The sequence below is a fragment of the Enterococcus florum genome, from assembly GCF_004309355.1.
Lineage (GTDB): Bacteria > Bacillota > Bacilli > Lactobacillales > Enterococcaceae > Enterococcus_A > Enterococcus_A florum.
Genome location: NZ_BJCC01000027.1, coordinates 1 through 98,652, shown reverse-complemented (window position 1 = coordinate 98,652; position 98,652 = coordinate 1). Strand labels below are relative to the sequence as shown.

Genomic DNA, 98,652 nt, shown 5'->3' with positions numbered 1-98,652 from the left:
TAGTCCACAAAATTTTTATATTATTTCATTGTCCTATTGACGGGGTGCGCACCACAATGCTGTCACAGCCTCTTTCATTTTATGCTGCAAAAGAAGCATACGATTATGTATTTAAATCTCTTAATAAGCTTGTTACGATCCTTTAAAAAGCATTTTGTTTTATTAAACTTCCTTTTTGTAGTACTTTAACGCAAAGGGGGTAAGTATTATGAAAAAAAAGATTTCTCGAGAAGAAGTTTCTAATTTGCTGATTACAGATAAATTCTTCTCAAAAGGGCGAACTGGCTTAAAAATTTGGCAAACATTCATTGCTTTGCTTGGTTGGGCAGGTGTTCTTCTCCCTTTCGCTTGGTTATTGTTCCCGATCTTTTTGCCCGAATTTGCTGAGGGAAGACGATTAGTCGATTATGCTAGCGTAGACAGCTATTTCTTGTTTATACTGTTTTTTCTGGCGATCGTATTTATTTTGAGAGTGGTCAGCTATCTTTATTTAACGCTGATGAACAACCGACAATTTAAACATTCTTTACAAAAAGAGACATTGCATGATGAAGTAAAATTAGATAAACGCAAACAATTACTGGAACAAGAGTATACGGATCGGTTTGGTGATAAAGCTTTTAGAGAATCCGTTCGCTATTACTCGGTAAAACCGGAACAGAATTTGGACAAGGATTTTGTAAGGGATCTTTATAAAGACGGAGGTGTTGAACTATGAGCACGCTGTTCAATACTGGCAACTTTCCAATAGATCTCACTCTTTCTGTTTTAGCGATGTTATTGATCGCATACCCGATTATTGGTGGATATTCATGGTTTATTGGTGTATTGTGTTACGAGTTTTTGTTCAAATATAAACAAGAAGAGTGGCTGAATATTCCAGTAGAAGTAGAACCCTTCATAACTATTATGGTTCCAGCGCACAATGAGGAGATTGTGATTGAGGGGACGATCGAATATCTAATGACCAAAATGAACTACGAGCACTATGAGGTATTGGTGATGGATGATGGATCGACAGACCAAACACCAGAAATTCTAAAAGATTTGATGAAAAAATACGAGAATCTTCGAGTCATTCGAGTTGAAGACAATAAGGGGAAGGCGCATGCGTTTGATATCGGAATAGGCTTTGCTAAAGGAAAGCTGATCTTAAGTAATGATGCCGATACGGTTCCTGAACCAGACGCTTTGAATCGATATGTAAACTATTTTATTCGGCAAGACAGCACGAATATTTCAGCCGTGACTGCTAACATGGATGTTCAAAATAGAGATAGACTGATCGCTAAATCACAAACCGTGGAATTTTCTAGTATCGTAGGGGTCATCAAACGAACTCAAAATGGAGTTTTAGGCGGTATTTATGCATACAGCGGGGCAAATACAATGTATCGAAAGGACGCGCTTGTGGATGTCGGCTTGTTTCGACAAGATCGAGCGACAGAGGATATCAGTATTGCCTGGGACCATCAATTAGATGGATGGCTTTCTATATTTGCTCCAGAAATCATGTTTTTTATGGAGGTACCTGAAAGTTTGAAAATGCTTTATCGGCAACGCAAAAGATGGGCCAAGGGAGGAATCGAGGTCTGGATGACGAATTTCAAAAAAGTTTTCTTGCATCCATTGCAGAACATTGGACGGACGGTCATGTTCATCGATCAAAGTTTAAGTATCATCTGGTCCTTCTTTTTTTGGATTTCTTCCATCCTCTTCGTACTGCTAATCGGACATTTCTTGATCCAAAGAGATGCAGTGAGCATTTATCAAACCTTGACGTTCTCGTTTATTTTTGTGGCTTTCGAGATGGTTGCCGGCTTGTTCCAATTGAGTGCTGCTTTATTGACGGATGATCGTGGGAGGAAGCTCAAATACATGTTGTTTGCTCCTTTATATATGCTTTTTTATTGGATGATGAATGCACTTACGATCGTGACTTCGTTTGTCCCAGCAGTCAAAACGATTTTGGGGCATGGGTCTGGCACTTGGAAAAGTCCGGAACGTGCCAGAAAAAAATCGAATTGATCAGACCAAGGTGGTTTGCATTAAAACGTTATCCTCTTTTTTCAAACTTATGATAAAATATAACATACGAGGAAGGGGAGGTCATTCAATGAAGCTGATTGAAACACCGATTACCAGCAATGTGAATTTAGAGACGTTGTATCCTGAACTGACACGTCACGCCTTTGCGAACCAGCAGGCGATTCGACTGTACAAACTATACGCGTACGATCGGACAAAGATTGTTTATGTTGATCGTTTTGACACGATTACCCTTTTGTTGTTGAACCGTCAACGAAAAATCAGACATCAGGAAGTAGAGACCATCATTCATCGCTTACTGAAGGTAGATCGTAAGAAAGTTGAAGTAAATATTGGATACAAACAAGAGATCTTAGAGTCAGGCATTCGACCAAAGGAATCCTACAAGGACATTATTCTTGTCCAATACAAAGTTGAATAGAATTTGTGCCAAAGAAGGGAAAAGCAGTACGCTTTTCCTTTTTTTTGTTATAATAGATTTAATTAGTTGAATTTACCTAAAGAATTGAGGAACGTGATTATGAGAAAGCTATACGAAGATGACAGTTTAACCTTGCACACGGATCTGTATCAAATCAATATGATGAAAACTTATTGGGAGACTGGCAGAGCGGACGTGCATGCAGTGTTTGAATGCTATTTTCGAAGCATGCCTTTTGAAAATGGCTATGTCATCTTTGCTGGACTGGAACGTTTGGTAAAGTATTTGGAGGATTTGACTTTCAGTGAATCGGACCTGGCCTATTTATCAGAGGTTGAACAATACCCAGAGGGCTTTATTCAGTATTTGCGGGAATTTAAGTTTTCATGTACGATTCGCTCAGCAGTAGAGGGAGAACTGGTTTTTAACAATGAACCGATCATTCAAGTCGAGGGACCGTTGGCTCATTGTCAATTGATTGAAACGGCGCTGCTGAATATTGTTAACTTTCAAACCTTGATTGCTACGAAGGCTGCGCGTATCAAATCAGTCATTGGGGATGATCCGTTGCTGGAATTTGGAACGCGTCGGGCTCAGGAATTGGATGCTGCTATTTGGGGAACGCGTGCCGCCTATATAGGCGGGGCAGATGCGACCAGCAATGTGCGCGCAGGAAAGATCTTTGGAATTCCTGACAGCGGGACTCATGCCCATTCTCTTGTCCAATCATACGGAAATGATTACGATGCCTTCAAAGCCTACGCCATGACTCACCGCGATTGCGTGTTTCTTGTTGACACCTACGATACCTTAAATTCCGGCGTACCTAATGCTATTAAGGTGGCTCGGGAAATGGGAGACAAAATCAAGTTTCTCGGTGTGCGAATTGATAGTGGAGATATGGCCTATATTTCAAAACGAGTGCGTCAGCAGTTAGATGAAGCAGGCTTTCCGGAAGCGAAGATCTATGCATCCAATGATCTAGATGAAAGTACAATTTTGAACTTAAAGATGCAGCATGCAAAAATTGATGTTTGGGGTGTGGGCACCAAGTTGATCACCGCTTACGATCAGCCGGCTTTAGGCGCAGTCTTTAAATTGGTTTCAATCGAAAATGAGGCTGGAGAGATGGTCGACACGATCAAACTGTCCAGCAACGCAGAAAAAGTGACCACTCCAGGAAAAAAACAAGTTTGGCGGATCACTAGAAATTCTGATGGGAAATCCGAGGGGGATTATGTCACTCTTTGGGATGAAGATCCAAGAGAATCAAAAGAAATTTTTATGTTTCATCCGGTGTATACGTATATCAATAAGACCGTTCGTGATTTTACAGCGCGCCCAGTGTTGCAGGATATATATATTGACGGAAAACGTGTATATGACTTACCATCGATTCAAGAAGTAAAATTAAATGCAAAAGAAAATTTAGATTCTTTATGGGAAGAATACAAGCGTGATCTGAATCCGCAAAAATATCCTGTGGATCTTTCGACGGATTGTTGGAACCATAAAAATCGAATCATGCAGGAAGTTCGCGAAAGCGTCTCAAAAATGCAGCAAAAATAGGAGGTCCTTCAATGACATTGCAAACAGAAATCATTCAGGAATTAGGCGTGAAGCCTACGATCGATCCGAAGGCTGAGATTCGAACCAGCATTGACTTCATGAAAAGCTATCTTTATGCACATCCATTTTTGAAAAGTCTGGTTCTTGGAATCAGTGGTGGGCAGGATTCTTCCTTGGCCGGTCGCTTGGCGCAACTAACTATAGAAGAACTGCGCGCTGAGACGGGAGAAGACAGCTATCAATTCATCGCCATTCGGTTGCCCTATGGCGATCAAGCGGATGAAGCAGATGCAAAACGCGCATTAGACTTTATTCAACCTGATGTTAGTTTGCGCGTGAACATAAAAGCCGCCGTTGATGCACAAGTCGCAGCGCTAGAAGAGGCTGGATTGGTGATTAGCGATTTTAATAAGGGAAATATGAAAGCTCGTCAGCGGATGATCACTCAGTATGGTGTCGCCGGAGAAAAAGGCGGGGCAGTGATTGGGACTGATCATGCCGCAGAAAATATTACTGGTTTCTTTACCAAGTTTGGCGATGGTGGTGCGGATATTCTGCCGTTGTTTCGCTTGAACAAGCGACAAGGGAAGATGCTGTTAAAAGAATTAGGTGCTGAAGAGGCCATTTACTTAAAAACACCGACAGCTGATCTAGAAGATGGCAAACCATTGATCGCTGACGAGGTTGCTTTAGGTGTGACTTATGACGATATCGATGATTATCTAGAAGGCAGAAGTATCGATAGCAAAGCGCAAGAAACCATCGAAAATTGGTGGAATAAAACCCAACACAAACGGCATTTACCGATTACTGTGTTTGATGACTTTTGGAAAAAATAAATGAGAAGCTGGAAGGAGACTTCCAGTTTTCTTTTTTAGCTCAACTATATCAGTTGATGAAATTCGTTTTTTTAAATAAAGGAGCTGGAAAAATGTACAGAGTTCAGTTATTGGCAGAATACACGCAAGATCAATTGACACCCTTAAACGAAGAAAAATTTGAGTTTGTTGATCAACAGACAGAAGCTATAATGGTTCGCAGCCAAGAAGTCGAGAATAAATGGCTGACAAAGGATTTGTTAGCGATCGCTCGGGCGGGAGTGGGGGTAAATACCATTGATATCGAAGCCTGCAGCGAAAATGGAACGATCGTGATGAACACTCCAGGACAAAATGCGAACGCTGTCAAGGAGCTGGTGTTGGCAAGTTTATTTTTGACTGCGCGTCCAATTTTTGAGGCAGCGAAAATGGTTGAGAAGTTAAAGGGTGATGACATTTTAACGCAAGCGGAAGAAAAACGTGCAGAATATATTGGCAATGAACTTCAAGGGAAGACGATTGGATTGTTAGGAATCGGAGATATTGGAACTTTGGTTGCCGAGGCTTGTCACGAGTTGGGCATGAACGTTTTGGGCTATGCACGAAATGACCCTGAACATGAAATGATCATTTTTTCGTCGCTAGAAAAAATCCTCAAGGAATCAAACTATATTGTGGTATTGCTGCCGTTGACGAAAGACACAGAAAAGATGATTGGTGCAAAAGAGCTGCTGCAAATGAAACAGGATGTGTTTTTATTAAATTTCGCTCGCAGAGAAATCGTGGACAGCCAAGCCATAGTGAAAGCCATCGAACAGAACCGATTGTCAGGGTATATCACTGATTTTCCGGAAGCTCTTTTGCAAGGACAGTCGAAAATTTTACAGCTTCCTCACATTGGCGGCACTACGGAAGAGGCTTTGTCCGAAAGCGGCAAACGTGCGGCAGAATCATTGAGACAGTTTTTATTGCAGGGAACGGTACGGGACTCGATCAATTTTCCCAACGTTCGTCTGCCATTTCGCGCGGACTATCGAATGACCGTTTTTTTCGAAAAAAGTAAAAGGATTCGCCAGGAAATTTGGCACCAATTGGATAAAAGAGAAATCGAAGCAGCTGAATACATAAGCGAAGGAAAGGGTGCTTTCGTCTATTTAATCGTTGATTTCGATCATTCAGATTTTGAAGAATTATCAGGGATTGAAGAGGAATTGAATGCTTTAAGCGAGGTAAAGCGAGTAAGAATCTTAAAAAGAGCGCACAAAGATTTAAGCAGCAGATAGAGCACAACTTTACAAGTGGTAAATTTCTCGATAAAATAGCGGTGGCTTTAAGATGGGAGAGAATAAGAATTAAGGGAATTACAAAACGTAACAAGAAAAATCTAAAAGCCGCTGCTAGTCTTGTCGGCATTATTTTATTGATCGTAGGGTCTAATTTATTCTTGCAATTAACCCAAAATGAGTTTTCATTTGAACTAGCGTTTAAATTTGCTTTTTCATGGCACACTGAAAAATTCTTTTTAGGATGTTTAGTGCTGCTTTTGGTATACGGACTGTTTACCAGTGCATTAGGATCGATTCTTTTCGGAAGTTTCCTGTATTTGTTTTTGATTATTGGAATAGGAACAGCCAATTTTTTGAAAATGAAATACCGTATGGAACCTATCTATCCCGATGATCTGAAGATGATCACTGAATTTGGCTTGATCAAAGATCTCGTGAATGGTCCTTTGTTTGTTCTGTTTATCCTTTTGATTACAGCGAGTCTTGGGATTCTAGGATTTAGTTTTTATCGGAGCTTGCGCAAAAGTCGACGGCAGCAATTTGTTCGTTTAGGGATCTTTTTGAGCTCACTGCTAGCACTGATTTACGTCAGCAACTTCAATGACCCAAAAAACTTATTGCGCCAGGCTTACAATAGAAGTGCGCTTTGGATTCCTTACAGTCAGAAAATGAACTACTACAATACTGGATTCATGGGAGGGTTCCTCTATAATCTCCGGGTCGATCCAATGGAGAAGCCCAAAGATTATTCTAAGGAACGAATCGAACAAATCGTCGATAAGTACACGAAGCAAGCCGCTGCATTGAACGGGTCCGATGAAAAGCCGAATATTATCTATGTGATGAATGAAAGCTTTTCTGATCCTGCACGTTTAAACGGGATCGAGATTTCTGGAGGCGATCCCTTAGCGGATTATCGTACGGTGGCTGAGGATACGTACAGCGGTCAAATGCTGTCCCAAAATTATGGCGGGGGAACAGCGAACATCGAGTTTGAGGCGTTGACCGGGTTTTCGATGGAATTGTTCAATGCGCAGATGACGACGCCCTATACGATGTTGATTCCTAAAATGGAGACGATTCCTTCGTTGGTATCCTTAACAAAAAAACAAGGCTATCAAACTACGGCAATCCATCCTTATAATACGTCTATGTATAAACGAAAAGATGTTTACGATATTTTTGGCTTTGATCATTTTCTAGATGAAGAGACGATGACTCATACGTCAACGATCGAGGACAATCCATATATCTCTGATGAAGCAGCGTACCGGGAGGTTTTAGACCGATTAAAGAAACAAAAGCATCCGCAGTTTATTCATTTAGTGACGATGCAGACCCACATGCCGTACAATGGAAAATATGAAGAGCTGCAGTTTCATGCGGAAGGACTAAACAGCAGCAGTCTGGATAATTATTTTCAGGATATTGCTTATGCCAGTCAGGCACTTCGTCTTTTTATCGAGGCAGTGGATCAGCTGCCAAAACGAACGATTGTGGTGTTTTGGGGGGATCATTTACCGGGGATATACAGCGATGAGCTGCAGTCAAAAAACGAAAAGATGACGTTGCATGAAACAGAGTTTTTGATACATGACAATAAAAATGAGTTATCGAACAAGGAAAAACAAAACGTCATCACCAGTCCGTTTTATTTTGGTCCCACCGTATTTGAACAGGCAGGCTTAAAATCGTCTGGGTTTTATCAGCTATTGCTGGCGATGCAAAAAAAAATCCCAGCGTTTGAGTCAGGGATGTATTACAAAAATGGTGCTTGGTCACAAGAGCAGCCGTTTACCAAACGAGAACGCTTGATTTATGAGGAATACCAGCTAATCCAGTATGATATCACGACTGGCGAACAATACAGCCGGAATCAGAAATTTTTTACCGTTGAGGAGTAGATCATGAGCTTTAAGAAAAAGGACAATCAAAACTATTTCAACCCTATGCGTCGCGCTATTTTGAACCATCAGATGATTCAGCCAGGCGATAGGGTGGCTGTGGGCTTAAGTGGAGGGAAGGACAGTACAACATTGTTTTATTTTTTGGAAATGATTCGACGGCAGCGCCGATTGGGCTTTGATTTTGAACTCGTGCCAATCAGTTTAGATATGGGGTTTAAGGGGTGTGATCTGGCTCCTTTGCAGCAATTTGTTAACAATTTAGGGTATCAGTTAGAGGTTGTTCCAACCAATATTGCTAAAATTGTTTTCGATATTCGCGAAGAACGTTCGCCATGTTCGTTGTGTGCCAAGCTGCGTCGCGGTATTTTGTATAATCGTGCCAAAGAGTTGGACTGTCAAAAGGTTGCGTTGGGCCATCATCTGGATGATGCAATCGAGACCTATTTTATGAACTTTTTGTTTCACGGGAAATTGAATAGTTTTGAGCCAATTAGTTTTTTGAGTAAAACAGAGCTTTATTTAATCCGTCCTTTGCTTTATATCGAAGAAAAACAAATCCTTCGATTTGTGAAACGTGAAGAGCTTCCAGTTGTATTTAACCCCTGCCCTGTGGATAAACAGACCAAGCGCGAAGAGATAAAAAATCTTGTGACGAGTCTTTCAAGAGACTACGGTGATATTCGTGAGAAATTTGTGATGGGGATGGAACAAGGAACTTCAGAAGATTTTTGGGCGAAAAGCCTAAATGAAAGCCTATGAAACCAAAAGAAATTTTCATAAAAACATTGAATTGCTGTGTTTCCTCATGGTATAATCCATCTTGTATTATTCATGAGGGAGTAACTAGCAGCTGATGCTGTGGCAACGCCACCAACAAGAAAGAAATTTCTGGTGTTGTCTTAAATAGTGAGACTTATGTATGTTCTTTTACGCATACACAAGTCTATTTTTTTTCCTTTTTCTAGCTAAAAAGAGTAGACTGGTGATGCAAATAACAAAGGAGGAAGAACATGTCAGAAGAGAAAAAAACACAACTGTCACAGCCATTTTATGCGTTAGAACCTGAGAAGGTTTTGACGGAAATGCAAACGACAAAGGAAGGATTGACCCAAAGCGAAGCAGAGAAGCGGCTGCGTGAATATGGTCCTAACGAACTAGAGGAAGGCAAGAAGAAAAGCATGCTGGTTCGATTCTTTGAACAATTCAAGGATGCGATGATCATCGTTTTGATCTTCGCGGCAATTATTTCCGCGGTCGTATCGCATGAAATCGTGGACTCGATCATTATCTTGGCTGTTGTGATCATTAATGCTGTCATGGGAGTTCTGCAGGAATCTAAAGCGGAGCAGGCGATTGAAGCATTGCGTGAGATGTCTACTCCTAACGCGAATGTATTACGAGATGGACACACAGAATCAATCAAATCTACAGACTTAGTTCCTGGGGATGTCGTGATGCTGGAGGCTGGCGATGTCGTGCCTGCTGATTTGCGTTTGATCGAAGCTGCCTCACTAAAAATCGAAGAAGCGGCTCTAACCGGTGAGTCCGTTCCAGTAGAAAAAGAAATGGTTACGATCGATCAACAAGATGTAGGCATCGGTGATCGGGTAAATATGGCTTTCTCAAACAGCAATGTGACTTATGGCCGTGGTCGTGGGATTGTTGTCGGTACGGGGATGAGTACTGAGGTCGGCAAGATCGCCGGGATGATCGCTCAAGCAGATGAAACAGAAACCCCATTGAAGAATAACCTAAACCAATTAGGCAAATTCTTGACTGCTGCAATCATCGTTATTGCAGCAGTGATGTTTGTCGTAGGGATTGCGATCAACGGCACTTCTTGGGATGAAATGTTCTTGACGTCTATCTCACTTGCTGTAGCTGCGATTCCTGAAGGATTGCCTGCGATTGTTACCATTATTTTGGCTTTGGGAACTCAGGTGATGGCGAAACGAAATTCAGTTATTCGTAAATTGCCTGCAGTTGAAACGTTGGGCTCAACAGACATCATTGCTTCTGATAAAACAGGAACATTGACCTTGAACCAAATGACAGTTGAAAAATTATATGTCAACAATCAGCAGATCGGTGCCAAAGAAGAAATTCCAAGTGAACACATGGCTATGAAGGTCATGAATTATTCCAATGACACCAAGTTCAGTCAAGAGGGAAAACTGATCGGTGATCCTACAGAGACAGCGCTAGTTCAATTTGGATTAGACAATCAATTTGATGTTCGTGATCGAGTGAGCGCAGAACCTCGGGTCGCTGAATTGCCGTTTGACTCGGATCGGAAGCTGATGAGCACGATCCATCAACAAACAGACGGCAAATTGCTGGTAGCAGTAAAAGGAGCTCCAGATGTTTTGTTGGGTCGGACTTCTCAGGTCCTATTAAATGATCAAGTAGTGCCAATGTCAGAGAAAGAAAAAAATGAAATCTTGGCAAACAACAAGGATATGGCACAACAGGCCTTACGTGTCCTCGGCATGGCTTATAAATATGTTGATCAAGTTCCTTCAGATATGGAATCTGAGGTTGTCGAAAATGATTTGATTTTTGCAGGACTTGTTGGAATGATCGATCCTGAGCGTGCAGAAGCTGCTGAAGCAGTACGAGTAGCAAAAGAGGCTGGTGTTCGTCCGATCATGATCACAGGAGACCATAAGGATACCGCAGAAGCAATTGCTGCTCGTCTTGGAATCATCGAAAAAGGTGATGACGATGCTGTTTTAACTGGTGCGCAATTAAACGAAATGACCGACGAAGAATTTGCCCAAAAAGTGAGCGACTACTCGGTGTATGCTCGAGTATCTCCAGAGCATAAAGTGCGTATCGTAAAAGCTTGGCAAAAAGAGGGCAAAGTGGTCGCTATGACAGGAGACGGGGTAAATGATGCTCCGGCCTTGAAACAAGCGGATATTGGAATTGGAATGGGCATTACTGGTACTGAAGTTTCGAAAGGAGCTTCGGACATGGTGCTTGCAGACGACAATTTTGCGACGATCGTAGTTGCTGTTGAAGAAGGACGCAAAGTTTTCTCCAATATTCAAAAATCAGTACAGTATTTGTTGGCGGCAAACTTAGGAGAAGTGTTGACGTTATTCTTGGCAACTCTTTTCGGATGGGATACACTATTGCCGATTCACTTGCTTTGGATCAATCTGGTAACCGACACCTTCCCAGCAATCGCTTTAGGGATGGAGCCAGCTGAAAAAGATTTGATGGCCCACAAACCACGTGGACGTAATTCAAACTTGTTTTCTGGCGGAGTCTTCTCAAGTATCATTTACCAAGGGATCTTAGAAGCTGCTACAGTGTTGTTCGTTTATTGGTCAGCGATCCAGTGGCCAGTCCATACGGCGTACCAAGCGATCCATTCAGACGCTTTGACGATGGCCTTTGCTACTTTGGGGTTGATGCAATTGTTCCATGCGTTCAACGTGAAGTCTGTCCATCAATCATTGTTTAAAGTGGGGCCTTTCCGAAACAAAGCCTTCAACGGGGCGATTTTATTATCCTTTGTATTGATGATGGTGATCATCATCGTTCCTGGACTAAACGACATTTTCCGTGTGGCTCATTTGGATCTATACCAATGGGGCATCGTGATTGGCGCATCCTTTGCGATTATTCCAATCGTGGAAATTGTGAAGTTTTTCCAACGTAAAATGATGTATAATAAGTAATTGAAAAGCTGTCGCTTTTGCGGCAGCTTTTTTAGAAAGTGTCGAGAGGTGAATAAGATGCGGCCAAATACTGGTTTTTACGCAAGAGAAATCAACGAGATTATCAAAAATACAGAGGAAATGGGTGAAAAGCTGCACCCAAGCTATGAAGAAATTCGTACTGCATTAGATGAAGGTAAGGAATTTGATGCGGAACGCGTAGCGGATATCCATGAGTTGTTTGCAGAAGGAACTGAATTCTACCGGTTGCACCTGCAAAAGATTAGTCGACTAAAACCTCCTGCTAAAGTGATGGGAAATCATAAACGGTTTGAGAAATCGTATATCGAGTATGTTGAAGGCTGTCAGGAAATGACGGACAGTCTAATTCCTGAGGTAAACAAAGAAGCGTTTGATGCAGCAGAGCAAAAGCAAGATCAAGCAACCGATACCATCTATAAAACAATTCAAAAAATTACAAATTTGTTAATTAAATAAATCGTTTGATCTATATAAAAACAAAGGTTTTCTAATTTTAATATAACTTAATTTTAAATACAAAGGGAAGGTTGTAGGGTATAGTATAGACATAACCAATAACAACCTTTTCTTTTCATTACGTAAGTAATAACTCCTTTTTTTAGCCGCCGACCCCCATTCGGCGGTTTTTTTGTGCCCTGCTGCTGAGCAGACCAAAAAAAACTTCCCCCAAAAAAGGAGAAAGTTCCGTTTTTAATTAGATCTCGATATTTCGAACGTAATCCTCGAAATAATCGTTTAGATCCTTTTTGATTTTTTGGTATTCTTCTTCACTGTATTCCTTATCCTCTAGTTTTCCGCGAAAATCTGCTAAACCAAGGTCTTTTTTCAGTCGTTCAATGACTTCTTGTTTTGTCATGGATGGTCATCCTTTCTATTTATTGAAATAAACACAGACACATTCCGGCGCATAAATGTCTTTTTGAATCATTTCCAGCTTTCCATTTTCAGAATCGCGACGATACAATGTAGCATTGTTTGTGTTTTGATTGCCGCAAACCAAATAGCCATTTGAAGAGTTAAGATTGAAATCTCTAGGCCCATCCCCTTCAGTGGAAATAAACTGCACGGTATTTAGCTTTTCGCCGTCGTCAGAAATTTGATAAACGACGATTGAGTTGTGCCCACGATTCGAAGCATATAAAAATTTCCCGTCATTTGAGATGCGAATCGCTGCGCCGGCACTTTCTCCTGTAAAGTCATCTGGTAGGGTAGAAACCGTCTGCAAGGAGCTAAATTTTCCATTAGAACGATCATAGTTTAATACAGTCACTGTATTGTCTAGTTCGCCAAATAAATACGCTAAGTCTTTTTCAGGATGAAAAACCAAATGACGCGGGCCACATCCCGGCGGTGCAAGATAAACGTTTTGCTCCTCCAAAGAGCCGTCAGCAGCTACCCCATACGTATAGACTCGGTCAGTACCCAAATCACAAACGACCAGTCGTTGATCCGGAGCAAGATCTGTATAGTGCACATGTGCGGTATTTTGGTTTTTATGCGGGCCTGTCGGTTCATCATGCGAAACTGAAAAGGCAGCCTTCAATGATCCATCTGTTTGGATACTGTAAACGTTGATTTTTCCTTTGTGATAATTTGCGCCATAAACCAATTTCCGGGGCTCATCAACTGCAACGTAACATAGCGGAGCTCCTTCTTCAGTGACTGCATTTAAGAAGGTTAGTTGTTGATCGTAACTAGAAACGCCGCCCTGCTCATTGCGAGTGGTCACAGAATAAAGGTTTCCAGATTGACTTTTGGTAAGATAGGTAGGACTCACTTCTTCTGTAGCCAGCTGCATATTTTCTAGACATCCCTTTTCTGTGTCCAAAATAATCTGATAGATGCCCTTGCTTTCATTGCGTGTATAGGTGCCGAATAAAATTGTTTCTTTCATGATAGCCTCCTCTAATTTATTACATCTATTTTAACAATATCTCGTCTACTTGGATAGCTGTAAGTTTGTGTTATAATTGGAAAAAAGAATGTAGAAAAGGACGTAAGGAATGGCAAAGACAAAAATAATCCAAGTTGGCAAAGAAGCCATCAACGATGAACCTATTTTGATTTTATTTGGTAAAACAGCAACACCTGAATTAGCAAAATACTCGATTATTCAAGAGAAAATCGATGATCAGGAAATCCAATTAGCAGTCGGCAGTGAGATCCATTTTGGCGAACAGGTTTACCGCGTAACCTCAATCGGCGAAGCGGCCAATCAAAATCTGAATGCGATCGAACATGCTTCGCTGTTGTTTAAGAAAAACGAGGATAAAATAGCGAATGGCATCTATTTATCCCCGGAAGAGATGCCGAGGATTGAAGTTGGAATGGAAATCAGCTTCCTTTAGGAGTGATGAAGTTGGAGAAAAAAAGATTTGGAGAAAAAACTTCGTGGTTTTGGAAGTGGTTTTTAAACAGCCAGGTGGTCGTCGGTCTAATCGTCGTCCTCCTTTTATTATTGATTCTTTTGGTTTTTACGAAGGTATCCTATCTATTTGAACCAGTGGGGCAGTTTTTTGCGATCGTCGGTTTGCCTATGGTGTTAGCAGGGATCTTGTACTATTTAATGAATCCTGTAGTGGATTTCCTAGAGCTGAAAGGTCTAAAACGGCAATATGCCATCATTTTACTGTTTATCGCAGTAGTGGCCTTGATGGCTTGGGGCATCGTTGTGATTATTCCTGAGATCAGGGAACAGATCCAGTCGTTTATCAACAGTTTTCCAGGGTATATCAATACCTTGGGAAATAAGGCGGATGAAGTTTTCAAGAACATGGAATTTGGCCCGGTCCAGGAAGTGATTGAAAACAGTGCCCAAAAAATTCTTGAAACCATCTCCTCGCTGACTCAAAATCTTTCACGAGCGACGATTCAAGGGATCGGCAGTGTGGTATCTACGGTGGCCAATATTGTAATTGCTTTAGTCACAGCACCAATTATCTTGTTCTTCTTACTGAAGGACGGAAGAAAGTTAGGACCGTATCTTGTTTCTTTTTTACCGACTAAAACAAGGAAACCTACGTTTAAAGTATTAAGTGAAATGAACAGTCAGTTGGCTTCTTACATTCGCGGACAGCTGACAGTTGCTTTTGCAGTAGCGGTGATGTTTATTATCGGATTCTCGATTGTCGGATTAAATTACGCGATCACTTTAGGTGTTTTAGCAGGTTTTCTCAATTTAATCCCGTATTTGGGCTCATTTTTAGCAATGATCCCGGTCCTCTTTTTAGCGATTGTCACTGGTCCAGTCATGGTAATCAAGGTTGCGATCGTTTTTGCAATCGAGCAAACGATTGAAGGACGAATTGTATCACCATTGGTTCTGGGAAATCAGTTGGAAATCCATCCAGTAACCATCATGTTCGTGTTACTGACTGCCGGAAAGATTTTCGGTATCGTAGGAGTGATCTTGGGGATTCCATTCTACGCCTTGCTGAAAGTCATTGTGAGTCATATTTTTGAATGGTATACAAATGTCTCGAAACTGTATGAAGAAGAAAAAACCGCCGACCCTTAAAAAAGGGTTAGCGGTTTTTTAATGCTGGATCAAAAGTTTTTAGCGATTTCGGCAGCTTTTTCTTTAGCAGCCTCAATGATGATTGTCCGTTTGGAAGGATCATAATCGGCACCCTCGCTGTAAACAGTCGAAAAGTCGGTAATTCCGATAAAATGAATGATCCCTTTGACATACTGTGCAGAAAAATCCTCACCATGGTATGTTCCGCCACTGGATTGAATATGAAGGACTTTTTTGTCAGTGATCAGCCCAACCGGACCTTCTGCTGAATAGCGGAAGGTTTTTCCCGCTACGTTGACTGTATCGAACCAGGCCTTTAAACGAGTCGGAATATTTAAGTTCCACAATGCATTGGCAATCACGATTTTTTCACTTGCCAGAAATTGTTCGGTGTATTCGTTGAACAGGCGAATTTTTTCTTGTTGATCAAAAGAAAGTTCTTCGTAGTCTCCCCCTTGAGAGAGCTTTTTCCAGCCTAATAAAAGATCTGCATCGATTTCTGGAATATCCGTCGAATAGAGATCAAGTATTTCGATCGTATCTTCAGGGTGATACGTTTGATGCGCTTCGATAAACGCATCCAGAATCATGATCGTTTTCGAATCTTCCTCCGTAAGAGGATGCGCCTTCACGATTAATACATTTGCCATCTGAACACTCCTTTTTTCATAACGTTCTTATCATAATAAAAAAAGAATCGTTCGACAATAAATATGCTTTATATAGAAAAAAACAGAGAAAATTTTCTCTGTTCCTAAGACCCTTCTTGAATCAAGGGTTCACTTCCGATCAAATAGGCTGTTCGATAGCCTTTGCGATGAAGAAAGTTTGCCACTGTTTTCGCCTGATCGTTAAAATGGGTTAAAAGATAATATTTTTTATCTCTTTTTAGCTCGGATAACCGATTAGGCAGTTGTGTCACGGTAAGCTGAGTAACCGTAGCTTTTCCAACGTATTGAGAGGCATCAAAAAGTTCCGGATCTCGAAGATCTAATAGATGAACGTCTTCACGTTCGATTCGCTCCTGAAACGTTTGAGCCGTAATAGCTTCAATCATAAATCTGTTCCTTTCCTTTTTTCTCATCATAATATAATATATTTTTTATTAAATTACAAGTGTTCTAAAATAGATTGTGCAAGAATCTTTTTAGAAACTTTGTAATGAAGAAAAGAGGGGATGATTTAAATGGATCGAATTCGTTCTCTTAATCAGCCATTTTTTATCTCAATCCTCTATTTGACAATCATTATTTCGAATTCAATGTTGAAAGAGGTGTTTTTTATTTCTATGAAAAAGGATAAAACTCTAAATAGTGAAATATTTTAAAAAAGTGGAATCTTTTTCATAATGTACTTTGAATAATACGAACTTAACATTTAAATGGAAGAAATCCACAGCCAGTTAGTCAAATGGTTTATAATAAACCTCTGATCAATTCACAGGTATTGGACTTTTCGACGTTTAGGTTTTCTGATCGACAAAAAATGACGTTGTTGCCCTTCAACCCGTTTGACTCTGGTCATTGTGCAAGGGATATTGCTTGCGGTATTTCTTGACTCTGGGTAAAATTAAGGTGAAGATGGAGGGATAATAGAAATGGGGATATTCGACTTAGGTGTACTCACCTTAAAAACCATCGCGATTCGAGTAAAAAACCGTGATTTAATGATTCACTTCTATCGAGATATTGTCGGTTTTCACTTGTTGCGAGAAGAAAATGAATTGGCAATTTTAGGCTACAAAGATCCTGCAACAGAACTGCTTTGGTTAGAGGAAAGTCCTAGAGCAGAAGAGTATTCGGGAGAAATCAAAAAGCTGCAACGTTTTTCGCTCGTTGTACCAAATATTGAAGAGCTTGCGAACGTGCTTTATCGAGCCAACAAAGAGAACTATCCAATCAAGGATGCTTTGCAGGCGGAGGGAGAAAAAGGGTTATTGATTGAGGATCCTGAAGGAAATGAGATCGAGATCTTCTATGGACCGAGTAAAGACCGCTCAACAGTGAAACCAGAGGCGTTTTCATTAGATTCTTTACTAAAAAAAGCAACGAAACGAGAAAAAGTGCATCACTCTTATTTTGACAAAATCCATTTGAATGTAAGCGATGTCGAAAAAGAGCAGCAATTTTTGTCGGACGTGCTAGGCTTGAGAACATATGATGAAAAAAATGATGTTCGTGTACTCAATCGAGGTGATTTCAACGTTGGATTGAGTTATGCTTCAGGTGGGACGATCGACTTGCCTACTGACAAGGTTCTTGGCCTGGATTTTATTCGTTTTCAAGTGACGAAAGCAAAATTGGCCAAGCTTTTGGCACATTTAGAAGAAAATGATAAAGAGTATTACGTAGACAAAAAACAAACAATGATCACTATTTATGATGCTATCGGGATCGAATGGTGGTTCACGACAAACTAGGATGGATCATAAGAACAGTACATTAGTGAGTGCTGTTCTTTTTTGTTTTTTATTCTTTAGAAAATGATGGGAATGATTGCCACCATTGCCTAGTTTGATATAATATAAAAGTGTTGTGAGCAAGACGAGGGAGGGGTTCTAATATATCCAGAAACCAAAACCATCATTGAGAAAAAACAGCGAAGTGGCGTTTTCCCTGGAGCCGTTTTTTCGTTTGCTGAAGAGCAGCAAGAGGAGACTGTTGTTTTTGGGTATGCCGAGATTGAGCCGGAAATACGGCAGATGAAGAAGGACTATTTGTTCGATGTTGCATCACTGACTAAAGTGGTTTGCACAACCACTGTTATGCTGCACTTGCAGGAGAAAAAAAGACTTTTTTGGGATGATTCATTAAAGTCCCATTTACCTGAATTTGTCGATCCAACAATCACATTGCGCCATTTGCTGACTCACACTTCGGATATTCAGATGTATATCTCCAATCGGGATCGACTAAACCAGCAAGAATTGATTGCTGCCTATCTAAAACTTCACGGAGGAAAAAAGATAGGCAAAACCGTTAAGTACACTGATGCAGGAACAATTCTTTTAGGTTTTTTGATTGAAAAGATGTATCAGAAGAAGGTGATTGACGTGTTCCAAGACGTCGTATTGACACCGCTTCATATGAACGATAGTTTATTTTTACCAAAAGCCCCTTATGATAGAATCGTTCCTACTGAAAAACTCGCAAATGGGACCATTCTAAAGGGAATTACTCACGACCCGAAAGCACGGGTGCTGGCTGAGCATGCTGGAAATGCCGGATTATTTTCCAACCTTAAGGATCTTAATCGATTTGTGCGAATGTATCTTGATCAAGGTGAAATCTCTGGCTACCCTTATTTACAAGGGCAGACGATTTTCAACCTATTAAAGGATCAAACCCCGACTAAAACTGGGGGACGCAGCATTGGGTGGGATCTGAAATATAGCTCACTAGATAAACAGCCTTTGTTGTTTCATACAGGCTATACTGGAACTTTCTTACTCATTGATCCTATAAAACAATCTGCCTTCGTATTTTTGTCCAATCGTGTTCATCCAAAGGACTTTCGAGCAGAATATGTAAAGCACCGTGATGAAATTTTAACAGTGTATTTAAATGAACGAGCGAAACTATATCACAAATAGAGGAGAAAAGACGATGGAACCATTATTTTTAAAACCAGTATTTCAAGAGAAAATTTGGGGAGGAGATCAACTCCATACGGTTTTCGGATTTGATCTGCCGAATGACAAAATTGGTGAGGATTGGGCCATCAGCGCGCATCCTCACGGGGTAAGTGTTGTCGAAAACGGACCATTCAAGGGATGGAAACTAGACAAATTATGGGAAGAACACAAAGAAGTTTTTGGAAATCCTTCAGAAGAAGTTTTTCCATTACTCACCAAAATCTTGGATGCTGCAGATGACTTGTCTGTCCAAGTTCATCCGGATGATGAATATGGATTGAAGCATGAAGGAGAACTTGGTAAAACGGAGTGCTGGTATGTAATTGATGCTAAACCAGGTTCCAAAATCGTTTATGGGCATAATGCTGAAACCCGTGAAGAGCTGGCAGAAATGATCAAAGACGAAGAATGGAACAAATTACTGCGTTATGTGCCTGTAAAAAAAGGAGATTTCTTCTATGTACCAAGCGGGACAATCCATGCAATCGGCAGCGGTATATTGATTTTAGAAACCCAGCAAAGCTCGGATACAACCTATCGGGTGTATGACTATGATCGCAAGGATGACGAGGGAAACACGCGTGAACTGCATATCCAACAGTCCATCGATGTAACGACAGTTCCTGCTATCAGCCCTTACCTCGAAATTCAAGAGTCAAGAAACGGAAATTCGTCAATCGTGACTTATTTAGAGACTGAATTTTTCAACGTTTACGAGTGGGATGTCGCAGGTCAGTTGTCGCTTAAAAAAACAGGGGCATACACATTAATGACAGTAGTAGACGGTTATGGAAATCTAGTTGTTAACGGACAAAGTTATGAGGTAAAAGCCGGCAGCAGCTGCATTTTACCAAATGATATAGAGTCTTGGATGTTGGAAGGAGAAATGAAGGTAATTGCTTCTACTCCAGGAAAATAACATTTAATCTTTTTAGAAAAGTAATGTTTTTGGGTTTTATGAGACACGATTAAAACCCAAAAGCATTATTTTTTGTTTTAAAAATTGTAAATATTTTGATTTTATTATAAAAAAATATGATATACTAATTTTGTTGAGGAGGGTGAGTGTTTAGCCCTCTATTTTGTATTCATAAATGCAATTAAACAACTTAAACGAGAAAGAGCGATGATTTTTCATTTAAAAAGAGAGATCAAAAGTAAGACACATTTTCTTTTTACAAAGATTATCAAATACGAAGGGTTGTATAAAATTGGGGAAGATTTTGATACTTTCTACTGGCGCAAAATATACATATCAAACACGTAAAGAGTTAATAAGAAATTTAGTCGAAGAGGGATATGAAATTGAACTTCTTTGTCCATACGGGAGTGAATTGGACTATTTCCATAATAGAGGTGTAAGACTACACAATATTGACTTTGACAATCATGGTAAGAATCCAATCAGGGAGTTTTTTTTGATTTTCAAGTTGATAAAATTAATTAGAAAAACTAATCCGATTGTTATTTTAGGTTTTACAATTAAAATGAATATTTATGGTGCATTTGCGGCAAGAATCCTAAATATACCCTTTGTAGCAAACATTACAGGCTTAGGTACAGGTTTTTCCACAGATTTAAAACTAGAAAAACTTCTTGTTAAAATGTATAAATTTTCTTTTCGTGAAGTCTTCCATGTTTTTTTTCAAAACGAAGCCAATCAATCTTATTTTGTAAACAAGAAGATTTTAAGGGGGTCTCATTCCGTATTGGCGGGTTCTGGAATAAATTTAGAAGAATTCCAATTGGAGCCGATTGTATCAAAAGAAAATAGAGAAATTTTGTTTCTTTCAAGAATAATGAAGGATAAGGGAATTGAAGAGTTTTTGGAAGCGGCAAACATTGTGAAGAAATCGAGAAAGAAATGCATTTTTAACATCGCAGGAAGTATTGACAATAGTTACAAAGAATCAATTAGAGATCATCAGAAAAATAGCAACGTATTTTATTTGGGAGAACTGGATGATGTCAGAAATATTATAAAAAGGGCTGACGTGATAGTTCTACCATCGTATCATGAAGGAATGTCTAATGTTTTATTAGAAGCAGCAGCAATGGGACGACCGGTGATAGCAAGCAATATTCCAGGCTGCAAAGAGATTGTAAGAAATGGAGAATCGGGTTATTTAATCCCTACTAAAGATGTAAATGCGCTTGTGGGGGCGGTAGAGAAAATAATAAAAAAGGATACATATGCACTCGAACTAATGGGAAAGGAAGGACGTAAAATTGTTGAAGAACGATTTGATCGGAAAATAATTATTATAGAATATCTGAAAATCATACGAACAATCATTGATGAAGAGGATTACGGAGAGATTAGTCATGGAGAATTTAGTTCAGAAACTTAGGGCAAAGGAAACAGCACTATCGATTATCGGTCTGGGATATGTTGGACTCCCGATAGCAGTTGCATTTTCAAAAAAATTTGATGTGATTGGCTTTGATTCGAATAGTCAAAAGATCGACCAGTACAAGAGTGGTGTTGACCCAACAAATGAGGTTGGGAAAAACATTAAAAATACGACGATCCAATTTACTTCAAATCCCAATAAACTGAGAGAAGCCAAGTTTCATATTGTTGCAGTACCTACGCCTATAAACAAAGATAAAACACCAAATCTTACACCTTTGAAAACTGCAACAAATACGATTGGACAGAATTTAGTAAGGGGATCGATTGTCGTTTTCGAATCCACTGTTTATCCAGGATTGACTGAAGAAGTTTGTATTCCTATCCTAGAAAAGGTTTCGGGATTAACGTGTGGAGAGGATTTTAAGGTTGGTTATTCACCAGAAAGAATCAACCCTGGGGATCAAGTACATAGGTTAGAAAAAATCGTAAAGCTTGTTTCAGGTTCAGATAAGGATGCACTAGATATGATCGCTCAGATATACGATACAATTGTTGATGCTGGAACGTATAAAACTTCTTCTATTAAGGTTGCCGAAGCAGCAAAAATTATTGAAAATTCTCAAAGAGATATCAATATAGCTTTTATGAATGAGTTATCAGTTATATTTCATCGAATGGAAATAGATACGAAAGAAGTTTTAGAGGCAGCCAAAACGAAGTGGAATTTTTTAGATTTTACTCCTGGTTTAGTTGGGGGACACTGTATAGGTGTAGATCCATATTATTTAACTCATCAGTCCGAAGCTTTGGGTTACCATCCGGAAGTAATACTAGCAGGGAGAAAAATAAATGATGGACTTGGAAAAAGAATCGCACAAGAATTAGTAAAAATGTTAGCTCAAAAAAATGGTGGCATTTGTACAGCTAGAGTAGGTATTTTTGGTATTACATTTAAGCAAAACTGTCCAGATACGAGAAATACAAAGGTATTAGACATTATCGAGGAATTAAGAGAGTTTACAATAGATCCAATTGTATATGACCCTATTGCTGATTCTGTCCATGTGGAAAATGAACTCCAGATTTCACTTGTTCACGAGGAAGAAATGAGCGATCTTGATGCAATAGTCTTAGCCGTAGATCATGATGTATTTAAAGAGAAAGAAATAGATTATTGGATCTCTAAATTGACTAATTCTAAAATTATTTTTGATATTAAGGGTATGTTAAGCAAAAAAGATTTTCTAGAATTTGGAATGAATTATTGGAGGCTTTAGAAAATCGTATGAACCAAATGAAAAAAAAGAAAATTGTTATGGTTCTTCCGAGTCTAAGAGTGGGAGGAGCAGAAAAACTCTTCGTAAATATTGCTAATCGATTAGACAAAAAAAAGTATGATGTCATTTTAATTGTGTTTGAGAAAAAGGGAGCCTTAAGAAAAATAGTAAACAAGGAAGTAACCATTCAAACATTGTGTTATCGAAGTAAAATAAAAAAAATAACAAATTTGATCTTAACAATTTGCCGAATAAAGCCAGATATTACTTTTTCTACAGTGTTCAATGCAAATACATTTTGTGGAATAGTTAATTTTTTTTATAAAGATTGTTTATACATAGGAAGAGAAACTATGGTGCATTCGGAAGTTATTAATAATCAAAACGCTATAACAAAATTTTTTGTTCAAGCTATTTATAAATATTTAATTTCTCGCTTGGATATTATAATTGCTCAGTCGGAATTTATGAAAAGTGAACTGAATAATCTTATTAATCGTTCTGATAAGAAAATCTACATATTATCAAATCCGATAGATAAACAAGATATAGATTATCCAATAATCGAAAATGAAACAAAAAATCTATTATCTATTGGAAGATTAGTACCATTGAAGAGAACTTTACTTTTGCTGGAGATAATGAAAGGGTTAAATAGTGATTATCATCTAACTATAGTCGGAGATGGTCCAGAGAAAAGTAAAGTGCAAAATATGATTTTCAAATTAAATCTTCAAAATAGAGTAACATTATGTGGCGAATTGATAGAGATATCAGATCTTTATAGAAAATCAGACTTATTAGTGGTGTCCTCTGCATATGAATCCTATCCTAATGTAATCATGGAAGCTTTATCCTTCGGAAAAAGAGTAGTAGCATTTGATGTTCCTGGGGCAATTAAGGAGATATTGACTAACCCTTTGAGAGGAAAAGTAGTTAGAAATGGGGATATAGCTACTTTCAGAAAGACCATTGAGGAAATTACTAGAGAAGATATTGATCCTGAACGCATCACTGAGACAATAGAAAATCAAAGTTGGAAAATTTATATTGAACAGTTGGAGAAAATATTCGAAACAAGGAGATAATTTTTGTGCGATACCAAATCAATCTTACGGATCTTTTAGACATTATTAAGAAAGAAAAATGGATACTACTATTAGGAACTAGTATTGTAACTTTATTTATTGTTTTAGGGAGTATTCTCTTTATCACACCTAAATACACTTCCTCAGCCCAATTAATTGGAGGGATAGATTCAAAAAATCAAAGTGAAGTGAATGCTAATATTTTGTCCATAACAACATATAAAGACTTTGCTAAAAGTACTGTTGTTTTAGGAACTGTAATGAATGAACTAGAAGAAGATGACATTAGTTTAGAACAATTGAAAAAAAGTATTGAGGTGAAGCAATCTCCGGACTCACAAGTTTTCACTATTCAAGCTACGTCAGAAAGTTCTAGAAAAGCTGTTAGATTAGCAGATAAAACTTCACAAGTTTTTCAGGAAAAAGCGAGAGAAATTTTAAAAAATGATACAATTACAATTGTTTCTCCAGCCGGAAATGATACACAAAAAATATCACCTAATTTAAAAATATCATTTATTTCTGGGTTGATAATTGGAATATCGATAACACTGATAATTGTGCTTGTTAAAGATGTTTTTAATGGAACCGTGAAAAACGAGCGCTATATCGAAGAGATTTATAATATAGTGCCTTTAGGAAGTTTAGAAAAAATAACTGTTAAAGAGGCAACGAGAATAGGAAACTTAAGATTAGAACAGTCTATTCATTTGAGACGTAGAAAGTGATTCAAGAGAAAGGTCCTCAAAAAATGAAAAAAAGCCAAAAAACATTTCCTTTAATGTCTTTTTTTGTAAAGGATTCCTCCTATGTCCAGCAATTAAGAACGATTCGAACTGGAATAAATTATATAGCTAAAATAAAGAATAGTAATACTTTAATGTTTACTTCCTCGGAGGCGAATGAAGGTAAAACTACAACAATAGCTAATTTAGCAATTTCTTATGCTGATAAAGGGACGAAAGTTCTCTTAGTGGATGCTGATATGAGAAATCCGAGTATCCATAAAGCATTTCAACTTACAAATGAACTAGGATTAAGCAACTTACTATCCGATGAAGATATAAAATTCGATGATGTAATTAAATGCACGATTATTGAAAATTTAAGTATTATTACTAGTGGTTCTTCAAAAAAAGAGCCTTCAGATTTATTAGATTCACAAAATTTTGATTTTTTTATAGATTCTTGTAAATCAAAATTTGATTTAATTCTTTTTGATACTCCACCTTTAATTGTTTCTAGTGATTCCTTAATTGTATCAAATAAAGTAGAGGGTTTAATTCTTATTGTTCGAGAAAATTTTACAAAAAAAAAATCTTTAAAAAGAGCGATGGATATGATCCAATTGTCTGAAAGTTCTTTATTTGGAATAATTTACAACGATACGAAGAAATCAAAATTTTCTGGATACTATTGAGGCCATAAATGATTGATATAAAAAAACTAAGCTTTTTTTCATTGTATGTTTGCATTATTGCAATTTTATCGTTGCAATTTTTACCAGAACTAAAAATTTTAAAAAATGGTGTTCTTTGTATTTGTATCCTTTTGGGAATTATTCTTATTTTAAAAAGAGGTAAGTTTTTTCTAACGTATTATTGTCTATTCTATGTCTTCTTTTTACTTTACAATTGTTTTCAATCAATCTATCTAAGAAATAGTCAAGCTGAGTATACATTATTTCAAATGTTCACTTGTTTTATACTAATTGTAGTTACAGTTAATATACTTGTTTCCAATGGACAAATTGAGCGCTCACTTTATGCTGTTATTACGGGAGGCACAGTATTTTCACTTGTCGTATTTTCAAAATATAATTTTAATATTGCCCAAATCAGTTCTGCTTTAAGCCAAGGGACTCGAATAGGCTCAGAATTGACGAACCCAAATTTCTTAGGAATCATTTGTTCTTATGTTGCTTGCCTAGGAATTTTCCTTTTTTTTGAAAATATAAAAAATAAAAATTACACTAACATGATATTCATAGGTGGATCGACAATTCTTTGTTTTTCTTTCTCAATTTTATCTGGTTCGAGAAAGACGTATCTTACTCTCTTTGTTGGGTTCATTATCTTTTTCTATTCTTTTTTAAAAAAGAATTTAACACTCAAACGTGTTTTTGTTTCAAGTATATTTTTTATTATCATCATAACAATGTTTAGAAAATTAGATATGTTTACTTTAAGTAGAGAGAGGCTACAACAGCTAATTTTTATGTTTTTTGGTGAAGGTACTGCAGAGGGGTCGATGAATCATAGAAAATTGCTTATTGAACAAGCTACCCAGCTCTTTTTTAAGCGTCCCTTTTTTGGGAATGGAATTGAGTCAGTTAGAGAAACTACAGGATATTATGCACACAATAATTTCGTTGAGATTTTAGCAAATAACGGAGTAATAGGTTTTCTAATCTATTATTCATCATATTTCATAACTTTTATTTGTCTAATTATTGTAAAAAATAAAAAAGATGTTCTTTATTCATGTATGCTATTTACTTTTTTTTCTATTCTTATTAATGAAGTGGCGCAAGTTACTTATTATGATCGATTTTCGCAGATTCGTTTTGCAATCATTAGTTCCTACTTAATAATTGAATTATATTCAGAAAAGGGAAAAAATGTATAAAAATCTAACAATTAAAAATATTAGTTCTTCATTTGGATTACAGATCATCAATACGGTTAGCGGTTTGATATTATCAGGATTAATTATTAATTTTTATGGTTCTAATATCAACGGAACAATAATATCAATCACTAGTTTATTAAATTATATTACAGTATTGGATTCAGGTTTGACAGGAGTTATCAAATTTGAACTGTATGAACCTTTGTCAAAAAATAATTGGACCAAAATATCTTCTATTTTAGCTTCAGCAAGGATTTTTTTTAAGCGAATTGCGATTACATTTCTAGGTTACATTTTTCTGCTTTTAGTCTTATACACAAAAGTATTGGAATCAACAATATCAAAGAGTAGCATAAATCTTTTAATAATTGCTATTAGTCTGATTCTTTTTTTTGAATACTACTCAGGGATATCAAACCGTCTTCTTATTTTAGCTGACAATAAGCATGTATTCTACTATACTTTACAAAGTGTAGTTACTATAATAAATCTCTTTTTATCAATCATTTTGATCCATTTTAAACAGAGCATTATATTGGTTAAATTTGTTAATTCCTCGATTTTTTTGATTAACCCTCTATGTCTATTTTTTTATGTAAAAATAAAGTATAAAATTGATTATGATATTCAACCAGAAGAGAATGCATTTATACAAAGATGGGATGGCTTAGCTCATCACATTGCCAATCTATCAAGAAATAACATTGACATTTTATTAATGACTATTTTTTTCTCACCCAGAGAAATATCTATATATTCTGTTTATATGATGATATTAAATGGAATAGGTCGTTTTTCTAGAATTCTGACGACAGGAATGGACTCTATAATAGGCAAAATGTTAGCTCTAAAAGAGTATGACCTTTTAAAAAATTATTTCGATAGAGCCCAATTTCTTTTCGCATTGGTTGTTTATATTTTTATAACAACAATAAGTGAAGTTATAATTCCGTTCTTGAATATCTATATTAATGACGGCAAGAATCAAGGATATCTGAATGCTGATTTCATGATATTGATTGTTTTGTGTCAGTTGATTGTTCTATTAAGGACACCATATAACCATGTTGTTTTTTCTGCAGGGAAATATAAAGAGACTAGGGGGATCGCATTAACCGAGGTAGCACTAAACACTATTCTTTCTTTTCTTTTTATAGCTATATTTGGAATTAATGGATTAGTTTTAGGTACTTTATTAAGTTCATTATATTATTTGATTAGAGTTGAACTATTTATCAAAACAAGCTCATTAGCTAATATTATATCCGTTAATGTTAAGCAACAAGTGATTTTCACTATATTTGGAGTTTTAATATATTTAGTTTCACAGGTAGATCTAATTAAAATATCAAATTGGTCAGACTTTATTATCGTTGGATCAATTGTTTTTGTTAAAAACTGTTTCCTTTTTTTGTTAATAGGAGTAGTCTTCTTTCCAAAACAAAGAAAAATATGGTTAAATTTTTTTTTGAAGAGGTGAAAAATGAACGACGATAATAAAATTAGATTTTTAGTCACTGGCGGAGCAGGATTTATCGGAAGTAATCTGTGTGAATATTTAATCGAACATGGTCACCATGTTCGTTGTTTGGACAATCTGTCTACAGGAAACTTGGAAAACATCAGCCATTTATTAGATAACAAATCTTTCGAATGGATTGAAGGCACAATTACGGATTATGATACGTGCTTGACTGCTACAAGAGATGTTGATTATGTTTTGCATCAGGCGGCACTGGGGAGTGTCCCCCGAAGTATGGCTTTCCCACTGCTTTATGAAGAAGCGAATATAAAAGGAACTTCTAATATGTTGGAAGCGAGTCTAGCACAAGGGGTTAAAAAATTTGTTTACGCATCGAGTTCTTCAGTTTACGGCGATTCAAAACAATTACCGAAAAAAGAAGGCGAAGAGGGAAGAATACTGTCCCCCTATGCACTGACAAAAAAGGTAAATGAAGAATATGCCTCACTTTACAGTGAGGTATATGGACTACCAACTATTGGATTGAGGTATTTCAACGTTTACGGAAAGAGACAGAATCCTGATGGACAATATGCAGCTGTAATTCCTAAATTCATTCAGTGTTTGCTGAGGAATGAACCACCTATTATAAACGGGGATGGCACTCAGTCACGTGATTTTACTTATATCAAAAATGTTGTTGATGCAAATATTAAGGCTGCTTTTTCCTCAAGTGTAACTAACGGGAAAGCCTACAACATTGCTTGTGGGGATCAGTTTAGTTTAAATGAGTTACTTAAAAACTTGAAGGAATTACTTGATAAACAAGATATTGAACCTGATTTTGCTCTAGAACGTGCAGGGGATATAAAGCATTCGAATGCTGATATTTCAAAAGCACAACACGATTTTGGATATGACGTTTCCTATACTTTATTTGATGGGCTCAAAGAAACGGTCCAGTGGTATACGAACAAGTAAAAAAACGAGCAATGATTCGATCATGAATCGTTTGCTCGTTTTTTAATTTAATCAAGTGCCTCCACTATTTCCACATCTTCCCCATACCTATTCCTCACAGCTGTTTTTAACAACCTCACAGCCAAATCTTTATTTCGTGAAAGAATCGGGCCATGGAAATAAGTCCCGTAAACATTCTTATAAATAACTCCTTCACCTTCATCTTCGCCATTGTTCCCTTTCCCTTGAACAACTTTGCCAAGAGGACGTTCCCCTTTGCCGAGAAAAGTGCGGCCATTGTGATTTTCGAAGCCGTAATAAGTTTCATTGAACTCTTCATTGTGAATGATGATATCGCCAATAAAGCGATTGTTGTCTTGACTTAATGTGTAGTGATCCAACGCACCAATGCCGTTGATTTTTTCCCCATTCGCTCCGATGTAGTAGTGACCTAGTAATTGATAGCCGCCGCATACAGCTAGTATCACACCGTCATTTTCGATGTACTTGGTGAGAGCTTCTTTTTTGTCTTGGATATCTTTTGAAACGATGACTTGTTCATAGTCTTGGCCACCGCCGATAAAGACAAGGTCGTATTTATTGGGATCAAACTCTTGATGGATACTGATGATTTCGGTCTTTAAATCGATCCCCATTTTTTTTGCGTAATATTTGAACATCAGCATATTGCCGTTATCGCCATAAGTATTCAGTAAATTTCCATAAAGGTGAGCCAAATTTATTTCATAATTATTAGCCACGATCCATTCCCCCATCAATATAGCCTTTTTGGGCTAGTTCTTTCCGTAGCTGAAGGACAGCCGTATAGGTTGCCAAGATATAAACGTGTTCTGTCGGCAATTGTTTGATACCTTCGATCACATCTGGAAGGCTTTCTTTTTCAGTCAGACGTTCTTCCGGGATGCCTGCAACTTTTAAACGTAATGCCATGTCTACATGGCGATCTCCGCCAGCAATGACGGCTGGAATAGTCATTTCGGCAAAAGCCTCATGATTTCCGTCCCAGATCCAGCTGACGTCGATTCCATCAGCATAATTTGCGTTGAGCAGTGAAACAAGTGAAAAAGGGTAGGGAGCCAATCCAATCATATCGATTACTTGGTTTAGGCCGACAGGATTTTTTACTAACACCAACGTGCATTTCTTTCCATTGATCTCAAACTCTTCTTGTCGTCCAAAGACTTTTTCATCATAACCTAAGCCTTGTTTGATTTTCTCTGGCGAAACGTTATAGTGCTCAGCGACTGCTGTTGCAGCTAGGGCATTGTAGACATTGTACATGCCGCCAACTTCGATTTTATAGTCGTTGCCGTCGATCACGAACTCAGATGAAGTATTGTCCATCGCCCGCATTTCAGTGAGCTTGTATTGCAATTCTGGACGGTGAAATCCGCAGTTTGGGCAATAATATTTGCCAAGATTCGCATAAGTGATCATCTTGTATTGCAAAATATGTTGGCACCTTGGACATAATAAGCCATCCGTATTGTAGTGCGCCTCTTGTTCTTTGTCTGGCAAATGATCAAACCCATAATATTCACGTGGGTTGACCGTTTCCAAAGAGTTAAAGATCGGAGAATCTCCGTTACAAAGAATCGGAGCATTTGGTGATTTAGCAGCTCCCTCAACGATCATGCGATAAGTTGTATAGATCTCTCCATAGCGGTCCATCTGATCGCGAAAAATATTGGTAAACAGAAATAGTTCTGGCTTAATATATTCAGTTACCTTGCTCAAACTGGCTTCATCAATCTCAAGGACAGCGAATTTCTTTTGGCCCTTAGTATTTTTGGCTTGTAAAAAGGTAGAAACGATCCCTTGAACCATATTCGCACCAGTAGGGTTTGTTAACACATGGTCAAATTCTTGTTTTAAAATATTGACTGTCAATGCGGTCGTCAAAGTTTTTCCGTTTGTCCCAGTAACAACAACGACATGATAGTCCTTCGCTAGTGTGTCTAATATCTTTGGATCAAGTTTTAACGCAAGTTGTCCAGGATAACTGGATCCTCCTTTAAAAAATGTTCGCAATACCCATTGGGCGGTCTTTCCAGCCGTGATAGCTAGTTGACTTCGTAAACCCATTCCGCGTCCTCCATGTCTTTATACAAATTTAGTTTATCTTATCATATTTGAAAAAAAAGTTTAAACAGGTTTCCTCTTTCTTAATCTTTCGATAAAAAAGGCAGGAGCAAGGCTCCTAGCCGATGATGATTTTTTCTTCCGGATACTCGTAGCCCAAATCGCGGGTTTCTTTTGGAATAAACAATAGCAAAGTATAAAGCATGCCGATTCGACCAATAAACATCAAGATGGCAATCATGATTTTTCCAGTTGTAGACAAATCATCTGTAATTCCTAAAGACAATCCTGTTGTTCCAAAGGCCGAAGTGACCTCGACAATAATCGCAATCAAGGAATGCTTTTCCGTAGCTGTTAGAAACAGGATACTGAAAAAGCACATCCCCATGGAAAGCATAAAAACCACGACTGATTTACGAACATCGTCTTGCGGAATCCGACGATTGAAGACATTGATATCCTCTTCATTTTTTATGAAAGAATAGAGATACAAGCCGATAATCGCGATTGTCGTCGTTCGGATTCCACCGCCAACAGAGCTTGGAGAACAGCCGATAAACATCAGCATGGAAAAAATAATAAGTGTCGTGTTTTGGAATTGATTCAAATTATGGATCTGCAGTCCTGCATTTCTCGTAGTAATCGAGTAAAAGGACGAGTTCAACCACTGGTCAAGAAAGCTCATATGGCTAAAACTGTGATTTCTTTCCAACAGCCAAATCGCCAAAGCGCCACCAACAAAAAGAATAAAAAAAGCCAGCAGTGCGATTTTTGAAAATAAACTAAAGCGATATGGAATCTTTGATGGGCTTTTTCGGTGATACACCCAGCCATGAAAGTCCATCAAAACCGGAAATCCAATCCCTCCAATAAAAATCAGCAGCATGATCAACAAAATAAATAAAGAATCATGCGCAAAAGGGATGATCGAATCTCCCGAAACATCAAAACCGGAATTTGTAACAGCTGATATAGATTGATAAAACCCATAAAAAATCGATTCCCTAAGAGTCGAATAGTAACCTTTCCAATAAAAATAGGCAGAAAACAAAACACCAAAGATTGCTTCGATACATAAGAGCATGGTCAAGGTGATACGAATCAGATTAACGACACCGCTCAGTCGAGGTTGGTTCATGTCCGTCATGATCAGCTGACGCTGCTTTAAGGTAATTCTACGTTTTGAAACAATAAAAAAGAATGTGCTGATCATCATGATCCCCAAACCACCAATATGAAAAAGTACTTCCAATAAGAGCACACCGGTTTGATTGAAAACACTATTGATATCAAATGTTGTCAGCCCCGTTACGGAGATCGTAGAAATGGCCATAAAGACCATATCTAAAAAAGGCACCTGAGAATCCGGTTGCCTAAAGAAAGGGGTGTAAAACAGGATCAAAGATAAAACAGTCATGATCAAATAATAAAAAACAATAATCTGAATCGAAGAAAAACGATTCGTGATTTTTCTGAAATATTGTCTCAAACCATTGATGCGTCGAGTGAGATTCATGAAAAGCTCCTTAACTAGAATTGTATCTAGTATATCATGAGTGGATCGAAAAACGAAGGACCTCCACCGTTAGCACTCTCTTGACAAGAGTGCTAATTTGGTGTAAAACAAAAGTGTAGAGAGGTTCAGAGAGCTCTACGAAAAATCATCTAGGAAGGAAGATGTTATCATGGCAAATTTGATTCCAAGAAACAATGATTTGATGTCTATGGGCGGTGATTTCTTTGATAGTTTCTTCTCTAACTTTATGGGCAGCGATCGTTTCAATGTAGACATTAAGGAAACTGACAAAACGTATGAAGTCAAAGCAGATCTACCAGGTTTTTCGAAAGAAGATTTGACCGTCGACTATCAGGATGGGGTTTTGACGATTGATGCAAAACGCAACAACGTAGTAGAAGACAAGGATGAGGAAGGGAACTTTTTGCGACGTGAACGCAGCAGTAAATCCTTCCGTCGACAATTTATGCTAAAAAATATCGATGAAAATACCATTCAGGCAAGTTTTAGAGATGGTGTTTTGAGTCTGGAATTAACGAAAATGCGACCAACGGACAATGATAGAAAAAGAATTGAAATCAATTAAAGAGGAACCTAACAGCACAGCAGCCGATCCGCAGGATCGGCTGTTTTTTCTATGATTGCTTAATCAGAATCATTTTAGTTTGTGAAAAAAATATTTTTGCACACAACTAGAGGTTAACATTTTTATTCAGTTGAAAAGTGAATACTTAGGTTTACAGGCTATTTAATGGCTTTTCTTGAATACCACAAAAAAAAGATTGACAAATACTTTTTTTAAAGCTATATTTAGTTTGTGAATAGTACCAATGGTTCTTTTTTAGAACCAAAGGATTTTTTAGGAAGGGGATTAGAAGTTGATAGGAGTTTTAGTGGTTGCTCATGGTGATTTGGGAAAGGCGTTGTTGGATTCAATCGGAATCATTGCAGGAAAGGTGGAATGTGCAGACTCGGTCGGATTGCATCATGGAGATAGTCCTGATGAATTCCGAACAAAAATTCAAAAGGCAGCAATGGCATTGGATACTGGAAAAGGTGTATTGGTATTAGTGGACTTTTTTGGTGGAACACCAGGGAATGAGACACTAAAGTGTTTAGCGAATCACGAAATGAAAGTGCTTTCTGGAGTAAATATGGCAATGCTGTTAGAAGTAGTAGTTCATCGAGCGTTTATTACAGATATCGAGGAACTGAGTAAGCTTGCATTGGAAAGCGGGAAAACAAGTATTCAGGATTTGAATCAGATTTACGAAAAAATGATCGAAAAAGCGGGGGATTAAAATGGGGACTATCGTACTAGCAAGAATTGATGATCGACTGATCCATGGACAGGTGATGACTTCCTGGCTAAATTATACTGGAGCCAATCGAATTATTATCGTGGATGATGAAACTGCAAATGATACTTTTTTGAAAATGATCGTAACATCTGTGGCACCAGCTAATATCAATACAGAGGTGTTTGATATGGCCGGAGGGGTGACTGCCTTAAAAAATTTGGCTGATAACGACAAGGTGATTGTCTTGGTCAAGTCACCCGCAGTTTATGTGGAGTTGATGAAACAAGGCGTGATTTTAGAGAAGGTTAATATTGGCGGCATGGGTGCAAAAGAAGGAAGGAGCAAATTTTATAAAAATATTTCAGCCTCTGAAGCTGAAAAAGCGTGTTTAGCTGAGTTAGTGAACAATGGAGTAGCGGTCAGTATTCAAATTATTGCCGAAGACAAAGCAATCGATGTAGCCAAGTTGTTGAGTTAGGGGGACCAGCAATGAACATATCTTTCATACAAGCGTTTCTAATTGGAATTGTTTATTATCTAGGAGTTACAGGAACACCATGGCTGTCATTATTGGGAAGTATTTCGTTTATGCAAAAACCGTTAGTTGCCGGAACCGTGGTAGGAATTATCATGGGGGATCCGGTTCAAGGAGTGATCATTGGTGCGGCGATTCAGCTGCCATACATTGCATTTATTTCGGCTGGAGGGACAGCACCCGTAGACCCTGGGTTGGCAGGAACTTTGGGCACTGCTTTGGCATTGGCTTCGGGAGCTGATCCTCAGACGGCAGTGACCCTCGCAATGCCGATTGGACTATTAGGAACGGTCATTTGGGTAGCGCATATGACCATCGACGTTTTCTTTGTTCATATGGCGGATAAAGCGGCAGAAGATGGCAACTTAGATCGAATCAATTTTCTGCACGTGGTGCCACCGCAAATCGTTCTCTTTTTGATCAGTGTCATCCCGGTAACTTTTGCCGCTTACTATGGTTCAGGAGCAGTGACAACGATTCTATCTTATTTAGATGGTACGCCATTGCATGTGCTTCAAGTTATCGGTGGATTGCTTCCGGCACTGGGGATTGCAATGAACCTGCGTTCGATTAATCGGCCGAATACGATGCTGTTCTTTGTACTCGGGTTTGTCATGGCCATCTATATGCAGTTGGATGTTATTGTAATTGCCGTGATCGGTGCGATCATCGCTTACTTGTATACAATCACACCAAGAAATCAAATTGGCGGAATCAGCTAAAAGGGGGAGTAAACTATGGAACAATCGTTAGAAAATGAAGCAAAACTGCAGAGAAAGGAACTCTCGAAAAAAGATGTGACTCGTTCCTTTTGGCGCTGGACCTTTTTTAGTCATGCGAATTACAACTATGAAAGGTTAGAAGCAACGGGGCTGGTCCATTCCTTAAGCCCGATCATAAAAAAACTTTATGCGGATGATCCGGAAGAATATAAGAATGCATTGAAACGACATATGGCCTTCTTTAATACAGAGCCTCATTTTGGCGGAATCATTTGTGGAATGGTTATTGCGATGGAAGAGGACCGAGCAAACGGCGCCCCGATCACGGATGATGCGATCAACGGAATCAAAACTGGTTTGATGGGACCTTTTGCAGGGATCGGCGATACGCTATGGCAGGGGACCTTGACACCGATTTTGCTGGCTTTTGGTGTGAGTCTTGGTGCCGAAGGGAATTTAATGGGACCTGTCGTCTATGGTCTATTGATGTTTGGAATCATGTTCTCTTTAGCCTATGGGGTATGGATGCAAGGCTATAAAATGGGGAAAGCTGGGATTGAGAAAATTTTGAGCAGTAATATTCTGCAGTATTTGATCACAGGAGCTTCTGCAATGGGGGCCATCGTTCTTGGCGCTTTGACTGCAAACTTTGTATCAGTGTCCTCCCCATTTGTCATTAAAGTAGGCAGCGTAGAGCTAGGGTTGCAAGAGGATATCTTGGATAAGCTTTTTAAAGGCATCTTGCCTCTGGGGATCACACTGTTAACATTGTATTTGTTGAAGAGCAGGAAATTAAAGTCTACTACAGTAATGTTGATCCTAGTAGTTATCGGAGTGGTATTTGGTGCATTAAATATATTTTAGAGGATGGTTGTAAATGAGAACAGCAGTTTTTTATGGAGTTGAAGATCTGCGTATTGAAGAATGTGAATTGCCGCAAGTATCTGCAAATAAAGTGTTGATCAAGATAGATGCTTGCGCGATTTGTACTTGGGAGCAACGTGTCTATACAGGGGTGAAAAAAGTCGACTATCCCTTTATTGGTGGACATGAGATTGCTGCAGAAATCGTAGCTGTCGGCAGTGAAATTGATCAGAAAAGCTGGAAAATTGGTGACAAAGTCGTTTTTGGAACAAATTTGGCTTGCGGAAACTGTGAATTTTGTAAAAGCGGCGAGGAACAAAATTGTTTGGATTTCAATCACAGCAAGCAGTTGGAAGGATTGCCGCACAAAGGAATGGGTGGATTATCCGAGTTCATGCTCGTTGAGCCCAAGCACATTTTTCACTATTACAATGTTTCCCCAGAAGAAGCAGCATTGACGGAGCCTTTGTCATGTGTTGTACACAGCTGTGAGACTGCGAATATTCAATATGGAGATTTAGTAGTGGTGATTGGATGCGGGATCATGGGCCAATTGCATGTAGCACTGGCGTCTAAGAGTGGAGCAACAGTGATTGCTTGTGATTTAAATGACGAACGCCTCGATTTGGCAAAGAAAAATGGGGCACATTACTGTGTCAATTCAGGAACTCAACAATTAAAAACGGAAGTCGACCGAATCTCTCATGGTTTGAGGGCGAATGTCGTATTTGATACCACACCGATCACGGATTTGGTGCAAGATTCGATTGAGATCGTTTCAAATACTGGAAAAGTCGTGTTGTACTCTTCTTTCTATCCGGATGAACCTGTCGGCTTCAGTCCGGACAGGTTGCATAAAGGTGGGTACAGCATTAGGGGGACTGCTAATTCGAATAGTCGGGATTTTGTTCGTGCTGCTAAAATGATTAGCGAACGAACAATTGATGTTCGTCCGTTTATCAGCGAAGTCGTACCATTCGATGAGGTGGAAGCTGGGTTTAGGTCTGCCATCAAAGGAGACAAGTATCGTGTAGTAGTGAAGTTTTAAGAAATAATTTTTCCAAACGAGACAGTCTAGCTTTTCACTTATCGTAAAGGTGAGATATAATCGAGTTGATAAAAAAAGCGGGATAACAAGTTAGACTGTCTGTTTGAATAAGAATTCTTCGTTGATTTTTTTCTTATTAAACTAGACAACATAAGGAGGATTTTCAATGGAGGAATTCGTTCCAAAGTACAAAAGAGTCAGTGAAGATATTCAAAATTTGGCAAAGGTGTTGAGTGGACAAGGCAAACCACTTCCTAGTGAACGGCAGTTGTCGAGTACCTTTAAGGTCAGCCGTACCACAGTAAAGCGGGCACTCGAATCTTTAGAAAGACAAGGAATCGTAACGTACATTGAAGGAAAAGGGTATATTATTCCAAATCGAGATGTAAAAATCAATTCCAGTATGCATATTTCTGGTTTTTATGAAGACATTGTTTCCAGAAAAAAACGGGTTAGCTCAAAGGTGCTGAAAAAAAATGTGATCCAAGCGGACCGAGAATTGAGTGAGCAGCTTCAGATCGAAGAAAATGATTACGTTTTCTACTTGTTGCGCTTACGAAGCGTCGATGGCATGGTTTATTCATTAACAGAGAGTTTCCTTCCCCTAAGAAGGTGCCCAGAGATTGGATCTTATGATCTCACCGATAAATCGTTATGGAAAACCTTGAATGAATTCGGCATTTACCCGGAGATCATCAGTCAAAAAATCAGCGCTCGAATGGCCAATTACTCTGAAATACAATATTTGAATATTTCCAATCCAGCAGTAGTAATGGTGGTCAATAACTTGGCTTACTTTGAGGATAAGCCAATCGAGCTTTCCTACGTGTATACAGATGTCTTCTCAACGAATCTTGAATATCGATTTAACCGATAACAAGGAGGAGAAAAATGTTAGTAACATTAAAAGAGCTTTTAACTGACGCCAAAGAAAAGCAGTATGCGGTAGGTGCCTTTAATGTACCGAATCTTGAAGCAATCAGAGCTGTGATTCAGGCGGCGGAAGAATTAAACACCCCCGTCATTTTGCAACACGCGGAGGTTCATGAAAATTTGGTTTCTATTGAGGAAATTGGTCCAGTCATGCTGGCCTTTGCTCAAAAAGCGAAGGTACCTGTAGCCGTTCATTTGGACCATGGGGCTTCTTATGAAATGTGCGTCAAAGCGATTCGTATGGGTTTCACTTCAGTCATGTATGACGCATCAAGCAAGCCCTATGAAGTCAATCGAGATGAAACAAAGGAAATCGTTAAGATCGCACATGCTGCAGGAGTTTCTGTGGAGGCAGAGTTAGGTCATATTTTCACTTCTGCAGTTGGCGGCGGTGAAGGTCGTGGATCAGACTCTTGTGATGATTATGAAAACCTAGATGATATTTATACAGATCCAGATTTGGCGAAAGCATTCGTTGAAGCTACAGGAGTTGATTGTTTAGCGATTGGATTTGGCACAGTTCACGGTGTCTATTTGAAAGAACCTAAGCTTGATTTAGATCGGATCACACAAATCAAAACTAAAATCGACCTGCCATTTGTCATGCATGGCGGTTCGGGCGTCTCAGAAGAAAACTACCGAATTGCGATAAAAAATGGAATTTGCAAAATCAATTATTACACGTACATGAACAAAGCAGCAGGTAAGGCTGTTCAGGATTTCTTAGCTGACCACACAGAAAATGATTCGGTATTTTTTGATGAATTGTCTCTGGCAGCAACAGATGCAATGAAGGAAAATGCCAAAGAAGCCATGGCCATTTTCATGAAACCATAGGTGTTGTAAATGGAGCAGAATATGAATCGAATCGTTGCCTCTATCATGTGTGGAGACCCCTTAAATTTGGCTGCTGAATTAAATGATTTAGAAGCTGCTGGGATCGACTGGCTGCACTGTGATGTAATGGACGGTAAATTTGTGAATAATTTAGCAATGGCACCGTACGTGTTGGAACCGATCATTAAAATCAATCGATTTACAACGGATATTCATTTAGCTTGTCTAAATCCTGATCAGTATATTGATATGTTTGCTCCATTGAGTCCCGATTATCTTACGTTTCACATTGAGACGACTTCAGATCCGATGCGATTAATTGAACACATCCATCATTTTGGTGTGAAGGCGGGGATAGCGATTAGTCCGAGTACACCGTTACAGGCAATTGTTCCCTATTTGGATTTTGTTGAGCTGGTATTGGTGATGACTGTTAATCCAGGATTTGCCGGTCAAGCGTTTCAAAGAAACGTACTAGATAAATTGGTTCAACTAAACCTTGAACTTTCAAAAAGGGAAAACAAGCCGCTGATCGAGGTCGACGGGAATATTTACTCTGAAACGGTCAAAGAAATTAGCCGAATCGGGGCTGATTTATATGTCGTTGGAACCTCCGCATTGTTTAATCAAAAACCAGGGACTTATCGAAAGAAGACAATGGAGTTAGAAAATATATTGACTAAGAGAAGATAATGAATGCAGCATTCTTAAGGAGAAATCTTTCAGAATGCTGTTTTTTATATGGATGTGTGATCGGAGTTGTTCATCTACTTTGACAAAATAATTAGAATTACTCACAGTGACTATCATTTTAAGTCTTTTTACACATATATGTCGCTTGTCAATCATTGCTGCAAAATAGTCAATCGATCGGGCTGTTATACGAAGTGACCACATTGAAAACGAAACGCTTTAAGGGAAGTAAAGATTTGGCAGATCGTTGCTCTCTTTTTCATTGAATAAACTGGGTGATATGTATGGGAGGCTGACTTTGTCCATCCAGCTTTTTTTACAAATCATACTGATTCTATCTTTCGGCAGTCACTCTGACAGGTTGAATCGAATAGCTGCAGATGGATAAGGTTAATAAGATAAGACGAATCGGAATGCGCTTTTCACTCAATGGTTTATTTAGTCTATTCTGTTCTTATTTGATAAATTGAGGAGCATCGATCAATTTTGCCATAGTTAAATTCTTTTATTTCTCCTCTATTCATAATTCTTACTGTAAATATTTGACGTTTTCAGCTATAATACGATAGGAATGAACTGAAAGGTGAATCGAAATGGCACAGCTTTTTTTTAAATATGGCGCGATGAACAGTGGAAAGACGATCGAAATATTGAAGGTCGCTCACAATTATGAAGAACAAAACAAGCCAGTCGTACTAATGACCAGCGGCTTGGACACACGCGAGGGTGTTGGGATGATTGCCAGCCGTATTGGTTTGAAGCGTCCGGCCACACCAATCTTCGCAGAAACGAATGTATTTGACTATATCAAAGGACTGGACTTTCAGCCGTTTTGTGTGTTAGTAGATGAATCACAATTCTTACAAAAGCATCATGTGATTGAGTTTGCACAAGTGGTGGATGAGTTGAATATCCCAGTAATGGCGTTTGGACTAAAAAATGATTTTCGAAACGAACTGTTCGAAGGATCGAAATATTTGCTGCTGTATGCAGACAAATTAGAAGAATTAAAAACAATTTGCTGGTTTTGCCATAAAAAAGCAACAATGAATCTGCATTTTATTGACGGCAAACCAGTCTATGAAGGTGATCAGGTGCAGATTGGCGGAAACGAGGCTTATTATCCCGTATGCCGCAAACATTATCTTCACCCTGATGCGTTAGATGATTCCATGTAATCCACGATATTTCATTCGTTTTGAAACAAGAATAGTAGGAGGAAAATGAATGTACGATCAATTACAAGCTATCGAAGATCGATATGAAGAGCTTGGAGAATTATTAAGTGATCCCGAGGTTATCACTGACACACAACGATTTATGAAGCTTTCTAAAGAGGAAGCGAGTATTCGTGAAACAGTAGATACGTATCGTCGCTACAAGAAAGTTATTGAAGGCATCAGTGAAGCTGAAGAACTTCTTGGTGAAAATCTGGAGCCGGATATGGCAGAGATGGCCAAAGAGGAACTAGCAGAATTAAAGAAGGAAAAAGAAGTTCTGGAAGAAGAAATCAAAATCTTGCTTTTGCCTAAGGACCCAAATGACGACAAGAATATCATCATGGAAATTCGCGGGGCTGCTGGTGGAGATGAGGCTGCATTGTTTGCAGGCGACTTGTTCAATATGTATCAAAAATATGCTGAAGCGCAGGGCTGGCGAACGGAAGTCATGGAAGCCAATGTTACCGGAATCGGCGGTTATAAAGAAGTCATTATGATGATTACCGGGGATAATGTGTATTCAAAATTGAAATATGAAAGTGGGGCACACAGGGTACAACGTGTTCCTTCCACTGAATCCCAAGGACGTATCCATACTTCGACAGCAACAGTAGTCGTTATGCCTGAAGCCGAAGAGGTAGAGATCGATATTGCTGAAAAAGATATTCGTACGGATATCTACCATGCTTCTGGGGCAGGCGGTCAGCATGTCAATAAAACTGCGTCAGCAGTTCGATTGACACACTTGCCTACAGGAATCGTTGTGGCCATGCAAGATGAACGCTCTCAGATCAAAAACCGGGAAAAAGCAATGAAGATTTTGCGAGCTCGTGTGTACGATAAGATCCAACAAGAAGCTCAGTCTGAATACGATCAAAGTCGCAAGTCGGCTGTAGGTACTGGGGATCGCTCTGAGCGTATCCGGACGTACAATTTTCCACAAAATCGGGTCACTGACCATCGCATTGGCTTGACGATTCAAAAGCTCGACCAGATTTTAGCTGGCAAATTGGATGAGATCGTTGATGCTTTGATCATGTATGATCAAACACAGAAATTGGAAGAGATGCAAAATGGCTAAAACATATGTAGAAGTCCTTTCTGGGGCTTCTTCTTTTTTAGAAGCAGCCGGAAAAGAAGGGTTTGCCATCGAATATCTTTTTTTGGAACGAAAAGGCTGGGACAAGACACAATGGTTGATGCATATGCGCGAAGAGATTTCGGAGGAAGAACAGCGAGTGATTAAATCCGATCTCGACCAGTTGATGCTAGATATCCCTCCGAGCTATATGTTGGGGTACAGCTATTTTCTGAATCATCGGTTGAAAGTGAATCAGCATACCTTGATCCCTCGTCCGGAAACGGAAGAGCTGGTGATGACCTGTTTAGAAATGAGTTCGGTCAGCAGCCCATTGCGGGTCGTTGATATCGGAACTGGTACGGGTGCGATCGCAATCAGTCTGAAATTGGCACGGCCAAATTGGACTGTTACTGGATTGGATATTTCAGCAGATGCACTAGCTGTTGCGAAAGAGAACGCACAACTACTGGGGGCTGAAATTACTTTTTATCAAAGCGATGTGTTGAACGCTGTCAATGAACCACAAGATATCATTATCAGCAACCCCCCTTATATCAGTAAAGACGAATGGTCCCTGATGGATCAAAGTGTTCGAAAGTATGAACCGAAAGGCGCATTGTTTGCTGAGAAGGATGGGTTGGCTGTTTACCAACGAATTGCGCAAGAGGGACCTGCTCTTTTGAAGCCGACAGGAATGCTTTTTTTAGAAATCGGCTTTCAGCAAGGAAAAGCAGTCAAAGAAATGATGCAGCAGGCATTTCCCGATAAATCAGTGACGGTTAGAAAAGATTTGTCAGGGAATGATCGAATCGTAGTCGTTTCGAATATGCAATAAATGTGGAAAAAATTTTTTTATTGAATATTTTTGATAAAAGAACATTGATGCAACAAGCTTGAATACGCTGCAGAAGTTATCAACAGAGTTATACACACTTGACAAATGCATTATCCACAGAAAGTGGATAGTTGTTAGTTGTAGATTGATGCAACAAGAAAACTAAAAAAAAGGACTGTGGAAAAACTGTGGAAACAAAACTATTTCAAGCAGAGGAATTGGACCAAGCGGCACAGATATTAAAGCATAAGGGTTTAGTGGCTTTTCCAACCGAAACGGTCTATGGATTGGGTGCTGATGCGCTTTATCCCGATTCAGTCAAGCAAGTTTTTGAGGTGAAAGGAAGGCCGAGCGATAATCCTTTGATCGTACATGTGGCTGATTTTGAGATGACTAGACCCTATGTGGAAAAGTATCATCCATTAACCGATCGCGTAGTCAAGACTTTTTGGCCGGGCCCGCTCACGTTGATCTTTCCTATCAAAAAAAACACACTCGCTTCAATTGTTACGGGTGGTTTATCCACAGCAGCCTTTCGTATGCCAGACAATAAAAAAACACTCGAATTGATTAGAAAGGTTGGAGATCCGCTGGTCGGGCCGAGTGCAAATACGTCTGGCAAACCAAGTCCGACAACGGCCGCTCATGTTTTTCATGATTTAAACGGAAAAATTGCTGGGATATTGGATGATGGAGCAACAAAAATTGGTGTTGAATCGACAGTATTGGATATGAGCGGAGAAGTTCCGACGATTCTTCGACCTGGAGCAATTACTAAAGAAATGCTGGAAGCGGCATTGGGTGTGGAAGTTTTGTTAGATCAGCATTTAGTGATAGAAAGTGAAACACCGAAAGCTCCTGGGATGAAATATAAACACTATTCTCCTGATACCCCTGTACTGATGATCCAAGAAAATCAGTGGCAGCCTGCAATGGATTGGGCTAAAACAGAGAACAAGCGGGTTGGTATACTAGCAGGTCCTGCGATAGCTGAGAAGTATAGGAGTCAGGACCGCTATATCTTTGACGACGACACCGTTGAGGCAGCAGCCAGAGGTTTATATAGCGGGTTGCGTGCTTTAGATGAAGCTGGACAAATAGATTTGATTTTTGCACAAATAATTGAAGAGGATTCTTTGGGGGCTGCGTATATGAATCGGTTAAAAAAAGCAGCTTCACAAAAATATTTTTCAGAAAAATAGTTAAAAACGTTCGATTATCTAGAAAACTTTTCGTATACTAGATACAATCAACGAAAGAAAAGGGGAGATAACATGGACTATACAGCACTAGATCCGGAGTTATGGGAAGCAATCGAGCAGGAGACAAAGCGTCAGCAAAATAATTTGGAGCTGATTGCCTCTGAAAACATTGTTTCTGCCAATGTTCGTGCAGCACAAGGGAGCATTTTGACCAACAAGTACGCGGAAGGTTATCCTGGTCGACGCTACTATGGCGGTTGTGAGTTTGTCGATATCGTCGAAAATTTAGCGATTGATCGCGCAAAGGAACTATTTGGAGCAAAATATGCCAATGTTCAAGCACACTCAGGTTCTCAAGCGAATCAGGCTGCTTATTTGGCCTTGATCGAGTCTGGAGATACTGTTTTGGGGATGGATCTAGCTGCTGGGGGCCATTTAACTCATGGATCACCCGTCAACTTTAGTGGAAAAACGTACCATTTTGTCGCTTACGGAGTGGATCAGCAAACCGAAGAGATTGATTATGATGATCTGCTGGCAATTGCTAAAAAACATCAGCCTAAGCTAATTATTGCTGGGGCTAGTGCATACAGTCGAATCATTGATTTTGCCAAATTCCGTGAAATAGCGGACGAAGTCGGAGCCAAATTAATGGTCGATATGGCTCACATCGCGGGATTGGTTGCTGCAGGGCTGCACCCAAATCCAGTGCCTTATGCAGATATCGTGACCTCAACAACCCATAAAACGTTGCGTGGTCCGCGGGGCGGGTTGATTTTGACTAATGACGAAGCGTTGGCTAAGAAGATCAATAGCGCTGTATTTCCTGGGACACAGGGTGGGCCTTTAGAACATGTGATTGCTGCAAAAGCAGTAGCCTTTAAAGAAGCTCTGGCTTCTGATTTCAAAGTCTACAGTCAGCAGGTCATCGATAATATGAAAGCAATGGTAGAGGTCTTCCAGCAAACAGAAGATGCTCGTGTCATCTCTGGCGGAACGGACAATCATTTGATTTTGTTGGATGTAACTGGTTTCGGAGTAACTGGGAAAGAGGCAGAACATCTTTTGGATTCTGTCAACATCACCGTTAATAAGAATTCAATTCCATTTGAAACAAAGAGTCCATTTATCACTAGTGGGATTCGAATCGGAACCGCTGCAATCACAAGTCGCGGCTTCCAATCAGCAGATGCTAAAAAAGTAGCGGAATTGATTATTGCAGCGTTGCGTTCTAAAGAAAAGCCTGAGAAATTGCAAGAGGTTAAAGCTGGGGTTGCTGAATTGACAGCAGCACACCCAATCGAAGACTAGGATAAAGACTAGTTTTCTTGGACCGATTAACTTATAATGAAAGTAAATAAATATAGGTGAGGAGCAATGTACAATGGGTAAATTTCAAGTAATTGATCATCCGTTGATTCAACACAAATTAACGATCATCCGTGACAAAGATTGTGGAACAAAAGTCTTTCGTGAGGTAGTAGGAGAAATCGCCAATTTGATGGCCTATGAGGTATCTCGCGACATGCCTTTAGAAGATATCGAAATCGAAACACCAATGACGAAATCTATTCAAAAAACATTGACTGGTAAAAAAGTAGCGATCATCCCGATTCTGCGTGCCGGTATTGGAATGGTCGACGGCATCTTGGAATTGATCCCGGCTGCAAAGGTAGGACATATCGGTTTATTCCGTGATGAAGAAACATTAGAGCCTCACGAATATTTTATCAAATTGCCTGAGGACATTGATAACCGTCAATTGTTCATCGTCGACCCAATGTTGGCGACTGGAGGATCGGCAGTGATGGCGATCGATTCTTTAAAGAAACGTGGGGCATCAAACATGAAATTTGTTTGTTTAGTTGCTGCACCTGAAGGAGTGAAAACGTTACAGGATGCTCACCCGGACGTGGATATTTACACTGCGGCGTTAGATGAGCGACTGAATGAAGATGGCTATATCGTGCCAGGACTAGGCGATGCAGGTGACCGCTTGTTCGGAACAAAATAAACAAAGAGGTTCGATCTCTCAAAAATGAGATCGAACCTCTTTTTATTTAAAACGTCCATCATCGGATTTTTTTAAGCTGTTTGTAGTTGATGACGACGATACCGTTCGATTGTGTCATCAAAGACCCATTGTCCTTACGCTCGTCCAATTCGACGATTGCCGAATTTTTAAGCTGCTTTGTAACAATCCCTGTTTGCGGCTTGTCGTGAACAAGAAACGTAACATGTGTCTGTACAGGAAATTTCTTTCCTGCTTCTGAAGGGTCAATGTGCGTGTCCATTTTTCCAAATGTTGCCATAGTAAAATTCCCCCTTTGTAGTATAGTTAATTATACCATTTTTTCGGAAAATTTTCATGTAATCGCTTTTGTCAGAAGATTCGCCTTTACAATTTCGTAAAAGTTTTTTATAATTTCATATGTACTAATCGCCAGCTTAGCTCAGTTGGTAGAGCAGCGCACTCGTAACGCGCAGGTCACAGGTTCGAGTCCTGCAGCTGGCATATCTAATAAAAGCCGTCACATCAAGGATAACTCAAGATGTTGACGGCTTTTTAATTTGGACTTTTTTACTTTGTGGTCAGAGAAGCTAAGGACAATTTATTCAGTAACAAAATCATTCGCTTAAGAGATCAGAGAATCGACCACTTGCAGTACGTTTGGTTTCTTTTAATCCTGTTGACTTAGAAGCTCTTGTACGGCTTTTACAGGAATGTTAGTGATGCGTGCAAGTCGTGAAAACGAATTTCTCGAAGCCCCGCACGCTTTACAAATCGGTTCCAAATACGACAAGAGATGTTGAAAGTTCAAAATTACCATCTGTTTTTGTAGTAGAAATTAAAAAGCTATCATAAATCAGATAGCTTAGGGCAGTTCATTAGTTATTTTTCTTGAAGGAATAACCAGCGTAAAAAACAGAACATTCAAATACTCCTAGAAGGTAAGTCCAGTTTTCAAACTTACTGAATAGAGCGAAGACGTATCGGTCCAACGGAGTAAGATAAATAATCAGTATTAGGAGAAATACGCCAGTCACGATCAGACGAAATAAAGTGTATTTTTGAGGTTTTAAACTTATCAAAAAGATATAGATTCTTGTGAACAATAACCACAGAAAAAACAGAATCAGAGCATGAGAACTTCTTTCCGCAAATTGCCTTTGAGAATGGTATTCAAAAAGACGGAAAAAAGGATCAGACCAAAAATAGGAGCAATTAAGATAAACCTATTTAGTAGTAAAGAAACTTTTTCAGTATGTTTATTCTTGCGATAAAGCGATGCAGTTTTTGATAGATATAGATGATACAGACAAAGAACAATAATAAAAAGCAATAATAAATAGCTCAAAATATGACCTCCTTAAAAGAGATTATATCAAATTGAAGAAAGATAAGGGAAAAATTCCATTAACGGAGGAGTAGATAGACTTGAAAAAAGTAGTGCTATCAAAAGACAACTCAGTCGCTCACTTCTTTTTCGGAAACAAGCGAATGGATTTTCCAAATGGGAAAGTCTTGATGAGCGGGGCCGCATTGCGCTTGTAAAATATAAGTATTGCGCAACGAAATAATCAAGCAGCTCCTCCTTGTGATCGGGTGATGGGGCTATTTTGTTTAGCGAAAAATGGAAGAATAACAGAAATACGTTGTGACTTAGGGGCAGAGATTTTGAAAAAACCACCATTTATCGAAGCTGGATCGATGAATGGTGGTTTCTGTAGTTATTTAGTTTCTGTTGTGGTAGTTCCAGTCGTCGTACTGCCTGTTGTATCTGATGTAGATTTTTCCGGTTGATCCGTGCCTTGAATAATATATTTTTCATAATATTTGGAGCGTTTCGAAAGCTCTTTGCTAAATTCTTTGTAGCCCATTTCCTCAATCAAGGTTGGTGTATCGGAGAACAGGTCGGTGCCCAAGCCTAAGCGATTCCCAGAAACGGTTGCGCCCAGTGCAGACAGGGTTGTTGGATACATATCCACTGCGCTGTATTGTCGATTTTTCGTAGCCTTTGTTTTTTTAGGACTGTTAAGAATCAGATTGAAGACCGTACGTTGGTATTCTTCAGGGGCATCCTCAAAGAAATCGCTGTCCATTGTCAAATGATCACCGGAAATAACAATCGTTGTATTCTTATAAAATGGCTGCTTTTTAACCCAATCAAGAAAATCTCCCAGCATTTGGTCTGAAAAATGAATCACATTGCTGTATTGATCATCGAATTCATTGGGCGTCTCTGGCAACAGTAGTCCATCTTCAAAATGAGTATCGGCGGTCAGCATCGTAAAATTAAATGGCTCTTTTTGCTTGCTTAGGTCAGACAGTGTAGACTTCGCAAAGTCGAGTAGTTTCAGATCCTCGTATCCCCACCAAATCCGATAGTCCTCTGGAATCCAGCCTTTTTCGATGGCTGCATAGTAGTCTAGAATCTCGTAATTCCCATGTTGACTGAAGTATTTATCTCTCCCAGAAAAGCTTGCCTCTGATCCAATCAATAAGGTTTGGTTATACCCTTCTTCTTCCAATACTTCGCCGATCGAATAAGCTCCTGGTAAAAAAGAAGTGCTGTTTGGGCCATAATTGTTTGCATCCAGGGGATTGGAGGTACGTAAAGGGATACCTGAAGTTTGCGCAACCATTGCCGCTACCGTTTGATTGGCCCCCGGAATCTCCAACATTCCGCCCATTTGGTCACTATTTGAAAAGCTGATTCCTTCTTTTGTAAATTCAGTTAAACGCGGAAGCAAGTTCTGCTCTTGAATGCCTCCTTGTTCTTTTGAAAAGTAACTGCTTTCCATCGATTCTAAAAAGATGTAGATTAGATTCCGCTTCTTCTCAGGAAAAGAAATCTGCTGTTCTTTAGGATCCAAATACTTTTTGTTGTACAATTCTGTATCTTCAAACAAGAAAGTCTTAATTTCGGCATACCCAACTTCACGCACACTAAGAGTGACCATCACAAAAAAGAAAATCAAGCTCAGTTTGAACAAGCCGCGAATGTGTAGAAATCGTTGGCTAAGCGGCTTGATAAAAGTAATCAAGAAGTTAGACATCGTGTAAAAAATCGTGCCAACTGAAATAGCCAGGATAAGACTATTCAACAATGGTGAAAAGATAAAATGCTCTAATTGGATCGAGGCTGCTCCGGAGATTGGCTGACTCAAGGTATAAAAGATCGAATCTACTTGAAGGTTGCCAAAGTAGCGGGTTGCCCAGCGGCTGCTGGAGAAAACAAGAGAGCCGGTAAAAATAAAGACACAGCTGGAGAAAAATATCACCCATTGCTGCCAATGAAAAGAATAGATCCTTTGCATTTTACGCTCATGTACTATTTTATGAATAAAATAGACACCACCTGCTATAGCAAGCATGGACAAAACAGCTAACAACCCATGCCAGGGAAAGGCAGAGGTTGGAAACAGCCAACTTGAAGCCTCTGTCATCGATAAGCCTGCCTGTCGCCATAAGAGAGCAGTCGCAACTACATAAAATAAGGTCAAGTAAAGACCCGTCAGTATAAACGTTTTTCTTGGCTGATTTGTAATTTTGTATGTTATAAATAATAGGATGACTAGAAAGAAAAACATAATTCCCCCAAAAATAATAAAATTGATAATTATCACATAGTAGCATTTTAACATGAGATTATGATTAAATGAATGGTTTTAGGGTTAGAAAATGAAAGTTTAATAGAAAATTTTTTCATTATATAAAAGAATTAGAATAAAAGGAAAGAATTTTCAAAGTACTGTAGGCTGACTTTTCTTTGTTAACGGAAGCGTCTATAATAGTCAAAGTATACTGTTGGAAGAGAGATGGGAAATGAAGAATCGAAAAAGAGGAAACGATAACCGCATTGATTACGGGGTCATTTTACCCGTATTTTTATTATGCTTGATCGGGTTGTTAGCCCTTTATGTGGCTTTAACTCACGATCCAAGGGACCCAAATATTTTTCGCAGCATGACCATGCAAGGAATATGGTATGCTTTGGGAGCTTTAGTAGTTGTTATTATTATTCATTTGGATGCCAAATTACTTTGGCGTATCACGCCCTTTCTATACACCATTGGTCTTGCTGTAATGTTGGCATTGCTTTGGTTTTATGATCCTACGTTGGCAGCTTCGACTGGATCAAAAAACTGGTTTCGGGTAGGTCCAGTGACTTTTCAGCCTTCTGAATTAATGAAAATTGCGTATATCCTGATGATGGCTATGATCATCACTCAGCATAATGTGAGGACAAAGTTTCATTCGGTCAAAACGGATGTACAGTTGATCGGCAAGATGGTTTTAGTCACCTTGCCTATACTGATATTGATTATGGCCCAGGATGATTTCGGCACGATGCTAGTGTTTTTGGCTATTTTTGCGGGCATGTTTTTGATTTCTGGTATTTCATGGCGTATCGTTGTACCCACAGTGGTATTGGCCGTTGTTTTAGGAAGTTCTCTGATTTTATTGGTCACGACTGATTTTGGTCGAGAACTGTTAAGCACGATTGGTTTTAAAAATTACCAGTTTGCCCGAATCGATTCATGGATCGATCCGTTTCATGATCCTCAAGGTCAAAGCTTTCAACTAGCCCATGCTCTGATGGCGATCGGCTCTGGCGGAATGTTCGGAACAGGGTACAATGTCAGCAACGTTTATGTGCCCGTTCGTGAATCCGATATGATTTTTAGTGTCATTGGTGAAAATTTTGGATTTATCGGCGGTGCTTTTCTAATTCTATTGTATTTCATTTTGATTTATCGTATGATTCGAGTATGTTTTGACATGAACAACGAATTTTACACCTATATCGCAACCGGAATCATTATGATGCTGTTGTTCCATGTATTCGAAAACATTGGAGCCAATATTGGCTTGCTGCCGCTGACTGGGATTCCACTGCCGTTTGTCAGTCAAGGAGGGTCCTCTATATTAGGAAACATGATTGGGATCGGACTGATTTTATCGATGCGATATCAAACAGCAAATAAACAAGAACCACCGTCTCTAAGGAGGAGAAGAAGTGTATAAGTTTTATTGGTATGCGAAATGTTCAACCTGCCAAAAGGCCAAAAAATGGCTCGACGAAAAGGGAGTTGAGTATCAGACACTTGATTTGATCACAGAAACACCTTCTGCGGAAGAATTTGAAGCGTGGTTAACGAAGAGCGAATTGCCTGTCAGACGCTTTTTTAATACAAGCGGAATGAAGTATCGTGAACAAAATCTTAAGGATAAAATAAATGACTTGACTGTTTCAGAAGCAAGTCGTATATTGTCTAGCGATGGCATGTTGGTCAAACGGCCATTGATCCTAAAAGACCATGAGTTTGTGATCAACGGGTTTAACGAAGACAGATATGAAGGAGCAATTAAGTAAAATGGCACACTTAAAGAAAAAAGACGGTTTGTGGATTTTGCATAACGATAAAGAGTACTGCATGGGCTTGACTAAGGAAATACAAGAGGATTTAGGAGAAATTTCCTTCGTGTCTTTTCCGCAGATTGGTCAAACGATTCAAGCAGGAGAACCTATTTTTGAAGTAGAGGCTGAAAAAGCGGTCAATGAATTCAAAAGTCCAGTGACTGGCGTGGTGTCATCGATCAATGAAAAAGCGGACAAAAATCCTCACGCTTTAAATACAGAAGATGAACTGGATGCATGGGTACTTTCTTTGCGTCAGGTTGATCCAGAAGCCTTTGAAAAATTATAAAATGGTTAAAACGTTTGACAGGGATTTTTAAAGTTTGCTATAATCCTTTCAAATAGAACCTAAAGCAACGAAAAGAAGAGTACATCTAATCAATGTTCCAAGAGAGCTCCGGCAAGCTGAAAAGGAGTAACGGCGATCAGATGGAAGATGGTCTTTGAGCAGAATTGACGAGCCTGGGTGAGTCAATTACGGGGGTGCCCGTTACAGCACTACAGTATGCGAGTAAATCAAGTACTGGATGAGGCAGGTACTCGTGAGGGTCCTTGCAAATGTAGGTGGTAACACGGAAGTCAAAGCTTTCGTCCTAAGTGTACAGTTGTACATGTTAGGACGAGAGCTTTTTTTGTCGGAAAATCGAGTAAGGGGCAGGAGGAATACAAATGGCACTGATTGAATTACATCAGGTGGAAAAGACCTTTTCTGGAAAAAGTGGACAGATCCACGCAGTAAGTGGTGTCGATCTGATGGTGGAACCAAAAGACGTTTACGGAATCGTTGGATATTCTGGTGCTGGAAAGAGCACTTTAGTTCGTCTGTTGAACGGGTTGGAATTACCTACCACTGGAAAAGTCATTATCAAAGAACAAAACATAGCCAATCTAAATGGCTCAGCTTTAAGAAGTTTTAGGAAAAAGGTAGGGATGATTTTTCAACATTTCAACCTGTTATGGTCGCGAACAGTTTTGGAAAACATTGAATTGCCTTTAGAGCTGTCGGGGATTGGCAAAGCTGAGCGAAAAAGCAAGGCGCAAGAACTGCTAAAATTAGTTGGGCTGGAAGGGCGCGGAGATGCGTACCCTTCTCAATTATCCGGTGGACAAAAGCAGCGTGTTGGGATTGCTCGTGCGTTAGCCAACGATCCTGATATTCTCTTGTGTGACGAAGCAACCAGTGCGTTAGATCCGCAGACCACGGAGGAAGTATTGGAGCTGTTGGCAGACATTAACGAAAAACTAGGTTTGACAATTGTTTTGATCACTCATGAGATGAATGTGATTCGTAAAATCTGCAACAAGGTCGCCGTCATGGAGCAAGGAAAAATCGTTGAAGAGGGCTATGTGAAGGACGTCTTCCGCCATCCGCAACAAGCAGTCACTAAAGTCTTTGTTCAGCAGGAGCTGGAACCGAAGGAAGATACGTCAAGTTTGATTACCGAGTTTATCAAAGAAAATCCAGTAGGAACTTTAGCGACGTTGAAGTTTTTGGAAAACAATGCAGGAGAGCCTGTCGTCTCGCAAGCGATCCGCAAGTATAAAGTCGATATCAGTATTGTTTATGGCAACATTGAACGTGCAGACGGCAATTCATTCGGCACGTTGACCGTTCAATTGGCTGGAGACGAAAAAGAAATCAATCAAGCGATCGCCTATATTCAAAGTCAACATGTAGAAGTGGAGGTGCTGCATCGTGGATAGGAGCTTTTCAGAGACGTATTTGAATTTTCAGCAGGTGGATCTGACGACATTGCAGCAGGCCATTTACGATACACTGTTCATGACGGTGATCTCTATGGTGATCGTGTTCGTGATCGGATTATTGCTGGGACTGGCGTTGTATACTTTAGGCCGAAAACATTCCACGGGACGCAGCCTATTGTATGGAATTGTTTCTATTCTCAGCAATGTGTTTCGTTCTACACCGTTTATGATCCTGATGGTGCTGATCATTCCTTTTACTAAGGCGTTGGTTGGTACCATGCTAGGTGCGAAGGCAGCTATTCCGGCTCTGGTATTATCAGCTGCTCCATTTTACGCAAGACTTGTGGAGATCGCCTTTCGCGAAGTCGACAGCGGTGTGCTGGAAGCGGCAGATGCGATGGGTGCCAGCTATTGGGAGACCATTCGAAAGGTATTGATTCCAGAAAGCTTGCCTGCATTGATTTCTGGCTTGACGGTCACTTCTGTTTCGATGATCGGATTTACAGCAATGGCAGGAGCGATTGGAGCCGGCGGGCTAGGCGCACTGGCTTGGCAAGAAGGCTATCAGCGGGGAAATTACACCGTTACTTTAGTAGCAACAGTTATTATTTTAATCATTGTGTTTATCGTTCAGGGAGTCGGCGACTTTTTGACGAAGAAAACAGATAAACGATAAAAAACAGGGGGAATTAAAATGAAGAAAAGATTATTTTTATTAGCAACCGTTGCTTTTGCAACGATCGGTTTGGCAGCTTGCGGCGGAGGCAATGATGCAACAGGAGACAGCAGCTCTGGTGATGCGAATCAGAAATTGACCGTCGGCGCTTCTCCAGCACCACACGCAGAAATTTTAGATCATGTAAAACCATTGTTGGAAAAAGAAGGAATCGATCTGGAAATCAAGAACTTTGATGACTATGTTTTGCCGAATAAAGCATTGGCAGATGGAGACATCGATGCCAACTACTTCCAGCACAAGCCATTCTTTGAAAAAGCTGTTGAAGAAAATGACTACAAATTCACCGATGCAGGCGGTGTTCATATCGAACCAATGGGCTTGTACTCGAAAAAAATCAAAGACATCAAGGATCTGAAGGAGGGCGCCACGATAGTTACTTCAAGTTCTGAATCCGACTGGGGCCGTATTATTACGATTCTGCAAAATGCTGACTTGGTTAAAGTAAAAGACGGCGTGGATTTGAACACGGCAACATTTGATGATATTTCTGAAAATCCTAAGAATTTAAAATTCGAACATAATGTGGACCCCGCGTTATTGACCTCTGCATACAACAATGAAGAGGGAGATTTAGTAGCGATCAATGCCAACTTTGCTTATGGAGCTGATTTGAATCCAGTAAAAGATGCGGTTTTATTGGAAAGCGATAATTCTCCATATGTGAATATTCTTGCTGTTCGCACCGAAGACAAGGATGACGAGCGCATCAAAAAACTGATTAACGTGCTGCACGACAAAGAGGTACAAGACTGGATCTTGGAAAAATGGGATGGCTCAGTAAAACCTGTCTCTGAATAAATGACTATGAAACATGCAATTGGTGGATAAAGCTGATTGCATGTTTTTTTAGATTCAATTATTTGTTGAAATAGCTTTGGAAATGTGAAAAGAGGGGTGAAATGAAAAAGAAACCTGCTTTTTCCACTTTTGAATCCTCACTTGTCAAATTAAGAATTTTTTATTCTTCCTAATTTGATAATGATTCTAAATAAAATTTGCATTTTAAAATAGAAAGTTGCGGAATCCATTTGAATTACATTCTCAATTAGTCTAAAATAGGTGAGAACGAAAAAATATTTTGGAGGGAATTTCATGTCTGTTTTAGAAATTAAAGATTTGCATGTGTCTATTGAAGATAAAGAGATCCTAAAAGGTGTCAACTTAACCATGAAAACGGGAGAAATCCATGCCATCATGGGGCCAAATGGTACAGGAAAGTCGACCTTATCCGCTGCGATTATGGGAAATCCCAATTATGAAGTAACGCAAGGAGAAATCATATTTGACGGAACCAACGTGTTGGATCTGGAAGTAGATGAACGTGCACGTTTAGGCTTGTTCTTGGCCATGCAATACCCTAGTGAGATTCCGGGCATCAGCAATGCTGAATTTATGCGGGCGGCAATGAACGCTGGACGTGAGGAAGAAGACAAAATTTCTGTTATGAATTTTTTAAAAAAACTAGATAAAAAAATGGAACTGTTGAATATGCCGGAAGAGATGGCGGAACGTTATTTGAATGAAGGGTTTTCTGGTGGTGAAAAAAAACGCAACGAGATTCTTCAATTGTTGATGATCGAACCGACTTTTGCTATTTTAGATGAGATTGATTCCGGACTGGACATTGACGCTCTAAAGGTGGTTTCAAAAGGTATCAATGCGATGCGTGGAGAAAACTTCGGGGCATTGATCATTACGCATTACCAACGTTTATTAAACTACATCGTGCCAGACATCGTTCATATTATGATGGATGGGAAAATTGTTTTGACTGGCGATGCAGAATTAGCAAAACGCTTAGAAGCTGAAGGTTATGCTGGAATCTCAGCTGAATTAGGTATCGAATATAAAGAAGAAGTGTAGGAGGCAAGATAAATGACAAAATGGATGGATTATCTTGATGCCGTGAAGAGCTATTCCGCTTCATGGGAAGAGCCTCAATGGATGACGGATCTGCGTGTCAGTGCGTTGGAGAAAATCGAACAATTGCCTTTACCAGTGATCGAAAAAGTAAAATTTGCCCGCTGGTCCTTATACAACGTAAAAACGGAACGTCAGGAAGCTGTCGGTGATGTGCCGAGCTTTGACCAGATTGGTGACAATCCAATGGTGGTACAAACTGGGGAGCAAACGATCCTCGAACAAATCTCACCTGAATTAGCCGAGAAAGGCGTCATTTTTACGGATTTGATGACTGCGATGCAGGAGCATCCAGAGTTGGTAAAGGAATACTATATGACAAAAGCCGTTCCAATGGATGAAAACTCGCTGACGGCTTTACACGCGGCATTTATGAATAACGGTGTATTTTTGTATGTTCCAAAGAACGTAGTGATTGAGGAAGCCTTAGAAACGCTATTTATCCATAACGGAGATGAAGACGCGCATTTTTTCAAACATGTATTGATCATTGCTGAAGAAAACAGCGAGTTCTCTTATTTGGAACGTTTTCAAAGTCGAGGAGAAGCGGCAAAAAAACTTTCCGGAAACGTGGTGGTGGAAGTTATTGCCAAACCAGGTGCACGGATTAAGTTCTCAGCAGTGGATTCATTAGGGAAGAACCTGGCGACTTATATGAATCGTCGCGGATATTTGATGCGAGATTCGATGGTCGATTGGGCGATCGGGATTATGAATGATGGCAATGTCGTCGCAGATTTTGATTCTGATTTAGTCGGTGATGGTGCACATGCCGAGGTCAAGATCGTTGCGGTCAGCACCGGCAAACAAATCCAAGGGATCGATACGCGAGTGACGAACAAAGCGCCGCATACGATCGGCCATATTTTGCAGCACGGTGTCATTTTAGAAAAATCAACGTTGACCTTTAATGGCATTGGTCACATTTTGCGTGGCGCAAAAGGCGCAGATGCGCAGCAAGAAAGCCGTGTGTTGATGCTCTCAACCAAATCACGCGGGGATGCTAATCCGATCCTTTTGATTGAAGAAAATGAAGTAACTGCTGGACATGCAGCCAGTGTAGGACGCATTGACCCAGAAGAATTGTTTTATTTGATGAGTCGCGGTATTTCCAAAGAGGAAGCAGAGCGTTTAGTAATTCGTGGATTCTTAGGACCTGTGATCACTGCTATCCCCGTGAAAACAACCCGCAGCCAATTGATCGATACGATCGAAGGGAAGTTGACGAAAAAATGATCGATTTTACACAATTAAGGAAGGATTTTCCGATTCTTTTTCAAGAAGTCAATGATGAGCCGCTAGTGTATCTCGACAATGCAGCAACGACGCAAAAACCGACCTTGGTGCTGGATGCGTTGCGGCATTACTACGAGAATGACAATGCGAATGTCCACAGAGGCGTCCATACGTTAGCAGAACGTGCGACAGCTGACTATGAAAATAGTCGTGAGAAAATCCGGACATTTATCAATGCAAAGGAAACAGCAGAAGTATTATTTACCCGCGGAACCACGACTGGTTTAAACTGGCTGTCACGCAGCTATGGAGATGCATTTGTTCAAGAAGGTGATGAGATCGTGATCTCTTTCATGGAGCATCATTCCAATATTATTCCTTGGCAGCAGCTGGCGAATCGAAAAGGCGCTACCCTTCGCTATATCTCGATAACTGAGGACGGTTTTCTGGATCTTGAAGAAGCAAAAAAAGTCATCAATTCCAAAACAGCGATCGTTTCAATCGCCCATGTCTCTAACGTTTTAGGTGTTGTTAACCCTATCAAGGAATTGGTGCAGCTGGCACATCAAAATGGTGCGGTGATGATCGTGGATGGTGCCCAAGCTGTTCCCCATATGAAAGTCGATGTTCAAGAGCTGGATGCTGATTTTTATGCCTTTAGTGGCCACAAAATGTGCGGACCAACTGGAATTGGTGTACTATATGGAAAAAGAGAACTTTTAGAGCAAATGGAACCTATTGAATTTGGTGGAGAGATGATCGATTTCGTCAATCTGTACGACAGTACATGGAAAGAACTGCCTTGGAAATTCGAGGCAGGTACGCCAAATATCGCAGGAGCGATCGCATTAGGCGCCGCAATCGATTACTTATCAGAGATCGGGATGGACAGCATTCATCGCTACGAGCAGGAATTAGTCGATTACGTAATGCCTAAATTGCAAGCAATTGATGGATTGACGATTTACGGTCCTCAAGATACGAAGGATCATACGGGTGTGCTGGCTTTCAATTTAGAGGGTGTGCATCCTCATGACTTAGCAACTGCATTGGATATGGAAGGTGTTGCTGTTCGTGCAGGCCATCACTGCGCACAGCCTTTAATGAAGTATTTGCACTTGCCGGCGACTGCCCGAGCAAGCTTCTATTTCTATAACAACAAAGCAGATGCGGATCGTTTGATTTTTGCTCTAGAAGCCACAAAGGAGTTTTTCAAAGATGGCATTATCTAAATTAGACAATCTGTACCGACAAGTGATTTTGGATCATTCTTCTCGTCCGCACCACTTTGGGAAATTGAATGATTCCACACGCACCATTGAAATGAACAACCCTACCTGCGGAGATGTGATTGAGTTGGAGTTATCCGTAAAGGATGGGATCATCAAGGACATCGCATTTTCTGGCAGTGGCTGTTCTATCAGTACTGCCAGTGCATCAATGATGACGGATGCGGTAATCGGCAAAACAGTAGAAGAAGCAGAGCATCTCGCTGTAAGTTTTGCTCAAATGGTTCAAGGCAATCAGCTAAACGAGGAAGACACAGATGCACTGGGCGAAGCAGCCATGCTTAGCGGCGTTGCAAAATTCCCAGCCCGGATCAAGTGCTCGACCTTAGCTTGGAAAGCATTAGGCAAAGCCTTGACAGATGATGAAGGCAAAGCCACAGCAGGTCAATTTCATAAAGAATAGGAGCGGGAATTATGAGCGTACCTGAATTACAAGAAGAATATCAATTTGGCTTCCATGATGACGTTAAACCCGTCTTTACGACAGGAGAAGGCTTGTCAGAAGAAGTCATTCGCGAAATCTCCCGTGTCAAGGGAGAACCCGAATGGATGTTGAACTTCCGTTTGAAGTCGTTAGAAACATTCTACAAATTAGAAATGCCCGATTATGGACCAGATCTATCCGATTTGGATTTCAATAAGATCAATTACTATATTAAGTCCAGCAATAAACCAGCTCGTGATTGGGATGATGTCCCAGAAGAAATCAAAACGACCTTTGAACGTTTAGGAATCCCTGAAGCAGAGCGAGCTTATTTGGCAGGGGCTTCCGCTCAGTATGAATCAGAGGTTGTGTACCATAATATGAAGGATGAGTTCGAAAAATTGGGCATCGTTTTTACCGATACGGATTCAGCCTTGAAAGAATACCCAGAATTATTCAAAGAATATTTTGGAACCTTGGTACCACCATCAGATAATAAATTGGCCGCATTGAACTCTGCTGCCTGGTCAGGCGGAACGTTTATTTACGTACCAAAGGGCGTTCAAACGGATATCCCGATTCAATCATACTTCCGAATCAATGCAGCCAACACGGGACAATTTGAGCGGACATTGATTATCGTTGACGAAGGTGCCAGCATCAATTATGTGGAAGGCTGTACAGCACCGACTTACTCTTCTGACAGCTTGCATGCTGCCGTAGTAGAGGTCTTTGTCAAAAAAGACGGGTATTGTCGTTATACAACGATTCAAAACTGGTCAAACAATGTATACAGTTTAGAAACCAAACGTGGACAAGCGCAAGAAAATGCCACGATGGAGTGGGTAGACGGGAACTTGGGTTCCAAGGTTACAATGAAGTACCCAAGTGTTTACATGAATGGAAAAGGTGCTCGCGGAACGATGCTGTCTATCGCAGTCGCTGGCAAAAACATCGTATTGGACAATGGGGCCCGTATGATCCATAATGCGCCAAACACGTCGAGTTCGATCGTTTCTAAATCGATTGCTAAAGATGGCGGAGCGGTAGACTATCGCGGAACGGTTCGTTTTACTCGTGATAGCGAAGGATCATTCAGCCATATAGAGTGCGATACGATTATCATGGATGATATTTCTCGTTCAGATACGATTCCATACAACGAAATCATGAACGGCAATGTTTCTCTGGAGCATGAAGCGAAAGTTTCCAAAATCTCTGAGGAGCAATTGTATTACTTGATGAGTCGTGGCATTTCCGAACAGGAAGCGACAGAAATGATCGTTATGGGATTTGTTGAACCATTTACGAAAGAGCTGCCGATGGAATATGCCGTTGAATTGAATCGCTTGATTCAGTTTGAGATGGAAGGTTCTGTAGGATAATTGATTTTAAAGGTCTGAGAATGTTGATATACCAGCATTCTCAGATCTTTCTTTTTTTACATTTTACGCTGTGACCCGAACCTTTAACATCCTAGCTGTTGAGAAAATTTCTCGTCAGTATCTTCAATCATTTTTGTGTGATACCCACGTTTATTAGTCATGAATATTATGAACGAACGATATTTGGGATTTTAGGTATCTACATAACCTTTCTAAAAATGATCAAAAATTAATTGAAAAAAGTTGGCTGAACAATCGAGAAAATGGAATGAACAGAGTGATGAAACAAATCTTAACATTAGAACTTTCAATACAACAAAAATGAATAGTGGATGATTATCTTATTTTCTGAACTATTAAAATACATATGAAAATTTCAAACAGTAAAGTATTCATCTAAAATCTTTGTGAATAGCTCTAATTCTGGACTCATCCATCGATTAGAATTCAGAGCATAGATAGCAGTAAAGTTTGTTTCAGATAGATCCGTTTCAAGTTCAATCAACTTTCTATTTGCCAACTCTTCTTCTACCGTAAATCTTGGAAGAAAGGCGATACCTAAATTGCTCTCCACACTTCGTTTGATAGATTCAATGCTCCAAAGCTCCATTTCTGTTTCTAATATGATCTTCTTTTCCTTGAGATATTGATTAAAGATTTTTAAATACAGTGCATTCGTATCATTTTGGATATGACAAATCGCCTTCTTTTGATTAGCCTTAGTAAAATCCCTCTCTGCGTCATCTAGCAAAGGTGAAGAGATGAGGGTAAGTGGATACGAAGCGATTTCTTTCGTGCGAATATTTGGTGAGTATTTTTTGACATCATAGTGGATAGCAAGATCAATCGTTCCGTTCATCATTTCATCGTAAATCTTATAGCAATTCATTACTTGCAGCGATAAGTGAACGAAAGGGGCTTTTTCTTTGAATGCTTTGAGTATCGGCTGCATTTTATAGGTAATCAATGATTCTGGTAAAGCAATTTTTAAAGAGCCATGCAAATCAGTTTTAGAGTGGTTATAAGAAGCAAGCTTCTCAGAAGAGTCGAGTACCTGTGTAATTAACGGAAAGACTTCTTTCCCTGCTTGTGACAAGACCATTCGTTTTCCTTTTTTTTCAAATAATTGTATGTCAAGTTCTCGTTCGATTTGTTGAACTTGAAACGTGATCGTTGATTGGGCGTAATTCAGTGCGTGAGCTGTTTTTTGATAACTGCCTGTTTCAACGATTTTTTTGATCGTGTATAAGTTTTTTAGTTCCATAATCTTCTCCAGTTCAATTTAATTGAATCAAGCAAACGAATAATTCGATTTGATTCAATATTTATCTCAAGTTATACTAACATGTAAGTTTATTGATCGCAATCGTTCGATCATCGACTTGATTTGAAAGAAAGTAGGTGTTGGTTATGTTTGATACAAAAATAAGTATTGTTTTACGTGAAGATTTGGAAATGTGGCAAAAACTAAATGTGACTGCTTTTTTAATGAGTGGAATCGCAGGAACGCAAGACATTATTGGTGAGGTATATAGAGACAAAGACGGAAATGAGTATTTACCAATGTCAAAACAACCCATCATGATTTACTCTTCTAATGGAGAAAAGATGCTTCAATTATTAAATAAAAGTCGGAGTAAGCAAGTGGTTAGTACGATATATACGGAAGAATTGTTTACGACTTACAACGATGAAGACAATCGGGCAGTCATAGCGGATATTCATGAAGGCGATTTGAATCTAGTTGGTGTCGCCCTTAGAGGAAAGAAAACACATGTTGATAAGCTATTCAAAGGATTTGAATTGCATAAATAGGCTAGGGGGAAACAGATATGATCATCAGACAGTATCATGAAAAATTTAAGCAAGCCTTCGTTGATCTAAATATCGCGTGGATAGAAAAATATTTTTCTTTGGAAGATGAGGATAGAGAAATAATCGAACATGTCGATGCTTATTTGGAAAAAGGTGCGATGATCTACTTCGCGATTGAGGATGACAATGTGCTAGCAACGTGTATGATCATACCAACTGATGAAGAGACATGGGAAGTGGCAAAACTTGCGACGGACGAAAAGTATCAAGGAAATGGTGCTGGAAGTGCTGTATTCAAGGCGTGTATTGATTACGCTAGAGAGAAACAAGCTAAAAAAATTACATTGGTTTCCAACAAGAAGTTAAAACCGGCCATTCATTTATATGAAAAATTTGGATTTAAAGAAGTATTTGTTGATCGTATAGAATATGACCGATGTGACTATCAGGCTGAATTAATATTTAGATAATTTTTTCGATGAGAGAACGCTCAAAAAAATCATAGCAAATAAAACTCTACTTTTGATAGGTGAAAAAGATTTATTTCGCATATCAAAAGTAGAGTTCAACTGAGCAGATGCGAGGTTAATTATAAATGATTAAGGATCAGACTATTATCGCTCATGTCCGATTAAATTCATTGATCCTCTTTCCTATGTGCCCCAATTTTTTTACACCGAAACTTACATCGGTATTATTTATTTCCTGTGATTTTTATTGATATACTTCTATCTGAACTACTTCCAATAGTCGTCGAAATGACAGTAAATTTCCAATACTGACACCTGGAACTCTAAGTGGAAGGCAGTGTGGGTTAGAATTAAAATGAAACTCTCAGGACGTTATACAAGCGTTCTGAGAGTTTTTTGTGTGGAAGACCATAAGATTACTATATCAAGAAAGCTGTTTCATTTTTGAAAGTGGATTGGTAAAATTAGATTATATTCTTTATACTTTCAAATGCACAAAAGAAATCAATTATACAAATACTTTCGAAATAATTAGGATGAGTAAATTCAAATTTGTATTCTCAAATTAAGCAGTAACGTTTTTTGATTATCCAAGAGATTTTCTTTGCGAAGTAGTAATTGAGTAAAAAAGAAAGAAGTGAAACAGTTAAGTAGGAAAAGAAATGTTCAACTACTTAAGGGATTTTTCTTATTCTAAAATCTTTTCAAACCTTATCGTAAGTTCTACGACGGTATGTAGTAATCTAAGAAAAATAAAGAATGGGCATCCTCTTAAATAAATCGAAATATTTTGCTCAAAGTTTTCAAATAAATAAAATTCAATCGTTAAATCATTTTTTACGAAAGTATAAAAAACATTCAAAAAATGCAAAATGGGGGGTATATATGGCAGAAAAGGTAAAAAATAATGATCCAGTAAATATTGGTCTGGATATCGGAATCTCTTCTGTAGGATGGTCAATAGTAAATAACAAAAATGGTAAAATTCTAGAATCTGGAGTCTCTATTTTCTCAAGCGGGACAGCATCTAAGAATGAAGAAAGACGAAGTTTTCGTCAATCGCGGCGACTTCTGAGAAGAAGGAAAAATCGAATAAAGGATTTGAAAAATCTGTTATCTAACTATAAGCTTCCTAATAAAAGTGAATGTCATGATACCACACCTTATCATTTAAGAGTAAAGGGATTACATGAGAAACTAACAAAGAAGGAAATTTCGGCGGCATTGTTGCATCTAGTCAAGCGTCGAGGCATAAGTTATGATTTGGGAGACCTTGAAGGAGAGGGTGAAAATAGCAGTGTGTATAAAGAAAGTATTGCTATTAACCAAGTCCTGTTAAATAAGATGACACCGGCAGAAATTCAACTCGAACGATTGGAAAAGTACGGAAAAATACGAGGGCAAATTACGGATCTAGACGAAGACAATTCAGAAGTGCTAATGAATGTTTTTCCTAACGCAGCCTATTTGAAAGAGGCCGAATGCTTGTTGAACAAACAGGCAGAATTCCATAAAGAAACTTCTTCAGAGTTCATTGATCAGGTATTAAAAATCATCGCTCGAAAACGAGACTATTTTATTGGTCCGGGTTCGGAAAAATCGAGAACGGATTATGGAATTTATCGAACGGATGGTACAAATCTAAATAATTTATTTGAAATACTTATTGGGAAAGATAAAATTTTCCCTGATGAGTTTAGAGCTGCAGGGAATTCCTATACAGCACAGCTTTACAATCTACTCAATGACCTAAACAATTTAAAAATAGCAACGCTAGAAGATGGAAAACTTTCTACTGAACAAAAAGAGCAAATTATCACTGAAGTTACAATCGCTGACAGAAAACCAAACATGATAAAATTAATTGGAAAAATTACGAATGCGCAGCCTTGCGACATTTCTGGCTACCGAATCGATCGAAAGGATAACCCAGAATTTCATTCGATGCAGGTTTATCGAACAGTTAGAAATAAATTTTTGGAGTTAGGTATTGAGATCAATGAGTGGCCAACTACGTTTTTAGATGAGATCGGAAGAATTATTACCTTAAACACTGAGAATGGAGAAATTCGACGTGAGCTTAATAGACTTAATAAAAAGTACACTTTTTTGACAAATGATCTAATTGAACATTTGTTGAATTTAAAAGTCTTTTTTAAAATTGAGAGCAATAAAAAATGGCATCGGTTTTCCTTGAAGACAATGAAGCTGTTGATTCCAGAGCTCTTGAATACTTCGAAAGAGCAAATGACCATCCTCAATGATTTGGGGTTGCTTCACGAGAATAAAACCAATTATCAGAATACCAAAAAAATTAATGTGAATAAATTGACTGAGAACATTTTCAATCCTGTTGTTAAAAAGTCAGTCAAGCAATCGATGGATATCTTTAATGAGTTGATAAAAAAATATACTAACATAGACTATTTAGTAATTGAAATGCCCCGTGATGATGCAGAAGATGAAGTTGAGCAAAAGAAGCAAATGCAAAAGTTCCAAAAAGACAATGAGAAAGAGAAAGAGAAAGCACTTCAAGAATTTCAGGAGTTAGCCGATGTGAGTGATTCACAACTAAAAAATCAATTGTACAAGCGGAAAAAATTACGTATGAAAATTCGAATGTGGTATCAGCAACACGGTAAATGTCTCTATTCTGGAAAAACAATCAGTGCAGAAGAACTGTTTTGGAATGATCACTTATTTGACATAGATCATATTATTCCAGCTTCAATTTCCTACGATGATGGACAAAATAATAAAGTTCTTTGTTACAGCGAAATGAATCGAGCAAAGGGCCAGCAAACACCATACGGATTTATGCAGTCTGGGAAGGGTCAAGGATTTGAGTCCATGCGAGCAATGTTAAAATCTAATTCCCGTATATCACCAGCAAAAAAACGCAACCTCGAGTTTGTCAAAGATATTAACGATATAGAAGTTAGAAAAAGATTTATTGCCCGAAATTTGGTTGATACCCGATATGCCTCAAGAATAGTTTTAAATGAGCTGCAGCAATTTGTTCACAGTAAAAATCTAGGAACAAAGGTTACAGTTGTTCGAGGAAAACTTACTAGCAAATTGCGTGATATTTGGCGGTTAAATAAATCGCGTGAAACTCATCATCACCATGCTGTCGATGCAACAATTGTTGCTGTTACACCAATGTTAAAACTCTGGAAACGAAATGCTGAAATTATTCCTATGAAAGTCAATGAAAATACTATTGATTTAAAAACAGGGGAGATTTTGGACGAGGAGATATACAAAGAGGAAATGTATCAGTTGCCTTATGCTCACTTTATTGAAAATGTTTCACTTATGCATGACAAAATCAAATTTCATCATCAGGTAGATAAAAAAATGAATCGAAAAGTCAGTGATGCAACGATTTATACCACACGTTTAGCGATGATTGGAAAAGACAAACAACCTCAAGATTACGTTTTAGGAAAAATAAAAAATATTTATGGAATCGAAGACTACAAAAAGTTCAAATCAATTTATGACAAAGACAAAACAAAATTCCTGATGCAACAATTGGATCCTAAAACATTTGAAAAGCTAGAAAAAATAATGATCGATTATCCAGATACTATCGAAGTACCCCAAGACAACGGCAAAGTAAAAGTGGTTCCAGTAAGTCCCTTTGAATATTACCGTAAAGAACATGGCCCTGTAACAAAGTATGCTAGGAAAAATAATGGACCAGCGATCAAATCTTTGAAATACTATGATAGCAAATTGGGATCAAAGATCGAGATTACTCCAAAAAATGCTAAAAATAAAAAGGTAGTTCTACAATCACTGAAACCTTGGAGAACAGATGTTTACTATAACGATAAAACAGAAGAATATGAGATCATGGGAATCAAATATTCCGATCTTAAATATGAAAATGGAAAATATGGAATAGTGAATGAAGATTATCAGAGAATTAAGATGGAAGAAGGAGTGGGAGAAGAGTCTGAATTTTTAATGTCTTTGTATCGAGGAGATCGGATAAAAATTATTGATACAAAGAGTGATGAATATGTTGAGCTTTTATTTGGATCTAGAACGATGCCAAACGTAAATGGATATGTTGAATTGAAACCAATTGATAGGTCAAAATTTGATTCAAAAGAAATTGTAGGATTCTATGGGCAAGTAACGCCCAATGGACAATTTGTAAAGAAATTTACACGAAAGGGTTATAAAGTTTTAAAAACAAATACAGATATATTGGGAAATCCACATTACATCAGTAAAGAAGGAAAGTATCCTAAGAATATTGTTGACACTGCTTTTGTTGATTGATAATATTAAAGTACGAAGGACGCTTCGTACCGTTACTGATTTTTTGAGAATCTACAAAAATAAGGCTTCATGCCGAATTTCCCACTCAACTTGTTGAGTGGGTTTTTAATTTTTAGGTTAACTTAAAAGAATCTTTGAAAAACAAGCATATTTAAAGCTTTATAGAAGTGGGGGAATTATATGACATGGCGCATTGTGCACATTAAGGAAAGTGAACGGCTACAATTAAAATTAGATAATCTAGAAATACTCAAGCGAGGAGAGAAATATTTAATTCCTTTATCGGATATTAGTATGGTGGTTATAGAGGGGAATACTTCAATCACAACAAATATCTTATCACAATTTACCAAATACAATATCGTTTTAGTTGTTTGTGACAATAAATATCTACCGACTGGATTATTGTTGAATTACGGAAATTATCATCACTGTGCTAAACGGGTAATTGAGCAAGTTCATTGGTTAGAGGAGAAAAAAAGGCTCCTATGGAAAGACATTGTAGGGCAAAAAATATTGAACCAAATTGAATTTGCAAAATACAAAGGTATAAACGAAGAACGTCTTTCAATAATGATAGAACTTTACAATCAACTTCAACCTGGAGATTACAGTAATCGAGAGGGGCATGTGGCTAAAGTGTATTTTAATTCTCTTTATGGAGTTGATTTCTCAAGGGATAATGACTGTATGGTAAATGGGGCTATGAATTATGGGTACGCAATTCTTCGTGCAGCAATGGCTAGAATCGTTGTCGGTCAAGGATTAATGACAATGCTAGGTATTTTTCACAAAAATGAGTATAACTCCTTCAATTTAGTAGACGATTTAATGGAACCGTTTCGTCCAATCATGGATTATTGGATTGATCAAAATATCTTATCCGAATATGAGTTTTTGACCTACGAGGCTCGGCTGACAATCATTGATTTTCTTAATCAACCAATGATCTATTTATCAAAAAAGAGCAGTGTGGATCAAGTTATGCAAAAATATGTTAGCAGTTTTTTGAAAGCGATTTCTGGAGAGCGCAACAAAGCGCATCCTGTTTCATTGATGGATTTTATGGGGGCAGAAAGATGAGGTACCAGAAAATGAGGATTTTATGTATGTTTGATTTGCCAATGGAGACTAAAAAGGAACAGCGTGCATACCGAATGTTTCGAAAGGAATTATTGGCAAATGGATTTGTTATGTTGCAATATTCGATTTATTATCGAATTGTTCCAAATCGTTCAGCAGGAAGGAAATACGAGAATATTTTGAAGAGGATGATTCCTCGGATAGGCGAAGTGAGACTTCTGTATGTTAGCGAGAAGCAATTTGAAGATATGCAACTCTTAGTTGGTACGAAAGGACATCAAGAACAAGTCATCGGTAATCAAAAGTTGGTGGTGATTTAGTGGAGATAGCAATTGAATATGAATATGGAAAATATCTTGAATTTGAGGGAGAAAATCTAACCTATATTTTTGGTGCAAATCATGAGATTAAATGGAAACTATACCGAGGACTAAAGCGATTTTGTACAGGTAAAAATCTATCAGAATTGGAAGAGAATGTTTATGGTGATGATGGTATCGTCATAAAATGCGACGAAAGGCATATGAAGGCAAAAGATTTACCTATGTATTTTCTTGATTGCCGAGAAAGTTTTTTGGAACAATATCGCTATACAAAAGGAAGTATGATGCAAAAATTTATCGATTCACTAGAAAATGATTTTCAATTGACGAAGCACTTGGAAATGTTGAATGATGATTTTTTAAAGATGGAAATAGGTATGCAAAATAACTTTGCAAGTACACTGACTCATGTATACCCAGTTATCAAATCAATAACATACAAAGAAATGGTAAAACATTTTCTGGAGCTTAGTTTCAGTGAAAGAGATATAGTCTTTCCAATCGATATGATGGATATCACTATGCTGATAGATGATTATTGCACTTTATTAAGGACTGAAATTGAAAAAACACAGAAAAAAACTTGGTTATGGATTAATAATCCCAATGCATTTATCTCTAAAAGGGTTTTCTCGCTTTTTCTAAAGAAGTTGAAAAAAATTTCGGAAGACACTAACCTGCTTCATGTGTTCATCATGAGTGATGATTATTTAGATCTTCATTACCAAGCAGAAGACATTTCTAATACGATTTTAGTCTACGAAACGTATCAGCAATTACCACATTTCCATGTTTTGGCTGATTCTATAGGTAATTATTATCCAAACGATTTTTCCTATTCTTCAGAAAATTTAATTACATCATTGTATCGAATTTTCCCATACATTGGATGGGATTCTTCATCAGGAGAAGTGTACTTAAAGAGTAAAGATATGATATTATTAAAAGTGGTTGCTCAACTTTTACCTTGTCATATGAAGATAAAATGTACGGATTTAGGTGAAAAATTGACATCTCTAGAATTAAAATTTTTGTTGAGCTAACTTAAAATACGAAAATTTCAATATGGAGACGTCCGTTTGAGGTTTTTGTACTCTCAAGAAATCAGTAACGGTAAAACCCAATGAGAGTCAATAGCAACAGTAGAATTGTTTTTGTACTCTCAAGAAATCAGTAACGGTAAAACTATAGTACCTTTCGGCTAAAAGTACCCTGTGTTTTTGTACTCTCAAGAAATCAGTAACGGTAAAACAGGGTTTACTTCTTGGTGGATTCCAGAAGTGTTTTTGTACTCTCAAGAAATCAGTAACGGTAAAACTGTCCTTTTCATTCCATCACCTGCCTGCCAGTTTTTGTACTCTCAAGAAATCAGTAACGGTAAAACCAATTGTTTTATACTACTAATTTACCACCTGTTTTTGTACTCTCAAGAAATCAGTAACGGTAAAACTGATTGAACCTATAATATTAAAAATCGCACGTTTTTGTACTCTCAAGAAATCAGTAACGGTAAAACATAGATGGCAGGTGCCAAGCTATGCAACAGGTTTTTGTACTCTCAAGAAATCAGTAACGGTAAAACCGTTGCAAATTTTATCGGCGCTGGGGTGGAGTTTTTGTACTCTCAAGAAATCAGTAACGGTAAAACCAAAGAAGCATTGTCCACATTCTTTACCATGTTTTTGTACTCTCAAGAAATCAGTAACGGTAAAACATAACCCATTCGAAAGGATTTGATCATCATGTTTTTGTACTCTCAAGAAATCAGTAACGGTAAAACCTGCTTTTTCAAGAGTGATGATTTGACCTTGTTTTTGTACTCTCAAGAAATCAGTAACGGTAAAACGCTGTCGCTTATTGACCTATTGCCGGTTCTGTTTTTGTACTCTCAAGAAATCAGTAACGGTAAAACTGTTAATCATGTTTTGACTCAAGTTGAGTCGTTTTTGTACTCTCAAGAAATCAGTAACGGTAAAACTGTTAATCATGTTTTGACTCAAGTTGAGTCGTTTTTGTACTCTCAAGAAATCAGTAACGGTAAAACTCCATTGCTGGCTTCCGCATAAGCTATTAAGTTTTTGTACTCTCAAGAAATCAGTAACGTTGAAATTCTGAATCATTTGCATTTATTGACTATAATATTTTATACTCTTGAAAACTTTTTTAGATCATAAAGTCAAGTCTTTGTGATGTCTAGCTGACAAAATTACCGCACAATAAACTGACTTTTTGCATTTTTCTAAATTAAAATTTTGACTTAGTACAGTCATATTTTCTAAAGTTTACGAGCATACCTCAATATTAAAAGTAAACAAAAAAGCAGAGAATTAAAAATCTACACAAATTTTTTACACCGGATTTTCAGAAAACCGATTTGCTTTCAATACGGTTTTACTAAAGTGGAGATATCAAAAACGGAGAAAAACACAATGAAAAATTTCGCAGGTTAGCAGTTGGACTAGTATGTGCAACAACATTAAGTGACATTTTGACAAGCTATAGCTCGGAAGAAAATACGAATCAGGCAGCAGTTTTCTCTCATCGGTCACTTTTTTGTTCTTTACGATAAGTGTTTTCTAGGCTTGCGATCCGTTGTTCGATGACGACCGCATTTTCTTTGGCTTTAGCTAAAGAGGTCAGCAGCCGATCACAGACTGCAATAATGTCTTCATCTGGATGGGGTGTATCCAACACTTTTTCGATGGAGGCATTTTTTTGCTGCTCCAGAGTCAGTAACAACCGCAAAATGGCTTCTAAAGAATAATTCGCGGAACGCAGTGTCCGAATCACCTTGAGCCGCCGCAGATCCTCGCTCGTATAAATACGATACCCATTCACAGAACGTTTTATCTGCAGCAGACCGTTGAGTTCCCAGTTGCGCAAAGCATCCACGGTGACACCCAAAGATTCGGCGGCCTGACTGCGGGTGAGTGACAAGGTTTGTGCAGCTGTATCCCCTGATAATAAGTCTTCGACAATCGCAATGGCTTCATAGGCCCGCGCGACCTCCAAATCAGCTAGCGCCTGATAGTGCTGAATGCCCTCTTTGGCACCTGCAAAATCGTAAGTGGCTAGCTTTTTGATCATTTCAGCCATCTCTCTTCTCAATCCAGATTGCAGCACCTCGATTTGAAAAGCAATCCGTGCCAGCTGGATCAATTCAACATGATAATCGGTAAAAAGGCGATACCCATTCGCAGCTCGTTCTGGTTTAGGGATCAATGCCCACTCCTCATATTTTCGGATCGTGTTGGGATGAAGGCTGACCATTTTGGCCACCTCTGATGTGTAATACGGCATATTCTTACTCCTTTAATAAGCTATCTTTCACTTTAGCAAATTTTTTTCTGTACTGCTACCCTACATTACCCACCTCTTTTTTCGCTAAATGGAATCTTCAATCACGGATTGGAGGGAAAGAGATGAACGAAAAAACACGACTATCATTGTCCATCGTCATGAAAAATTTGGTGAAACGATTTGATACAAAAACGTCGCAGGAAAAACCACAACGACCGCTGTCCGCTTTTGAAATAGGAATAAATGCTGCCGGAAATGTAAGAGGCTGTGACGTAACGGTCATAGTCTCTTAAAAACGCAAAATCGGTATGACTGAAGCAGCTCTTACGGAAATAGACGCTTTTATCACAGTCTTTTTACGTGCATCAATCATCTTTCAGATAACGCCATAAGGTCGTTCGGCTGATCCCTAATTGCTCAGCCGTTTTTGTCTGATTGCCGTTGTTTTGCTCTAACACATTCAAAATAATTTGCTTGCTGTAATCAAACAGCGTAGGCTGCTCTGCCGTATGCTGCAAAGTCATCGGTGTTTGATTGATAGTTGAAAAAGATTGAATCATTCGTTCTTTTTTCAGCAATTCACTGACTTGATGTTCCGTAATATAGTGAGTCGCGGCATGGATGACCAATTCTTTGATGGCCGCTTGCAGCTGATTCAAATTTCCTGGCCAATCAAACGCTAGAAAGTCTTTGATGGCAGTTGGATCAAATCCCATGATTTCTTTGTTGCATTCGATGTTCATTTTGTTCAACAGCAAGGTGGTGATCACACTTAGCTCGTTTTTACGCTCTTTAAGTGAGGGGGCATAAATACTCGCACAATTTAATTCTGTTAGTAATCGGTCGTAAATCAGCTTGTCGGCAGCATGATTTGTATCGTACGTAAAAATCACGTGATTTCTTTGCAGCAGCCGGGTGTTTTTGATTATAGTAATCAGCCGGTCGATGTCCTGTAATGAAAGCTGTTCAACGTGCTCAAATAAAATCGTGTTGTTAATGTCTACCAAAGGGCCGTTGCCGGGATTGACTAAAAACTTCCATAATTTGTCATTGATCAGCTTGGAGTCGATTGAAATCAAATAATTTGTGTGCGTTTTTTGCACCAAATAGGCCTGATAGGCAATGCTGGATTTGGCTGTTCCCGTTTCGCCAAAGACAATCATTGCTTGGTAATACTGTGCCAGTTTCTGCAGCTCTTGTTTAGTAGATGCTTGAATAAATTTTGAAAATAACAGCTTTGTAGTAAACGCCTCTTCTACCTCCGCCTTTTTTTGATAAAGAACGCCTAGGCGGCTGCCGACGATTGGGGGTGTGGAAGCATTGATGGTGCAGTTGAAATAGTGTCGTTCATCGACTATCAAGCGATTGAGCTCAATACTGTAAGCTTTCCCCCGAATCGTCGTATAGTAATGGCTTTCCTCTTCCGTCCTCTTTTTTGTCTGTAAAAAGGAGAGGATAGCTTGTTCCAAAGGGGAAGAAAGTGTTGAAAACTGAATCTGAAAATGCTCGTCAAGGATCAACCGATCTGGTCTTTGATGACTCATGCTTTGTGCCAAAACATGGTACTCATGCTTCGCCTGCTTCAAATATTTTGCGATCGTCAGCGCCTCTTGAAAGGCATGTTTGATACTTTCAAATCCTGAAGTGATCAAAATAGTATTCAGTGACCGAGTCAACGCTAAACGGTTCGTGATGGCATCACAAAGAATCATTTCGTAGTGCTCCTCAGCAAGAGCGTCCAGTGTCTTGCCTGCATCGACCGTATCCGTCAACGTAATGATTTTGATCTTATAACCTAAAATGTCACAAAGTAGATGAGCCATCTCGGTGATGCTGGAATAGCCAACAACCGCAAAGTTATCCGTATAGTTCTCAGCCAATCGAATAGCGCCCAGGATGTCATAAATGGAGATCGAGACGTCGATCACGGGAATTGCGACAACTTCACGGATCAGATCTGCTGTTCCTCCTCGAGAGATGATCACATCGTATCCCTGATTGAAATGTTCGATCGCCAATCGCTGTCCTTCCTCAAGATCGGCAGTATAGATATCTGTCTGAATATCCGCAAATTGTTCGCTGACAACATGCATGGAATGATTTAATTCCTCATAAGGAGCAATACCTAATACACTAATTTTTTTGACCATGTAACCCCTCCGTGTGTTTCATATAGTAACAATAGTAATACGATAATGGTGATAAATACAGGTAAATTTCAAAAACGTTTCATAATTAAACGTTTTTTTGTCTTTTTTCCTATCTTAGCACGTTCAAAGAGCATAAAATGAAACCATGAAATCCAAGGTGGTGAACGAATGTTAAAATTATTAGTCATTGCAGATGACTTTACAGGAGCTCTTGATACGGGGGTTCAATTTTCCAATCAAGGAATCCATACATTGGTTTCAACAGAAACGGATTTGACTCAGGTTGAGTTAGAGGAAACGGTGGAAGTGTTGGTTATCAACACAGAAAGCCGGTATGTAAGCTTTGAGGAAGCATACGAGCAAATGGTTAGAATTATTGTAAGCGCTCAACGCGAGAAGATCCCTTACATTTACAAAAAGGTCGATTCGGCTTTGCGAGGCAATATCAGTGCGGAGGTCAAAGCAGTTTTAGATGCGAGCCAAGCAAAGAGCATTCCTTTTTTGCCGGCCTATCCTGAAATGAAACGTGTCCTGATTGACGGGGATCTTTATATTGATCAACAGCTGGTTGCGGAAAGTGTTTTTGCCGAGGACCCCTTTGAACCCGTGACTGAGAGCAATCTGATTCGTCGATTGGAACAAGAGGCGGGAATTAAAGCCAAACTAGTAAAAGGGTCCGAACTTCCGCATAATAAACAAGGTGTCTTAGTGTTCGATGCGCAAACGGATCGTGATTTAGAGAATCAGCTGACAGCATTGCACGATGAGAATCTGCTATCAGTGACGATCGGTTGTGCAGGGTTTGCCAAAATGGTAGCCAAGCAGCTTTTTCCAAGAACTGCAGTTGGCAACTATACATTAAAGAAACCGCTAGTCGTCGTTTGCGGGAGCGTCAACCCTATCACCAAAAAGCAGATCGAACATGCAGATAAAAAGGCATATCCCAGAATTTCACTGACACCGCAGCAGCTGCTGCAGCCGGGTTATTGGGCTAAGCCAGAGGGAAAACAGGAAATCCAGCGTTATTTGAAGCTGATGCAGGGACATTCTTTATTGGTCTTTGAAACCTTGAGCGAGCAGACGATGTCAGGCATTAAAACTTACAGCGTTGAACAAAGCCTGCCAGTCTCTGATTATCGGTTTCGTATCGGGAAATCTCTAGGAGAGCTTACCCAGGCGTTATGGACCAGTCACTCGGAGAACACTTTTCTTTTTACCGGTGGAGATACTTTGTTTCAATCGATGCAGGTATTAGGGGTCAAGACTATACGCCCACTGGCTGAACTGAATGCCGGGATCGTGTTATCCACTATCGAATGGAACCAAAAAGCACGGCAAGTCATTACGAAATCAGGCGGGTTTGGAAATGAAGAATTGTTTGAAGAAATCAGTCGTCTGAACGAAACCATAGGAGGAGAAATATGCTGACCGAATATCAGTTAAGAATGCCAAAACACATCATCGCGGGAGAACATGCACTTGAAAAATTAGCAGAAATTATCAATAGCGATGTGAAAAAGATCGTTTTGTTTACAGACAAAGGAATTTTAGCAACTGGCTTAGTAGACTTGCCAAAAACGATCATTGAAAAAGCCGGAATCGACTACACGATTATTTCCGACATCCCAGCAGAACCAAGCTATCACGAAGCACAGTCGATGGTAGATCTATTTAAAAAGGAGCAAGCCGACTTTATCATTGCTATCGGCGGCGGCAGCGTCATGGATGTCGCCAAGCTGTCTTCCATTTTGGCAACAGACGAGTATCAGGTAAAAGATTTGCTGGAAAATCCTTTGTTGGCGAAGAAGCAGGTCAACAGCCTGATGATCCCAACGACGGCCGGGACTGGTGCTGAAGCGACACCAAACAGTATCGTTGGAGTCCCAGAAAAAGATTTAAAAATCGGAATTGTTAATCCAGAGATGATCGCAGACTATGTGATCCTGGACAGTCGAATGATCAAAAATCTGCCTAAGCCGATTGCTGCTGCGACTGGTGTGGATGCACTGTGTCACGCAATCGAGTGTTTTACGTCAACAAAAGCCAATCCGATCAGCAACACCTTTGCGCTGGAAGCACTGGATTTGATCATGAACAACATCATTGAAGCTTGCACCGATCCGCAGGCATTGAAGGCGAAAAGTGACATGCTGCTAGGCTCCTTTTATGCTGGTGTAGCAATCACTGCATCAGGAACCACTGCTGTTCACGCCTTATCCTATCCATTAGGCGGGAAATACCACATTGCTCATGGCGTATCCAATGCGATGCTTTTGACACCCGTTATGAAATTCAACGAACCAGCGATCAAAGAGTTATTAGCCGCCGCATATGATCGGGTAATTAAGGGAGGCAACCAAAGCTTGTCTATTGCCGAAAAATCTGCGCATATGATCAATCAACTGGAAAAAATCGTCACGGTATTGGAGATCCCGACTAGCCTGAAGACCTTTAATGTACCCTCAGAGGACTTAGATGGTTTGGTCGCCGCAGGCATGGAGGTCACCCGTCTATTAGTCAACAATAAACGAGAGGTCACGCCAGAGGATGCTAAAAAGATCTATTTAGAAATTTTATAAAAATACAATGGGGAATCAATCGTTCCTCTTCAATAAGACACACCAAAAAGGAGCAAGTAAATGGTAAAAATCAATGGCATCATCAGTCCGATTCTGACACCGATGAAAGAAGACGAAAGCGTCAATTATGAGGAACTGCGGGTTCAGATCAATCGGATCCTCGCTGGCGGAGTCCATGGGATCTTTGTTTTCGGTACGAATGGCGAAGGGTATATTCTTTCGGAAGAAGAAAAAGTTGAAATCATGAAAGTGGCGGTTGACGAAGTCAATGGACGTGTTCCCGTGTATGCTTCAACGGGTCTGATTGGTACGGCGGATACGATTCGCTTGTCAAAAAAAGCCCAAGAGATCGGTGTCGATGTTTTATCGATCATTACCCCTTCTTTTGCGGCTGCTTCCCAAGAGGAACTCTACACTCATTTTAAAACCGTGGCTGAGAGTGTCGATATGCCAATCGTTTTATACAATATTCCGGCACGGACCGGCAATTCATTGGCACCGGCAACAGTCGGCAGATTAAGCAAAATCAGCAACATCGTCGGCGTCAAAGACAGCAGCGGCAATTTTGACAATATCCTGCAATACATCGAACAAACACGGGATCGCGAGGATTTCGCTGTCCTGTCTGGCAATGATTCATTGATCTTATGGACGCTGTTTGCAGGTGGACAGGGCGGAATCGCTGGATGTTCGAATATCTATCCTTATGTGATGGCGCAAATCTATGAACAATATCAACAAGGAAATACACAAGAAGCGCGCAGTTATCAAGATTCGATCCGCTCTTTCCGAGATTGTTTCAAATATGGCAATCCAAATACGATCGTGAAGCATACCGTTGGCTTATTGGGCTACCCTGTGGGCAACTGTCGCGCACCTTTTAATCAGGTATCGGATCAGGCAACAGAAGCATTGAAAAAGGTCATCGCACAAAATCAGGAAAAGGGCATGAAGTAGTTTTTGAAAAGCAAAGCAGCGACAAAAGGCTTTCGCAAAAGGAGAGGTAAGACAATGAAAAAAATCATCGGTATCACCATGGGGGATCCTGCAGGAATTGGACCGGAGATTTCGATCAAAGCGTTTAACAAACCGGCATTGTATGAAAGAAGTCGTCCCGTCTTGGTTGGAGACAAAAGTGTACTGACCTATTACTTAGACCAGCATCCCGAACTGGATCTTGACATTCATGTTGTCGAAAAACCAAGTGAGGGCAAGTTTACATTCGGCACCATTGATTTGATCGACTTAGGGGTAGTGCAGCTTGCTGAACTGCCGATCGGGGAAGTTTCGCAGATCGGCGGGAATGCCGCCTTTCAATATGTAAAAAAGGTGATTGAGTTGGCGATGGAAAAAGAGATCGATGCCACTGTCACAAATCCATTGAACAAAGAAGCGATGAATGCAGCAGGACATCATTATGCAGGACACACTGAGATCTACGCGGATCTAACGGGAACTGAGAAGTATACGATGATGTTGGCAGATGGCAATCTTCGGGTGGTGCATGTCTCGACGCATGTTTCGTTAAGAGAGGCTTGCGACCGGGCGACCAAAGCGCGTGTGTTGGATGTTATTCGGATCGCAGATAAAGCATGCAAGAATCTAGGGATCAAGGAGCCGCGGATTGCTGTTGCAGGGTTGAATCCTCACTGTGGTGAGAATGGCTTGTTCGGCCAAGAGGAGATTCATGAGATCAATCCAGCCGTGGAGGCCGCGCAAGCGGAAGGGATTCAGGCTTTCGGCAGTTTGCCGGCGGATACTGTTTTTTCTAAGGCAAATGGCGGAATGTACGATATCGTTGTTGCGATGTATCATGACCAGGGACACATTCCGTTAAAGCTGCTGGGATTTGTTTATGACCAAGCTACTCAATCATGGGAAGCAGTCAAAGGAGTCAATATCACACTGAACCTGCCAATCATTCGAACATCCGTGGACCACGGGACAGCCTTTGATCAAGCAGGCAAATGGACGGCTAGCGAGCTAAGTCTAGAGAATGCCATCGATTATGCCATTCGCTTAGCTGAAAATTCATAAGCACCAAAAGGAGATAGTATGATTATTGATACATTTGACCGGCTGGAGCAGTATGAAAAACTGCTCCCCAAATTACCCAACGCACTTGCAGCAATGGCGCAGATCGAAGAGCCTCTGCTTGGCCAACGCTATTTATTTGATGGCGGGTTTCTCTTCTTCCAGGAAGGGGAAACTAAACCCAGCCAGACAGCACAGTTTGAGGCACATCGGAAATACGTAGACGTACAACTGGTGTTGTCCGGTAATGAATATCTGGCGTGGAGTAAGCTTGAGGATCTAACAGAGAGCACGGCTTATGACCAGGAAAAGGATGTTCAAAAATTCTCAGGTGCCGAGCAGCACGTGTTGAAAATGACAAAAGGATCGGCTTATATCTGTTTTCCATGGGATGGACACAAAGCCGTTTTCCATATTGAACGACCGCTAAATTTTCGCAAAGCAGTCATCAAGCTGGATTTTGACGGCAATTGAAAAGGGAATCAGGCGACTGATTCTTTAAAGTAAACTGTATCCGCTAACATATGGTCAAATTTTTCAATTTTGAAAAATCAATATAAACAATAGGAGGATGTTAACATGGCAACAAAATTACCAAGTGTCAGACAATCAGAACCGAATGGTATCGTGTACCGAGATGAATTTATGAATGTGGATTTTGCGTTGATCCCAACTGGCGGGAACAATACTGCCCATGCTCCCGCATTGATCGAAACAAACGATGGAGGTCTATTATGCGCCTGGTTTGCCGGCAGTTTTGAAGGCAGCGGCGATATTTCGGTCGTCGTATCAAAACTGGATCCAGACAAACAAGTGTGGTCGGTACCAGAGACCGTTTCAAAGGGTGTCGACCGCAGTGAACAAAATCCTGCTTTTTTCCGGGCGCCAGACGGACAGATCTGGTTGATCTATACTTCTCAGGTCAGCCGTCAAGAAGGAAAAGACAACATGCAGTTCACTTCGATCATTATGGTCCAAAAATCAGAGGACGAAGGACAAACCTGGCAAGAGCCTGAGGTTTTGTTTGCAAACGAGGGAACCTTCTCAAGACAAGCGATCCAAATTTTGAGCAATGGACGTTGGCTGTTCAGCACTTGGCTATGCGAAGATTCACCAGAAGGATTAACCAATGATCCGACAGAATTCCAACTTTCTGACGATGAAGGACAAACCTGGAAGGCTGTTCGCATGCCTGAAAGCAATGGTCGAGTGCATGCTAATGTGATTGAGGTAGAAGAGGGCCACTTGGTAGCCTTTATGCGCAGCCGATTTGCAGATCATGTCTACACCAGCGAATCTCATGATTATGGGGATTCTTGGACAGTTCCTGAAGCAAATGTCCTGCCGAATAATAATGCGAGTGTCAGTGCGATCAAGCTGCAGTCTGGAGAGATTGCTTTGGCTTACAATGTGAATGCGGCTAACAATGCTGAATTTGGCAAGGTTGCTTGGCCGGGTCTGCGAAATCCTGTCGCGGTTTCTGTTTCTGAAGATTTCGGAAAAACGTGGCCGTTGGGCAGAGTATTTGAACCAGCAGAAGGATACATTGGTTTGGAAAATAAATCAAACAATTCACAGCATGAATATCCGACGCTTTATCAAGATAGTAAAGGCATGCTGCATTTGGTTTATGCGTATAAAAATCGACTATGTGTCAAATATGTTCGTTTTACTGTCGAAGAATTGTTTGGAGAAAAACGTGAAGCAGAAAGCTTGTACAATCCGACTTCCGGTGAGGGTGTCGATTAACCAAACAGACTGATTCGAAAAGAAAATTAAAGTTGTTCTTGGAGGGGTTGTTTCTGCTATTTATACGAAATTGGAAAATGAACGCAACGATTCATTGGGGGATGAAGAATTGCCTAGGCCGTATTCGATTTTGGCCTCAAATCAGAAACCTTTTTCAGCAGAAACGACCCACCAAAAAATTTGTTACGAAAGAGGAGAAGGAAAAATGACAATGCAAATGATTCTTGCCTTGGGTATTTTAGTCTTGATGATTGTGATGATCATGTCAGACAAATTTGCTTTTGGCGCACCACCGATTATGGCCTGTCTTTTATTAGTCGTTACAGGATTATCTACTGTGCAGGAGGCTTTTGCCGGATTTATTAATTCAAGCGTTATTATGGTGGCCGGATTTATGGTTGTGATGGCGGGACTGATGAAGACCAGCTTGATTGGCAAGGTCCAGTCGACGATGGTTGCACTGGTCAATCGCGGCGGGTATAAAAGCTACGTTCTTTTGTTGATCGTCGTGATGCTGGGCGCGAGTCTAACGGGAACTGGATCAACTGGGTATTATGTACTTATTTTATCGTTAGTTTCCATGATTCCTTATAATAAAAAGTTGCCAAACTCAAAATTAATGATGCCTTTAGGCTTCGCCACGAACCATCCGTTGGTCCCTTTCAATGTTGCTTTATGTTACGGAGTGACGGTCAGCGTATTAGAGACGGCAGGCCATACTGCGGAGCTTTCGATGCCGCGCTTTGCGATCGTAAACTTTATCTTAGCGATGGGCTTTCTGATTTGGAGCTTACTAGCTTATCGCTTGCTGCCGGATCACGCGGTCGACACTGATTCAGGAGATGAAGCAGTGGTGGAAGAAAGTGCCAAAGCTGAAATGCCGAAGTGGAAGGAAAACCTGACGATCTTCTTGTTTGCTATTAGTGTTGTAGGGATGATGCTGATGAGCACATTAGGAGAAGCAGCTTATGTTATTCCAGGAGTTGCCGGAGCCATTCTGTTGATCATCAATGTGCTTGATTTCAAGGAGGTCCGCGACAACATGGGTGCACCAGTTATCTTGATGATGGCCGGGGTAATCGGAGTTGCAGATGCATTGGCTAATTCTGGTTTTACGGTCTTGATCGGAGATGCAGTCGCTGATGCTTTGGGGACCAACATTCCTCCGTTTTTGCTGATTTTCGTTTTTGCGCTGTTGACGAGCACTTGTGCGACTTTCACCGGTTCCAATATGGGCTCAGTATACATCTTTGCTCCGATTGCAATCGCTACTTGTCTAAGCTTAGGTCTAAATCCAGTCGCAGCGGCTACAGCAGTAGTTATTTCCGGTTGGAACGGCGGATACATGCCTGTTGATGGGCTGCCGGCGATGATTTTAGGCATGGGTAAATACAAGCTGCCGGAATTTTGGAAGTATTCCGTTCCAATGTACTTGATTCGTATTTTCGCTCTTTGTGTCGGAGCAGTTATTATGTTTCCGCTGAGCTAAATTCTTATATTGCCACATGAGGGAGTAACTGGCAGCGTAAGCTGCGACAGCATCACCAATCCTGAAAGAAATTTCTGGTGCTGTCTTAAACGGTGAGACTTGTGTATGTTTAACAAACATATACAGGTCTCTTTTTTATAAAAATAGGAGGTACGTATGACAGAACAACAAAAAAATCTTGCATTTTATGCCTTGAATACAGAAGATGTTTTAGCTGAAGTGGCATCTGCACCGATGGGACTCAGTGCTAAGGAAGCGCAAATAAGATTGGATCAATTTGGTAAAAATGAATTGGCGGAGGGCAAGAAAAAGAGTCTGTTGGTCAAGTTTGCCGAACAGTTCAAGGATTTTATGATTTTGGTTTTACTGGCCGCAGCGATTATTTCAGCGATCGTATCGCATGAGGTGGTCGATTCGATCATCATTTTGCTAGTCGTAGTGATCAATGCGATCATGGGTGTGTTTCAGGAGTCTAAAGCGGAGCAGGCCATCGAAGCGCTGAAGCAAATGTCTACCCCTAACGCCAACGTTTTGCGAGATGGGCATACGCTGTCTATCAAGAGCGATGAATTGGTTCCAGGAGATATCGTTTTGCTTGAGGCGGGGGATGTCGTTCCAGCAGATCTAAGATTATTGGAGGCCGCTTCTCTAAAGATTGAAGAGGCAGCCTTGACAGGAGAATCCGTTCCCGTCGAAAAGCTGCTGACTGTTTTGCCGGCCGGCGATGTTGGGATCGGGGATCGTGTGAACATGGCCTTTTCCAACAGCAACGTTACTTATGGGCGAGGAAAAGGAGTCGTTGTCAACACAGGGATGAGTACCGAAGTGGGGAAAATCGCCGATATGTTGGCACAAGCCGACGAAACGGAGACGCCCTTAAAGAATAATTTGAATGAACTGGGCAAATTTTTAACGATCGCGATCATCGTCATCGCAGTTATCATGTTTGTCGTTGGAACAGTAATCAACGGAACTTCATTTGTCGACATGTTGTTGACCTCGATCTCTTTAGCGGTGGCAGCAATTCCTGAAGGGCTTCCAGCGATCGTTACGATCATTCTGGCTCTAGGCACACAAGTCATGGCTAAACGCAATTCAGTCATTCGCAAGCTGCCGGCAGTCGAAACACTAGGAAGTACTGACATTATTGCTTCGGACAAAACCGGCACCTTGACGTTGAATCAAATGACAGTTGAAAAGTTATATTACGATTTTCATCAGGTGTCGGCGAACGCGCCGATTGATTTAACGAACAAGGCGTTGCTGATCATGAATTATGCCAATGACACAAAAGTTGCCCAGGACGGCAGTTTGATTGGAGACCCTACGGAAACGGCCCTAGTCCAGTTTGGTTTAGACCATCAACTGGATTTGCAGAAATGTCTGGAGCAAGAGCGTCGGGTAGGAGAATTGCCGTTTGATTCGGAGCGGAAATTAATGAGTACCGTTCACGAACTGGCTAACGGCAAATACTTTGTTGCCGTCAAGGGAGCGCCGGATGTTTTGATTGAGCGAACCACTCGCGTCTTGTCTCAAGGCCAGGAACTCCCTATGACTCCGCAGCAAAGAAAGGAAATCCTGTTCAACAATACGGACATGGCTAAGCAAGCCCTGCGAGTGTTGGCCATGGGCTACAAATACCTGGATGAACTCCCAGCGGAACTCACGTCGGAGGAACTGGAGAACGACTTGATTTTTGCTGGCTTGGTGGGCATGATCGATCCTGAACGAAAAGAAGCTGCAGAAGCGGTACGTCTAGCAAAATCTGCAGGTGTTCGACCGATCATGATCACCGGTGATCACAAAGATACTGCGGAAGCCATTGCCGTTCGCTTGGGCATTATTCGAGCTGGAAACAATCAAGCTGTGTTGACTGGCGCCGAATTGAATGAAATGACGGATAAAGAATTTGCCGAACAGGTTTACGATTATTCTGTCTATGCACGGGTTTCGCCAGAGCACAAGGTTCGAATCGTTAAAGCATGGCAAAAAGAGGGCAAAGTGGTGGCCATGACCGGCGATGGCGTAAACGATGCGCCATCCTTAAAACAGGCGGACATTGGTATCGGAATGGGGATCACTGGCACCGAGGTCTCTAAAGGCGCCTCTGATATGGTATTAGCAGACGATAATTTTGCCACGATCGTAGTTGCCGTAGAGGAAGGAAGAAAAGTCTTTTCCAATATCCAAAAGACGGTTCAATACTTGTTAGCAGCCAATTTAGGCGAGGTATTAACGCTGTTCATTGCCACCTTGTTTGCTTGGGATACGTTGCTGCCGATCCATCTATTGTGGATCAATCTGGTCACTGACACCTTTCCGGCGATCGCCTTAGGAATGGAGCCAGCAGAAAAGGACTTGATGAGTCATAAACCACGAGGCCGTAATTCTAATCTTTTCTCTGGCGGGGTGTTTAGCAGTATCGTATACCAAGGCATTTTGGAAGGCGGGATTACCTTATTCGTTTACTGGTTTGCGTTGCAGTATCCTGCACACACGGCGATGAATATGCCAGGGCTTTCGACACAGGCACTTTATACGTTGCAGCACGCGGATGCTTTAACGATGTGTTTTGCGACACTTGGTTTTATGCAGCTGTTTCATGCTTTTAATGTCAAATCGGTCAAACAATCTATTTTTAAGGTCGGACCATTTCGCAATAAAGCCTTTAACTGGGCAATTCTATTGTCTTTTGCGTTGATGGGGGTCATTATTATCGTTCCTGGATTGAATGACATTTTCCGTGTGGCAACGTTGAATGTTAGTCAATGGGCAACCGTTGCGGCAGCTTCATTCTCGATCATTCCGATCGTAGAAGTCGTTAAATTGATTCAACGCAAGGCGGAGACTAGCCAAGAAAAAGAGCAGCACCTTTCTGTAGAAAACTAACAGTAAAGTGGACACTGGAGCCGTTGATCCAAGGCTTCAGTGTCTTTTTCTGGCAAAAAACGCACTGTTTTTATAATAATTTTTGTTATTTAAACCGAAAAAAAAGAAGTTGAATAGAATCGATTGCAAGAAGAAGGATGGGACGGGATTGTTGGCTTGTGAAACGAGGTAAATTGCTGAAAGTTCACTTGACAGAAAAAGCCAGCTATTTTATTTTGGAAGCGCAAACAATTGGAGAAAGGAGAGCTAAAGGTGTCCAACCCATTATTCAATCAACATCAATTATTCCATTTGAAGCGACAGACGATCGAAAAACGCCTAACAGCCTACTTTAATGAAACGCGAGACAAGAAGATGACGATTAAATATCTTGTCGCCTTGCAGATTCGTGATCAATTAAGCGAAGACGATTTTTCGTTTGTTCTGAAGGAGCTAGTGCGTCATCTGCTGCTTGAGACAAAGTCCACTCGAGCATTGCGCCGCTATTATATGTATTTTCAAACCTATTTCTCCGCTGAGGAATGGCAAAAAGTCACCCTTCATTTGTTTCCGCTGAAACAATTTGTTTTGGAAAAAGTTCATGCCGTTCGTCTGTTTTTGGTCAAATGTCATCCCCATGTGTTTTCGCTTCCGTGAGTGGGCAGCAGCAAACTGACAAAAAGAAAGGAAAATGATCATATGCTACATCTCGCAGCAACTTTTGAAACTAGTCAAGGCAAGAAACACCGCTGGCGCATGAAGGATCCGGATCGAAACAAACCAGCCGAAGAGATTCGTGAAGCGCTCGAATTACTGACAACCTTAAACTTGTTCGAGAAAGACGGTGTCGATTTATTTAATAAGGTAGTCGAGGCCAAATTTGTAGAAACCATCGAAACCCCGATCTTTGATACCAATCAAGACAGTGTCTTTTTTTGGGAAGCTGGGGTTATGTCCTTGATGGATGAAACGCAGGAAACACCAGTTGCTGAGAATGAGAATACTGAATCAGCTCCACCTGTGCATGAAAATCCAGAGAAGATCCATCTAGAAAGAGTGCCTTTTGAACGTAGAATCACTGAATCCGATGAGCCACTATTACCCGATCAGGAGCAAGACAACAAGTTTACAACGAAGTCAAAATCTTCTTTAATGCGTAGAAGTCGAAGGTGCCTGCTGGAGCGTTTAGGAAAACGAGAAGAGCTGGAAATACTTGAACTTAGACAGACTAAATCCAGCATTGTTGACAGGCTTACTCAATCAAAAAAACGTACTAGCTCTCCTTTTGCTGGGATGCTGCAGGTCACATCTTGCCAAGCTGCACCATCGTATTTTTGATAATGCTTGAACACGAAGGGAAGGCCCTTCGCTGTTTTGATCGTATCAGAATCCATCATTTGAAAATGAAGGTGCGGTTCGGTGGAATTGCCAGAGTGTCCGACTCGACCTAGAAAACAGGCCTGCTGAATGTGGTCGCCTTCATTGACTACGATAGAATCCTTTTGAAGATGGCAAAAAGCGGCAAAAATAGTGCGGTTCCTTTTGATCAAAATGAAATTGCCGGCAATTGCTTCAAACCCATCTCGCTGTGGATCAAAAAAAGGGAGTGGCGGATTGCTTTTAGCTGATCATGTGCAAAAGAGGCGTATTCGCCGTCGGGCGTATGGTTTTTAACCATCACCACCTGGCCGTCAAAAGGGGCATAAACTGGCTGTCCGTAGCAATAGTAGTGGCTTAATCCGATTCCGCGAAAAAAATAGTTTCGTGCTTTTTCATCATGTGAAGCATCCCGGGGATCTTTTTGAATAAAATCAAAGGCATAGCGCAAGCCAAACTGGTTTGTTCCATGGCTGGGAACACGAGTAGCAGGACTGGTTTCAGTGAACCACTCTCCGCGAAGAGGCGCATGGATCACGAGGGGGAATGTCTTCATTTTAGTTGCTCCTTCGTTGGTGGGACACTGTAAAAGAGTATCCGAAGATCCTGAATAAAGCGGTTCAGTTTTTCCTCTGTCTTTGAAAAGTCTGTAGGAGGGGCAGCAGTCTTCAATTCTGACACCAGCTCATCTGCAAAACCGGACATGCTCCATTCAATGAGAGCCAAACTACGTGTAACGGGTAGATCAGAACGAAAATTGGACGTATCAATGTTTTGAAACAGCTTAGTGATACAAAGACCAGCGTCGGTTTCCTTTTTGGTATGAATTTGTTGGTTGATTCGGTCTGACCGAGTGTCAGCTGCCGCCGAGTAAAATTCCAATAGCCAGGGGTCCTTTTTTAGGATGTTCATTTGCAATGCAATGGAGTGACGAAGACGTTCGAACAAATCCGTTTCCTCTTCATCGATCTGCTTAGTGTAGCCATTTGTGATTGTTTCCTCACAGTAGGACCAGACAGTCAAAAACAACTCTTCTTTGCTTTTGATATAGTGAAACATCAGCGCTTTAGACATTCCAGCTTGTTTCGCGATGCGGTTCGTGGAGGCCTGATCGTATCCATAGACAGCAAATTCTTTTAAAGCGGCTTGAATGATTGTACGCATTTTTAGATCCTCTTTCTTCATTTTTCCACTCCTTTACCTAATAGGTCAAAAAGAATATACCACGGCTTACCTAATAGGTCAACTCGTTTTTCTGTCATCTTGAAATAAACGTTTTCTGTTAAAATGTAACAATTTTCCTGTTCGAAAACGTTCCCCACCATCGAAACAGTCGAAAAATCCAGCTTTTTGAAATATTTTTTGTATATATGTGAAAAACTTCTTTTTATTCTTAAAAAATTTGGTAAAATTAAGAGTGAATTAATTTATTATTCTTGACTATTTAATTTTTTTGAATCTTTTATAACAACTTTTTTTTTGGGGGATCTCTAGATGATTGAGTTGTTTCTCATCACGACAGAAATGTTACTGGCCAATCTGTTTTTATGGGATCGGTGCGCCAAAAGACGCTATTCTGTAGTTACGACAGTTGCAGTGTATATTCTTTTCCGAGTGCTGCTAGGAGGTTGGGCCTGGCTGATTGATTCAGTGTATCACGATGGACCTTTGACGATATTGGCGGGATTTCTCTATATTGTTCCGATCTTTTTTCTGTATGATACCCGACTTTTAAAGCTGATCAATATCTTTTTCTTTTTATGGATTTATTCCTTCTCGTTGTACAGCATCAGTTATTTTGCTAGTCTATTCTTTCCAATCGATTACACGATGCGGGCATTTCTCCTGGTTCAAACAGGGTTGTATGCAGTTAGTTTTCATTATTATTATCGCTACATGATCCCGAAGTATGCATATATGATCGATTATATTTCAGAGAGTGATGAGTTGTGGTTTACTTTATTGAGTATGCTGTGGTTTTTAGTGTTATTTCTGATTTATACAGTTTTTACGACCGCTTGGTACTTGCTTTCGCGAATCATCGTTATCATGTTGTTTTTGATTGTTGTGACCATTTCTAGTCGACTGATCTATAATCTCGTATTAGCTAAAATCCAGATGTATCAATTAGAAGTTCGCCTGTCGCATCAAATCGGTCAATACAATGAAGCTAAAAATCATCTATTGGAGATTCGCAAGCTTTCGCATGACATCAACAAATACAATGCGGTCATTCAATACGCTATCAAAGAAAAAAATTACGAGTATTTGGAAGAATTTTCAAGTGCCGCATTTGAAAATCTGTACCCGCAAAACGAGTTGCCGGATACCGGGAATGAGACGCTGGATGCGTTGTTGTATGATTTGTCGCACCAGTGTGAACAAAAAGACATTCGTTTGGAGATGACCTTAGACTCCAGTGTTTACCGAGGGATTCGAGTTGAGGCGTTGGATCTGACAACCGTCTTAGGCAATCTTTTCGAAAATGCGATTGAAGCCTGTGAATTGATCGAAGAACCGGAGCAGCGCTGGATCACTGTCAACGTGAAGCGAAGTTCGACTATGGTGCATATGACGATTGCTAATGCTTCAAACCATCGAAAGAAAAACAATCGGCATGGGTTCAAGCAGCTGCTGCCAGAACAATTGGGCCTAGCGAATGTGGAACGCACTGTTAAAAAGCTCGGAGGTGTGATGAACCGGGAAAAACAAGAGAACAGCTATGTTGTGACGCTGGCGATCGCCAATCGAAATCAAGAATAGTTTGCTGAGGAGAAAAAGATGGATACACTATTTATTTGTGATGATGATCAACCGGCTGTTAAGTACTATCGAGAGATTCTTAAAGAAATCTCTTTGGAGGAGAAGCTTCCTTTCGTCCTCAAAACCTTTTCTTCTGGAGAAGAAATGCTGACTGCCTACGATCAGCAAGCACCTTTGTTGATTTTACTAGATATTGAAATGTCAGGAATCGACGGAATCGAGACAGCCAGACGAATGAGAGTGGAAAAACAGTATCAGGGGGCACTTTTATTTTTGACCAATCACGATAAAGTGGTGATGGACAGCCTTGATCTAGGCGTTGAACGCTGCTTGAAAAAATCGCTGCCTGTCGAAACGGTCAAACAGGAATTGCGCACGATGGTGAAGCAAGCCCTCCAACAAAGAATCGAAATAACGTTTGACTCGCTGGAACGGGGTAGTCAGTCGATTTTGTTGAATAAGCTTCTGACGATTTCTGCGGTTGGTTTTGGAAAAAGAAAGCTGTTGGTATTAAAAACAACAGATGGAGAGCAGCGGATTCAAGGGAGTCTTGAGAGATTTGAAGAAGAACTGGAAACGCTGGATTTTTGCCGGGTCAATAAGCACACCTTGGTATATCTAAAAAATGTGCAGGCGATTCAAGACGACGCATTGTTGCTGATAGATGGTACTAAAGTCAAAATGAACCGCCAAAACAAAAGAATAGTGACCGAAAAAATCCTAGCTGCAGGGGAATGAAGCCGAGGCAGACCTAAATGTTTCTTGACTAGGGCAAAAATAGCCACCCGAAATCTTTTAAAAGGTTTGGGTGGCTATTCTTTTCTAAAAAAATGAATGGTGGCTTTGGCAGTTATGCCATACCTCTAATCTTAGTATGTTTAGGCGAGGGGGATTACATATACGTGTCTCGAAAACGATCGACAGCAACTCTCGTGCGGTACACGATTTCAGCATAGTCAGGGTTGCGGCTGATGTCGAAATAATAAAGCAGATCGATCGTAACAAATTGAGCCAAAATAGAGTTCGTCGCAGCACTGCGTAACTCAGTTTCCATCGGGCGAGAGGTTTGCAGATGCACGTCTGCCAATTTGGATAAGCGATTTTGTCCGAATTGTGTGATTGCGATCACAGGAATATTGAGTTCCTTAGCTGTTTCAGCTAACGCAACCAGCTCAGGGGTTTTACCTGAATTTGAGATCAACAGCAGCAGACTTTTTTTCGGATTTGATACCAGCTGAGGCAGAAGCAAATTGTAGTCGGTTTCCCGAACAACCTTTTTGCCTAAACGCGTCCATTTGTGGGCAAAGTCTTCTACAGCCAAGCGAGAGGCACCGACCCCATGCACGAAGCAGTGTTCATGGATATCCAGCAAGTCACAGGCCTCAGCAAACGGCGCCTCGGTGAACAATTCAGTCGTTTCGCAGATAGTGAATTGTGCGTTGTTGGATAACTTTGTTTTCAACACCTCAAAGGACTCACTAGGGTACACATCACTGTATCCAGTGATCTCGGCTTCTTGTTTGGTTTCGGCAGATAGGCTGATTTTAAACTCCGTCAGTGTATTAAAGCCCATCTTTTTGGAAAAGCGAACGACGGTGGGGGCACTAGAGCCCGATGCTACAGCGATGTCATGAGCAGTCATGCTAGGGATCTTTTCAACATTCTTGCAAATGTAGGCGTAGATCTTTTTTTCAGCAGCTGACATGTCATGCTTCATGCTGTCCAGATGAGAAAGAACACCCATAAAGCAACCTCTTTTCATTTTCTTCTCATTATAGCACGCTTTATTTGGTAGACCAATTTTTTTATTGAAAAAAAAGAGGCCAAAAGACCTCATTTCTTACTTAAAATGAAAATAGACGATTTCAGGCGGGACGCGGAAACGAATAGGGGGGCCAGTGGTACCGATGCCTGTGTTGACAAAAAGAACTGTATTGCTGTTCAAGCGGTATGGGCCTACTTGATAGAGCTCTGAGCCGCGATGCTTGACCGTGAAAAAAGGCAAGCGAATCTGTCCGCCGTGACTATGCCCGGAAAGAACCAAATCATAGCGAGGCAGCGACCGAACCAATTCGACCTGATCGGGTTCATGAACCATCAGGATCGAATATTCTGCTTGTAAAGGTGTCAATGAGTAATCAGGATCTCCTTTGCGTTGATCTTCAATTCCTGTCAGACTAAATCGCCCCACAGATTGGCTGGTATTCTCCAGTAAAGTGAAGCCGCCCTTTTGCAGAATTTCTCGTACGCTGCTGCATCCGTTGGAACGGTAGTCATGATTACCTAATACAGCGAATTTCCCTTGTTTTGCTTCTAACCGTTTTAATTGCTGGATGATCGGCTGCAGATCTCTTTTTTTCCAGTAGCGAAAATCTTCCACCAAGTCTCCAGTAAACAGCAGGATATCTGGCTGCTGCTGATTTATCGCAGCAATGACCTGTTCAAAAGCTTCAGCGGAATAAAATCGCGAAAAGTGAATATCACTGATTTGGGCGATCGTTTGCCTCCCTGATTTTCCGAGTGTCATTGCCACAGTGTTGTCTTTTTCAAGCTGATAATGAGTTTCGGTTAAGTGATAGGTCTGTTTGCGCCAAAGATTGAACAAAGCGATCACGAGAAGAATGCCGAATAATCCGATCAACATGACATCCCTTCTTTCTGCTTCACAGTATAACGAAAAAGCTCAAGGAGCGACAAGCCGCAGTCCTTGAGCTTAAGGGAGTTTTATATTCTTTCGATGACTGTTTCTCGTTGGATCAGCCGATGCGGAACCACCAACTGAACCCCATTGCAAGACTGTTCATCAATCTGCTCCATTAGTTTTTGCGTGCCCAGCCTTCCCAGATCAGAGATGTCGATATCGACACTTGTCAAGTAGGGGTGGACTAGTGTTGCAAAAATCGAGTTGTTGAAGCTGACCACCGACAAATCCTCAGGCACTTGGTACCCATGGAGGTTGGCCAGTTGTATGATGCGTAACGCGAAAATGTCATCGATCGCGACGATCGCAGTAGCATTGGCTTTTTTTACTACTTCCGGGAATAATTCGTAATCTTCTGGATTTAAGAGGGTTACTGGCTGATGGGTCGGATGACCGGCCAGCATCAAGGCTTCCTGATAGCCAAAATACCGCTCAAAAAACAATACTTCCTGATTCACATTTGAAGCGAACAAAATATGGGTATGTCCTTTTTCGATCAGAAACTCGGTGGCTTGTTTGCCCAACAGCTGATTGTCATTGTCGACATAAACGATCTCGGTCTCCTTTTCTGCTGGCCGGCCGATTAATGTAAATGGGACACGATGTGTCGACAAGTATTCAGAGATCGGATCGCCTTTTTCCGAGTAGGTCAGAACAAAGCCGTCCACTTGTTTTTGCCGATGCATTCTAATCACATTCGCTAAAAGCTCTTCCATGCTTTTGGCGGAAGCGACGGCCGTCGTCACTTGGTATTCGTGCGCGGTTTCGTTGATCGCATTGATCAATTCCAAATACAGCGGATTCCCGATTCGTTCTTTTGAATCCAGCGGCGGCAAGATGACGCCCAGTGAGTTGGCTCGTTGTTTTCCTAAATTGCGTGCAGTGATGTTCGGGACGTACCCCATTTGGTCCATCATTTTGCGGATTCTTTTTTTAGTCTCCGGCGAAATGCTGGGATGATCATTGATCACTCGGGAGACCGTAGATGGGGAGACGCCTGCCTTTTTGGCGACATCCTTAACTGTGATCGTCATATGAGGCGCTCCTTTCTAACGCGTTTATTGTCGGAAAATCTCCCAACAGTTTTTCAAGTACGCGTGGGTTAATTCCTTCGTGGAGGAGACGATGGGGATGTCTGTACCCAATTGTTCCTGCGTACCCACGCCAATTGCCAAGGCGCCGCTGGCCTTGATCGCTTGGATGCCCGCTTGAGCATCCTCGATGCCGATGCATTCTTTCGGGGACACGCCAACGATCTCTGCAGCTTTGATAAAAATATCTGGGGCAGGTTTGCCCGCTCCGACACTCGCAGGATCCGCGATACCGTCAAAATAATCGGTCAACGCCATTCGCTCCAGCAAAAAAGGTCCGTTTTTGCTGGCCGAGGCTAAGCAGATCTTGATCTGGTCTGCTCGAAGTGCCTTCAACAAGTCTAAAATACCAGAATAGACATCTTTTGGCGAGACCTTTTGGATCATTTCCACGTAATATTCGTTTTTTCGGGCAGCAAGGGCAGCGAACTGCTCGTCAGAAAAATCACTCAAACGATTGCCATGAGTCAGCAGCAGTGTCAAAGAATCCTCGCGACTAACGCCTTTTAGCTGTTCATTAAAGGTGCGATCCATGACGATCCCGATCTCTTCTCCTAATTTTTTCCACGCTTGATAATGATACTCGGCAGTATCTGTAATGACTCCATCCAGATCGAAAAGTACCGCTTTAAACATAGATTTCCTCCTTTATTTTTACTGAACAGAAAGTCGAAGCTCGTCTTTTAGCTGGACTGTTTCACCGTACACGAACAATTCCAATGCGTCACCAGCTTTCAAGGTGAAGACAACATTTGTTTCATCGACTGTGATCGCCAGCAAACGTCCGCGATAATTGATGTGGAAGGCATAGCTCTTCCATGCTTTTGGCAGAAACGGTGCAAAGCTTAATTGTTCGTTGAAGGTCTTCATTTGGGCAAAGCCTTGAACGATCGCCAACCAGCTTCCAGTCATAGAGGTGATGTGCAGTCCATCTTCTGTATCATTGTTATAGTTATCCAAATCGAGCCGTGCGGTGCGTTGATACATCTCAACAGATTTCTCTTCCTTGCCTAGTTCGGCGGCCAAAACAGAATGAATCGAAGCAGACAAGGAGGACTCATGGACAGTCATTGGTTCATAGAAATCAAAATTCCGCAGCTTTTCTTCTGTAGTAAATTGATCGTTGAAATAATAAATGCCCTGCAAAACATCCGCTTGCTTAATAAAACACGAGCGCAGGATCTTATCCCAAGACCAGTGTTGATTCAATGGTCGTTCTTCTGCTTTTAACTCACTGACTGGTTTCAATTCTTTGTCCAAGAAAGTATCATGCTGAACAAAAACACCTAATTCTTCATCTTTTGGATAGTACATGTGGTCGATGATATCCTGCCAATGGGCTTGTTCTTCTCGACTGATCGAAACGGTGGTTTCTTCTTGGTAGTTCAGGTAGTTGTCCAACGTATAACGCAGCACCCAGGCAGCGATGGTGTTCGTGTACCAGTTGTTGTTGATATTGTTTTCATACTCGTTTGGCCCGGTAACGCCATGAATCATATAGCATTGGTTGCGTTTGGAGTAATGCACGCGGTCTGCCCAAAAACGAGCGATTTCAGTCAAGACTTCCAGCCCTTCTTTTTTCAAATAGGCTGTATCTCCAGTGTAATTGACATAATTGTAGATCGCATACGCAATGGAGCCGTTTCGATGAATCTCCTCAAATGTGATCTCCCATTCATTATGACACTCGATCCCGGTGAAGGTGACCATGGGATACAAAGCGCCCTTCAAGCCTTGTTTTTCCGCATTGACGTGTGCTTCTGGCAGTTGATTGTGGCGGTATTTCAATAAATTTTTAGTCACCTCAGGCTCAGCAATCGCCAAGTACATCGGAACCGCATAGGCTTCGGTATCCCAATATGTTGCTCCGCCGTATTTTTCACCGGTAAATCCTTTTGGACCGATGTTCAATCGTTCGTCTTCGCCATAATAGGTCGAAAACAATTGAAAAAGATTGAAGCGAATGCCTTGCTGCGCCTCATCGTCGCCAGTGATACTTACGTCGGCCAGTTCCCATCGCTTTGCCCAGGCGGCATTTTGCTCCTGCAGCAACTCTTGATAAGAGCAATCATAGTTGGCAAACAAGTCAGTGACTTTTTCTCGCTGCTGCGCTTCAGGGATGTCACGACTGGTGACGATAACCACGCGTTTCTCCAGTTCAGCGGATTGTCCTGTTTCTAATTGCCAAGTAAATTCTTCAGAAACCTCTAACTCTCCATCGTGCTGCAAGCTGCTGCTGGTTTCACCGAAGTGTCTCATCCCAGCGGTTACTGAAAAGCGTTCGATACCAAAGGCGTTCGGCACCGTTTGCGTCGTTAAAAAGCTGAGGTCATCTTTGTGCCCGCGTTCCTTTTCGACCCAAAACATTTCTTCATAATTGCTGTCCTCATTACGAACGTCGTTGTCTAACTTGGAAATGATCTTAATCGTAGCTGTGCCGTCCAAGCACTCGGCAGTCAAATGGATCAATGCCAATTCTTGCTTGACGATGCTTAAAAAGCGTTCAAACGTAAAACGAACTTTTGCATCACCCAGTACGACGGTAAATGAACGGGTTAGTACCCCATTTTGCATATTCAATTCCAATGAGAAATCAAGGGTAGCTTGTTTCGCCAGATCAACTTCTACATCATTGATAAAAAGCTTCATTTGTAAGAAATCAATTGCATTGATGACTTTTCCAAAATAATCAGGATAGCCATTTTTCCACCAGCCCACCCGTGTTTTGTCTGGGTACCAGATGCCTGCAAGGTAAGTACCTTGATGATGATCACCGCTATAGGTTTCCTCAAAATTGCCGCGCATCCCCATATAGCCGTTTCCGATACTGGTCAAGGATTCCTGGAGCCGTCGATTTTGTTTATCTAATGCGGATGTACGGATTTTCCAAGGGTCAATGTCAAATAATCGTTGAACTTGTTTCATGATGTGCCTCCTTATGCTTTCTTTTCTTAATGATAAACGCAATCGGTTGCGTAAGTCAAGTGAAAGCGTAATTCTTGACATAAAAGAATAAAGTGTTGGATAATAAAAATGTACTGAAAGAGTTTACAAAAGATAAAATGTGGTTTATAATTCATTTCAGCGCAATCGGTTGCGTAAAGTGAGGCACTCGTGAAAACATCAGTAATGGTTGCAGGAGAAAACGCAGCAGTCCGATTTGGCAGTCATTTTTGAAGTTTTTTCTATTAAAAGAAGGAGAGATACTATGAAAAGCATCAAAGGGATTTTTAGTTTTGAATTTTGGCAGAAGTTTGGGAAGGCTTTGATGGTCGTGATTGCCGTCATGCCGGCCGCAGGACTGATGATCAGTATCGGGAAATCAATTCCGATGATCAATGATCAGTTGACTTGGCTGGTCACGACAGGTGGTGTGATCGAAAATATCGGTTGGGCTGTTATCGGGAATTTGCATTTATTGTTTGCGTTGGCAATCGGCGGAAGCTGGGCGAAAGAACGTGCTGGCGGTGCCTTTGCGGCAGGCCTATCTTTTATTTTAATTAATCGAATCACCGGTGCGGTTTTTGGTGTCACTAGTGAGATGTTGGCCGATCCAGAAGCGATGGTTCAAACATTGTTTGGCCAGCCGATCGCAGTCGACGGATACTTTACCAGTGTGTTAGAAGCCCCAGCATTGAACATGGGGGTTTTTGTCGGATTGATTGCAGGATTTGTCGGAGCGACAGCTTATAACAAATACTACAATTTTAGAAAATTGCCTGATGTATTGACCTTTTTCAATGGAAAACGCTTTGTACCTTTCGTAGTGATTCTCCGTTCTGTTATTGTTTCTATCGTATTAGCACTTGTATGGCCGATCATTCAAACCGGAATCAATGACTTTGGGAAATGGATCGCTGAATCACAAGACACTGCCCCAATTTTGGCACCGTTCTTGTTTGGAACGTTAGAACGTTTGCTGCTGCCATTCGGATTGCACCATATGTTGACGATTCCGATCAACTATACTGCATTAGGCGGGACCTACGATATTTTGACTGGTGCACAGGCAGGACAACAAGTTTTTGGACAAGACCCGTTGTGGTTGGCTTGGGTGACCGATCTTGTAAACCTGCGCGGTACCGACACAGGTCAATATACACAAGTACTGGAACAATTTACGCCAGCGCGGTTCAAAGTTGGACAAATGATCGGTTCATCTGGGATTTTGATGGGCTTGACCGTAGCGATGTATCGCAATGTAGACCGTGATAAATTAAAACAGTACAAATCAATGTATATTTCTGCAGCAGTCGCGGTCTTTTTGACAGGCGTGACGGAGCCTCTAGAGTATATGTTTATGTTCGTCGCTGCGCCATTGTACGGAGTATATGCCATTATTCAAGGAGCAGCCTTTGCAATGGCAGATATCATCAATTTGCGAGTCCATTCCTTCGGGAACATCGAGCTGCTGACTCGATTGCCGATGGGGCTCCAGGCAGGGATCGGGAGAGATTTCTTGAATTTTGTGATCGTTAGTATCGCCTTCGGACTATTTACTTACTTCGTGGCCAACTTTATGATCAAGAAGTTCAATTATGCGACACCAGGTCGGAACGGTAATTATGAAAACGATGGAGCGGAAACCAACGAAACGACTTCTGGAGCAACTGCGGCAGCTGATTCACAAATTGTGAAGATCATTAATTTGTTGGGTGGTCCAAACAATATTACTGATGTAGATGCATGTATGACGCGTTTGCGGGTTTCGGTCAATGACCGAGAGAAGGTAGGTAGTGAGGCGGACTGGAAAAAAGCGGGTGCCATGGGCTTGTTAGTCAAAGATAATGGAGTTCAAGCAGTGTATGGTCCGAAAGCAGATATTCTGAAGTCTGATATTCAAGATCTGCTGGACTCTGGAGCAGAGATTCCAACGACCACTTCAATCGAACAAACGGATAAGACGGAAGAACAAGTACCCGTGACCTTCAACGGTATTCAACATACACTGGTTGCACCTGCTTCTGGAGAACTGATTCCGATCGATAAAGTCGAAGATGAAGTATTTTCACAAAAAATGATGGGTGAAGGTTTTGCGGTAATTCCGGAAACTGGTGAAATCGTCAGTCCGATCGCTGGAACCGTTTCATCTGTCTTCCCAACGAAACACGCGGTTGGTTTAGTCACCGAAGATGGTGTTGAAGTATTGCTGCATATGGGTATCGACACTGTTGATTTAGACGGCGGTCCTTTTGACATCACTGTTTCTGAAGGAACAACTGTCAAAGCAGGCGACTCGATCGCGGTCGTTGATCTTGCGAAAATTCAAGCGGCTGGTAAAAAAACGACAATGATCGTTGTCTTCACAAATGGAGACAAGATTCAAACGTATCATTTTGACAAAACCGGAACCGTCGCCAAAGGGCAAACCATCGGCAGCATCGATAGTTAAAAAGGAGCGATTCCTATCAACGTATTGACTTTAAATACCCATAGTTGGATGGAAGAAGATGTTTGCTTCCAAGTCAAAGAATTAGCAAAAAGGATTTTAGACAACGATTATGCGCTGATCGCACTTCAGGAAGTCAATCAGCGCATGGATAGTCGACCTGCTGAGGTGGATGCCTTTTTCCAGCCAACCCTTTCGCAGGCCCCGATTCATGATGACAATTTTCTATATTTATTGATTGAAGAATTGAAAAGAGCTAAACAAGAGTATTACTGGAGCTGGAGTTACAATCATATCGGGTATGACAAATACCATGAGGGAGTAGGGCTGTTATCGAAGGAGCCGATCCGAGCGAAAGAAGTCTTAGTCTCTAACGTGAATGATCCGGTAGATCACCATACGCGGAAAATATTAATCGGGGAGACAAGCTGTAGTGGACGACCTGTAACCGCGGTCAGCGCTCATTTGTCTTGGTGGGAAACCGCAACTTCTGGATTCAGCTACGAATGGCAGATGCTTGAAACAGCATTAAGTCAATCCCGATCACCTTTACTGGTCATGGGGGATTTCAATAACTCCGATGAGGCGATTGGAGAGGGTTATTCAATGATCCTTTCCAGCCCGCTTCGGCTGTTTGACAGTTATGAAGAAGCTGAAAGCAAATTCGGACGTTTTACAGTTCAACATGAAATTGATGGGTGGAGCGAGAACCACACGGGATTGAGGATCGATTATATTTTTTACCAACGCCCTTTTCAAGCAACAGCTCATTCTGTAGTATTTGACGAAAAAAACAGTTCCGTGATCAGCGACCATTTTGGTGTAGAAGCTCAGTTTGATTGATCCGCCGCTGCGCGGATCTTTTTTATGGAGTTTCGCATGTGTCGATGAACACTTATTCAAATGACTTGCATATTTTTCTCAGTATGGTATTATTCAAAACGTTGCTGTAAGAGGCAACACCATCTTCATCTGAATTTTTTTAAAATAGTAGTTGACTCGGTGGGAAATAAGCGGTATTATATCGAAGTTGTCAATTGTTGGAAGCAATTTTTTGAAAATTTCTGAAACAAATTGTTGACATTATTCCGGCAAGCTGATATAATATAAAAGTTGCTGAAACAAAGCAATATTATGTAGACCTTTGAAAACTGAACGAATAAAACAAACCAAATGTGTAGGGCGCTTCTATAGTATAGAAGCAAACAATACAGCAAGCAACTATGCTAGCGAATCAATTTTTAAATTGAGCTGAACAGTCTAAGACTGTTTCAAACACTTTATATGAGAGTTTGATCCTGGCTCAGGACGAACGCTGGCGGCGTGCCTAATACATGCAAGTCGAACGCTTTTTCTTTCACCGGAGCTTGCTCCACCGAAAGAAAAGGAGTGGCGAACGGGTGAGTAACACGTGGGTAACCTGCCCTCAAGCGGGGGATAACACTTGGAAACAGGTGCTAATACCGCATAATA

At 40.3% G+C, this 98,652-nt stretch carries 90 protein-coding genes, 1 tRNA gene, 1 rRNA gene, 1 CRISPR repeat array and 1 other annotated feature; of the genes, 72 read left to right on the top strand and 20 right to left on the bottom strand.

Going from position 1 to position 98,652, the window contains the following annotated elements:
* Positions 1-208: 208 nt before the first annotated feature.
* The 10 genes from NRIC_RS15170 to NRIC_RS15125 all read left to right on the top strand — a co-directional run bounded on the left by NRIC_RS15170 (position 209) and on the right by NRIC_RS15125 (position 12,216).
* Complete coding sequence (locus NRIC_RS15170; RefSeq protein ID WP_146623551.1) at positions 209-718, top strand: Asp23/Gls24 family envelope stress response protein; 510 nt, start codon at positions 209-211, stop codon at positions 716-718.
* Positions 715-2,028: a glycosyltransferase family 2 protein gene (locus NRIC_RS15165; protein ID WP_146623550.1), complete on the top strand. Its 1,314-nt coding sequence runs from the start codon at positions 715-717 to the stop codon at positions 2,026-2,028. The genes NRIC_RS15170 and NRIC_RS15165 overlap by 4 nt, the downstream gene beginning before the upstream one ends.
* An 88-nt stretch (positions 2,029-2,116) precedes the next feature.
* Positions 2,117-2,470 carry a DUF1827 family protein gene (locus NRIC_RS15160; protein ID WP_146623549.1) on the top strand — a complete coding sequence of 118 codons (354 nt, stop codon included), beginning with the start codon at positions 2,117-2,119 and terminating at the stop codon, positions 2,468-2,470.
* Positions 2,471-2,569: 99 nt separating this feature from the next.
* Positions 2,570-4,039, top strand: coding sequence for a nicotinate phosphoribosyltransferase (locus NRIC_RS15155; protein ID WP_146623548.1), 1,470 nt, complete (start codon positions 2,570-2,572; stop codon positions 4,037-4,039).
* Between the two features lie 11 nt (positions 4,040-4,050).
* Positions 4,051-4,878: an NAD(+) synthase gene (gene nadE / locus NRIC_RS15150; protein ID WP_146623547.1), complete on the top strand. Its 828-nt coding sequence runs from the start codon at positions 4,051-4,053 to the stop codon at positions 4,876-4,878.
* 92 nt (positions 4,879-4,970) lie between these two features.
* Positions 4,971-6,140, top strand: a complete 1,170-nt coding sequence (locus NRIC_RS15145; protein WP_146623546.1) for an NAD(P)-dependent oxidoreductase — start codon at positions 4,971-4,973, stop codon at positions 6,138-6,140.
* Positions 6,141-6,202: 62 nt separating this feature from the next.
* Positions 6,203-8,047 carry an LTA synthase family protein gene (locus NRIC_RS15140; protein ID WP_175580124.1) on the top strand — a complete coding sequence of 615 codons (1,845 nt, stop codon included), beginning with the start codon at positions 6,203-6,205 and terminating at the stop codon, positions 8,045-8,047.
* Between the two features lie 3 nt (positions 8,048-8,050).
* Positions 8,051-8,809, top strand: a complete 759-nt coding sequence (locus tag NRIC_RS15135) for a tRNA 2-thiocytidine biosynthesis TtcA family protein (protein ID WP_146623545.1) — start codon at positions 8,051-8,053, stop codon at positions 8,807-8,809.
* A 251-nt stretch (positions 8,810-9,060) separates the two neighbouring features.
* Positions 9,061-11,739 carry a cation-translocating P-type ATPase gene (locus NRIC_RS15130; RefSeq protein ID WP_146623544.1) on the top strand — a complete coding sequence of 893 codons (2,679 nt, stop codon included), beginning with the start codon at positions 9,061-9,063 and terminating at the stop codon, positions 11,737-11,739.
* Between the two features lie 57 nt (positions 11,740-11,796).
* A complete protein-coding gene (locus NRIC_RS15125) occupies positions 11,797-12,216 on the top strand; it encodes a hypothetical protein (RefSeq protein WP_146623555.1) in 420 nt (139 codons plus the stop codon).
* Between the two features lie 238 nt (positions 12,217-12,454).
* On the opposite strand, the gene NRIC_RS19345 is transcribed toward NRIC_RS15125, so the two are convergent.
* Both NRIC_RS19345 and NRIC_RS15120 read right to left on the bottom strand, forming a co-directional pair.
* Positions 12,455-12,616: a hypothetical protein gene (locus NRIC_RS19345; RefSeq protein ID WP_175580121.1), complete on the bottom strand. Its 162-nt coding sequence runs from the start codon at positions 12,614-12,616 to the stop codon at positions 12,455-12,457.
* Positions 12,617-12,631: 15 nt separating this feature from the next.
* Positions 12,632-13,654 carry a lactonase family protein gene (locus NRIC_RS15120; protein ID WP_146623543.1) on the bottom strand — a complete coding sequence of 341 codons (1,023 nt, stop codon included), beginning with the start codon at positions 13,652-13,654 and terminating at the stop codon, positions 12,632-12,634.
* A gap of 109 nt (positions 13,655-13,763) precedes the next feature.
* Between NRIC_RS15120 and NRIC_RS15115 the strand changes: the two genes are divergently transcribed.
* Together NRIC_RS15115 and NRIC_RS15110 are read left to right on the top strand one after the other, a co-directional pair.
* Positions 13,764-14,108, top strand: coding sequence for a PTS glucitol/sorbitol transporter subunit IIA (locus tag NRIC_RS15115; RefSeq protein ID WP_146623542.1), 345 nt, complete (start codon positions 13,764-13,766; stop codon positions 14,106-14,108).
* A gap of 5 nt (positions 14,109-14,113) precedes the next feature.
* A complete protein-coding gene (locus NRIC_RS15110) occupies positions 14,114-15,277 on the top strand; it encodes an AI-2E family transporter (protein ID WP_175580120.1) in 1,164 nt (387 codons plus the stop codon).
* 29 nt (positions 15,278-15,306) lie between these two features.
* Here NRIC_RS15110 and NRIC_RS15105 read toward each other — a convergent pair whose 3' ends face one another.
* Both NRIC_RS15105 and NRIC_RS15100 read right to left on the bottom strand, forming a co-directional pair.
* Positions 15,307-15,927, bottom strand: a complete 621-nt coding sequence (locus NRIC_RS15105) for an NAD(P)H-dependent oxidoreductase (RefSeq protein ID WP_146623540.1) — start codon at positions 15,925-15,927, stop codon at positions 15,307-15,309.
* A gap of 104 nt (positions 15,928-16,031) precedes the next feature.
* Positions 16,032-16,334, bottom strand: coding sequence for a rhodanese-like domain-containing protein (locus tag NRIC_RS15100; RefSeq protein ID WP_146623539.1), 303 nt, complete (start codon positions 16,332-16,334; stop codon positions 16,032-16,034).
* Positions 16,335-16,874: 540 nt separating this feature from the next.
* Here NRIC_RS15100 and NRIC_RS15095 point away from each other — a divergent pair.
* From NRIC_RS15095 to NRIC_RS15045, 11 genes are all read left to right on the top strand, one after another.
* On the top strand, positions 16,875-17,696 hold the full coding sequence (locus NRIC_RS15095; protein ID WP_146623538.1) for a VOC family protein: 822 nt from the start codon (positions 16,875-16,877) through the stop codon (positions 17,694-17,696).
* 141 nt (positions 17,697-17,837) lie between these two features.
* Positions 17,838-18,869 carry a serine hydrolase domain-containing protein gene (locus tag NRIC_RS15090; protein WP_146623537.1) on the top strand — a complete coding sequence of 344 codons (1,032 nt, stop codon included), beginning with the start codon at positions 17,838-17,840 and terminating at the stop codon, positions 18,867-18,869.
* A 13-nt stretch (positions 18,870-18,882) separates the two neighbouring features.
* On the top strand, positions 18,883-19,830 hold the full coding sequence (gene manA, locus NRIC_RS15085) for a mannose-6-phosphate isomerase, class I (protein ID WP_146623536.1): 948 nt from the start codon (positions 18,883-18,885) through the stop codon (positions 19,828-19,830).
* A 292-nt stretch (positions 19,831-20,122) separates the two neighbouring features.
* The gene (locus tag NRIC_RS15080) at positions 20,123-21,262 is read left to right on the top strand and encodes a glycosyltransferase family 4 protein (RefSeq protein ID WP_146623535.1); all 1,140 of its coding nucleotides are present in this window, start codon (positions 20,123-20,125) and stop codon (positions 21,260-21,262) included.
* Positions 21,237-22,544, top strand: a complete 1,308-nt coding sequence (locus NRIC_RS15075) for a nucleotide sugar dehydrogenase (RefSeq protein WP_146623534.1) — start codon at positions 21,237-21,239, stop codon at positions 22,542-22,544. The genes NRIC_RS15080 and NRIC_RS15075 overlap by 26 nt, the downstream gene beginning before the upstream one ends.
* Positions 22,532-23,632, top strand: coding sequence for a glycosyltransferase (locus tag NRIC_RS15070; RefSeq protein ID WP_146623533.1), 1,101 nt, complete (start codon positions 22,532-22,534; stop codon positions 23,630-23,632). The genes NRIC_RS15075 and NRIC_RS15070 overlap by 13 nt, the downstream gene beginning before the upstream one ends.
* A 5-nt stretch (positions 23,633-23,637) precedes the next feature.
* Complete coding sequence (locus NRIC_RS15065; RefSeq protein ID WP_175580119.1) at positions 23,638-24,360, top strand: YveK family protein; 723 nt, start codon at positions 23,638-23,640, stop codon at positions 24,358-24,360.
* A complete protein-coding gene (locus NRIC_RS15060) occupies positions 24,357-25,052 on the top strand; it encodes a CpsD/CapB family tyrosine-protein kinase (RefSeq protein ID WP_146623531.1) in 696 nt (231 codons plus the stop codon). The genes NRIC_RS15065 and NRIC_RS15060 overlap by 4 nt, the downstream gene beginning before the upstream one ends.
* Before the next feature lie 8 nt (positions 25,053-25,060).
* Positions 25,061-26,260 (top strand): O-antigen ligase family protein, encoded by a 1,200-nt coding sequence (locus NRIC_RS15055; protein WP_146623530.1) that lies wholly within the window; start codon positions 25,061-25,063, stop codon positions 26,258-26,260.
* Positions 26,253-27,743, top strand: coding sequence for a lipopolysaccharide biosynthesis protein (locus tag NRIC_RS15050; RefSeq protein WP_146623529.1), 1,491 nt, complete (start codon positions 26,253-26,255; stop codon positions 27,741-27,743). The genes NRIC_RS15055 and NRIC_RS15050 overlap by 8 nt, the downstream gene beginning before the upstream one ends.
* Positions 27,744-27,746: 3 nt before the next feature.
* A complete protein-coding gene (locus NRIC_RS15045; RefSeq protein WP_146623528.1) occupies positions 27,747-28,706 on the top strand; it encodes an SDR family oxidoreductase in 960 nt (319 codons plus the stop codon).
* A 47-nt stretch (positions 28,707-28,753) separates the two neighbouring features.
* Here NRIC_RS15045 and NRIC_RS15040 read toward each other — a convergent pair whose 3' ends face one another.
* The 3 genes from NRIC_RS15040 to NRIC_RS15030 form a co-directional block, all read right to left on the bottom strand.
* Positions 28,754-29,446, bottom strand: a complete 693-nt coding sequence (locus NRIC_RS15040; RefSeq protein WP_307720547.1) for a type 1 glutamine amidotransferase — start codon at positions 29,444-29,446, stop codon at positions 28,754-28,756.
* Positions 29,439-30,791: a Mur ligase family protein gene (locus tag NRIC_RS15035; protein WP_146623526.1), complete on the bottom strand. Its 1,353-nt coding sequence runs from the start codon at positions 30,789-30,791 to the stop codon at positions 29,439-29,441. The genes NRIC_RS15040 and NRIC_RS15035 overlap by 8 nt, the downstream gene beginning before the upstream one ends.
* A 115-nt stretch (positions 30,792-30,906) precedes the next feature.
* Complete coding sequence (locus NRIC_RS15030) at positions 30,907-32,304, bottom strand: TrkH family potassium uptake protein (RefSeq protein ID WP_146623525.1); 1,398 nt, start codon at positions 32,302-32,304, stop codon at positions 30,907-30,909.
* Between the two features lie 169 nt (positions 32,305-32,473).
* Between NRIC_RS15030 and NRIC_RS15025 the strand changes: the two genes are divergently transcribed.
* The 15 genes from NRIC_RS15025 to upp all read left to right on the top strand — a co-directional run bounded on the left by NRIC_RS15025 (position 32,474) and on the right by upp (position 45,589).
* Positions 32,474-32,890, top strand: coding sequence for an Hsp20/alpha crystallin family protein (locus NRIC_RS15025; RefSeq protein ID WP_146623524.1), 417 nt, complete (start codon positions 32,474-32,476; stop codon positions 32,888-32,890).
* Positions 32,891-33,182: 292 nt separating this feature from the next.
* Positions 33,183-33,605, top strand: a complete 423-nt coding sequence (locus NRIC_RS15020; protein WP_146623523.1) for a PTS sugar transporter subunit IIA — start codon at positions 33,183-33,185, stop codon at positions 33,603-33,605.
* Between the two features lies 1 nt (position 33,606).
* The gene (locus NRIC_RS15015; protein ID WP_146623522.1) at positions 33,607-34,083 is read left to right on the top strand and encodes a PTS sugar transporter subunit IIB; all 477 of its coding nucleotides are present in this window, start codon (positions 33,607-33,609) and stop codon (positions 34,081-34,083) included.
* An 11-nt stretch (positions 34,084-34,094) separates the two neighbouring features.
* Positions 34,095-34,862 carry a PTS mannose/fructose/sorbose/N-acetylgalactosamine transporter subunit IIC gene (locus NRIC_RS15010; RefSeq protein WP_146623521.1) on the top strand — a complete coding sequence of 256 codons (768 nt, stop codon included), beginning with the start codon at positions 34,095-34,097 and terminating at the stop codon, positions 34,860-34,862.
* Between the two features lie 15 nt (positions 34,863-34,877).
* Positions 34,878-35,726 (top strand): PTS system mannose/fructose/sorbose family transporter subunit IID, encoded by an 849-nt coding sequence (locus tag NRIC_RS15005; RefSeq protein ID WP_146623520.1) that lies wholly within the window; start codon positions 34,878-34,880, stop codon positions 35,724-35,726.
* 13 nt (positions 35,727-35,739) lie between these two features.
* Positions 35,740-36,774, top strand: a complete 1,035-nt coding sequence (locus tag NRIC_RS15000; protein ID WP_146623519.1) for a zinc-dependent alcohol dehydrogenase — start codon at positions 35,740-35,742, stop codon at positions 36,772-36,774.
* A gap of 166 nt (positions 36,775-36,940) precedes the next feature.
* Positions 36,941-37,651: a GntR family transcriptional regulator gene (locus NRIC_RS14995; protein ID WP_146623518.1), complete on the top strand. Its 711-nt coding sequence runs from the start codon at positions 36,941-36,943 to the stop codon at positions 37,649-37,651.
* A 14-nt stretch (positions 37,652-37,665) separates the two neighbouring features.
* Positions 37,666-38,544: a class II fructose-bisphosphate aldolase gene (locus NRIC_RS14990; RefSeq protein ID WP_146623517.1), complete on the top strand. Its 879-nt coding sequence runs from the start codon at positions 37,666-37,668 to the stop codon at positions 38,542-38,544.
* A gap of 9 nt (positions 38,545-38,553) precedes the next feature.
* A complete protein-coding gene (locus NRIC_RS14985; RefSeq protein ID WP_227873821.1) occupies positions 38,554-39,237 on the top strand; it encodes a ribulose-phosphate 3-epimerase in 684 nt (227 codons plus the stop codon).
* Between the two features lie 593 nt (positions 39,238-39,830).
* A complete protein-coding gene (locus tag NRIC_RS14980; RefSeq protein WP_146623516.1) occupies positions 39,831-40,415 on the top strand; it encodes a thymidine kinase in 585 nt (194 codons plus the stop codon).
* 49 nt (positions 40,416-40,464) lie between these two features.
* Entirely contained in the window at positions 40,465-41,538 is a 1,074-nt protein-coding gene (prfA, locus tag NRIC_RS14975) for a peptide chain release factor 1 (RefSeq protein ID WP_146623515.1), read from the top strand.
* The gene (gene prmC / locus NRIC_RS14970) at positions 41,531-42,373 is read left to right on the top strand and encodes a peptide chain release factor N(5)-glutamine methyltransferase (RefSeq protein ID WP_146623514.1); all 843 of its coding nucleotides are present in this window, start codon (positions 41,531-41,533) and stop codon (positions 42,371-42,373) included. The genes prfA and prmC overlap by 8 nt, the downstream gene beginning before the upstream one ends.
* A gap of 188 nt (positions 42,374-42,561) precedes the next feature.
* The gene (locus tag NRIC_RS14965) at positions 42,562-43,575 is read left to right on the top strand and encodes an L-threonylcarbamoyladenylate synthase (protein WP_146623513.1); all 1,014 of its coding nucleotides are present in this window, start codon (positions 42,562-42,564) and stop codon (positions 43,573-43,575) included.
* A 72-nt stretch (positions 43,576-43,647) separates the two neighbouring features.
* Positions 43,648-44,886 carry a serine hydroxymethyltransferase gene (glyA, locus tag NRIC_RS14960; RefSeq protein ID WP_146623512.1) on the top strand — a complete coding sequence of 413 codons (1,239 nt, stop codon included), beginning with the start codon at positions 43,648-43,650 and terminating at the stop codon, positions 44,884-44,886.
* Positions 44,887-44,959: 73 nt separating this feature from the next.
* On the top strand, positions 44,960-45,589 hold the full coding sequence (upp, locus tag NRIC_RS14955) for a uracil phosphoribosyltransferase (RefSeq protein WP_146623511.1): 630 nt from the start codon (positions 44,960-44,962) through the stop codon (positions 45,587-45,589).
* Between the two features lie 58 nt (positions 45,590-45,647).
* On the opposite strand, the gene NRIC_RS14950 is transcribed toward upp, so the two are convergent.
* Positions 45,648-45,887, bottom strand: a complete 240-nt coding sequence (locus NRIC_RS14950) for a hypothetical protein (protein ID WP_146623510.1) — start codon at positions 45,885-45,887, stop codon at positions 45,648-45,650.
* A 130-nt stretch (positions 45,888-46,017) separates the two neighbouring features.
* Between NRIC_RS14950 and NRIC_RS14945 the strand changes: the two genes are divergently transcribed.
* Positions 46,018-46,090 (top strand) — tRNA-Thr (locus NRIC_RS14945).
* A 1,217-nt stretch (positions 46,091-47,307) separates the two neighbouring features.
* Here NRIC_RS14945 and NRIC_RS14930 read toward each other — a convergent pair.
* Positions 47,308-49,026: an LTA synthase family protein gene (locus NRIC_RS14930; RefSeq protein ID WP_227873820.1), complete on the bottom strand. Its 1,719-nt coding sequence runs from the start codon at positions 49,024-49,026 to the stop codon at positions 47,308-47,310.
* Positions 49,027-49,405: 379 nt separating this feature from the next.
* Between NRIC_RS14930 and NRIC_RS14925 the strand changes: the two genes are divergently transcribed.
* From NRIC_RS14925 to sufB, 11 genes are all read left to right on the top strand, one after another.
* The gene (locus NRIC_RS14925) at positions 49,406-50,608 is read left to right on the top strand and encodes an FtsW/RodA/SpoVE family cell cycle protein (RefSeq protein ID WP_146623509.1); all 1,203 of its coding nucleotides are present in this window, start codon (positions 49,406-49,408) and stop codon (positions 50,606-50,608) included.
* Complete coding sequence (locus NRIC_RS14920) at positions 50,601-50,957, top strand: arsenate reductase family protein (protein ID WP_146623508.1); 357 nt, start codon at positions 50,601-50,603, stop codon at positions 50,955-50,957. Before NRIC_RS14925 ends, NRIC_RS14920 begins: the two co-directional genes overlap by 8 nt.
* A 1-nt stretch (position 50,958) precedes the next feature.
* Positions 50,959-51,291, top strand: a complete 333-nt coding sequence (locus NRIC_RS14915) for a glycine cleavage system H family protein (protein ID WP_146623507.1) — start codon at positions 50,959-50,961, stop codon at positions 51,289-51,291.
* 58 nt (positions 51,292-51,349) lie between these two features.
* Positions 51,350-51,601 (top strand) — a binding site (T-box leader).
* A 70-nt stretch (positions 51,602-51,671) separates the two neighbouring features.
* The gene (locus NRIC_RS14910) at positions 51,672-52,706 is read left to right on the top strand and encodes a methionine ABC transporter ATP-binding protein (RefSeq protein WP_146623506.1); all 1,035 of its coding nucleotides are present in this window, start codon (positions 51,672-51,674) and stop codon (positions 52,704-52,706) included.
* Positions 52,699-53,385: a methionine ABC transporter permease gene (locus NRIC_RS14905; RefSeq protein WP_146623505.1), complete on the top strand. Its 687-nt coding sequence runs from the start codon at positions 52,699-52,701 to the stop codon at positions 53,383-53,385. The genes NRIC_RS14910 and NRIC_RS14905 overlap by 8 nt, the downstream gene beginning before the upstream one ends.
* An 18-nt stretch (positions 53,386-53,403) precedes the next feature.
* Positions 53,404-54,246, top strand: coding sequence for a MetQ/NlpA family ABC transporter substrate-binding protein (locus NRIC_RS14900; RefSeq protein ID WP_146623504.1), 843 nt, complete (start codon positions 53,404-53,406; stop codon positions 54,244-54,246).
* A 294-nt stretch (positions 54,247-54,540) separates the two neighbouring features.
* A complete protein-coding gene (sufC, locus tag NRIC_RS14895; RefSeq protein ID WP_146623503.1) occupies positions 54,541-55,311 on the top strand; it encodes a Fe-S cluster assembly ATPase SufC in 771 nt (256 codons plus the stop codon).
* Positions 55,312-55,323: 12 nt separating this feature from the next.
* The gene (sufD, locus tag NRIC_RS14890) at positions 55,324-56,604 is read left to right on the top strand and encodes a Fe-S cluster assembly protein SufD (RefSeq protein WP_146623502.1); all 1,281 of its coding nucleotides are present in this window, start codon (positions 55,324-55,326) and stop codon (positions 56,602-56,604) included.
* Complete coding sequence (locus NRIC_RS14885) at positions 56,601-57,836, top strand: cysteine desulfurase (RefSeq protein ID WP_146623501.1); 1,236 nt, start codon at positions 56,601-56,603, stop codon at positions 57,834-57,836. Before sufD ends, NRIC_RS14885 begins: the two co-directional genes overlap by 4 nt.
* The gene (gene sufU, locus NRIC_RS14880; RefSeq protein WP_146623500.1) at positions 57,823-58,296 is read left to right on the top strand and encodes a Fe-S cluster assembly sulfur transfer protein SufU; all 474 of its coding nucleotides are present in this window, start codon (positions 57,823-57,825) and stop codon (positions 58,294-58,296) included. Before NRIC_RS14885 ends, sufU begins: the two co-directional genes overlap by 14 nt.
* An 11-nt stretch (positions 58,297-58,307) precedes the next feature.
* Positions 58,308-59,702: a Fe-S cluster assembly protein SufB gene (gene sufB / locus NRIC_RS14875; RefSeq protein ID WP_146623499.1), complete on the top strand. Its 1,395-nt coding sequence runs from the start codon at positions 58,308-58,310 to the stop codon at positions 59,700-59,702.
* 376 nt (positions 59,703-60,078) lie between these two features.
* On the opposite strand, the gene NRIC_RS14870 is transcribed toward sufB, so the two are convergent.
* Positions 60,079-60,966, bottom strand: a complete 888-nt coding sequence (locus NRIC_RS14870) for a LysR family transcriptional regulator (protein ID WP_146623498.1) — start codon at positions 60,964-60,966, stop codon at positions 60,079-60,081.
* 146 nt (positions 60,967-61,112) lie between these two features.
* Here NRIC_RS14870 and NRIC_RS14865 point away from each other — a divergent pair, with 146 nt between their 5' ends.
* From NRIC_RS14865 to csn2-St, 6 genes are all read left to right on the top strand, one after another.
* Entirely contained in the window at positions 61,113-61,517 is a 405-nt protein-coding gene (locus NRIC_RS14865; protein WP_146623497.1) for a DUF2000 domain-containing protein, read from the top strand.
* A 17-nt stretch (positions 61,518-61,534) separates the two neighbouring features.
* The gene (locus NRIC_RS14860; protein ID WP_146623496.1) at positions 61,535-61,987 is read left to right on the top strand and encodes a GNAT family N-acetyltransferase; all 453 of its coding nucleotides are present in this window, start codon (positions 61,535-61,537) and stop codon (positions 61,985-61,987) included.
* A gap of 885 nt (positions 61,988-62,872) precedes the next feature.
* Positions 62,873-66,283 (top strand): type II CRISPR RNA-guided endonuclease Cas9, encoded by a 3,411-nt coding sequence (cas9, locus tag NRIC_RS14855; RefSeq protein WP_146623495.1) that lies wholly within the window; start codon positions 62,873-62,875, stop codon positions 66,281-66,283.
* Positions 66,284-66,463: 180 nt separating this feature from the next.
* Positions 66,464-67,366: a type II CRISPR-associated endonuclease Cas1 gene (gene cas1, locus NRIC_RS14850; RefSeq protein WP_146623494.1), complete on the top strand. Its 903-nt coding sequence runs from the start codon at positions 66,464-66,466 to the stop codon at positions 67,364-67,366.
* An 11-nt stretch (positions 67,367-67,377) separates the two neighbouring features.
* The gene (cas2, locus tag NRIC_RS14845) at positions 67,378-67,686 is read left to right on the top strand and encodes a CRISPR-associated endonuclease Cas2 (protein ID WP_146623552.1); all 309 of its coding nucleotides are present in this window, start codon (positions 67,378-67,380) and stop codon (positions 67,684-67,686) included.
* On the top strand, positions 67,686-68,732 hold the full coding sequence (gene csn2-St / locus NRIC_RS14840; RefSeq protein ID WP_146623493.1) for a CRISPR-associated protein Csn2-St: 1,047 nt from the start codon (positions 67,686-67,688) through the stop codon (positions 68,730-68,732). Before cas2 ends, csn2-St begins: the two co-directional genes overlap by 1 nt.
* Positions 68,733-68,773: 41 nt before the next feature.
* Positions 68,774-69,799: a CRISPR direct-repeat array (repeat unit 36 nt; unit sequence GTTTTTGTACTCTCAAGAAATCAGTAACGGTAAAAC).
* 428 nt (positions 69,800-70,227) lie between these two features.
* On the opposite strand, the gene NRIC_RS14835 is transcribed toward csn2-St, so the two are convergent.
* Positions 70,228-70,989: a MerR family transcriptional regulator gene (locus NRIC_RS14835; protein ID WP_146623492.1), complete on the bottom strand. Its 762-nt coding sequence runs from the start codon at positions 70,987-70,989 to the stop codon at positions 70,228-70,230.
* Positions 70,990-71,111: 122 nt separating this feature from the next.
* Here NRIC_RS14835 and NRIC_RS19340 point away from each other — a divergent pair, with 122 nt between their 5' ends.
* On the top strand, positions 71,112-71,282 hold the full coding sequence (locus tag NRIC_RS19340; RefSeq protein ID WP_175580118.1) for a hypothetical protein: 171 nt from the start codon (positions 71,112-71,114) through the stop codon (positions 71,280-71,282).
* A 72-nt stretch (positions 71,283-71,354) separates the two neighbouring features.
* Here NRIC_RS19340 and NRIC_RS14830 read toward each other — a convergent pair whose 3' ends face one another.
* Positions 71,355-73,139 carry a sigma-54-dependent Fis family transcriptional regulator gene (locus NRIC_RS14830; protein WP_146623491.1) on the bottom strand — a complete coding sequence of 595 codons (1,785 nt, stop codon included), beginning with the start codon at positions 73,137-73,139 and terminating at the stop codon, positions 71,355-71,357.
* Between the two features lie 168 nt (positions 73,140-73,307).
* Here NRIC_RS14830 and NRIC_RS14825 point away from each other — a divergent pair, with 168 nt between their 5' ends.
* From NRIC_RS14825 to NRIC_RS14780, 10 genes are all read left to right on the top strand, one after another.
* A complete protein-coding gene (locus NRIC_RS14825; protein WP_146623490.1) occupies positions 73,308-74,567 on the top strand; it encodes a four-carbon acid sugar kinase family protein in 1,260 nt (419 codons plus the stop codon).
* On the top strand, positions 74,561-75,718 hold the full coding sequence (locus NRIC_RS14820; RefSeq protein ID WP_146623489.1) for an iron-containing alcohol dehydrogenase: 1,158 nt from the start codon (positions 74,561-74,563) through the stop codon (positions 75,716-75,718). Before NRIC_RS14825 ends, NRIC_RS14820 begins: the two co-directional genes overlap by 7 nt.
* 60 nt (positions 75,719-75,778) lie before the next feature.
* Complete coding sequence (dapA, locus tag NRIC_RS14815; RefSeq protein WP_146623488.1) at positions 75,779-76,675, top strand: 4-hydroxy-tetrahydrodipicolinate synthase; 897 nt, start codon at positions 75,779-75,781, stop codon at positions 76,673-76,675.
* A 54-nt stretch (positions 76,676-76,729) separates the two neighbouring features.
* A complete protein-coding gene (gene pdxA / locus NRIC_RS14810) occupies positions 76,730-77,755 on the top strand; it encodes a 4-hydroxythreonine-4-phosphate dehydrogenase PdxA (protein ID WP_146623487.1) in 1,026 nt (341 codons plus the stop codon).
* Between the two features lie 18 nt (positions 77,756-77,773).
* Positions 77,774-78,226: a NanQ anomerase/TabA/YiaL family protein gene (locus NRIC_RS14805; protein ID WP_146623486.1), complete on the top strand. Its 453-nt coding sequence runs from the start codon at positions 77,774-77,776 to the stop codon at positions 78,224-78,226.
* A gap of 105 nt (positions 78,227-78,331) precedes the next feature.
* Positions 78,332-79,501, top strand: coding sequence for a sialidase family protein (locus tag NRIC_RS14800; RefSeq protein WP_146623485.1), 1,170 nt, complete (start codon positions 78,332-78,334; stop codon positions 79,499-79,501).
* 205 nt (positions 79,502-79,706) lie between these two features.
* Entirely contained in the window at positions 79,707-80,990 is a 1,284-nt protein-coding gene (locus tag NRIC_RS14795; protein ID WP_146623484.1) for an SLC13 family permease, read from the top strand.
* Between the two features lie 156 nt (positions 80,991-81,146).
* Entirely contained in the window at positions 81,147-83,879 is a 2,733-nt protein-coding gene (locus NRIC_RS14790) for a cation-translocating P-type ATPase (RefSeq protein ID WP_146623483.1), read from the top strand.
* A 252-nt stretch (positions 83,880-84,131) separates the two neighbouring features.
* A complete protein-coding gene (locus NRIC_RS14785) occupies positions 84,132-84,515 on the top strand; it encodes a hypothetical protein (protein ID WP_146623482.1) in 384 nt (127 codons plus the stop codon).
* Positions 84,516-84,557: 42 nt separating this feature from the next.
* The gene (locus NRIC_RS14780) at positions 84,558-85,196 is read left to right on the top strand and encodes a DUF2922 domain-containing protein (protein WP_146623481.1); all 639 of its coding nucleotides are present in this window, start codon (positions 84,558-84,560) and stop codon (positions 85,194-85,196) included.
* On the opposite strand, the gene NRIC_RS19610 is transcribed toward NRIC_RS14780, so the two are convergent.
* Genes NRIC_RS19610 through NRIC_RS14770 form a run of 3 tightly spaced genes read right to left on the bottom strand, consistent with a single transcriptional unit; the run spans position 85,115 to position 86,420 of the window.
* Positions 85,115-85,408: a M23 family metallopeptidase gene (locus NRIC_RS19610; protein ID WP_265416118.1), complete on the bottom strand. Its 294-nt coding sequence runs from the start codon at positions 85,406-85,408 to the stop codon at positions 85,115-85,117. The genes NRIC_RS14780 and NRIC_RS19610 overlap by 82 nt on opposite strands.
* On the bottom strand, positions 85,405-85,791 hold the full coding sequence (locus tag NRIC_RS19605; RefSeq protein ID WP_227873819.1) for a hypothetical protein: 387 nt from the start codon (positions 85,789-85,791) through the stop codon (positions 85,405-85,407). Before NRIC_RS19605 ends, NRIC_RS19610 begins: the two co-directional genes overlap by 4 nt.
* Positions 85,788-86,420: a TetR/AcrR family transcriptional regulator gene (locus NRIC_RS14770; protein ID WP_146623480.1), complete on the bottom strand. Its 633-nt coding sequence runs from the start codon at positions 86,418-86,420 to the stop codon at positions 85,788-85,790. The genes NRIC_RS19605 and NRIC_RS14770 overlap by 4 nt, the downstream gene beginning before the upstream one ends.
* A gap of 309 nt (positions 86,421-86,729) precedes the next feature.
* Here NRIC_RS14770 and NRIC_RS14765 point away from each other — a divergent pair, with 309 nt between their 5' ends.
* Entirely contained in the window at positions 86,730-87,998 is a 1,269-nt protein-coding gene (locus tag NRIC_RS14765) for a sensor histidine kinase (protein WP_146623479.1), read from the top strand.
* A gap of 18 nt (positions 87,999-88,016) precedes the next feature.
* Entirely contained in the window at positions 88,017-88,736 is a 720-nt protein-coding gene (locus NRIC_RS14760; protein ID WP_146623478.1) for a LytR/AlgR family response regulator transcription factor, read from the top strand.
* 154 nt (positions 88,737-88,890) lie between these two features.
* Here NRIC_RS14760 and NRIC_RS14755 read toward each other — a convergent pair whose 3' ends face one another.
* The 5 genes from NRIC_RS14755 to mdxK all read right to left on the bottom strand — a co-directional run bounded on the left by NRIC_RS14755 (position 88,891) and on the right by mdxK (position 94,715).
* Entirely contained in the window at positions 88,891-89,742 is an 852-nt protein-coding gene (locus NRIC_RS14755; protein ID WP_146623477.1) for a MurR/RpiR family transcriptional regulator, read from the bottom strand.
* A 96-nt stretch (positions 89,743-89,838) separates the two neighbouring features.
* Complete coding sequence (locus NRIC_RS14750) at positions 89,839-90,642, bottom strand: metallophosphoesterase (protein ID WP_146623476.1); 804 nt, start codon at positions 90,640-90,642, stop codon at positions 89,839-89,841.
* An 80-nt stretch (positions 90,643-90,722) separates the two neighbouring features.
* Positions 90,723-91,733 carry a LacI family DNA-binding transcriptional regulator gene (locus tag NRIC_RS14745; RefSeq protein ID WP_146623475.1) on the bottom strand — a complete coding sequence of 337 codons (1,011 nt, stop codon included), beginning with the start codon at positions 91,731-91,733 and terminating at the stop codon, positions 90,723-90,725.
* A 24-nt stretch (positions 91,734-91,757) separates the two neighbouring features.
* Positions 91,758-92,426: a beta-phosphoglucomutase gene (pgmB, locus tag NRIC_RS14740; RefSeq protein ID WP_146623474.1), complete on the bottom strand. Its 669-nt coding sequence runs from the start codon at positions 92,424-92,426 to the stop codon at positions 91,758-91,760.
* Between the two features lie 18 nt (positions 92,427-92,444).
* A complete protein-coding gene (gene mdxK, locus NRIC_RS14735) occupies positions 92,445-94,715 on the bottom strand; it encodes a maltose phosphorylase MdxK (RefSeq protein ID WP_146623473.1) in 2,271 nt (756 codons plus the stop codon).
* Positions 94,716-94,998: 283 nt separating this feature from the next.
* On the opposite strand from mdxK, the gene NRIC_RS14730 reads away from it, so the two are divergent.
* From NRIC_RS14730 to NRIC_RS14715, 3 genes are all read left to right on the top strand, one after another.
* Positions 94,999-97,182, top strand: coding sequence for a PTS transporter subunit IIBC (locus NRIC_RS14730; protein WP_146623472.1), 2,184 nt, complete (start codon positions 94,999-95,001; stop codon positions 97,180-97,182).
* 48 nt (positions 97,183-97,230) lie between these two features.
* A complete protein-coding gene (locus NRIC_RS14725; RefSeq protein ID WP_227873818.1) occupies positions 97,231-98,022 on the top strand; it encodes an endonuclease/exonuclease/phosphatase family protein in 792 nt (263 codons plus the stop codon).
* A 437-nt stretch (positions 98,023-98,459) separates the two neighbouring features.
* Positions 98,460-98,652: ribosomal RNA gene (locus NRIC_RS14715) — 16S ribosomal RNA — on the top strand; the annotation flags it as partial.

Excerpts from the sequence above, each read along its gene's own strand:
- NRIC_RS14980 (WP_146623516.1), top strand. The coding sequence starts at position 39,831 with ATGGCACAGCTTTTTTTTAAATATGGCGCGATGAACAGTGGAAAGACG.
- NRIC_RS15165 (WP_146623550.1), top strand. The coding sequence starts at position 715 with ATGAGCACGCTGTTCAATACTGGCAACTTTCCAATAGATCTCACTCTT.
- NRIC_RS14885 (WP_146623501.1), top strand. The coding sequence starts at position 56,601 with ATGATCGATTTTACACAATTAAGGAAGGATTTTCCGATTCTTTTTCAA.
- NRIC_RS19345 (WP_175580121.1), bottom strand. The coding sequence starts at position 12,616 with ATGACAAAACAAGAAGTCATTGAACGACTGAAAAAAGACCTTGGTTTA.
- sufB (WP_146623499.1), top strand. The coding sequence starts at position 58,308 with ATGAGCGTACCTGAATTACAAGAAGAATATCAATTTGGCTTCCATGAT.
- NRIC_RS15125 (WP_146623555.1), top strand. The coding sequence starts at position 11,797 with ATGCGGCCAAATACTGGTTTTTACGCAAGAGAAATCAACGAGATTATC.
- NRIC_RS14925 (WP_146623509.1), top strand. The coding sequence starts at position 49,406 with ATGAAGAATCGAAAAAGAGGAAACGATAACCGCATTGATTACGGGGTC.
- NRIC_RS14820 (WP_146623489.1), top strand. The coding sequence starts at position 74,561 with ATGCTGACCGAATATCAGTTAAGAATGCCAAAACACATCATCGCGGGA.
- NRIC_RS15130 (WP_146623544.1), top strand. The coding sequence starts at position 9,061 with ATGTCAGAAGAGAAAAAAACACAACTGTCACAGCCATTTTATGCGTTA.
- NRIC_RS14830 (WP_146623491.1), bottom strand. The coding sequence starts at position 73,139 with ATGGTCAAAAAAATTAGTGTATTAGGTATTGCTCCTTATGAGGAATTA.
- NRIC_RS14755 (WP_146623477.1), bottom strand. The coding sequence starts at position 89,742 with ATGGGTGTTCTTTCTCATCTGGACAGCATGAAGCATGACATGTCAGCT.
- NRIC_RS14770 (WP_146623480.1), bottom strand. The coding sequence starts at position 86,420 with ATGAAGAAAGAGGATCTAAAAATGCGTACAATCATTCAAGCCGCTTTA.
- NRIC_RS14780 (WP_146623481.1), top strand. The coding sequence starts at position 84,558 with ATGCTACATCTCGCAGCAACTTTTGAAACTAGTCAAGGCAAGAAACAC.
- NRIC_RS14995 (WP_146623518.1), top strand. The coding sequence starts at position 36,941 with ATGGAGGAATTCGTTCCAAAGTACAAAAGAGTCAGTGAAGATATTCAA.
- NRIC_RS15045 (WP_146623528.1), top strand. The coding sequence starts at position 27,747 with ATGAACGACGATAATAAAATTAGATTTTTAGTCACTGGCGGAGCAGGA.
- NRIC_RS15005 (WP_146623520.1), top strand. The coding sequence starts at position 34,878 with ATGGAACAATCGTTAGAAAATGAAGCAAAACTGCAGAGAAAGGAACTC.
- NRIC_RS15135 (WP_146623545.1), top strand. The coding sequence starts at position 8,051 with ATGAGCTTTAAGAAAAAGGACAATCAAAACTATTTCAACCCTATGCGT.
- cas2 (WP_146623552.1), top strand. The coding sequence starts at position 67,378 with ATGAGGATTTTATGTATGTTTGATTTGCCAATGGAGACTAAAAAGGAA.
- prfA (WP_146623515.1), top strand. The coding sequence starts at position 40,465 with ATGTACGATCAATTACAAGCTATCGAAGATCGATATGAAGAGCTTGGA.
- NRIC_RS15050 (WP_146623529.1), top strand. The coding sequence starts at position 26,253 with ATGTATAAAAATCTAACAATTAAAAATATTAGTTCTTCATTTGGATTA.
- pdxA (WP_146623487.1), top strand. The coding sequence starts at position 76,730 with ATGAAAAAAATCATCGGTATCACCATGGGGGATCCTGCAGGAATTGGA.
- NRIC_RS14790 (WP_146623483.1), top strand. The coding sequence starts at position 81,147 with ATGACAGAACAACAAAAAAATCTTGCATTTTATGCCTTGAATACAGAA.
- cas1 (WP_146623494.1), top strand. The coding sequence starts at position 66,464 with ATGACATGGCGCATTGTGCACATTAAGGAAAGTGAACGGCTACAATTA.
- NRIC_RS14760 (WP_146623478.1), top strand. The coding sequence starts at position 88,017 with ATGGATACACTATTTATTTGTGATGATGATCAACCGGCTGTTAAGTAC.
- NRIC_RS14990 (WP_146623517.1), top strand. The coding sequence starts at position 37,666 with ATGTTAGTAACATTAAAAGAGCTTTTAACTGACGCCAAAGAAAAGCAG.
- NRIC_RS15160 (WP_146623549.1), top strand. The coding sequence starts at position 2,117 with ATGAAGCTGATTGAAACACCGATTACCAGCAATGTGAATTTAGAGACG.
- NRIC_RS14825 (WP_146623490.1), top strand. The coding sequence starts at position 73,308 with ATGTTAAAATTATTAGTCATTGCAGATGACTTTACAGGAGCTCTTGAT.
- NRIC_RS14865 (WP_146623497.1), top strand. The coding sequence starts at position 61,113 with ATGTTTGATACAAAAATAAGTATTGTTTTACGTGAAGATTTGGAAATG.
- NRIC_RS14915 (WP_146623507.1), top strand. The coding sequence starts at position 50,959 with ATGGCACACTTAAAGAAAAAAGACGGTTTGTGGATTTTGCATAACGAT.
- NRIC_RS14805 (WP_146623486.1), top strand. The coding sequence starts at position 77,774 with ATGATTATTGATACATTTGACCGGCTGGAGCAGTATGAAAAACTGCTC.
- NRIC_RS15035 (WP_146623526.1), bottom strand. The coding sequence starts at position 30,791 with ATGGGTTTACGAAGTCAACTAGCTATCACGGCTGGAAAGACCGCCCAA.
- NRIC_RS15000 (WP_146623519.1), top strand. The coding sequence starts at position 35,740 with ATGAGAACAGCAGTTTTTTATGGAGTTGAAGATCTGCGTATTGAAGAA.
- upp (WP_146623511.1), top strand. The coding sequence starts at position 44,960 with ATGGGTAAATTTCAAGTAATTGATCATCCGTTGATTCAACACAAATTA.
- prmC (WP_146623514.1), top strand. The coding sequence starts at position 41,531 with ATGGCTAAAACATATGTAGAAGTCCTTTCTGGGGCTTCTTCTTTTTTA.
- NRIC_RS14745 (WP_146623475.1), bottom strand. The coding sequence starts at position 91,733 with ATGACGATCACAGTTAAGGATGTCGCCAAAAAGGCAGGCGTCTCCCCA.
- NRIC_RS15030 (WP_146623525.1), bottom strand. The coding sequence starts at position 32,304 with ATGAATCTCACTCGACGCATCAATGGTTTGAGACAATATTTCAGAAAA.
- NRIC_RS15010 (WP_146623521.1), top strand. The coding sequence starts at position 34,095 with ATGAACATATCTTTCATACAAGCGTTTCTAATTGGAATTGTTTATTAT.
- NRIC_RS15145 (WP_146623546.1), top strand. The coding sequence starts at position 4,971 with ATGTACAGAGTTCAGTTATTGGCAGAATACACGCAAGATCAATTGACA.
- NRIC_RS14730 (WP_146623472.1), top strand. The coding sequence starts at position 94,999 with ATGAAAAGCATCAAAGGGATTTTTAGTTTTGAATTTTGGCAGAAGTTT.
- NRIC_RS15105 (WP_146623540.1), bottom strand. The coding sequence starts at position 15,927 with ATGGCAAATGTATTAATCGTGAAGGCGCATCCTCTTACGGAGGAAGAT.
- NRIC_RS14930 (WP_227873820.1), bottom strand. The coding sequence starts at position 49,026 with ATGACAGAGGCTTCAAGTTGGCTGTTTCCAACCTCTGCCTTTCCCTGG.
- manA (WP_146623536.1), top strand. The coding sequence starts at position 18,883 with ATGGAACCATTATTTTTAAAACCAGTATTTCAAGAGAAAATTTGGGGA.
- NRIC_RS15155 (WP_146623548.1), top strand. The coding sequence starts at position 2,570 with ATGAGAAAGCTATACGAAGATGACAGTTTAACCTTGCACACGGATCTG.
- nadE (WP_146623547.1), top strand. The coding sequence starts at position 4,051 with ATGACATTGCAAACAGAAATCATTCAGGAATTAGGCGTGAAGCCTACG.
- NRIC_RS14835 (WP_146623492.1), bottom strand. The coding sequence starts at position 70,989 with ATGCCGTATTACACATCAGAGGTGGCCAAAATGGTCAGCCTTCATCCC.
- sufC (WP_146623503.1), top strand. The coding sequence starts at position 54,541 with ATGTCTGTTTTAGAAATTAAAGATTTGCATGTGTCTATTGAAGATAAA.
- NRIC_RS15170 (WP_146623551.1), top strand. The coding sequence starts at position 209 with ATGAAAAAAAAGATTTCTCGAGAAGAAGTTTCTAATTTGCTGATTACA.
- NRIC_RS14900 (WP_146623504.1), top strand. The coding sequence starts at position 53,404 with ATGAAGAAAAGATTATTTTTATTAGCAACCGTTGCTTTTGCAACGATC.
- NRIC_RS15025 (WP_146623524.1), top strand. The coding sequence starts at position 32,474 with ATGGCAAATTTGATTCCAAGAAACAATGATTTGATGTCTATGGGCGGT.
- mdxK (WP_146623473.1), bottom strand. The coding sequence starts at position 94,715 with ATGAAACAAGTTCAACGATTATTTGACATTGACCCTTGGAAAATCCGT.
- NRIC_RS15015 (WP_146623522.1), top strand. The coding sequence starts at position 33,607 with ATGGGGACTATCGTACTAGCAAGAATTGATGATCGACTGATCCATGGA.
- NRIC_RS15095 (WP_146623538.1), top strand. The coding sequence starts at position 16,875 with ATGGGGATATTCGACTTAGGTGTACTCACCTTAAAAACCATCGCGATT.
- NRIC_RS14750 (WP_146623476.1), bottom strand. The coding sequence starts at position 90,642 with ATGTTGATCGGATTATTCGGCATTCTTCTCGTGATCGCTTTGTTCAAT.
- NRIC_RS14725 (WP_227873818.1), top strand. The coding sequence starts at position 97,231 with ATGGAAGAAGATGTTTGCTTCCAAGTCAAAGAATTAGCAAAAAGGATT.
- NRIC_RS15075 (WP_146623534.1), top strand. The coding sequence starts at position 21,237 with ATGGAGAATTTAGTTCAGAAACTTAGGGCAAAGGAAACAGCACTATCG.
- pgmB (WP_146623474.1), bottom strand. The coding sequence starts at position 92,426 with ATGTTTAAAGCGGTACTTTTCGATCTGGATGGAGTCATTACAGATACT.
- NRIC_RS14985 (WP_227873821.1), top strand. The coding sequence starts at position 38,554 with ATGGAGCAGAATATGAATCGAATCGTTGCCTCTATCATGTGTGGAGAC.
- NRIC_RS14860 (WP_146623496.1), top strand. The coding sequence starts at position 61,535 with ATGATCATCAGACAGTATCATGAAAAATTTAAGCAAGCCTTCGTTGAT.
- NRIC_RS15100 (WP_146623539.1), bottom strand. The coding sequence starts at position 16,334 with ATGATTGAAGCTATTACGGCTCAAACGTTTCAGGAGCGAATCGAACGT.
- dapA (WP_146623488.1), top strand. The coding sequence starts at position 75,779 with ATGGTAAAAATCAATGGCATCATCAGTCCGATTCTGACACCGATGAAA.
- NRIC_RS19605 (WP_227873819.1), bottom strand. The coding sequence starts at position 85,791 with ATGAAGACATTCCCCCTCGTGATCCATGCGCCTCTTCGCGGAGAGTGG.
- NRIC_RS15115 (WP_146623542.1), top strand. The coding sequence starts at position 13,764 with ATGGCAAAGACAAAAATAATCCAAGTTGGCAAAGAAGCCATCAACGAT.
- cas9 (WP_146623495.1), top strand. The coding sequence starts at position 62,873 with ATGGCAGAAAAGGTAAAAAATAATGATCCAGTAAATATTGGTCTGGAT.
- NRIC_RS14795 (WP_146623484.1), top strand. The coding sequence starts at position 79,707 with ATGACAATGCAAATGATTCTTGCCTTGGGTATTTTAGTCTTGATGATT.
- NRIC_RS19340 (WP_175580118.1), top strand. The coding sequence starts at position 71,112 with ATGAACGAAAAAACACGACTATCATTGTCCATCGTCATGAAAAATTTG.
- NRIC_RS15110 (WP_175580120.1), top strand. The coding sequence starts at position 14,114 with ATGAAGTTGGAGAAAAAAAGATTTGGAGAAAAAACTTCGTGGTTTTGG.
- glyA (WP_146623512.1), top strand. The coding sequence starts at position 43,648 with ATGGACTATACAGCACTAGATCCGGAGTTATGGGAAGCAATCGAGCAG.
- sufD (WP_146623502.1), top strand. The coding sequence starts at position 55,324 with ATGACAAAATGGATGGATTATCTTGATGCCGTGAAGAGCTATTCCGCT.
- NRIC_RS14950 (WP_146623510.1), bottom strand. The coding sequence starts at position 45,887 with ATGGCAACATTTGGAAAAATGGACACGCACATTGACCCTTCAGAAGCA.
- sufU (WP_146623500.1), top strand. The coding sequence starts at position 57,823 with ATGGCATTATCTAAATTAGACAATCTGTACCGACAAGTGATTTTGGAT.
- NRIC_RS14870 (WP_146623498.1), bottom strand. The coding sequence starts at position 60,966 with ATGGAACTAAAAAACTTATACACGATCAAAAAAATCGTTGAAACAGGC.
- NRIC_RS15055 (WP_146623530.1), top strand. The coding sequence starts at position 25,061 with ATGATTGATATAAAAAAACTAAGCTTTTTTTCATTGTATGTTTGCATT.
- NRIC_RS14765 (WP_146623479.1), top strand. The coding sequence starts at position 86,730 with ATGATTGAGTTGTTTCTCATCACGACAGAAATGTTACTGGCCAATCTG.
- NRIC_RS15120 (WP_146623543.1), bottom strand. The coding sequence starts at position 13,654 with ATGAAAGAAACAATTTTATTCGGCACCTATACACGCAATGAAAGCAAG.
- NRIC_RS14800 (WP_146623485.1), top strand. The coding sequence starts at position 78,332 with ATGGCAACAAAATTACCAAGTGTCAGACAATCAGAACCGAATGGTATC.
- NRIC_RS14910 (WP_146623506.1), top strand. The coding sequence starts at position 51,672 with ATGGCACTGATTGAATTACATCAGGTGGAAAAGACCTTTTCTGGAAAA.